This window comes from Bacteroides sp. AM16-13, from assembly GCF_003602705.1.
Taxonomy (GTDB): Bacteria; Bacteroidota; Bacteroidia; order Bacteroidales; family Bacteroidaceae; genus Bacteroides; species Bacteroides xylanisolvens.
The window spans coordinates 57672-171920 of sequence record NZ_QTLK01000007.1; the positions used below are offsets into that span (position 1 = coordinate 57672).

86 protein-coding genes, 1 tRNA gene and 2 pseudogenes (1 of these 89 cut by a window edge) are annotated in these 114249 nt (G+C 40.4%); 36 read left to right on the top strand and 53 right to left on the bottom strand.

All coding sequences use genetic code 11. The features are described 5' to 3' along the window. The 7 genes and pseudogenes from DW173_RS07235 to DW173_RS07265 all read left to right on the top strand — a co-directional run. Positions 1-66, top strand: the end of a protein-coding gene (locus DW173_RS07235; RefSeq protein WP_004308774.1) for a YhcG family protein. 1230 nt of this gene lie to the left of the window's left edge; the window shows 66 of its 1296 coding nt (coding positions 1231-1296); its start codon lies beyond the left edge, outside the window; its stop codon occupies positions 64-66. Between the two features lie 8 nt (positions 67-74). Next, entirely contained in the window at positions 75-1118 is a 1044-nt protein-coding gene (locus tag DW173_RS07240) for a hypothetical protein (protein ID WP_004308775.1), read from the top strand. 224 nt (positions 1119-1342) lie between these two features. After that, positions 1343-1651: a DUF3853 family protein gene (locus DW173_RS07245; RefSeq protein ID WP_004308776.1), complete on the top strand. Its 309-nt coding sequence runs from the start codon at positions 1343-1345 to the stop codon at positions 1649-1651. 14 nt (positions 1652-1665) lie between these two features. Then, the gene (locus tag DW173_RS07250; protein ID WP_008766855.1) at positions 1666-2742 is read left to right on the top strand and encodes an AAA family ATPase; all 1077 of its coding nucleotides are present in this window, start codon (positions 1666-1668) and stop codon (positions 2740-2742) included. Between the two features lie 212 nt (positions 2743-2954). Then, positions 2955-3911 (top strand): toprim domain-containing protein, encoded by a 957-nt coding sequence (locus DW173_RS07255; RefSeq protein WP_004308778.1) that lies wholly within the window; start codon positions 2955-2957, stop codon positions 3909-3911. Positions 3912-4122: 211 nt separating this feature from the next. Then, positions 4123-5526: a hypothetical protein gene (locus DW173_RS07260; RefSeq protein ID WP_004308779.1), complete on the top strand. Its 1404-nt coding sequence runs from the start codon at positions 4123-4125 to the stop codon at positions 5524-5526. A gap of 88 nt (positions 5527-5614) precedes the next feature. After that, positions 5615-5968 (top strand): annotated as a pseudogene (locus DW173_RS07265) (nuclear transport factor 2 family protein). A 71-nt stretch (positions 5969-6039) separates the two neighbouring features. Here the strand turns inward: DW173_RS07265 and DW173_RS07270 are convergent. The 3 genes from DW173_RS07270 to lnu(AN2) are packed head-to-tail and all read right to left on the bottom strand — an operon-like array spanning position 6040 to position 6927. Beyond that, entirely contained in the window at positions 6040-6231 is a 192-nt protein-coding gene (locus DW173_RS07270) for a hypothetical protein (protein ID WP_117507504.1), read from the bottom strand. Between the two features lie 29 nt (positions 6232-6260). Continuing rightward, entirely contained in the window at positions 6261-6404 is a 144-nt protein-coding gene (locus tag DW173_RS23940) for a hypothetical protein (protein WP_004308782.1), read from the bottom strand. A gap of 10 nt (positions 6405-6414) precedes the next feature. Continuing rightward, the gene (gene lnu(AN2) / locus DW173_RS07275) at positions 6415-6927 is read right to left on the bottom strand and encodes a lincosamide nucleotidyltransferase Lnu(AN2) (protein WP_004308783.1); all 513 of its coding nucleotides are present in this window, start codon (positions 6925-6927) and stop codon (positions 6415-6417) included. Between the two features lie 69 nt (positions 6928-6996). Between lnu(AN2) and DW173_RS07280 the strand changes: the two genes are divergently transcribed. Next, positions 6997-7896 carry an IS5 family transposase gene (locus tag DW173_RS07280; protein WP_007216005.1) on the top strand — a complete coding sequence of 300 codons (900 nt, stop codon included), beginning with the start codon at positions 6997-6999 and terminating at the stop codon, positions 7894-7896. A 9-nt stretch (positions 7897-7905) separates the two neighbouring features. On the opposite strand, the gene mef(En2) is transcribed toward DW173_RS07280, so the two are convergent. Together mef(En2) and DW173_RS07290 are read right to left on the bottom strand one after the other, a co-directional pair. Continuing rightward, on the bottom strand, positions 7906-9111 hold the full coding sequence (gene mef(En2) / locus DW173_RS07285) for a macrolide efflux MFS transporter Mef(En2) (protein WP_005786079.1): 1206 nt from the start codon (positions 9109-9111) through the stop codon (positions 7906-7908). 327 nt (positions 9112-9438) lie between these two features. Then, positions 9439-9523: transfer RNA gene (locus DW173_RS07290), tRNA-Ser, on the bottom strand. Between the two features lie 133 nt (positions 9524-9656). On the opposite strand from DW173_RS07290, the gene DW173_RS07295 reads away from it, so the two are divergent. From DW173_RS07295 to DW173_RS07305, 3 genes are all read left to right on the top strand, one after another. After that, complete coding sequence (locus DW173_RS07295) at positions 9657-12158, top strand: endonuclease MutS2 (RefSeq protein WP_120067444.1); 2502 nt, start codon at positions 9657-9659, stop codon at positions 12156-12158. An 86-nt stretch (positions 12159-12244) separates the two neighbouring features. After that, on the top strand, positions 12245-13297 hold the full coding sequence (gene corA / locus DW173_RS07300; RefSeq protein WP_008021512.1) for a magnesium/cobalt transporter CorA: 1053 nt from the start codon (positions 12245-12247) through the stop codon (positions 13295-13297). 19 nt (positions 13298-13316) lie between these two features. After that, positions 13317-14525, top strand: coding sequence for an L-serine ammonia-lyase (locus DW173_RS07305; protein ID WP_004305771.1), 1209 nt, complete (start codon positions 13317-13319; stop codon positions 14523-14525). A 64-nt stretch (positions 14526-14589) separates the two neighbouring features. Here the strand turns inward: DW173_RS07305 and DW173_RS07310 are convergent, their stop codons facing one another. The 30 genes and pseudogenes from DW173_RS07310 to DW173_RS07465 form a co-directional block, all read right to left on the bottom strand. Then, positions 14590-15090, bottom strand: coding sequence for a PepSY-like domain-containing protein (locus DW173_RS07310; protein ID WP_004315193.1), 501 nt, complete (start codon positions 15088-15090; stop codon positions 14590-14592). A gap of 37 nt (positions 15091-15127) precedes the next feature. Then, positions 15128-15574, bottom strand: a complete 447-nt coding sequence (locus DW173_RS07315; RefSeq protein WP_004315194.1) for a PepSY-like domain-containing protein — start codon at positions 15572-15574, stop codon at positions 15128-15130. A 346-nt stretch (positions 15575-15920) separates the two neighbouring features. After that, positions 15921-16277 (bottom strand): hypothetical protein, encoded by a 357-nt coding sequence (locus tag DW173_RS07320; protein ID WP_008770851.1) that lies wholly within the window; start codon positions 16275-16277, stop codon positions 15921-15923. Positions 16278-17447: 1170 nt separating this feature from the next. Beyond that, positions 17448-18182 (bottom strand): WecB/TagA/CpsF family glycosyltransferase, encoded by a 735-nt coding sequence (locus tag DW173_RS07335; protein ID WP_087321347.1) that lies wholly within the window; start codon positions 18180-18182, stop codon positions 17448-17450. A 234-nt stretch (positions 18183-18416) separates the two neighbouring features. Further along, positions 18417-19490: a glycosyltransferase family 4 protein gene (locus DW173_RS07340; RefSeq protein WP_120144164.1), complete on the bottom strand. Its 1074-nt coding sequence runs from the start codon at positions 19488-19490 to the stop codon at positions 18417-18419. Between the two features lie 54 nt (positions 19491-19544). Next, complete coding sequence (locus tag DW173_RS07345) at positions 19545-20675, bottom strand: glycosyltransferase family 4 protein (RefSeq protein WP_120144166.1); 1131 nt, start codon at positions 20673-20675, stop codon at positions 19545-19547. Beyond that, positions 20672-21139 carry a D-glycero-alpha-D-manno-heptose-1,7-bisphosphate 7-phosphatase gene (locus DW173_RS07350; protein ID WP_120144167.1) on the bottom strand — a complete coding sequence of 156 codons (468 nt, stop codon included), beginning with the start codon at positions 21137-21139 and terminating at the stop codon, positions 20672-20674. Before DW173_RS07350 ends, DW173_RS07345 begins: the two co-directional genes overlap by 4 nt. A 36-nt stretch (positions 21140-21175) precedes the next feature. After that, positions 21176-22306: a hypothetical protein gene (locus DW173_RS07355; protein ID WP_087321342.1), complete on the bottom strand. Its 1131-nt coding sequence runs from the start codon at positions 22304-22306 to the stop codon at positions 21176-21178. A 124-nt stretch (positions 22307-22430) separates the two neighbouring features. Next, on the bottom strand, positions 22431-23135 hold the full coding sequence (locus tag DW173_RS07360; protein ID WP_087321340.1) for a nucleotidyltransferase family protein: 705 nt from the start codon (positions 23133-23135) through the stop codon (positions 22431-22433). A 6-nt stretch (positions 23136-23141) separates the two neighbouring features. Next, entirely contained in the window at positions 23142-23738 is a 597-nt protein-coding gene (locus DW173_RS07365; RefSeq protein ID WP_120144169.1) for an SIS domain-containing protein, read from the bottom strand. A gap of 27 nt (positions 23739-23765) precedes the next feature. After that, on the bottom strand, positions 23766-24806 hold the full coding sequence (locus DW173_RS07370; RefSeq protein WP_120144171.1) for a dehydrogenase: 1041 nt from the start codon (positions 24804-24806) through the stop codon (positions 23766-23768). Then, entirely contained in the window at positions 24803-25996 is a 1194-nt protein-coding gene (locus DW173_RS07375; RefSeq protein ID WP_120144172.1) for a glycosyltransferase, read from the bottom strand. The genes DW173_RS07370 and DW173_RS07375 overlap by 4 nt, the downstream gene beginning before the upstream one ends. A 142-nt stretch (positions 25997-26138) precedes the next feature. After that, positions 26139-26993 carry an acyltransferase gene (locus DW173_RS07380; protein ID WP_233562114.1) on the bottom strand — a complete coding sequence of 285 codons (855 nt, stop codon included), beginning with the start codon at positions 26991-26993 and terminating at the stop codon, positions 26139-26141. A 133-nt stretch (positions 26994-27126) separates the two neighbouring features. Then, entirely contained in the window at positions 27127-28176 is a 1050-nt protein-coding gene (locus DW173_RS07385; RefSeq protein WP_120144176.1) for a hypothetical protein, read from the bottom strand. 128 nt (positions 28177-28304) lie between these two features. Then, complete coding sequence (locus DW173_RS07390) at positions 28305-29831, bottom strand: lipopolysaccharide biosynthesis protein (protein WP_120144178.1); 1527 nt, start codon at positions 29829-29831, stop codon at positions 28305-28307. Between the two features lie 129 nt (positions 29832-29960). Then, positions 29961-30139 (bottom strand): annotated as a pseudogene (locus tag DW173_RS24100) (lipopolysaccharide biosynthesis protein RfbH); the annotation flags it as partial. 41 nt (positions 30140-30180) lie between these two features. Then, entirely contained in the window at positions 30181-31593 is a 1413-nt protein-coding gene (locus DW173_RS07400; RefSeq protein WP_120144180.1) for an undecaprenyl-phosphate glucose phosphotransferase, read from the bottom strand. A 19-nt stretch (positions 31594-31612) separates the two neighbouring features. Then, positions 31613-32737 carry a chain-length determining protein gene (locus DW173_RS07405; RefSeq protein WP_120144182.1) on the bottom strand — a complete coding sequence of 375 codons (1125 nt, stop codon included), beginning with the start codon at positions 32735-32737 and terminating at the stop codon, positions 31613-31615. 25 nt (positions 32738-32762) lie between these two features. Beyond that, positions 32763-35177, bottom strand: a complete 2415-nt coding sequence (locus tag DW173_RS07410; protein WP_199722825.1) for a polysaccharide biosynthesis/export family protein — start codon at positions 35175-35177, stop codon at positions 32763-32765. Further along, positions 35155-35751: a UpxY family transcription antiterminator gene (locus tag DW173_RS07415; protein WP_120144183.1), complete on the bottom strand. Its 597-nt coding sequence runs from the start codon at positions 35749-35751 to the stop codon at positions 35155-35157. Before DW173_RS07415 ends, DW173_RS07410 begins: the two co-directional genes overlap by 23 nt. A 335-nt stretch (positions 35752-36086) precedes the next feature. Next, positions 36087-37058 (bottom strand): tyrosine-type DNA invertase cluster 3b, encoded by a 972-nt coding sequence (locus tag DW173_RS07420; RefSeq protein ID WP_032842070.1) that lies wholly within the window; start codon positions 37056-37058, stop codon positions 36087-36089. Positions 37059-37557: 499 nt separating this feature from the next. Next, a complete protein-coding gene (locus DW173_RS07425; protein ID WP_008643066.1) occupies positions 37558-38511 on the bottom strand; it encodes a phosphodiester glycosidase family protein in 954 nt (317 codons plus the stop codon). A gap of 35 nt (positions 38512-38546) precedes the next feature. Continuing rightward, the gene (locus DW173_RS07430; RefSeq protein ID WP_120144185.1) at positions 38547-40451 is read right to left on the bottom strand and encodes a BACON domain-containing protein; all 1905 of its coding nucleotides are present in this window, start codon (positions 40449-40451) and stop codon (positions 38547-38549) included. 16 nt (positions 40452-40467) lie between these two features. Then, complete coding sequence (locus DW173_RS07435) at positions 40468-41364, bottom strand: phosphodiester glycosidase family protein (RefSeq protein WP_233562116.1); 897 nt, start codon at positions 41362-41364, stop codon at positions 40468-40470. A gap of 47 nt (positions 41365-41411) precedes the next feature. Then, complete coding sequence (locus DW173_RS07440; RefSeq protein WP_120144187.1) at positions 41412-43169, bottom strand: RagB/SusD family nutrient uptake outer membrane protein; 1758 nt, start codon at positions 43167-43169, stop codon at positions 41412-41414. 12 nt (positions 43170-43181) lie between these two features. After that, a complete protein-coding gene (locus DW173_RS07445) occupies positions 43182-46616 on the bottom strand; it encodes a TonB-dependent receptor (RefSeq protein ID WP_233562118.1) in 3435 nt (1144 codons plus the stop codon). A gap of 285 nt (positions 46617-46901) precedes the next feature. Then, entirely contained in the window at positions 46902-48101 is a 1200-nt protein-coding gene (locus DW173_RS07450) for a FecR family protein (RefSeq protein WP_120144190.1), read from the bottom strand. Between the two features lie 129 nt (positions 48102-48230). Then, positions 48231-48818, bottom strand: coding sequence for an RNA polymerase sigma factor (locus DW173_RS07455; protein ID WP_004323707.1), 588 nt, complete (start codon positions 48816-48818; stop codon positions 48231-48233). A 195-nt stretch (positions 48819-49013) separates the two neighbouring features. Beyond that, a complete protein-coding gene (locus DW173_RS07460) occupies positions 49014-50210 on the bottom strand; it encodes a heparin lyase I family protein (protein ID WP_008021459.1) in 1197 nt (398 codons plus the stop codon). Between the two features lie 123 nt (positions 50211-50333). Then, complete coding sequence (locus tag DW173_RS07465; RefSeq protein ID WP_008643053.1) at positions 50334-50885, bottom strand: DUF4738 domain-containing protein; 552 nt, start codon at positions 50883-50885, stop codon at positions 50334-50336. Between the two features lie 241 nt (positions 50886-51126). Between DW173_RS07465 and galB the strand changes: the two genes are divergently transcribed. Next, complete coding sequence (gene galB / locus DW173_RS07470; RefSeq protein WP_120144192.1) at positions 51127-53574, top strand: beta-galactosidase GalB; 2448 nt, start codon at positions 51127-51129, stop codon at positions 53572-53574. A gap of 132 nt (positions 53575-53706) precedes the next feature. On the opposite strand, the gene DW173_RS07475 is transcribed toward galB, so the two are convergent. Together DW173_RS07475 and DW173_RS07480 are read right to left on the bottom strand one after the other, a co-directional pair. Continuing rightward, entirely contained in the window at positions 53707-54393 is a 687-nt protein-coding gene (locus tag DW173_RS07475) for a potassium channel family protein (RefSeq protein ID WP_008770828.1), read from the bottom strand. 4 nt (positions 54394-54397) lie between these two features. Further along, positions 54398-56227, bottom strand: coding sequence for a TrkH family potassium uptake protein (locus tag DW173_RS07480; RefSeq protein ID WP_008770827.1), 1830 nt, complete (start codon positions 56225-56227; stop codon positions 54398-54400). Positions 56228-56359: 132 nt separating this feature from the next. Between DW173_RS07480 and DW173_RS07485 the strand changes: the two genes are divergently transcribed. The 14 genes from DW173_RS07485 (at position 56360) to nfo (ending at position 84979) form a co-directional block, all read left to right on the top strand. Beyond that, positions 56360-57730 carry a TrpB-like pyridoxal phosphate-dependent enzyme gene (locus DW173_RS07485; protein ID WP_004316593.1) on the top strand — a complete coding sequence of 457 codons (1371 nt, stop codon included), beginning with the start codon at positions 56360-56362 and terminating at the stop codon, positions 57728-57730. Between the two features lie 208 nt (positions 57731-57938). Further along, on the top strand, positions 57939-62000 hold the full coding sequence (locus DW173_RS07490) for a two-component regulator propeller domain-containing protein (protein ID WP_120144194.1): 4062 nt from the start codon (positions 57939-57941) through the stop codon (positions 61998-62000). Between the two features lie 673 nt (positions 62001-62673). After that, positions 62674-64812, top strand: a complete 2139-nt coding sequence (gene hepC / locus DW173_RS07495) for a heparin-sulfate lyase HepC (protein ID WP_049703148.1) — start codon at positions 62674-62676, stop codon at positions 64810-64812. A 12-nt stretch (positions 64813-64824) separates the two neighbouring features. Then, positions 64825-67056 carry a surface glycan-binding family protein gene (locus DW173_RS07500; protein WP_087323746.1) on the top strand — a complete coding sequence of 744 codons (2232 nt, stop codon included), beginning with the start codon at positions 64825-64827 and terminating at the stop codon, positions 67054-67056. Positions 67057-67075: 19 nt separating this feature from the next. Next, complete coding sequence (locus tag DW173_RS07505; protein WP_049703412.1) at positions 67076-70228, top strand: SusC/RagA family TonB-linked outer membrane protein; 3153 nt, start codon at positions 67076-67078, stop codon at positions 70226-70228. A gap of 12 nt (positions 70229-70240) precedes the next feature. Beyond that, on the top strand, positions 70241-71905 hold the full coding sequence (locus tag DW173_RS07510) for a RagB/SusD family nutrient uptake outer membrane protein (protein ID WP_008021439.1): 1665 nt from the start codon (positions 70241-70243) through the stop codon (positions 71903-71905). A gap of 201 nt (positions 71906-72106) precedes the next feature. Further along, positions 72107-73411 carry a DUF4995 domain-containing protein gene (locus tag DW173_RS07515; protein WP_118218111.1) on the top strand — a complete coding sequence of 435 codons (1305 nt, stop codon included), beginning with the start codon at positions 72107-72109 and terminating at the stop codon, positions 73409-73411. A 59-nt stretch (positions 73412-73470) separates the two neighbouring features. Continuing rightward, the gene (hepC, locus tag DW173_RS07520) at positions 73471-75471 is read left to right on the top strand and encodes a heparin-sulfate lyase HepC (protein ID WP_120144196.1); all 2001 of its coding nucleotides are present in this window, start codon (positions 73471-73473) and stop codon (positions 75469-75471) included. 102 nt (positions 75472-75573) lie between these two features. Further along, positions 75574-77190, top strand: coding sequence for a sulfatase (locus DW173_RS07525; protein ID WP_049703153.1), 1617 nt, complete (start codon positions 75574-75576; stop codon positions 77188-77190). A 303-nt stretch (positions 77191-77493) separates the two neighbouring features. Further along, on the top strand, positions 77494-79122 hold the full coding sequence (locus DW173_RS07530) for a Tat pathway signal sequence (protein ID WP_165861545.1): 1629 nt from the start codon (positions 77494-77496) through the stop codon (positions 79120-79122). Between the two features lie 41 nt (positions 79123-79163). Next, positions 79164-80135, top strand: coding sequence for an ROK family protein (locus tag DW173_RS07535; protein ID WP_004312968.1), 972 nt, complete (start codon positions 79164-79166; stop codon positions 80133-80135). Next, positions 80132-81400 carry a sugar MFS transporter gene (locus DW173_RS07540; protein ID WP_182019644.1) on the top strand — a complete coding sequence of 423 codons (1269 nt, stop codon included), beginning with the start codon at positions 80132-80134 and terminating at the stop codon, positions 81398-81400. The genes DW173_RS07535 and DW173_RS07540 overlap by 4 nt, the downstream gene beginning before the upstream one ends. A gap of 41 nt (positions 81401-81441) precedes the next feature. After that, complete coding sequence (locus DW173_RS07545) at positions 81442-84063, top strand: DUF4962 domain-containing protein (protein WP_199722826.1); 2622 nt, start codon at positions 81442-81444, stop codon at positions 84061-84063. An 82-nt stretch (positions 84064-84145) separates the two neighbouring features. Further along, a complete protein-coding gene (nfo, locus tag DW173_RS07550; protein WP_008021424.1) occupies positions 84146-84979 on the top strand; it encodes a deoxyribonuclease IV in 834 nt (277 codons plus the stop codon). A 699-nt stretch (positions 84980-85678) separates the two neighbouring features. On the opposite strand, the gene DW173_RS07555 is transcribed toward nfo, so the two are convergent. The 10 genes from DW173_RS07555 to DW173_RS07600 all read right to left on the bottom strand — a co-directional run bounded on the left by DW173_RS07555 (position 85679) and on the right by DW173_RS07600 (position 96443). Further along, positions 85679-87250, bottom strand: coding sequence for a ClC family H(+)/Cl(-) exchange transporter (locus DW173_RS07555; protein WP_087321821.1), 1572 nt, complete (start codon positions 87248-87250; stop codon positions 85679-85681). An 86-nt stretch (positions 87251-87336) separates the two neighbouring features. Next, a complete protein-coding gene (locus DW173_RS07560) occupies positions 87337-90087 on the bottom strand; it encodes a TonB-dependent receptor (RefSeq protein WP_049703158.1) in 2751 nt (916 codons plus the stop codon). Between the two features lie 48 nt (positions 90088-90135). Continuing rightward, positions 90136-90699 carry a hypothetical protein gene (locus tag DW173_RS07565; protein ID WP_117811416.1) on the bottom strand — a complete coding sequence of 188 codons (564 nt, stop codon included), beginning with the start codon at positions 90697-90699 and terminating at the stop codon, positions 90136-90138. A gap of 33 nt (positions 90700-90732) precedes the next feature. Next, entirely contained in the window at positions 90733-91077 is a 345-nt protein-coding gene (locus tag DW173_RS07570) for a hypothetical protein (protein ID WP_004316888.1), read from the bottom strand. Positions 91078-91081: 4 nt separating this feature from the next. Then, positions 91082-91621, bottom strand: a complete 540-nt coding sequence (locus DW173_RS07575) for an RNA polymerase sigma factor (protein WP_004302175.1) — start codon at positions 91619-91621, stop codon at positions 91082-91084. Positions 91622-91923: 302 nt separating this feature from the next. Beyond that, on the bottom strand, positions 91924-92100 hold the full coding sequence (locus DW173_RS07580) for a DUF4250 domain-containing protein (RefSeq protein ID WP_004316890.1): 177 nt from the start codon (positions 92098-92100) through the stop codon (positions 91924-91926). Between the two features lie 61 nt (positions 92101-92161). Further along, the gene (locus tag DW173_RS07585) at positions 92162-93706 is read right to left on the bottom strand and encodes a carboxypeptidase-like regulatory domain-containing protein (protein ID WP_120144197.1); all 1545 of its coding nucleotides are present in this window, start codon (positions 93704-93706) and stop codon (positions 92162-92164) included. 21 nt (positions 93707-93727) lie between these two features. After that, positions 93728-94582, bottom strand: coding sequence for a FecR family protein (locus tag DW173_RS07590; protein ID WP_120144199.1), 855 nt, complete (start codon positions 94580-94582; stop codon positions 93728-93730). Then, on the bottom strand, positions 94582-95133 hold the full coding sequence (locus tag DW173_RS07595) for an RNA polymerase sigma-70 factor (protein WP_008021410.1): 552 nt from the start codon (positions 95131-95133) through the stop codon (positions 94582-94584). The genes DW173_RS07590 and DW173_RS07595 overlap by 1 nt, the downstream gene beginning before the upstream one ends. Before the next feature lie 50 nt (positions 95134-95183). Then, the gene (locus tag DW173_RS07600; protein WP_120144201.1) at positions 95184-96443 is read right to left on the bottom strand and encodes a carboxypeptidase-like regulatory domain-containing protein; all 1260 of its coding nucleotides are present in this window, start codon (positions 96441-96443) and stop codon (positions 95184-95186) included. 167 nt (positions 96444-96610) lie between these two features. Here DW173_RS07600 and DW173_RS07605 point away from each other — a divergent pair, with 167 nt between their 5' ends. From DW173_RS07605 to DW173_RS07630, 6 genes are all read left to right on the top strand, one after another. Beyond that, on the top strand, positions 96611-97057 hold the full coding sequence (locus DW173_RS07605) for a GNAT family N-acetyltransferase (protein ID WP_120144203.1): 447 nt from the start codon (positions 96611-96613) through the stop codon (positions 97055-97057). Between the two features lie 84 nt (positions 97058-97141). Next, positions 97142-97573: a hypothetical protein gene (locus tag DW173_RS07610; RefSeq protein WP_120144205.1), complete on the top strand. Its 432-nt coding sequence runs from the start codon at positions 97142-97144 to the stop codon at positions 97571-97573. Between the two features lie 148 nt (positions 97574-97721). After that, on the top strand, positions 97722-98357 hold the full coding sequence (locus DW173_RS07615; RefSeq protein ID WP_004316898.1) for a DedA family protein: 636 nt from the start codon (positions 97722-97724) through the stop codon (positions 98355-98357). Between the two features lie 77 nt (positions 98358-98434). Further along, a complete protein-coding gene (locus tag DW173_RS07620; RefSeq protein WP_049703164.1) occupies positions 98435-99082 on the top strand; it encodes a DUF47 domain-containing protein in 648 nt (215 codons plus the stop codon). A gap of 15 nt (positions 99083-99097) precedes the next feature. Further along, entirely contained in the window at positions 99098-100114 is a 1017-nt protein-coding gene (locus tag DW173_RS07625; protein WP_008644519.1) for an inorganic phosphate transporter, read from the top strand. A gap of 127 nt (positions 100115-100241) precedes the next feature. Further along, the gene (locus DW173_RS07630) at positions 100242-102488 is read left to right on the top strand and encodes a cation:proton antiporter (RefSeq protein WP_120144206.1); all 2247 of its coding nucleotides are present in this window, start codon (positions 100242-100244) and stop codon (positions 102486-102488) included. A 105-nt stretch (positions 102489-102593) separates the two neighbouring features. On the opposite strand, the gene dnaK is transcribed toward DW173_RS07630, so the two are convergent. Beyond that, positions 102594-104507 carry a molecular chaperone DnaK gene (gene dnaK, locus DW173_RS07635; protein WP_008021329.1) on the bottom strand — a complete coding sequence of 638 codons (1914 nt, stop codon included), beginning with the start codon at positions 104505-104507 and terminating at the stop codon, positions 102594-102596. Between the two features lie 326 nt (positions 104508-104833). Further along, positions 104834-105622 (bottom strand): META domain-containing protein, encoded by a 789-nt coding sequence (locus tag DW173_RS07645; RefSeq protein ID WP_004312512.1) that lies wholly within the window; start codon positions 105620-105622, stop codon positions 104834-104836. Between the two features lie 145 nt (positions 105623-105767). Here DW173_RS07645 and DW173_RS07650 point away from each other — a divergent pair, with 145 nt between their 5' ends. From DW173_RS07650 to recA, 4 genes are all read left to right on the top strand, one after another. Continuing rightward, complete coding sequence (locus DW173_RS07650; RefSeq protein WP_117811436.1) at positions 105768-107051, top strand: hypothetical protein; 1284 nt, start codon at positions 105768-105770, stop codon at positions 107049-107051. Between the two features lie 90 nt (positions 107052-107141). Further along, the gene (locus DW173_RS07655; protein ID WP_004312514.1) at positions 107142-108335 is read left to right on the top strand and encodes a saccharopine dehydrogenase family protein; all 1194 of its coding nucleotides are present in this window, start codon (positions 107142-107144) and stop codon (positions 108333-108335) included. Between the two features lie 28 nt (positions 108336-108363). Further along, positions 108364-108819, top strand: coding sequence for a thioredoxin-dependent thiol peroxidase (bcp, locus tag DW173_RS07660; RefSeq protein ID WP_004312515.1), 456 nt, complete (start codon positions 108364-108366; stop codon positions 108817-108819). Between the two features lie 26 nt (positions 108820-108845). Next, positions 108846-109880 (top strand): recombinase RecA, encoded by a 1035-nt coding sequence (gene recA, locus DW173_RS07665; protein WP_004312516.1) that lies wholly within the window; start codon positions 108846-108848, stop codon positions 109878-109880. Between the two features lie 120 nt (positions 109881-110000). On the opposite strand, the gene DW173_RS07670 is transcribed toward recA, so the two are convergent. The 4 genes from DW173_RS07670 to DW173_RS07685 form a co-directional block, all read right to left on the bottom strand. Then, positions 110001-110993, bottom strand: coding sequence for a YeiH family protein (locus tag DW173_RS07670; RefSeq protein WP_004312517.1), 993 nt, complete (start codon positions 110991-110993; stop codon positions 110001-110003). A 122-nt stretch (positions 110994-111115) separates the two neighbouring features. Beyond that, positions 111116-111490, bottom strand: coding sequence for a YccF domain-containing protein (locus DW173_RS07675; protein WP_008021320.1), 375 nt, complete (start codon positions 111488-111490; stop codon positions 111116-111118). A 64-nt stretch (positions 111491-111554) separates the two neighbouring features. Next, positions 111555-112820: an ATP-binding protein gene (locus DW173_RS07680; protein WP_009040395.1), complete on the bottom strand. Its 1266-nt coding sequence runs from the start codon at positions 112818-112820 to the stop codon at positions 111555-111557. A gap of 170 nt (positions 112821-112990) precedes the next feature. After that, positions 112991-114249, bottom strand: a 1259-nt coding sequence (locus DW173_RS07685) for a BACON domain-containing protein (protein WP_199722827.1), incomplete at its 5' end; no start/stop codon positions are given.

The window sequence follows — 114249 nt, forward strand, 5'->3', positions numbered from 1 at the left end:
AGCGTGGAAGAAGTGGAAGAAGAACTGGCCTCTTTCCTTGACAAAGACAATAACACTCAAAAATAGTTGCGTCCATGAAAGATGTAATTACAACGCTGATTCCCCGATACGGAGAATTGAACAGAATATATAAAGACTGGTTTGATAATAAAGGTTTCTCTTTTGAAAAGCAGAAATTCATTACCAAGTTCTATCTGGACTACAATGATGTAACGGTTCTTGAAACAGCCATTCTTGAACTGGTGTTTCATCTTCCACAGGAGCAATACACACTGATTCTGAATAGCCTGAAAAAGGAAGTATGCGAAAACATAAGTTATTACAAGAAAGGATGTATGCCGGATGAACAGACCGTTTACAATATCTGCTTCCGAGTTTCAGAAATCTATAAAGAAGCCATAGAAGAACAGCAATACAAGACGACCAAGCTCCATGCTCCGCTAAACGAAGCATACCACCGATACGATTCCATAGGTTATCGGGAACACACTGCAGAGGATGAAAAGCGTGCGGAAATGGAATATGAACGGTGCAAAGATGAATACGAGGAGAAAAAAAACAAGCTGACCGAACTCTACGATCTGCAAAAACAGACCAGAGAGAAAGCCCTGCAATATGCAAAAAGCCGTTTCAATGAAATCTATCGGCTGGGCTGCCACCTCAAAGAGACATTGGCGAAATATGTATTTGATGAAACAAACGAGCCGGAAGAGCCAGCCGAACAAGAACCAAATGCCCCCAACATACAGGAAGAAGTGCTGGGAACGAAACAGACTGAGTATTTCAATATGGAACTGCTTTCGCTCATTCATGTAACCTGCGTGGGAGAACAGTTCGAGAATATTTCCGAACATGATTTCTATACCTGCATGAACCTGCTACCAAGCGACACCAAACCCCAAATCAGACCGAGAGAAAAAATACGTACCTGCTATCTGATATTCCTGATGAGCGAAAAACTGCCCAAACAGGACAGGGAGAATTGGAAGAGGAATATCCTGAAAATATTGGATATTGAGGAAAGCTACTACAAGTCAAAGTACAAAGAGCCTGTTTCCGATTTCCCCAGTGACAGCAACCGGAAATTTGCCAAAGAAATGGATGGTATATTCCGATAATCTGTGATATGCCCTGACATTTTACGAAACAACCACTTTTACCACTCAAATTAAATTTTTGAGTGGTATTTTTATTATCTGATATTCAGATAAATAACAAGATATTCCATTTATATCAACCACATCCTTACCACTTACAACCCTACCTAATTTTGCATCGTTCGAGAACAGAGATAACAGCCAGTGCGCAGGGCTGATTGTTAAACGACTAAATAGATTGAACGATGAAAAATCTTCAAGAATTATTATCAAAACCCGTCTGGCAGATGACAGGTGAAGAGTTCATATTCCTAAGTAAGCACGCTTCCCGTCAAACGGAAACGCAGCCACAGCCCATTACAGACACAGAAAGAAAATATGTGTACGGAATACTGGGCATAGCCAAACTGTTCGGGTGCAGCCTACCCACCGCCAACCGTATCAAGAAAAGCGGAAAGATTGACAAGGCAATCACTCAGATAGGACGTAAGATTATCGTGGATGTTGAGCTTGCCCTTGAACTGGCTGGAAAGAAAACAGGAGGACGGAAATAACGGGAGGCATGGCTATGGACTATATGAAAGAGACTAAGGAAATATCGGCTGAAGAAGCCATAATCCTTTGGCAAGCCTCACGTTTGAGCCTGTCGAAAAGTTATGAGAAAGCACCTGAAATCCTTAAAGTACATGATTCTGTCATTGGGACATTGGGTAATTTCAGCGCATCCATCGGCAAAGCCAAAAGTAAAAAAACGTTCAATGTATCGGCTATCGTAGCCGCTGCATTGAAGAACGGCACAGTGCTGCGGTATGTGGCTGAACTGCCTGAAGATAAGCGGAAAGTGCTTTATGTTGATACAGAGCAAAGCCCTTACCATTGTCTGAAAGTCATGACGCGCATTTTGCGAATGGCTGGTTTGCCAGATGATAGGGACAATGAGAATCTTGAATTTCTTGCCTTAAGAAAATACACGCCTGAGCAGCGTATCAGGATTGTGGAACAGGCTATTTACAATACACCCGAAATCGGTCTTGTAATTATAGACGGCATACGGGATATGGTGTATGACATCAACAGCCCCAGTGAATCAACACGCATCATATCCAAGCTGATGCAGTGGACGGACGACAGGCAGATACATATCCATACGATACTGCATCAGAACAAAGGGGATGAGAACGCAAGAGGGCACATTGGTACGGAGTTGAACAACAAGGCGGAAACCGTATTGCAGGTAGAAAAGGACAAGGGCAACGGTGACATCAGCCATGTTTCAGCCATTCACATCCGGGCAATGGACTTTGAGCCTTTCGCATTCCGTATCAACGACAAAGCCCTTCCCGAACTCATTGAGGGATACAAACCTGAAACAAAGAAGCCGGGAAGACCCGAAGAAGAGAAGTTCGACCCTTACAGGCATATCACCGAGCAGCAGCACCGTATCGCATTGGAAGCCGTTTTCGGGCTGAAAGAGGAATACGGCTACAAGGAACTGGAAGATGCCTTAATCAAGACCTATATGTCAGTGGGTGTAAAGCTGAACCATAAAAAGGCGGTATCGCTCATCACCATGCTCCGCAACAAACGGATGATAGTGCAGGAGACAGGCAGAAAATACACATTCATGCCTGACTTCCACTATTAGCCCATTTCCCTGCAATCACTTCACTTTATTCTCGGGGTGTATATATTAGGAATATAGTGAAGTGCTTGGGGAATGGGACTAAATCACTTCACTTTATTACCGTATCCTATATATACGAGAATTTAGTGAAGTGATTATAGACCGTACTTCCTAAAAAGGTACGGGCAAAAAGAAAAATAAACCAATTCACCAACTACTAAAACAATCATTTTATGGATATACAGACAGCCAAGCAAATCAGAATAGCGGATTATCTGCATAGTTTAGGATATTCTCCCGTCAAGCAACAAGGTGTCAATCTGTGGTATAAATCACCGTTAAGGGAAGAAGCCGAAGCCTCGTTCAAGGTAAATACCGAACGTGAACAATGGTATGACTTCGGTTTGGGTAAAGGTGGTGGTATCATAGAACTGGCTGCACACCTGTACGCTACCGACCATGTACCTTACATCTTGAAACGGATAGCAGAGCAGACACCGCACGTGCGCCCGGTATCTTTCTCTTTTGGAAAGCAAAACTCTTCCGAGCCGAGCTTCCAACAGTTGGAGATTGTTCCGCTGTCATCTACTGCCCTGCTTGCCTACTTACAAGGTAGAGGAATTAACATAAAACTGGCGAAAAGAGAATGTAGTGAAGCACGTTTCACTCACAACGGCAAGCGGTACTTTGCCATCGCCTTTCCCAATGGTTCGTGTGGATATGAAATCCGCAACCGCTATTTCAAGGGCTGCATCGCCCCAAAGGAAATCTCCCACATCAGGCAGTCGGGAAAAGCGAGGAATACCTGTTATGTGTTCGAGGGATTTATGGACTACCTCTCCTTTTTGACATTGAGACAAGAGAGCTGCCCAAATTATCCGGAATTGGACGGGCAGGACTACATTGTATTGAACTCCGTATCGAATGTAAACAAGGCTCTCTATCCGTTGGGCAATTACGAACGCATCCACTGCTTTTTCGACAACGACCATGCAGGACTGGAAGCACTCCGGCAAATCCGCATGGAATACGGCAGAGAGCGGTACATCCGGGACGCTTCGCAGATTTACAGAGGATGCAAGGACTTGAACGAATACTTACAGAAACAGATTGAAAGAAAAAGGCAGCTCCAGTCCGCCAAAGGGGTGCGCAGCCAATCACCGGAAAAGAAGAACGGCTTCCAGTTATAGCCCACTATAACTACACGCTTCGCTTTCGTAGTTGTGGGCTCTCCCGAGGGGATTAGGGCTTTGCCCTAATGACCCACTCAGGGCGTTTCACCCCTGAGAACCCCGAGCAAAGAGTGACCCTCTCTTTGCAATCTCCGCTTATGGGTTACCCCTAAGAACCCCTCTGCGAAAGCGAGCAAAGTAAATCAATTGTAAACAAAGGAAAGAAGCTATGGCAACAAAATCAAGCATACATATCAAGCCTTGCAACATCGCATCGAGCGAGGCACACAACCGAAGGACTGCCGAGTATATGCGTAATATCGGGGAGTCCAGAATCTATGTCGTTCCCGAACTTTCCACCGATAACGAACAGTGGATAAATCCCGACTTCGGCACTCCCGAACTGCGAACTCATTATGACAATATCAAGCAAATGGTCAAGGAAAAGACCGGACGTGCCATGCAGGAAAAGGAAAGGGAACGCAAGGGAAAGAATGGAAAGATTATCAAGGTGGCGGGATGCTCACCCATCCGTGAAGGAGTATTGCTTATCAGACCGGACACCACACTGGCTGATGTACGCAAATTCGGTGAAGAGTGCCAAAGACGCTGGGGCATCACTCCGCTACAGATTTTCCTGCATAAAGACGAAGGGCATTGGCTGAACGGTCAGCCGGAAGCAGAAGACAAGGAGAGCTTCCAAGTCGGTAACAGATGGTTCAAACCAAATTATCATGCTCATGTCGTATTCGACTGGATGAACCATGAAACTGGAAAGAGCCGAAAGCTCAATGACGAGGATATGGCAACCATGCAGACCCTTGCTTCCGATATTCTCCTGATGGAACGTGGACAGGCAAAAGCTGTCACAGGTAAAGAGCATCTGGAACGAAATGATTTCATCATTGAGAAGCAGAAAGCCGAACTGCAACGTATAGAGGAAACCAAGCGACACAAGGAACAACAAGTAAGCCTTGCCGAACAGGAACTCAAACAGGTAAAAGCAGAGATACGCACGGACAAACTAAAGAAAACAGCCACCAATGCTGCTACCGCCATAGCAAGCGGTGTAGGTTCTCTTTTCGGAAGCGGTAAGCTGAAAGAACTGGAACATCACATCGAGCAGCTACATCAGGAAATTACCAAACGGGACAAAGCTACTGATGAATTAAAAATTCAGATACAACAAATACAGGAACAGCATAGCAGACAAATTCGTAATCTTCAAAGAATACATAATCAAGAACTTGAAGCCAAAGACAAGGAAATATCACGATTGAGCACCTTGCTTGAAAAAGCCCACAAATGGTTTCCCATGTTCAAAGAGATGTTGAGAATGGAAAAATTATGCGCTGTTATCGGGTTTACCAAAGACATGATAGAAAACCTCTTGACAAAGAAAGAATCCATACAATGTAGTGGCAAAATTTATTCCGAAGAACACAGGTGGAAATTTGACATCAAGAATGATATTTTTAGGGTTGAGAAACATCCGATGGATAGTGGTAAGCTTATGCTGACCATAAACCGACAACCCATAGTACAATGGTTTAAGGAACAATGGGAAAAGTTACAGCAGAATCTACGTAACTCGGTGCAGAGAGAGCAAAAATCCAGAGGATTTAGAATATAGAATAGCCTATTATTAATAAAATCAAGTATCTATGCATCCAAACAGATTGTTTTTATTACAGAATCAAAATCCTAAGAATTTATAAAAAATGAAGCCTAAAGAAGTTTTGGAAAAATGGATAGATTGCTTTAACAAAGCAGATGCTTATCATATAGCAGAGCTGTATGCTACTAATGCAGTAAATCATCAAGTCGCAAACGAACCAATAATAGGTAAAGAATCAATCTACAAAATGTTTGTGAATGAATTTGCCACTGCTAAAATGGTTTGTATGGTGGAAAATATTTTTGAAGATGGCGAATGGGCTATCATGGAATGGAAAGACTCTCTTGGACTTCGTGGATGCGGATTTTTTCATTGAAAAGATAACAAAATCGTCTTTCAAAGAGGGTATTGGAATAAACTTTCATTCTTGAAGCAACACAATCTTCCAATTGAATAAGTACTATCAGAATACGGACTGGGAAATTGAAATACCCAGTCCGAGTTATATAATGAATTTTACTTGTTAAACTATTTAAAGTCAGTTGGATAACAAACCATACCTTTCACATTCTCAGTAGCTCCAAGTATTAATTCAGCCACCATGCAATATTCATGAGAGACTTCGAAAGGAAATTCAATTCCTAAATCGATAGCCTTGCGATAGCCAAATCGAGGATAATACTCTTTATGCCCCAATACGACTGCTGTGCCGTAACCCAAAAGTGCTGCCCTCTGATGGGCTTACTGAATCAACATCCCCCCCCAATTCCCTTACGCTGGAATTCCGGCAAGACTGCCAATGGAGCTACACTCAGGGATGTGACAGACTGGGTGTCACTGTCTATCTTTACTTCTGTAAGTAAGATATACCAGACAATTTGTTTTTCTGTCATTTTCTTGTTCTTATCTAATTGTTAGGCTCATTGTTGTTATACATTGTTTAATTATAGATAAATCGTGAATATCCTTCTCTCTTAAATCGTAGCCCGAATGGAATACTTGTTGCCCTTTTGCAGAAATGCAAGGGATGCTTCTGCCTTCAAAGACTGCTGTTCCAAAATAGTCCGGTTGAAATTCATACCAGCCTCCATCCAAGTCGGCTTGTTTGGAAGTGCCGTCCGCATTCAAGACAAAAGGATGGATATCAATATAGCCTAATTCTTTGCTATACAGTTCCACACGGGTGGGCAACCAATTTGTTTCAATTTGATATCCTCTCTCCTGCAAAAGATCAAGGAGTTGGTCTGTATAATTGGCATCAAAATCAATGTCAATATCTCTATGCAAGCGGGTTTGCTGTCCGTACAAGACATCCACTCCCCAGCCTCCATCCAACCAAAACTGCATGTCCAGGCTTTCCAACAAGTCCAAAACTTGAAATAACTCTGTAATCGTAGTGTGTTCTTTCTTTGTCATATAATAATTCTTTAATAAATAATACTGAAGTGATTTAAACTTATTTCATTCTCTTAAAATTGCATCAAAATGTTAAAGCACAGCATACAAATAGAATTATTCCTTATATTATGGGTGCCCAAACTCATATATAGTGAAAGTCCTATGTACACTGTGCTCGACAAAGATACGATAAAAAATGAGATATTGCCTCATCTTTCGAAGGCAAAACGTGGTTATGTCACTCAAAGTTGCCTAATAGAGGTTGTAAACGCCATCTTGTACAAGTTGAAGACCGGTTGTCAATGGGCATTCCTTCCTGTGGAAGCCCTGTTTAGCGGCAAGGTACTGAGCCATGGTGCCGTATATCATCATTACAACAAATGGAGCAAGTCGGGCGAGTGGAAATCCATGTGGGTCAGGTTGCTTGACAAACACCGCAATGAGTTGGACATGTCCGGCGTGGATTTGGACGGGAGCCACACGGCTGCACTCCGTGGCGGTGAAGAAGTCGGATACCAAGGGCGGAAGAAACGGAAGACGACCAACGCACTCTACCTAACAGACAGGCAAGGACTTCCGATTGCCATGTCTTCTCCGAAATCCGGCGAACACCATGACGTACATGACATAGAAAAGGTCATTGGTGACATGTTCAACGACCTTGAGAAATCCCATATTCGGGTTGACGGCCTTTTCCTCAATGCCGATGCCGGATTCGATTGCGATGCCTTACGTGGTTTCCTGTGTGAAAAAGAGATCATCGCAAACATCTGCATCAATAAACGGAGAGAAAATGCCGATGACATCTTTGTTGATGATGAACTGTATGCTGAAAGGTATTCCATCGAACGGACCAACGCTTGGATGGACAGTTTCAGGACTCTATTGAACCGGTTTGATACAACTGTTGCCAACTGGACATCTTGGAATTACCTGGCATTCGCGGTCTTGTTACTAAAGAAAATTTCACGAAAACAAAAAGTTTAAATCACTTCACTATGCGTAATTATCCAACTGCTTGATTGAAGAAATAAAATTTGCACCCACTCCAATCAGAAAGATAACCCATCCGCTGATCATAAAGACGGATGTGATACCCCATGCTTCCACCCAATATCCTGAAGCTACGATACCCAGCATTGATGGAAAGGTACTCAAACTAAAGATGAGAGAAAAAGTCCGTCCAAGCATGTCCGAAGCCAAGTTCTGCTGAATAATAGCGATGAAAAGCGCATGGTAAATGGAATAGGCTATGCCTCCTGTAAATGTTAGGCAAACAAAACCTATAAATGCGCTTGATGGTAAATAACTGGCGCTAATCAGATACAATCCCAATATCACATAAGCCGTATGCATCACTAATGTTTGCTTGCTTTTCAAAGCCTTACAGGCAAGTACTAAACCGCCCAACAATGCCCCTGAGCCCCAACCCATTTCCACAACTCCCATTTGCAAAATGTTTCCGTTGAAATGCAGAAGCGTCATAAAAGGAAATAACGTAAAAACAGGCATAAGGACAAAAGTCACCAGCGTAAAGCATACGAATAAAGGCAAAATGCCCATTGTACGCCGCAAGGTATGCCAACATTCCGTCAGTTCTTTTTTGAAATCTGGAAGAACTTTCGTTTTTTGAAGAGAAGGAATCTGGACACAAAGTAAGGTCAGACAAGCAGCAACAGCTCCGATCACATCTATGAGCAGAATATACTGTATGGGAAGCCAAACAACGAGGCTTGCCCCTACAACGGGAGCTATCACCTCACTGAAGGATTGAATGGAATGGTACAAACCTGATACCCTGACAAGATGGTGCTTGGGAACCAGTAGAGGGATGCTTGCCTGTAAAGCAGGTGCATGAAACGTACTGCCTATTGAACGACAAGCAGTCAATAGATAAAAAAAAGAAAGGTCTTTATAACCCTTGGTTATCACAATAAAAAGACATAGGGTACAGAACGCGATGAACAAGTCCGAATAAAACATCGTTTTCTTTCGATTCCATCTGTCAACATAGACCCCGGCAAACAAGCCTAATACAAATTGTGGTAAAAATCCAGCTAAAATAGCCAGAGATAAAGCTGTCGGGGATTTAAATTCGTTGCTAATCCAAAAAATAATGGAGAAGCCAACAATCGTACTTGTTAAAATAGATATGAGTTGGCCTATTCCTATCACGGCCAAAGTTGATTTCCAATGATTCATTGTGCTAATATTTCATACGTTTATAGATAAGTACTTTCGTACATTAAGCAAAACGAAATTCTATCCACACAAAAAACTTGTATTATAATCCACTCCTGACGTTGGAATACAATAACAAATACTTTCAGGACGATGTAAAGTCCTGAAAAATCAAACTGAATGGATAGATAAATATTAGTCTTTTCTCATCGGATTCTTTTAATATCGCTACTCTTTTATTATGTAGTGGTTGTATTATCTTAAATAAAACAAAAACACCCGACTTTACATTCTCGGGTGTAAAACTGGGTGTTTGTTTTGCAATCTGCTGATTTTCAGCGTTTGTTGCGGAGAGACAGGGATTCGAACCCCGGGTACCTCGCAGTACAACGGTTTTCAAGACCGCCGCAATCGACCACTCTGCCACCTCTCCAAAACTCCTTTATCAGAAGTGCTTTCCGTTGAAAGCGGTGCAAAGGTACGAATCATTTTTAAATCTGCAAACATTCTGATAATTTTTTCGCGAATTAATCGTATTTTTGCAGTCCATTAGTAAGAACAAAGATATGATATACCCTCAAAATTTTGAGCAAAAGATAGGATTCGACCAGATCAGACAGTTACTAAAAGATAAGTGTCTTAGCACTTTAGGCGAAGAAAGAGTTACAGACATGACCTTTTCCGAACAACATGAAGAAGTAGAGGAGAAATTAAACCAGGTAACAGAGTTTGTCCGTATCATTCAGGAAGAAGACGGATTTCCCGATCAATTTTTCTTTGATGTCCGCCCTTCACTAAAGCGAGTGCGGATAGAAGGAATGTATCTGGACGAGCAAGAACTATTCGACCTGCGCCGTTCGTTAGAAACCATCCGTGACATTGTACGCTTTCTCCATCGAAATGAAGATGAAGAAGAGAACGATACCCCCTACCCCAGCCTGAAACGACTGGCAGGAGATATAGCTGTTTTCCCTCAACTGATAGGAAAAATAGACGGCATCCTTAACAAATATGGAAAAATCAAGGATAATGCTTCCACCGAATTAGCCCGTATACGTCGCGAGCTTGCCAGTACAATGGGAAATATTTCCCGCTCGTTAAACAGCATTCTGCGCAGCGCACAATCCGAAGGATACGTAGATAAAGACGTAGCTCCCACCATGCGTGACGGACGTTTGGTGATCCCCGTCGCACCCGGACTCAAGCGAAAAATCAAAGGTATTGTACACGATGAATCCGCTAGCGGGAAAACAGTGTTTATAGAACCGGCGGAAGTCGTAGAAGCCAACAACCGTATTCGCGAACTCGAAGGCGACGAACGACGCGAAATTATTCGCATCCTTACCGAGTTTTCAAACATCCTCCGTCCGTCTATCCCGGAAATTCTTCAATCATACGAATTTCTGGCAGAAATAGATTTTATCCGCGCGAAAAGCTATTTCGCCATACAGACCAATAGTCTGAAACCCGCCGTAGAGAATGAGCAACTACTGGACTGGACAATGGCTGTGCATCCTTTATTACAACTTTCACTTGCCAAACACGGAAAGAAAGTCGTACCACTGGATATAGAACTGAATCAAAAACAACGCATTCTTATTATATCCGGTCCGAATGCCGGAGGTAAGTCCGTCTGCCTCAAAACAGTCGGTTTACTGCAATATATGTTGCAATGCGGTATGCTCATTCCCTTGCACGAACGCAGTCACGCCGGTATATTCAGCAGCATCTTTATCGATATTGGTGATGAGCAATCTATTGAAGACGATTTGAGTACCTACTCTTCTCACCTGACCAATATGAAAATCATGATGAAGAGTTGCAACGAGCGGAGCCTCATCCTGATTGACGAATTCGGTGGAGGTACGGAACCGCAAATTGGAGGTGCTATTGCCGAAGCCGTTCTGAAACGTTTCAACCAGAAAGGAACCTTCGGAGTCATCACCACCCACTACCAGAATCTGAAACATTTTGCCGAAGATCATGAAGGAGTAGTGAACGGAGCCATGCTTTACGACCGCCATCTCATGCAAGCACTTTTCCAGCTACAAATCGGAAATCCCGGAAGTTCGTTTGCCGTAGAAATCGCACGAAAAATCGGATTGCCGGAAGATGTCATTGCAGATGCTTCGGAAATCGTAGGAAGTGAATATATCAATGCCGACAAATACCTTCAGGACATCGTGCGCGACAAGCGTTACTGGGAAGGAAAACGTCAAACGATCCGTCAACGGGAAAAACACATGGAAGAAACCATTGCCCGCTACCAAACGGAAATGGAAGAGTTGCAGAAATCACGGAAAGAGATCATCCGGCAAGCAAAAGAAGAAGCGGAACGGATGCTTCAGGAATCCAATGCACGCATTGAAAACACAATACGCACAATCAAGGAAGCACAAGCTGAAAAGGAAAAGACACGCCAGGCACGTCAGGAACTGACAGACTTCCGTACTTCTTTAGATGCGCTGGCTTCTAAAGAGCACGAAGAGAAGATTGCACAGAAAATGAAGAAATTAAAGGAGAAACAAGAACGGAAGAAAAATAAGAAAAACGAACCGAAAGCCGCAGTCTCTTCCCCGTCAAGTGCTCCTAAAGTAGTGCCGATTGCAGTAGGTGAAAATGTAAAAATCAAAGGACAGACAAGTGTCGGTCAAGTGATGGAAATCAATGGTAAAAATGCAACCGTTGCTTTTGGAAGCATAAAAACGACCGTAAAAATAGACCGTCTGGAACGTAGTAATAATGCACCCAAGATGGAAGGAATCGCCAAAAGCACCTTTGTCAGTAGCCAGACGCATGACCAAATGTACGAAAAGAAGCTTAGCTTCAAACAAGACATTGACGTACGTGGAATGCGTGGAGACGAAGCTCTGCAAGCAGTCACCTATTTTATCGATGACGCCATATTAGTCGGCATGGACCGTGTACGCATCCTTCACGGCACAGGAACGGGAATACTTCGTACATTAATCCGCCAGTATCTGGCCACCGTACCGGGAGTGAGCCACTATGCCGACGAACATGTGCAGTTTGGCGGTGCCGGAATCACAGTAGTCGATTTTGACTAACCTGTAAACAAAACGTCCAAAGAACTTGTTCTCATTTAGAAAACCACTACCTTTGTTACAGTGGTTTTCTAAAACGAGAATAAAGCATGAAGAATAATCTGTTAAGCGAAAAGCTTATTTACACAGGAGCCAGTCTTACTCCTACCCACTTACATCTTTGTACTTACAATGCTACCGAGATGCAGGAAAGCGCCAACGACACCTTTCAAGCCATCAAGGGAACACTGAACAGCGATCGGATCAATTGGCTACAAATACACGGAATGAAAGATACGGAGACTATCCGGGAAATTTGCAGTCATTTTGAAATAGACTTCCTAGTCCTGCAAGATATACTGAATGCGGATCATCCTACCAAGATAGAAGAGCATGACAAATACATCGTCCTGATCTTAAAAATATTCTACCCCAACGAACATAAAGAAGAAGACGAACTGGACGAGTTGCTCCAACAGCAAGTTTGTCTTATTCTAGGTAATAACTACGTACTTACTTTCCTCGAAAAAGAAACCGACTTCTTCGATGATGTCAGTTCCGCCCTGCGCAATGATGTCCTGAAGATACGTAGCCGCCAGACTGATTATCTACTTAGCGTGCTGCTCAACAGCATCATGGGAAACTATATTTCAACAATCTCTTCCATTGATGACGCACTCGAAGATTTGGAAGAAGAACTGCTCACCATCACCAGCGGTGATGACATCGGTATTCAGATTCAGGCATTACGACGCCAATATATGCTGATGAAAAAATCTATCCTTCCACTAAAAGAACAATATATAAAGTTACTACGGGCAGAAAACCTGCTTATTCACAAAGTGAACCGTGCCTTTTTCAATGATGTAAACGACCACTTGCAATTTGTATTACAGACCATTGAGATCTGCCGGGAAACTCTTTCCTCATTAGTCGATCTGTACATCTCCAACAATGATTTACGTATGAACGACATCATGAAGAGGTTAACCATCGTATCCACCATCTTTATCCCTTTGACATTTCTGGTCGGAGTATGGGGAATGAATTACAAATGGATGCCCGAGCTCGAATGGCAATACGGGTATTTATTTGCCTGGATTGTAATGGCAATTATCGGTATTATTGTATATTTGTACTTCAGAAAAAAGAAATGGTATTAACAAAAACACATCATCAGTCATGAAATCGATAAAAGAGCTATATAGAATAGGCACAGGACCTTCCAGTAGCCACACTATGGGACCGCGTAAAGCTGCCGAAATGTTTCTGGAACGTCATCCGGATGCTGCATCTTTTAAAGTAACCCTTTACGGCAGTTTAGCTGCTACAGGCAAAGGACACATGACGGATGTAGCCATTATAGACACTTTGCAACCCACTGCCCCGGTAGAAATTGTGTGGCAGCCCAAAGTCTTTCTACCGTTCCATCCGAACGGAATGACATTTGCAGCTCTGGATAGCAACGATAAAGTGCAGGAGAATTGGACTGTTTATAGCATCGGTGGTGGTGCACTGGCAGAAAATAATGACAATCCAACCATCGAAAGCCCCGATGTATATGGTATGGAAAACATGACTGAAATACTCCAATGGTGTGAAGATACCGGAAAAAGTTATTGGGAATACGTAAAGGAATGTGAGGAAGAAGATATATGGGACTACCTGGCTGAAGTATGGGCTACCATGAAAGATGCCATTCACCGTGGACTCGAAGCAGAGGGCGTACTACCCGGACCACTAAATCTCCGGCGGAAAGCCTCCACTTATTACATACGTGCTACCGGATACAAACAATCCCTGCAATCCAGAGGGCTCGTCTTCTCTTATGCTTTGGCAGTAAGTGAAGAAAATGCTTCCGGCGGTAAAATAGTAACCGCTCCTACCTGTGGCTCCTGCGGAGTCATGCCCGCCGTACTTTATCATCTTCAAAAAAGCCGTGACTTTAGCGATATGCGCATTTTACGTGCGTTAGCCACTGCCGGCTTGTTTGGCAACATCGTCAAATTCAACGCATCCATTTCCGGAGCAGAAGTAGGTTGTCAGGGAGAAGTAGGTGTTGCCTGCGCAATGGCTTCGGCTGCCGCCAATCAATTGTTCGGGGGCAGTCCTGCACAAATTGAGTATGCAGCAGAAATGGGCCTGGAACACCATTTGGGAATGACTTGCGACCCGGTATGCGGATTGGTACAAATTCCCTGCATCGAACGAAATGCATACGCCGCCGCACGTGCGCTGGATGCTAATCTTTATTCAGCTTTCACCGATGGCATGCACCGTGTCTCTTTCGACAAAGTAGTGCAAGTGATGAAACAGACCGGACATGACCTACCGTCACTCTATAAAGAAACAAGTGAAGGAGGATTGGCCAAGGATTACAAACAAATGTAATTATAAAAAGCAACGGACCATTCCTTTTATAGAAATAGTCCGTTGTCATTTTTATGATTAAAAATTATTCAGTTGGCGGCCAATTCGTATCGTCTCCGTTACTGATATCTTTCTCATGTATCAATCCGCCATCCTGCGTGAAATAAAGCGAGTAGCGCTGGCTACCTTGTTTCACCTGAATCACAGATTCCATCGGATTCTGTGGAAATGTCAACACATATACATCTGTCACTACCCACGCGTTATATTTAGAATCTATAAAAGCCGTATAAACAGCCGGCACCAACTGATCGATACTGTTCAGTTCATTTTCTGTCATCACCCAGTTGGCATTAGCATCAAACCAGACTTCCAATTCATCATTGCTCACCCAACAGTCAGCTACATAATAAGCACCTTTCATCTCCCATTCTATATTCTGGGCAGCCGGATATACCTGTTTCAAGGCCTCCGTAATATTACTGGGCGGAACAAAAGTATCATCATCGTCATTATCACATGCGCCGAAAGAAAGGGCAGTCATAAGCAACACTACTGCCCATGCGCTAAACTTAAATCTCCACATAGTTATCTTCTTGTTTAGGTCTATTTACTGCAACTAGTTAATCATCAGCCTTGATAAATTTTCCTTTCTTATCAAATTTGAAAGAAAGCCCGGTAGACAATTCAATCTCATACCCTTTGCGGTCACGTTCCACTTTCGTCACTCCTTCATTCACAAAATTATGTGCTTTCAGGTAGTTGACAGCGAATCCCGGAACAATACTAACAGGAACAGTCTGCCCTTTCTTAGCACTTACCTCTTCCCAGTTTCCCTTACTGTCAAAATCAATTTCCGTACCATCCATCAATAACACTTCATACTTGGTAGATTCCATCATATCCTTATCAATTTTGATATGGGCAACCTGTGGCTTTGTAAAATTACTATTGATAAAATTACGTGCCGGAAGCGGCAACTGATTCATGTCTTTAGTTATCACATCTTTTGCGAATGAAAACTGCACGGCTACCAGAGCCAGTACAAGTAGAGATAGAAATTTCTTCATAATCGTTATTCTTTTAGCGTTAATACTATACTTTATTCTATGCTACAAATAACGATACAGATTCCGGAAAGATTTAGGAATATTATGAGTTTGCTCTTTTTTTGTATTCTTTAACCATCTATTCTATTTTCCACTCCCCTATAGTACAACGTTCCCTTAAAGCGCAATATACCAACGATCCTCACAGACAGTTGGTATATTTCACATATAGATACATATCAGTTTTTACACCGATACGAGGGTCAAGTTAAAAATATACCGCTGTACGATTTCTAACCTGCAAAATGTAGGGATTTCATGAGTTTATCATGAATCTAGGGACCTACATATTTCTTCATTTCAACATTTATTTTATACCATCCCAATGCATTACTACCACCCACTCTTTCGGTTGGTAAGTTCCGTGAAAACGGTGCGGAACCGTAGCAACCACCAAATCACAATTGGAAGCTAATACGGCTCTTAATTCCTTCAATAACATATCCATCCGAACAATTAAATGAAGATACTTCATCATACACCGTATCACCCGTACATACTGATAAATGCACATATCCTCTCCCCGTCTTATCTCACTCAGAGTATTAGGAGAAATAGCAAATTCGCTGGAAAAGAAACTGTTACTGAAAATACGATCCGTTCCCATTAAAGCCAATACCAAATTGCTTAAAAACTCGTATGGTTTCTGTTTTTCTTTTGCCATGTCATTCTATGATTAATAATTTATAATATTTCAGTTTTTATTACCTTATCAAATATTGTCCACATAGGGAAACAATTAGCGATTCACTGCTGAAATCAACTGTCACTGACACTATTCACAAAAAAGCATATTACGTGAGCTTCCTGCATTTTTTCGAGCACACAAATTTTCGTCCCTAAAAAAGCAACGAGAGTTTATCGACTGGATACAAGCAAGTTACAAATCTCACGCACCTCTTCTTTCCCCCACCAACGCGCCCTCCTTTCAAAAGGACAAAAGGACATAAGGACAAAAATCCCCTATGGTACTATAAAAATTCCAATGCCAACGATGAAGCCTATTAGTTGGGAAAGGAATTCCAGAAAGGAGCTCCTTTATTTCCCCGAAATTCGTACAATAATCTTACCTTATTGTCGAATGATTGTATTACTGAAGACGGAAGCAAACGCGAACAAGATGTCGCTCTTCTTTCCAAGCACGGTCCTTTCACTAAATAATCCTGACAATATAGGTAATTTCGTTCAAGAGTTGACCAAGCATTTCATGACAGACAAAACGATTCAGGTTGGCGCAAAACACGATTTCAACATTCGTAAGGTTACACGTCTACAAAAGCACTTAACATAATAAAGATCAGCAATATACCTCATAGTTCTTATACTAAGATGAATAAAAACAATCATATATGTCCTTTTTGTCCTTTTGTCCTTTTGGAGAGTCGGAAAAACATCGGAAGATTTGAAAAAAACATCTCAATGATTGAAATCAAACATTGGGATATTTCGATACAAATCTCCCAATGTTTTTTCTTTATATTTGTGTGTCTAAATACATCACTATACGTAAAATTAGGAAATATCAACGATCTTCACAGACAGTTGATATAGTGGGAAATTCACATCGGCTTTAACCTCCGATGTCAGGGCGTAGATCAGAAATGTACCGTCGTACGATTTCCAATCCACAATGTAGGAGAATCATGCTGTAAACAGCATGAAGCTAGGGACCTACATTTTTTTCATCTCACATACGAAACACTCACGTGTTTATTACATCTCAACATTTTATTTTATACCATATTTATTTTCGTTAGCATCCCTTTTACAACTATTAAGTAGCATGGTCCACCACATAAAACTAATCACGAACATTCTCTCCTTGCCATACCTCTCATCTCATTGTATAACCATATTTTTCTCTACATATATTCCACAAAAACAACACATTACCTACCAGATATCTACGCCACATTCGTTTAGGCTCTTTTAGCAGTCGATAAAACCATTCCAACGAATGTTGTTGCCACCATAATGGAGCCCGTTCAGTAGTACCAGCGTAAAAGTCAAACACCGCCCCTACAGTACCCACATGACAATGAATATTCAATTTTTGCCAATTACTGTAAATCCATTTTTCCTGCTTGGGAGCCGTCATACCAATCCATAAAAGATCTGGATTTGCCTCATTGATAGCCGCCACAATAGCCGCATTATCTTCCTGTGAAAATTCCGGTTTATAAGGAGGAGAATAAGTCACCACTTCCAAATTCGGATAATCCACTGCTGCCCGTTGTTTAATCAATGCCAGTACTTTCTCCGAGCTACCCATAAACATACATCGGCCTCCTTTCTCATTAAGGCGATTCATCTCAAGAACAAAGAGATCCCAACCTGCTATTCGTTCCCGCGGTTGGCTTTGCATCTTTAGCCATTTACAAACCTTCACAATACTTGCTCCATCAGGAATAAGTACATCTCCCTTCATCAGCGCTTTGGCAAATAGTGGATCCTTCACGGCAGTATTGTAAGAATGTGCATTAATTGTGTTTATCAGCAACTTTCCTTGTGGTAATAATTTTAGTTGCTCTGTACTCTCCATGATAGAGAGTTCTTTTAGTTTAATCATATAACTACAATTACCTTATTATACATTTTTCATAAAATTCCGTTGTTCGTCTTGCTATACTGCTTCACAATAGTTTTTATGCCTTACATTTCTGCTAACTAAAATTGGTAAAGTTTTTAACTTACACATAAGTGCTATTTATTAGCATAATCCTGATTGCCGTTTTCAAAAATATCACAATCGTAGTCTTTATCCATTTTCAATAATGTAAGAATGGGATATATGATAAGGGAATTAAGCCATTCCATATATGACATTTAGATTTTGAATATATTTGTGAGGATTAAAATTCTGGAATATTGTAGCCCTCGCTTCATTTCCCAATCTTGACAACATTTCCCTATCATTATTTAAGTTCGTAAGAGCTTCAATTATACTATCTGTATCTTTCATCTTTATAAACAAACCATTCTTACAATCTTCCACCACATCACCAATAGAACCAACATTAGTGGTAACAGGCACAGCTCCATAGCTCATACATTCGAGTAATGACATGGGCAAACCTTCGAAATAGGAAGGCAAAACAAATACATCAAGACTTTTTAAGAAAATATTTTTCTTTTCACCTGACACAATCCCTGCATAAATGAATTGATGCCCCAAATAGCTATCAAATAATGGTAAAAAACTATCTTTCACTTCTTCGGCTCCAGCTAATTTTACGATAAACGGAATTTGCTTAGCTTTCAGTTCACGACAAGCCTGCAATAAATTTTCCATTCCTTTTGTCACAGCAATACGTCCTATATATCCTATATTTAGAGGTTCTATCCAATTATACACTCGCTCAAATGATTCAGCATCCTGCAGGTCAACACAATTAGGCAATGAAAATACCCTCTTAGCTTTCAAAGTTTGTTCGATGATATTTTTCTCATTTTCGCCCAAGACAATAAATGGAACATTCCAACTAAAAACTTTTTTCAGAATCCATTTTAAAAAGGATGAAGCTTCTTTGTAATGAGTCAAAAACACACCACCATGTATGTGAACTACCATCTTCCGTTTCTGTTGTAAAGCTATTCCCATAAATAATGGGTCTCTTAAAATTGATGCCTTACTTAATGGAAAATTATAATGAATGATAGCATCCCTTTCCTTGTTCAGCATATTCTTCCACTCTCTCATATTTTTAAGAATTGAAAATATGCGAAATATGCCACCTTCTTCATTATCCTTCCGCCCTAATTCAAAGTGGATGTACTCCTTCTCTTTATTGTTGGATATTATAAATTTTGTTACAGAAGAAATGCCACTCACATTCTTAGACGGATCTAAGGATGGAGCTACTACGATTATTTTCATCGAATATAATTAGATTAGAATATAGAATAGTATCTTTTTTCTTAATACTTAATATTACTTTCCATCCGTTTTGATAGTTATCGCTTTGAATAAATTTATGTAATTCTGCGCAATAGCAGCTTCCGAGAATGTGGACTTTAGTATATCACAATTCGTTCGCATAATCATGTATTCGTCATAGCTTATTTGAGAGAGGTATTTTAATTTTTCATATAATGCCTCTTTTTCTTTATTATCATATAATAAGGAATTAACTCCATCGGTACATACATCTTTAAAACAAGAGTGATCTGGCGCGATGACAGGAAGCCCGTAGTTTACAGCGATCATCAGTGGACCTGAATTTGTAGCATCCCGATAGGGAAAAACCGCGAAATGATGACTGGCGAAAATATCAGGAATCTCTCTGTTATCAACAAATTCCAGATGCATTTCATAAAACTCCGAATGTTTGATCTTCTCTCTACATATTCTTTCTATTTCTTGGTTGCCACATCGTCCGTAAAGTGACAATCGCAAATTTGTCATTCCTTCTTCTATTAGCCTCTCAAAAGCATCGAACAATAAATCGTAGCCTTTATAGGGCTGAAGAGTTCCAAAAAACAGTATTTTTATCTCTTCTTTTATTGTATTACAAGGTTGTACACTAGGTCGCCCGAAATCTTTATAACTCATGCCGACAAGCTCGCTTCTTTTGTTAGGATAAAGTTGCTTGAATAATTCATGCTGATTTTTGGAAAACAACACATAACATCGAGCTGTCATTAAAGCAATCCACTGAGAAATAATCAAAAAGAGCGGAGGTTTTACACTTGAATGGTTCTTAACGTCATGAATTCCCATAACTAGCGGTATTCTTACACATGTCAGTAAATAAAGACCCTGAAAATATAAATCTTGGCAGCAGGAATAAATCAAAGAAGGATGTATTTTTCTTATTTCTTTGAAACAATCCGCAAACAAACATAGCATCTTCAGACTTCTTCTCCTGAAATTGAAAGGATAAAGATGCAATGTAATCTCAGTTCCTTTCACAAATTCTTTAAAAAAGTCAACATCATAAGGCTCTGTAGGCGACCGTAAGACAAACCAATGCAAATCATATACCTTTGCCAGTTCTTTTACCACTGTAACATCCGTATCAAAGAAACCTAAATTTAAGTAGACTATTGTTTCCCTTTTCATAACAATATTCCTTTGATTCCACAATTCTCCGCGAATTTCATATCACTCTCACTGTCACCAATCATCAAACAACGCTCTTTCTCTACATCCGGATAGTCCCGCAATATGTCCAAAAACATACCATTCCCAGGCTTTCGTCGGTTGTCTTCTTCCGTCAACGCCGTACAATAATATATTTTATCAATCCGTCCGCCATGCAATATTATCTCTTCACACATTCGGCAATGTAGTTCCCGTAAGGCTTGCTCCGTCATTACTCCTCTACCTACACCTCTCTGATTTGTTACAATAAAGATATGCCTAAAATGTTTATTCCATTTCACTAATGCTTCAAAAATGCCAGGCAAAAATTCAAACTCTTCCCAACATTTCACATAGTCATTCGGGCAGAGCTTGTTAATCACTCCGTCGCGGTCCAGCAGCAAGGTATCATATCCTACAACATCAATATCTACTAAATTCATGACTTGATTTTTATCCAATCCATCCACTCTTAATAATCATACCTTTCTTAAACATAGAGCTAATATTAAAAAATAGGCAATACCCGGAGATGAAAGATATGATGTATCACCTACACTCTCTATCAATAGACATAGACTCGCCATTATAGCAAGTCGGTAATATTTCAACGTATTAATATTCTGAATTTGCGAAAATCGTCTTCTCCAAAAAACACAAAAAAGCAACACTCCGACTATCCCAAACTGAGCTAATAAAGGATAAAATGCATCAGCCAAAAAAGCAGGATTATCCGGACTTAGCCCCCACACTTTATCTATATTATATTTATAATACAAAGGAGAATAATACACTCCTGCCGCATTTGAACTAAATGTTGCGAATCCTGAACCCAAAGGGAAATAGTCAACAAATATCTTTAAACTCGTTATATAGGATATAGGCCTTGCTAATTCTTGACTTGAATCTTTAAATCCTTCTATATAATAGAAACTAAATTTTGTCCAGGTAAAGAAAAGAACAACGACCAACAATATTACTTCAATACATATTACCTTTACTGATTCAAAATTCACTTTTTTCTTGACTAATAAAAACAAAGCAACCATCAAAATATATTCTCCAAAAAATTTAGATTTAAGAGAAAGTAAGCCGCTTGTCATTATTAATAGGGTTATGATTACTGCCCTTCTTGATTCGGTTGAAAAGTAATAATATAACAAAGCACAAATGATAGAATTTCGACTAAATTCAGCTCTATCATACCCTAAATTTTCGATTATATGCGGAGTAATAGATATAAGATATAAAACATAACAAAACAGAACCCATTTTCTCAAGAAACGACATTGCCCGGTAGTAAATTGTGGAGATATTGAAAAAGTCGCATAAAATATCAGGTAAGGTTTCACTTGTTGTTGCAAATCATAAAAAATTGCATCTACGGATGTTATAGCAATAAAAATGGAATACGCTACATAAGCCATCATGATTAGTAAAAAACAACAAAACTCCTTATTAAACGTCTTCTTACTTTGCATACAGAAATAAGCAACAAGTAATGCTGTCAGAATTTCATCTGAATAATCAAATTTCCATTCATAGTACAACAACAAGCATATTGGATAATATACTACTACAAATAGAGTATAAAACACATTAGATCTCATCAAGCTTATTTATAAAAAAGATATACGCGTAAGCACTCTATTATTTCCATTCATAACCTGGCGAAACACATGTATCATATCCTGCAATATCAATATCCATTAAATTCATGGGGTAATTTCTGTTTTAGAAAGAAAGATTAGGAAATTCAATATTGGCCTTGGCTAAATCTTCCGGGATTCCAATGTCAATAAAATAACGATCCTGCACGATTCCTGATATACATCCTTTACCACTATTCGGTTCTAATACTTGTGTTTCAAATGAGAATTTCCGGGGTAAATGGTCAAAGAACGGAGTCACTTTATCCAATACATAAATACCTCCATTAATCATCCCTTGTTTACAATATCTTTTTTCTTCAAACACAAGAATCTCACCACGTTCATTGCACTTCACATTTCCATATCGGTCAAAATTGTTCATGGGCTTCAAAGCTAAAGACAACAATGCATTTTGATTTAAATGCTTGCGAATGAGATCGTTCAAGTCTACATCAAAAAATGTATCTCCATTCAAAATCAAGGCTTCCGCTCCTTCAATCTTGTCCATAGCAAGTTTGATACCACCACCCGTACCAAGAGGTTCATCTTCCACCGCATAATCGAAAGTGAACGGAAATTCATCTTTTACTTCATCAATCCATTGATAGATGACTTCCCGCAGATAGCCTACGGAAAGAATTACACGTGAAACTTCATATCTGGCAAGATACCTTAACAGATACCAAAGGAAAGGCTTTCCCGCCACGGGAGCCATACACTTGGGTATCTCACTCACCACACTGCGCAAACGTGTACCTAATCCGCCCGCCAAAATTATCACTTCCATTAGCCCTTATTTGTTATTGTACTTTTCACCAAAAATATTCTCCTCCACAATGCAGCAGATAATATGTCCAATCAAGGTCTGACACTCCTGTATACGAGGCGTTTCATTACTGGGAACCTTGATAACGATATCAAATTCATCCATCTTGCAGGGATTTGCACCAGTCAGCGCAATAGACGTAATACCTTTCTCACGGCATACTGGCAATACTTCTACAATATTCTCTGAATTACCCGATGTAGAGATACCGATAAACACATCTCCTTTCACACCTTGAGCTTGTATCTGACGAGCAAAAATCTGCTTATAACCATAATCATTGCCAATGGCGGTAATAATAGATGTATCTGTCGTCAGCGCAATTGAAGGAAGCCCCGGGCGATCGAAATAGAATTTACTGACCAACTCGCCGGCAAAGTGCTGAGCATCGGCAGCACTACCACCATTACCAGCAAATAATGTCTTCTTACCATTTCTATATGCCTCCGTACACAAATCAGCAACCTGAGCTATTCGCGCTATTACCGCTTCATTCTCCAGTAACAAATTCTTTACATATGCACTATCACACACCTGTTTTCTTACTATATCGATAGAATCCATATTGAAAATTTTTACTCTTTATTTATATCACACTTTGTCGGTCGGATAAATCTTCCACCCATGCGCACCTCCCTCAGTAAACTGAAAAGGCATCACAAAACCATTAAGCTTTTTCAATGCATTCACCACTTCTTTCTTGCGTGTCGGCTCCACCATGAGCATTACGAAACCACCACCGCCAGCTCCACTCACTTTTCCAGCCAATGCACCAGCAGACATTGCCACATCAAAAACTTCTTGAATCATGGGATTATTGATAGCATTGGCCATTTTCTTTTTGTCTTCCCATGCCTGTCCAAGAATGCGGGCGAATTCATTCATGTCACCTTTCAGCAATGCCAGTTTCATATCCTTCGCACTCTGTTTAATTCTGTGCATGGCTTCTATGGCGTTTTGGTTGCCTGACGAAGTATTCTTTTGCTGTTGTTCGATAATCGCCGCGCTACTACGGGATACACCGGTGAAGTAGAGAACCATCGAAGCTTCCAACTCATCCATTATCCAACGTTTAATCTTCAAAGGGTTCACTATCACAAGATCATTTGGCAAGAACTCCATATAATTGAAACCACCAAAAGCTGCCGCATACTGATCTTGCTTACCACCGGACAACGCCAAATCCTTACGCTCAATCTCATAAGCCAATCGGGACGCTTCATAATCGCCTAACGGTAAACCTAACCATTCTATGAACGCTTTCAAGATACACACAACCATAGCCGATGAAGTACCGAGTCCGGAACCTGCGGGAGCATCGTTGTAAGTTGTAATCTTAAAGCTTCGCAGACTTATGTCAAAGTCTCTCATTACTCGATTATATACCCCTTTTATAAGACTTGCCTCGCCATCAATCTCCAGCTGTTTTGCCACCAAATAACTCTTATAGCAACGTGCGTCATCACTATCTATGGTAATCAGTCCATCATAGGTTTCTTCTATGGTACAATAAGTATACAGATTAATGGTGGCATTAAGAATCAGCCCTCCATAGATGTCACTATAAGGCGACACGTCACTTCCACCACCTGCCAGTCCGAGACGCAGGGGAGCTTTACTTCGAATAATCATGATTTATTTTTGAGCAATTCGTTAAAAATCTGTTGCCACCTATCAACAATCTTTTCTACGCTAAACCGCTTACAAGTATCCAAGCCCTTCAATGCCATACGCATACACATATCCTCATCAATCATCAACGATTTAAGCCGTTTTATATATTCAGTCACATTATTCATGCCAACAATGAATCCATTCTCTCCGTTTTCAATGATGTCATGGCAAGAAGAAAAGGTATCCATTACTATCGGAACAACGCCATTCTCCTGTGATTCTACTAGTGTCATAGGCCATCCTTCATGAGCAGAAGTCATCAAGAATATCTTTGCTTTTTTATAATAATCCAATGGTAATTGATACCCCTCAAATTTTACCCGTTTCAACTGCATCTCTTTTGCCATGTTTTGAAACATAGGTTTGTCGGGACCATCCCCCACTAACGTAAAACTCCAACTATCCAGATTTCTATCGGCTTCTATCTCTCTCCAGATCTTCAGCATGACCGATACTTTCTTATGACTTTCATACATACGACCGACAAATAAGACCATATTCTCTTTCTTATTGAAGTCAGTTTTGTCAAAAGAGCATTTTAATGGCAATGGATTATTACAAAAGTCCAATTTGGCTAGATTCCTGTCATTTTTTCGAAAAGAGACATAATCATTCATGAATCCCTTTGCCAGAAATATATACTTGTCCACGAAAGGGAGAGATTCTTCAAGCTGCCTACATCGACTTTCTTTATGCATATAGTCATACAATGTTCTACCCATTATTTTTTTTATTATATCCAGGCCTCTCCAAGTGAAATTGGCGTAATTGGCAGGAAGGAAAAGTGACATATGAAGACACTGAACGACTCTTGCACTTTTACGCGCATTTTGAGTCGTTTGAGCAGGCCACCATTGATTTATAATAATGTCAATGTTTTCTTTTTCTACATAATCAGACAAAAATTTACTCGCAAAAGATATTTCATTTTTTGTGAAAGAAAGCTGATGTTCATCTGATTTGATATTCGGAACAAACACCGATTTTACCCTATTATCAATCAAAGGCATATTCTGCGATTTGCTATCCTTTGTGTAGAATACAATGACACTTATACCTCGTTTTACAAATTCATTTGATAAAGTAATAGTTACTGTTTCTCCACCACCATAAATAGGCCAAGGACGTAATAAAAAAGCAATTTTCATTTTATTTTTCTTTAAACATTCATTCAGTTTTTCCAGTTCATCTAATACTCATATTTCTATTCTTTCAGTAATCTTTATTCTCACTTTATCTATTATTCAATTTTTGCATATCATTGAAATACCCTTGTGAAATGACTTATATCTATTTATAATAGCTAAGTTCGCGAGTGTTGTTAACTTGAGGAAGATGCATTGGCATCACACTTTCATTAGGATGAGTTTTAAAAAAATCAATTATTTCATTTTCAAGTTTCCCTGGAAAAATTCTCTCACAACCAACCTTTAAAAGTTTTGCAGGCGTTCCAGCCAACAGCATAGACTTATTGGAATCATATTTTTGAGGATAATTTTTGTTTAGAAGACTTCCGTGTGTACAGATAGTATAGTCAGTCGTTTTACATCCCTTAGTTATAAGTGTATTATTTCCTATCCAGTTGTAACGACCTATCTCAATAAGACCTTTAATTCTCGGGATATTACCATCCTCATCAATAATATAGTGATGATTACTATCGGATAATTTACATCCATAAGTTATTCCAGTTCCCTCTCCTAATTGTATGCTATTATTACAATCCAATAATACAGACTGACCAATCCAGACACGATCACCAAGTGTGAGGCAACCATCTGTTATGTTTATGATGGTTCCTTGAGAGATATTGCAATAACCCCTAAAAACTATTTGTCCTAATTCAGATATCTTAACAACTGTTTTAGTTGGAGGCGTATAATAATCTCTATGTCTGCCAATTTTCACCATACCTTTTACCGGAATACAATCGAATGATACAGAACCATTTAAAGATACAAGTTCTATTTTACCATAAATATAAACAGGTAATTTGCAGGCAATATTAAAAGGAAGTGCCCTGAAATTGAAATAAAGAGTATAAAACCAATTAATGCGATTAACACTCAACTTTCTTTCGATAAATCCAAAACTTCGGTTAATAAAATTATTTATGCTCATTTTATAGATTAATTGTAATTTCAACAGTTTACTGTTTTAATGTACCATGCTTGATATTTCTCAATTGTCTAATTTGAGAACATTCGTCAAAATATTGAAACATGATTTTTAATATTTATTATTTGATTCCAGATCAATAGCTTGTGGAAGCAAGTTCTTATAATCCATCCTCACAAACTGAAGCTCTTTTTTCTTTTCCACAAAGCAAATAGTTCATCCAGTTATCTATACGATATTGTACAATCAAATCTTCAATCTGTTTATTTTCATTTACTTTTTCATCCAAAAACAGCAGCAAAGAAGCCGTGTCAACCATATTGTCAATAACCAATATTCTATCAGGGGAATAAAATGGATAATTAATCACATTCTTATTAGTTGTAATAATTTTTCTCCCAGCTCCTAATGCCCACATAAAACGTGGCGTCATACCTTCTTGAAAATCGTTATAAGTATCTATTACACATAAAGAAGAATATATGCATTTACGAAATTCAGAGGGAGATAAAGGTTCATGTATAAGAATATCTTGATTACAATCATTACAAGATTTCCTTTTAATTATTTCTTTTACAACAGTCTTTATTCTTGATAATAAACTTTTTGAAACAGATGGAATATATAGCTTTATATAGACAGGCAATTCATTTTCTATTGCTACTTTATAAAGAAGCTCAAATATAGTTTTTCTATCATTACGATAAGATCCGAATGCAAATATCTTATATTTTACATATTGTGATCTATCATCTTCGATCCAATAAAGAGGAAGAAACTCCAAATTAAATTGCTTGGCATCTTCTCTATCAAATGTAGCCACTCTATCAAAACAATCAAAATTCCTGTCAAATCGGTAGTTTTTATAAGTTCTGTCCCAAAGATAGAGTACCGTTTTTACCATCGGATTATCACGCCTTATCTGATCTATCAGGATAGGATGAAAAGATTTTCCATTAATTACCATTAAATAATCAAAAGTCTTTCCTTTCAGTTTCTTCTCATAAAGTTGGATACTTTTCTTTTTTAAAAATTGGATGTATAATCTCTCTTTCCAATGGCTTAGCTGCCTGTTTCTTATAAGAGAAGGGTCAAAGCTATATGATTCTTCTTCGATATACGTGACATTATACCCACGCTTTTCCCATTCAATCTTCAGATCTATATATAGGTTAAGAAATGTGGGTGCTATAAGTAATACTGATTTCATATTTCTATTTTTTTTATTACCCTAACAGGATTTCCTGCTACAACACAAAAAGAAAGTACATCTTGAATTACAACTGAATATGTTGGCTCTGGCAAATAATAACATACACCTATTGACATTTTTTCTATTCATTGATTATTTATATGTAACTTCTTTAAAACTAAAATTCTCATATTAGGAGTCATCCCCCATACAAAAATCACCAAAGTAGAAGTAATGAGACTCACACTACCTACGACTAAAAACCTGAACCAGCCTGATTCCATATGTTCTGAAATAATATATGGAATAATAAACATTACTGTTGCACCAGGAATTACATTGAAATATACCTCATGAAGTACCCTTTTGATTGACAAATATGTATATCGATTAGCAAAGTATAGATTACAACCATTAAGATACAACCTGATTGTTGCACTTGCAATATAAACTGTTACAGGAGAATAACCCGTTTTCAACAAGATATATGATATTGGAAAAATCAAAATCAGGAGAGAAGACCATATAGAAGGCCATTTCATTCTGCCTGAGGCATGAATTAACATACCCACAGGATAGCTAAGTGGGTTCCATGCTGATTGAATTAAAATAATTTGTATAAATACAGGAGTATACTCAGGATAATCTCCAAGCCAAAATTTAAGTACAAAATCGATCTCTATAAAAATGGGAATTGCGATGAGAAGATATAAATACTCAGCAATACGGCAATTATATATCACTAAACGATGAAGTTTATCATATTCATTTATTGCATACAATTTCACGATTTGTGGATTTACAGCAGTTTGGAAATTATTAATAAAATTTAAAAGAAAAGTATTGACTGTTACCGACAAGCCTCTTGCAGCATTAACAATAGTCCCACAGAATATATTCAGTAGAATATTGATACCTTGGTTAGTGAAAAATCCAACACTTCCTCCAATTATATTCCATCCACTATATGAGGCAAACTCTTTGGCCAAATTTCCATCCCATGCAATTCTAAATATACATTCACTGAATTGCCTCCGGCTATAGAAATTATAGATGACAGCAGATGTGAGGTTTACAACAAACACCACCGCAGCATATAATACCAGCTTATCAAAAGTAACATATTGTAATATTATCACCAACATAAGTTTCATCACTACATCATAGATACCCATATAGGCATACATACTCATTTTTTCATGGGCAATGAGGCAAGCCTGGAACGGTAGCTGGATTAGGTTTATCAAAAAACCTAATATCGTGAACTGATACACCCACAATGCAGCAGTCATGCGCCCATCCGGTATCTTAAGATATTCGTAAAGAAACCACAAACCTATAGTTTCAGACAATAGCAATATGACCACAGCAAGAGCTAAATGAAGCCCCAATGCCATAGAGAATGTATTTTGCAGTTTTTCAAAATTCTTTTCTCCCAAAGCAAAAGTCAGAAACCTTTGTGTTCCCACCGTTAAAGCTTCGCTGAACATTGAGAACATGGTAAGGACACCACCAATTACGTTATACAACCCATAATCAGAATCTCCTAATACTTGTAGCACTATACGCGATGTATATAATGACACAATCATTGTTAAGAACATTCTAATATATAAGTATATTGTATTTTTTGCTATCCGTTTATTGTTTTCTTGTTCAGTAATTGACAACATTCTTTTTTACCGTTATTTTAAGACACAAAATAATCCTTTCGATTTTTGTACTAAAGTCATCTTTCCTTAACCCACTCAATAAGCTTTGATCACTCCACAGATAATCCCACTCTCCAATTTATGAGCCTAAGGTCCTGCTGTAAGCCAAAAGTCCAAAGAGGAATCAATCAAATTAACAAGTTCTTCAGCATTCCCAAAGCGACCACCATAATTTACACTTTTTTCCTGATTCAAAGACTTTGGAGTCCCGATGAACCTCATTATAATATTCACGAGATATGTTGCTTCAGAGTTTCTTTTTTATTCATAAGCAGATATATTTTTAAAATGTTCTGCCAATAAAGATACTCTAATATGCGTTCTTTTCTCCTATAACTACATTCGCCACAGTCTTATAAATGATATATAAGTCAAGCAACATTGTCCAATGCTCCATATACCAGATATCAGCCTTTACACGTTCCTCCATCTGGGAAAGTTCCCTCGTTTCACCACGGAAACCATGCGTTTGAGCCCAACCAGTTACCCCAGGTTTTATAAAGTGCCGCACCATATACTTATCAATCAAACGGGCATAAGTCTCTGTATGGGCCAACATATGTGGACGAGGACCTACTATCGACATATCACCCTTAAAGACATTGATAAACTGAGGAAGTTCGTCAATATTAGAACGACGGAGAAAGTTCCCAAAACGAGTTTTTCGGGGATCATCAGCCGTAGCCTGTTTACTGTCGGCTTCATTATTCACTTTCATAGAACGAAATTTATAACACACAAAATCTACACCATTCAAACCTGTACGCATTTGCTTAAAGAATACAGGACCGGGAGAAGTCAACTTTATGATACTTCCAACTATGAGATAAACAAAGGGAAAGACAGTAACCAGAAAAAGACCTGAGATGACAATATCGAACAGCCGTTTCAACATACGATTCTCCATTTTACCCAAAGGCTCATAACGCAGATTCAAGATAGGCATATTACCAACCATACTGTGCCAGATACGACGTGGAAAACCTTTACATACATTAGGAACACCATGAAAATAAAGCAAATGGTTTTCACAATGATTCATAATAGAAGAATTATAACGCCCTTCCTCCATCGACAGAGAACAAAAAACATGCTTGATGCTTGGATGTGCAGACATAAAATCTGAAAAACCGTCAGGATTACCCAGATAGGAACATTGAGAAGAAAGGGCATCATTCGGTTTTATATCAAAATAACCCACGACTTCATATAGGGAAGACGCCAGAGAACTTTCCATCTCCTCATACAATACCTGCATATTATTGCCTCCACCTATAAAAACAGCATAACGTCTATGCTTTCCCTTAGCACAATAGACTATCAGGAAATGACGAATAATAATGCGATAAATACTTAAGATGACAAAGAGGAAAGAAAAATAGGCGACAAAGAAAAGAGGAGAATAGATAGAGATTCCACTAAAAGTCATAATACATGCCCAAAAGATGGAAAAAGCTATAATATTCTTCAACACACGCAACACAAGTTGGTCAGGGCGAATTCCCCGACTATCCCAAACCCTCCCACGAGAACCCGAACAGGCCAGATAACAGAGACTTAACGAAGTCATCATCCAGGAAACCCTGCAAGAAAAAGGTAAAGAAACAAAAGCTTCCTCCCAAAAGAAAAGGAGAAAGAACAATACCAGATTCAGAATGATCAGATCTCCCAGAACTGCAATAAATTCTATAAATTTATTAATTTGACTGGTGGTTGATACCATATCACATTAAAGATTGATTTTAGGCACATACTTCTTTGAATTTATTCAGAAAATCTTTTCCAAATAAATTCCAGAAAATAACAATACAAACTGATAGGAAAATAAAAGCTAAAACATATACCTTTCTACTGGTTCCCGAAGGTTCCAAGGGGACAACAGCAGGTTCTACAACAGCAAACACAGGTTTCTCTTCCTGAACTTTAGCTCTGGCAACCTGAAGCTGACTGGCAACCTGACTATATATCTGGTAAGCCAAACTCATGTCATTCTGCAAACGTTCCTGTTCGGTACGAACACTCTGCAAAATGATATTGTCATGAGAGTCCATATAGTCGGCATATTTTCTCTGCGCTTCGTAATATTCCTGCTGACGTTCTTTAAACAATTTCTCCAAATAGAGACAATCCTCTTTAGATTTGGAGGTACGATAGTCTATGATATATTCCTGTAACTTCTTAACCACAGAGTCAGCAACGACTGCAGCAACCTTAGGACTCTGCAAAGTCACAGAAACGGTAGTCATAGAGGTTTTCTTATCTACAGAAGCAGTAATCTTTCTCTTTAGTGATTCAATCTTCTGAAACTCCTTTTTGGATAATTCAATGGTACCCAGACTTGCTTTATCGGGAGATATGGATTCATCCTCATTTGCTGTAAACAAGGACTTTACTCCACCAATTACCATGCCAGGAAATCCAATTACATAACCCCACCATGGGGATGACTCTTCATTCAAATAAGAACTTAAAGAGATTTCCTCACTCCCTGATACAGGGACTTTCATATTAGAAAGTTCCAACAGAAAGGGAGTAGAAGAAACAATATCAGCAGATAAGGAAGCATTTAAGGCATCAGTGCCATCTCCCATAGAAACTCCACTTCCTAAAAAAGAAGCAGCTAAACCAGATAAACCACCACCCTTGTTATTACCCATTTCCGGAGAAAGAGTAACTTCAACCGTGTACTGCTTAGGAATACTTATTGCAACAATAATCCCAATTATCAGTCCGATACCGGCAGCTTTATAGATCTTCTTACGAATACCTATAACCTTACGAAGAAGATCCATCAAATCGATTTCAATCTCCTCATCCGTATGAATATCCTGCAGCTGTTTTATCTCTTGTTCAGATTTTTGTTCCATCAGAGTAAGTCATAAAAGGTATTCGTTATTTCTTTATTAAATTAGCAATAGAGGCAACCATCATGCCCAAAGTGCTGAATGTAGTAGCATAACCCAAAATGTTACCAATATTGGTATTCTTCTTAGCTTTACTAGGTACAATTATCTCGCAACCCGGTTCAATCTGTTTCTTACCGCTACCTTTTACCTTAGTTACCTGACCATTCATATAAACAATGAACTTCTTGCTCTTCTTCGCATTTTCAGAATAGCCACCAGCTTGATCCAGATAATAATCAACTTTCTGTCCTTCTATATAAGAAACCGTATTAGGAACCATCACAGCACCATTGATCGTAACTGTATTATTGTTCTTCGGAATAGAAATCACATCACCCTCACGCAAGACAATATCCGCTGTACTGCCAGGATTAGCTAATGCTTTCTCCAAGTCAATGCCAACACTAAAAGTATCTTCCACACGAACACCCAAAGAGTCCATCATAGCCTCACCCAACTGTCGGCTCATCAAACGGATCACATCTCCCATACGTTTCTTCTCACCTGCAGTAGCGACACGAGTCAACTTGGCACCGCGTAAGTAAGCATAATTCGTAGCACCTCCAGCTTTATTGATCAAATCTGAAAGGCGTTCTTCACGATTGGTCATGGCGTATGAGCCTCCGAACAGGATTTCACCTTCAACAACCACATTCTGTTGAGCCTGATAACCCGGACTACGACGTACATAGACCTCATCATAAGGTTGAAGTACGAAACCCGGTGTGCCGTCGACGACAAAGCCTTCTTTCAGGGAGAATGTATATATCTGACCAATAGTATCGTTATCTACTGTACTACGGGGATTCTTAATTCTACGGGATACATCCACACGAACAACAGAAGCGGCTTCACGCAAGCCTCCGGCCTGAATGATCAAGTCTTCAAGAGTCATATTATCCGCATAAGGATAGGAATCTGGTTTGGCTACTTCGCCGTGGATTACAACATCTCCCCTATCTTCCAAATCATGGATACTAGGAATATAAAGAATGTCGTTTTTCGCCAGGATGATATTTGGGGAAGTACCATCCATGATGGCTTTAATGTCAACAGGGATAACTTCAGTAGTAAGGTCCTCACGTTGACGATAAAGGACAGCACGGTTCAAGAAAGCATCACCCGTCAAGCCTTGGGCTTCGTTCACCAGTTCGCGGACGGTATTCAGTTTACCGTTTAGCTGGTAGATACCGGGACGGTAAACGGCACCACGGATTTCAAGCTTATTAGTGAAGCGGTTAAGGATAGCCTCGGCAGTCACAACATCACCATTCCGCATTTTATAGACACTATAATCAAGGTCTTTGACTGTGTTTACTTCATACTCCTGTCCGTTCTGACGTACGACACGCAAAGAACGGGTGTAGGCGTCAGCGTCAAATCCACCGGCATAACTGATAAGTGTAGATAAGTTTTCGTCCTTCTTCATTTCGAAACGCATGGGGCGTTTCACTTTTCCGTCGATCTTAACCAATACGTCATAGGCGGGAACAATCACAACATCACCTTCCTGCAGACGAATGTCATCCTGAATGTTGCCTTTCATGATAAATTGGTAGACGTCGATTGTGGCGATGTTCTTACCGTTACGTACCAGCTGGACATTACGAAGGCTACCTATGTCACTCACACCTCCTGCACGATAAAGTGCATGGAATACAGTAGAAAAGGAAGAAAGAGAGTAAGTGCCCGGCTGGACAACTTCACCCATTACATTGATTTGAATAGTACGGATGCTGCCCAGAGTCAGACGGATGTCAGAAGTGGGGTCATTCGTATTATTAAGACCATTATATATCTTGTTTAATGTTTTTTTGAGATAGTCATTGGCTTCAGAAATGGTTAGTCCGTTCAGGTTGACAGGACCTATTTTCTGAATATTGATAGTGCCATCAGGAGAAATCTGTTGGCGGATAGTGTTCTGACTGGCTCCCCAGATGTCGATAATCACTTCGTCACCGGGACCGAGACGGTAATTTAAAGGGGTGGCGATGTTGACACTGGGTTCAAAAGTCAGGTTACGAGTATTGAAGATGTTTCTTCCGAAAACCTGATTACCACGTGCAAGGTCTTGAGTGCTCGGATGGTCTTCCAACATATCGGAAGTATTCTCCTTCATTTCTTCACGAAGACGGGATTCATTGACATCCGTACCGGTAGCGTTGGAAGCATTGACGTTGTTCTGCTGCTCATAAAGCTGCTTCACACGCATAGCCTGTTCTTTGGTCACACCCTTACGTGCAAGTTCAGAGGCTAATTGTTTTTGTTCTTTCCCTTGTCTAATCCCCTCTTTGACATACTCCAATACTTGAGAATCGCTCATATTTTGAGCCATCAAAGGAGAAAAAACTCCTAACAGTAGAATGAATAGAAATACGTTAAAGTTTTTTTGTGTCGTCATTACTAATCTTTGTGGGTTCTACATAACCGATTGGCATATCTACACAGGCACAGCCAAGCATATTTAAACGAACGGCAATCTTACTCTTCCCCCCAACAGTCACGAGTTCGCCGACAAGGCCGCTCAAAGGACCTTTTATCACACGAACTTTCTCACCACGCGCCAGTGGAGTATCATTCATACAGACTGTTTCATCGGAATAATCGAGCATGAAACGGAAACGCGCCATTTGCTCGTCAGGAATAACGGCAGGAGTGCTTTCACCACGCATCACCATATAACGGCTAACCGTGGAGAAGCTTAGGACTTCCATACGCTCTTTTGGATTGACATGAACAAAAACCATCATGGGAAGCAAGACTGTATCAACCATCTTTCGACGGTCGCTCCATTGATGGATCTGTTGCTGAACGGGAACAAAAGAATCAATTCCCATCTTAGACAAACGCTCGGTTACCTTCTTCTCGTGATGCATTCGAACGAGTGCTACATACCAGCTTTTTGAGTGTGCTACGCCTTCCCCTGTCCCACTAATAGGCCCGGCATTTACTGATTTTGGTTTCGTTAAAATCATATTTTTTTACCCCATGTGATTCCGTTACTTCTTAGGTAACAGATAACACATACACGAAACGTACATTATGATGAAAATAGAAATCACGCACATGACAAAGGCGTAGAATGTGGAAAGGCCTAATACTCAACGGGGAAAATCTAGAGATTAGGCAATAAAAAGTATAGAGCATGGAAATAAGGTTATTTCATGTTCGGATAGTTTTTTGCTCTATGTTTCAGATAAAACGAAAAAAAGTGGAGGAATATTTGCTTTCTATTCGTGTTTTTGTCTATCTTTGCGTCGAATTTAATTCCGTTACCTAAGAAGTAACACACATAGTTTAATTCTGATTATTAACACTTTACTATTTTAGGACTACCTACACTGCAATTTCTAACGTAAGATAAATTCCCTTTATTTACCTCCGTACGTTCTTTAAGCTCAAAGCCTTTCAAGTAGATTTGTGTCGTTTTAATAGATTTGTGCCCCAATGATTCACTAATCATTTCAATGGAGACTCCCCGATACTTCGCAGTCGTTGCCCAAGAATGACGAAGCGTATAGGAAGTGACAGGAGATTGCAAATGCAAGGTTCTTGCCAGGTCTTTCAGATTATTATTAAATCGACGAAGAGCAGACTGATATTCCCGGTAACCTCTTTCATCCGTCCGTTTTTTATCCCCACGAAGAATATCAAACAGATAATCCGGACAGTCAGGATGAGAATCTTCTTTGCTACGAAGCTGGTTAATCATTTCCTTTGCAGTATTCAGCACTTCCACGCTCATCGGGGTTTTGGTTTTGATACGATTGTATCGCAGTACATTCTGATCGAGTGCCGATTTCTCCAGATGGGCTAAATCAGCGAACGACATTCCACAAAATTGGAACATCAGGGCGGCAATAGCTTGCGTACGGCGTAAACGTTCCGATTTGGGATCTTCATACAGAAGCTTATGCAATTCCGTAGCAGGCAAAGCCTTTTTCTGGCGGACATCCACACCTGTATAGACATCATGAAACAGGCGCGGCACGTATGGCGCACTGCCCGCTTCCACTCCACGGTTATAGATACTACGAAGCATACGCATATACGTAGAAATCGTATTGGGCTTCAAGCCACACTCATAAAGATACTGACCGTAACGTCGTAAACGTTCGCGGGTGACCTGTCTAAACGACACATTAGACGTGCCGCAATATTTGCTGAAAGAGAAAAGCGCATTCTTGTAGACATGCGCAGTAGAATGTCTCCCCTCCTTCCGCAAACGACCGATGTAGAATTCCGCACACCGGCTAAATCCATTTCTGTTCATCATTTGCATCACTAGTTATTTTATATATTATACCATTTGGCAAGCGACAAAAGAACAAATCTTTTGGCAGACCTGAAGCACACTTGACAAATGAGATATTATTTTTTAGTTTTATTAACCTCTTAAAAAACCAGCAAATCATGGCTAACAAAAAGATAATTCACGGAGAATCTAAAACACAAGTAAAGAACAATGTTCAAAAACCGAAAAAGAATGGAAGAGGACACAGGCCAAAGAAAAGGCCATAAACAAGTATTGACAAAAATAATTGTGCGGATGAAATGCAAGCTATACTTTTGACCTGCTAAAAACTGAGAATCATATCCCGGAAAAATAGTGACGCTATCCTAACGGGATGGCGTCACTATAAGAGGAGGATAGTATCACTATACTGACAACATAGCGTCACTATCTTTAAGGGATTGTTCCTGCTTCACTAAACATGTATTTTTAATTTTAATTATTTTTTCAATGGAATAAAACTTCTACATACATTCTCATTTTTCTTTTATGGCTTGTCTATAATTAAGATACTGTTGGTCACTTCACGCGGACCGTTATCATCGGTTGGTGTATTCCAAATAGGGAATTTTAATCCACCGTCTTCACCTTCCTTACGCACAATCAGCGTTGTGGATCCTCCACCATCTAAATTAATAGCATCTTGACAACCGACAGCTTTCATCAAAATTGCCAATTGAGGTAAAGTCAAACCTTTTGCATAATAAGCATCTTTCATTCGTCCATCTACAACAAACAAATAGAGCATCTGACGGTTTTCTGAGATTCCTACACTTGTACGCGGATGAAAATCGGAAGCTATAGCAGCATCTTCAACATCCATATATTCAGATGTAATTTGTCCCCCGTCAATCAGCGTTCCATATCCACCCACCGCATGAAGCAATTGATCACCATGCTTCAATGCTTCTTCAGCCAGTCCGATGTATGATTCCCCATTTTTCAATTGATATACCACTGCTTCATGGCCACTCCAAGCCTTGTCGTTGATGGCCACTCCATCTTTAAAGAAGATTCCCATCACTTCATATTTAGCCGTATAAAAATCACCATTCACGCCTAACCATACTTTTTTCCCGTTTTGTTCTGCTGCATACGCATGATAAGGAAGTATGGCATCAGAATTCTCATCAACAGCAGGAACGTTTTTGTCGTCTTTGGTTCCGGGGGTAAACGTAACCTTCGTTAAATCCACCCCAGCTACATAGACATGTTGATTGTATTGGCCTGTCCTAAAGAATAATTCTGTAATAGTAACGCCATCTCTTAATGCCACACTGCGGTCCCAATACATTTCTGTAACAATAGACGAGTTGGCCATATTCTTACCAAAAGGTGTTTGACCTACATATATATCCGATTTGTTGTCTGAACAGGCACTCGTTATTACCATAAAAGAAGCCAATAGACACATTAATCTGTTTTTAATTTTCTGTTCCATAATTTTCTATGTTAAAAATTTGATGCTTAAGTTCACTATTTTACTTGATATTCATAAGCTCCCACATCAACCGTATTGTCTGAAATACGCATGCCTCCGATTATATCCTTGTTCACGCCGATTGTTTCAATAATTGCATTGTCTCCTTTGTTTATTAACGGAGAAGTACTCTGCAAACGATAATCTCCATCAGTCGGAGCTACAAACAACGGTCCGGTATTATCATTAGCCAAATTAGTTATACAGTTATTGACAATTGGCGAGTAATTGGATTGTGAGGTAATATTCACCAGCACACAATTGTATAATGTACAAGCTGTGGCATCAGCAACATGGAACTGTGGGTTCTTAGGATTAGCACACTTGTTGCCCCAAACAACAGTATTATACATTTTAATGTTATCAGCAACGCGTATAACGTATGCACTATTCCATTGATCTCTAATCTCGTTATTCACTATAGACGAATTATACACCGAAGTCTTACCCAAGAAATAAATACCACCGGATGTTTCTGTCGTTGTATTACCATAGAACAGACAATTGATGATCTTACAATTATCGTAATAACCACAAGCCGCTCTATAGAATGAATTTCCATGTACTATATTATTACTAAAGAGGCGTTTCCTTATTCTTAATACTCCACCCCATTCTGAATTAGATTGTGTAACTGTACCTGTAAGAACAAAACCATCAAAGTAATAGTATATATCACCCGGTCCTTCTGTTTCAGACCGCATCAAGAAGAAATCACCACCTTTTATAGTCGACTTCCTGCTCTGATCCCGATCTTTCAGTTTATTTTCAGTACCGATGAATCCACCATAAACATTGACCGCATTCAACACCAAAGAGTTTTTCAACTGGTATTCGCCTTCTGCTACCCAAATATCGATGTTACTATGATTTCCACAAGCACTTGCAGCCGCCTGAATATCTCCGTAAGCATTCTCCCAACTTGTTCCATCACCGACTGCACCTGGCTTCACGTATATACGGCGCGTTCCTGGCATCTGCGAGATATAATAGATGTCGGATATGTCAGAGCTTTTATCTTTAATCCTAATGTATCCGGTCCTTTCCACTCCGGTGGTATTGTTGGAAACGGAGGCCTTAATCGTAATTTCCTCGGCAATATCACCACCACCAAATTGAGGTACCGAAGTCACTGTTATCCAATCTTGTCCGGAAACCTCCAACTCATATTCAGTATTCAATATGACCGGAATTTCCACACTCTTGGCATCTCTAGTAAACAATACATCCTTTTCTTCCGGAGCAAGCGTAATGTTCATCATCTTCTCCTGATTACTTTGTATCACAGTCAGTTTGGCTTGCCGATCGCTGTCTTTTGCCTTTAAGGTTACAACTATTTCCCGTTCTGCGCCAGTGGTATTCCTGGCAACTTTAACTTTCAGGCTATTTTTCCCCGCTGCCTCAAATGTAAAGCCGTCTTTCTCCTCTATATCCGTATCCCATTCAAGATCTGTGAGAACAGGTAACACTGCCTCTCCTCCATTGATATTAAAATAAACGACACTCTTCGGAAGAGTAATCAACGAACCTCTACCCTCTTGTCTAACAATGATTCTAGTAGACATTTGATCCATCAAACGGACTTCAATCCACCCTTCGCGTGGTTCCATCTCGGGATTTTCGGCTATCAGCGTTACGATAGAATCAGGAAGTTGCATCTGACCACGGTATCTTGTCAACTGAATCCAAGAATCGGAAGCCTCGGCAAACCACGGGTAAGAAGACCGTAAATCGATAACTTCCCTACCTCCTTCCGGATTTATTATAATCTCCTCTTGCATATCTATATGCGGATTGATCTTGCCTTCCAATGCGTCATCGCATGAAATAAAGAGAGCCGTTACAAAAAGGAACAATAAACCTTTTGTAAATAAATGAGGAAATTTTGATTGTATTTTCATATACTCTTTTATTTAATTACTGTTTCACAATAACTTGCAGCCCGTTTGCTACGTCTTTTTCCTTACATTCAGACGGTTGGTTCATGAGCTGAAAATCATTTTCACCAACCTTCCGTACCATTGTTGACGAGGCATCACCCTCTAAATTTATGGCTTGGTAACATCCCGCACCCTGACACACCAACATAATATCTTCGAGGCGCATACCATTAGAATATTTTTCCTGTTCTCCGTCAACAACAAAGAAATAGGCTTTCTTATGATCTTTTGATACTCCTACAAAAGTGTGGGGACGAAAGCCCATTGTGTTAGCATTAACCGTAAATTGGCATACCTCTCCATCAATAATCAAGGGATAGTTCCCGCTAACAGCGTTTACTACGCTCTCCTTTACCAGATTAAATTCAGGAACTGTGGTGATATGGAGAGAACCATCATCCAACATATAAAAAACCTGTTCCGAATCACGTCCGAAAGTGCCCTTCAGTTCTTTCCCATCTTTATAGCAAATTCCGGCAGAATGCCCATTAATCGCAAGCAATACATCCTTACCGCTTTCTTCTGCTTTCATGGCCTGCTGCTTTACCGTCTGAGTGACCTTACCGACTTCATCCTTATTGTCGGGAGTGGAAGTCACTATCGTGACGTTCTTATTAAGATCGATTTCAGCAATAAGCATCCGCGTCGGTTTCGTACAATATATAAAAGAGACATCGGTAACACTAACTCCATCACTGATTTTAATAATCTCTTCTTTCTGTATTTGTTGTATATACGATACATTATCGGCAATACCTTGCATGAGCTGAGTGGTTGCCCCTTTGTATGGTATCTTCTCTCCGTCATCATCTGAACATCCGATAAAAATGGCAGTCACTATGAGCAGCAACGATATATATATGTTTTTTATCATACTAAATATTGATTTCATAATTCTAAAATATTTTATAAGTACCATTATTACCATCCTGGATTTTGAGGCAATAAATTCGGATTCAGAGAAATCTCGTTTAATGGAATATTATACAAATAATATTTATCCGTAAAATTCATGGTTAATGTAGACTTTTTAGTATACGGAGTGATAAATCCGTCTTTATCAAATCCTACTTCATCTTCAATTAATTGTATTTCATCTTTTGTATAAAGAGCCGGATCCATCTTAGCCCCTCTACGTTCACGATTGTATACAATCTCTCCCACATTCCAACGGCAAACATCATCCCATCGATATCCTTCTGCAAAAAGTTCGATTCTCCGTTCTCTCCGTATTTCACGAATCAAATTAGCATTGGGTCCTGTCACATTGGGGTATTTAGCCACTAGATCAGGATCTTCGTCCGGCTCCATGGTTAACTTATGCGAAAATCCTACACGACTGCGAAGCGCATTGACCGTTTTGTCCAATTCCGGATCTTTTCCCAATTCCGCACCAGCTTCCGCCCGTATCAATAATGCCTCAGCATAACGCATGACAGGAGCATCGATACTACCTTTATGATTTCCAACTGCATGTTCTGAAGCTTTATAAAACTTAGCAATAGCATATCCTGTAGATGAAGTTCCATAAAAAGGCTTCTTTTCCGTTCCTTCCAAAAGTCCGAAAATGCTGGATGCACCACCGGTCATGACTCCATTTACTTCTCTAAACAAGTAACGGCTATATTCGCCTGCTTTTGGCAAACATACTGTCTGCAACAGTCTGCCATCCCGGTTCTCCATTTCTTGAATTTGCCCCATATCCGGATTATGACATCCGCATTGGGAAATAGGCTTGCCGGTAGTGGCACAAAGATACTCTTCAAAACAATCTCTACTCATACCCATAATTGCCCCTGGTATGCTATTGGAAACGTTATTGCCCATATTGATAGAAGCATCATATTCGCGGGCCAATATCACTTCCGGATTAGTATCATACTTATCTTGGATAAACAAGTCAAAATAGCTCTGTTCGGGAGTAGCAGATTTATACAACGAATGTCCCATATCCATCAATGCACCCGCTGCTTCATAGGCAAGCTTCAAATATTCAGCATCACCTTCCAAATTGCGGTAACGTCTATATGTACCTTCGTACAAACAAATCCTTGCTTTTAACAATAATGCCGCATCTCGACTGATACGATACACCTTCGTCTTAACAGGCAAATACTCAATAGCAAGATCTATGGTCTTGACTATATTTTCCATTACGGAAGCCCGTGGATCACGTCCCTTATATAATTCAGGGTCGTTCTTGTTCAAAGTCGTGTCATACCAAGGTACATCACCAAAAAGCAATACCTTACCATAGTAATCCAATGCTTTAAAAAACAGCATTTCGCCGGCATATCGCTTTTTGTCGATGTTTGAAGCCGGTGAACGGTCATAGTTCTGAAGAAATTCATTACACCCTCTGACTATCGACCAATCCCAATCACTACTGGTTATCAATGTACTACTCTGACCGAATGTAATAATATTGGCAGATGGTCCCAATAGATTGTCCGATTTATAATCAGATTCTATCATATTTCCGATTGTCCATGCCAAAGGGTCTCCATGTCCCTTTATGAGCTTGGGGTAGTAGGTGTTACAATATTGCTCCAAAGCGGCTGAGTTTGCCGTTTCCCAAAAATGATCACTTGATATGACATCTCCCGGCTCGGTATCCAAATAATCGCATCCGGAAAGAGAGAGACATAACAAAAAGATAAAAGAATATATCTGTTTCATATTTATTACTGTTTAAAATGTAACATTCATTCCAAATGAAAATGTTCTCATAAAAGCATATTGCTTACCTAAATTAGCTCCATTTATGTTTTCCGTACTAGTCATCTGATCCACAATATCAGGCATCATAAAGGGAGGCAGCGCTGTTTTCTCCCACAAGTTCATTCCATTGACATAAATACGCGCTTGCTGCAATCCAATTCGCGACAACCATTTTTGGGGTAAATTGTAACTGATTGTAATATCTTTCAAGCGAATATAAGCGGCATTCTGCAAATACTTTGTTTGAATCTGCTTGTTTTTGGAATTTCCGTTAGCACTTGGCCGAGGATAATAGGCGGTGGGATTTTCATAAGTCCAGGTATTGTCTATATGATATTGGAATACATTGGAATTGTAAATACCTCTTGAAAATCCCCAAAAAGTATCACTACCAGTCCATAAGTCTCTTTTAGCAACCCCTTCAAATATAGCCCGTACTTCAAAGCCATGCCAGCCTATTCCACCCTGCAGATTAAAACGATAACGCGGGGTGGTATTGCCAATAACAGTTCTGTCTCCCGGATCAGATAAAGTGTTACTTCCTAAATCGATTATTCCATCACCATTCAAATCTTTATAACGGATGTCACCCGGATACCATGTACCATTTATAAATTTTTGTATATGATTCATACGTTTAGCTTCGAAATCATCTAATATATATCCATCAGTCACATATCCCCATATTTCACCCAGCTTCTGTCCCTTATGGTACATTCCTGTAGCCAAAGAACCGTTTGGATTATCATATTTGGTTATTTCCGCCTGATAATCGGAAAGGCCTACGGTGAAAGAATAGTCGAGCGGACTACCCCATACATTGTCAATCTTATCTTTCCATGTCAACTCCAATTCCCATCCGGTAGTACGCATATCGGCTATATTTTCCTTGCCGCCACTCGTTCCCAAGACAGCGGGAAGAACAACCGAACGTACCATATTTTTTGTATCACGAACATAAAAATCAAACGAACCGAACAAACGGTTATTGAATAAAGACCAATCGAGACCTACATCCTTGGTAATGACCTTTTCCCATGTCACCAAACTTGGCAAAGTAGGAATATCCAAACCATTAACAATGGCGCCATTCATCATATAATTGGATAAAACTTTACCGGAAAGATATGACATATAATCATGATACCCTTCAGTAACCTGATTCCCCAATGCACCGAAAGAGGCTCTGATTTTTAGATTATCTACATATTTAGTTAGTGGCTTGAAAAATTTCTCTTCCGAGATTCTCCAACCCACGGATGCGGAAGGGAAAAAAGCCCAACGATGGTCTTTGGCATATTTAGAAGAACCGTCATAACGGCCATTCACTTCCATTAAATATTTTGATTGATAATCATAGTTCAACCTAAAGAATGCGCCTTGCACTTTCCAAATATCCTTAGTTTCACTATTCTCCAGATAATTGATTGCCAGATCAGAGATAGGCAATTCGTTGTCATATAGATTGGACATTTTATAGGATGTTGAAGCAAGGGTCTTCTGTTCCTGATTATAACCAGCCATCAATACCATGTTATGCGCATTTTTAAACGACTTTTGATATTCAGCCCATACATTTAATGCCTGATAAATGTCATTGGAGTTTTTATTTTGTACGTAGTTGGGGCTCTCTACCGTCCATGTTGCTGCACCTTCCGGAAAAGTCTGTGTCATTTCCTTTCTGTGTACCTTACGACTTGCAGAGTAACGGTTCCATGAATAATCTCCCTTAATAGATAATCCCTTAAAAGGTTTGATGTTAAAACGGCCGGTATACCACTGGTCCCACGCCTCCTGCTTGTTACGTCCTGCCAATGCCATTTTCCCTACAACATTATAATTACCGCTATTCAAATACAAGCCGGCAAAATCTCCATTTGGCAAAAAAACAGACAAAGTAGGAAACATTCGATACACCTCGTAAAACCAGGTTTCAGAACTTGAACCATTATCATATTTGAAAGGTTCGTCATTTTGGATGTTACTCATACGAGTAGAAAAACTCAGATCAAGCCAATCGGTTATCTTCGTCTCAAAATTAAACGATAGATTCATTCGTTTGTAGCTATCATTTCCGTATCTGAAAATACCGGTTTGATCTTTATAACCTACCGAAGCATAATAATTATTACGATCCGTTCCTCCAGAAATACTTACATTATGTTGCTGCATGAAAGCTGCATTTTTATAAAAAGCATCCAACCAGTCGGTATTACCGACATAAGCCCATCCTGGATTACTCGGAGTATAGTTGCTGTTCTGAATGCCTTCTGTATCCACAAGAATAGCCGGATTATTTACCGGATCGGCTATATGCGCATCAAGCGCGGCTAAAAAACGGTCGTTGAAATAATAGCTTCCGGGACTCTCATAATCGTATGCTTTGTTCCACATACGCGCCCACACATCAGCACGAGGCATCTCCGGTAGACGGGCAGGTGAACTCCATGAGAGATTATTGTTATAAGTCACCCGTGTCTTTTGGTTGCGGTTCCCTTTTTTAGTAGTAACAAGCATTACCCCGAAGGCAGCACGCGCTCCGTAAACGGCAGCTGCGGAAGCGTCTTTCAATACTGAAACACTTTCTACATCTTGCGGATTAATGAGTGATAAATCTGAGATTTCAACCCCGTCTACTAAAATCAAAGCATTGCCTCCATTCAAAGACGTATTTCCGCGGATATTAATCTTGGCCGCTTCATTAGGTTGTCCGCTGTCAAATGTTATATTTAAGTTAGGTACGATTCCTTGTAGCCCCTGCGCTATATTACCAATCGGACGATTTTCCAGAATATCGCCTGAGGCAGTCGTTACAGCCCCTGTCAAATTGAGTTTCTTCTGAGTACCATAGCCCACAACTACCACCTCATTCAATGATGCCGAACTTTCTTCAAGTACGATTTTTAAAAAGTCAGTCTCATCCGACACCCAGACTTTCTTTGTGGAAAAGCCAATATAAGACGCAACAAGCAGCGCTCGTTTCATATCTTTTATCTGCAATATGAACGAACCGGAAAGATTGGTGGTCACTCCTTGAGTAGTGCCCTGTATGGTAATATTAACACCCGGTAACGGTTGTCCACTGGCATCAACGACTGTTCCTTTTACAGTATAATCTTTTATTTCTACAGGTGTTTCTGATTTTTTTTCTTCTTTCCGGGGAAGGCGGACAATAATCACTTGTCTTCCTTTTACTGTATATGTCAGTTGTTTAGGGGGTAATATTCTATTCAAAATAGACACAACCGACTCGTTTTGTGCTTTGACTGTTACTTTTTCATTTTTCTGCAAGACATCTTCTTTAAAAAAGAATACATAATCACTCTTCTTTTCCAATGTCTTAAACAATGTCTCCAATGATACATTTGTCAAGTTTAATGTGACGTACGTGGATTGAAGGAGCATACCCCCATCTTCTGCCGAAATCTTAGGTAAATGGGATGTTAAAAAAACGCATAAAAGTAAAAATCGAAAACCAATATTAGTTAAATATTCACCTCTATTCTTTATCTGAGAGTTATTTTTCATATTTTTGTATAATTAGATTGGTTATAACTTTGGTGAGTTATCTTCAGTCCTAATGTGAACCGGATGATATTTCGCAGATATTATCCGGTTTTTTCTGTTTTATTTTAAGGTGGAATGTTTTTCATTTCTTTCTTTTTAAAGGTTATACTTCATTTGAGTTTCTCAAGGCATGATGTATATTACATCCCCTCGCCTAGTTATATTTAATGGCGTAGTCAATGAGATGGCCTCCAAAACTTCGTCAAGCGTACAATTCAAATCAAGACTACCATAATATTTTTCATCTTTCAAACTTCCTGATATTTCTATTTTTGTATCATAATATCTCGACAGTGATTTCAGCACATCAGAAAGTCTCTGTCCATCGAAATTCATAGCATCGTCTTTCCAACAAATATAGTTGTATACGTCCACTTCATTCACTTTTACTGCACCGTTGTCTTTTGAAAGACGTTGATTAGGGAGCAAGCGCTTTTTCTCTTTATTGTCTACTGTCACATCTACACTTCCCTGAACAAGTACCACTGCTGTCTCCGTATCTTTTACATAATCGGTTACATTGAATGATGTTCCCAGCACGGTAACTTCTAAACGATTCGTCTTCACGACAAAAGGGTGCTTAGCATCTTTACGAACGTCCAAATATACTTCTCCTTGTACATTCAACTTTCTATTCTCTAGAAAGTCCGAAGCATAAGATATGCATGAACCGGAATTAATCCACAATAAAGAACCATCCGGAAGGATTATTTTAGAACGCTTCCCATAAGGTACCATTATCTGATTCACCGATATCTTTTCTCCTCTGGAAGCAGCTACCAATTGTTCGTCCACTGTAACTGTACCGTCCTCACCTACCCGGATTTCAGCATTATTTTTATCCAAACCAACGGCCTGTTTACCATCCAAAATAATCTGTATTTGCCCTGAATGACCTAAAGAGTCTATAATATTGGCTGTAACATCTGTAGTTTTCTGCAAATTGGATTTGGATAGAATATAATAAGTCCCCAAACAGATGAATAGTAAGGCTGCCACACTTGCCACATAAGCCATTACTCTCCGATAAGGTAATGTTTTTTTGTGAAGCTGTACCGGTTGCGAAGATTCATGTTGAAGCCTATCCATCATTCTGGCAAAACTTTGCATCTTATATTCCTCAGATACAGGTTTGCTATCTTCAACCACTTTCATATTTTGAATCACCGCAATAGCCAATTCTATCTTTTCTTCACAACCGGGATGCTGAATCTTATAGAATTTAATATCAAACCCATTATCAGAAAAACCATATCTTGCCCATTGGAAGAAATCATCATCCAACAAAAATTCTTCTATATCTCTAAATGTATATTGAGCCATTTTCTGCCTTATTTTCTATGATGACAAACGAGCAGATGAATTTATACTCATCAGGAGAAAAAAAATCAAAAAAAGACAGACGGGATAAGTAAAAATGAAAGAAGTATGCTATAACAAGTTACTATACAATTATATAGAAAGCACATTAATAAGAAATAAAATAGTAGCGGATGAAGATTCTTTCCTAATCTTTTCCATAGAACGGAACAATAGATTTCGGGCAGACTGGATATTAATTTTCATTATTTCTGAGATTTCTTCAAAACTCATCTCATGGATAAAGCGAAGATAGATTATTTCTTTCTGACGTCCGGTAAGTCCTTTCAATATATGATGAACCTCATCTGACAGCCCTTGGTCATGCATCCAAGACAATTGCTCATCAATTGTATAATCCAAATCAAATGCAAAGTCATAATCCGGCAATGATTGAAGTTTCGCATTACGAAGTAATTGATTATAAATCAAATTCTTTAATGCACGAAATAAGAAGGAACGTAACTTTGTATTATCTTCAAGAATTATCTTTTTCTGATAAAGTTTCAGAAACAGGTCTTGAATCAAATCTTCTACCATCTCATTATCTCCCCCCACTCTACGACCATAAGCTAATAAATCATCAAAGCATAAACAGTACAATTGAGAAAATGCCATTTCATTTCCACCCCAAAATTGTACCCATAAATCTATTATGCGTTTCTGATCATTGAGAGTCATAAACTGTTTTTTAAGTCAGGTTTCAAGATTTAAACTATACTCTTTCGTATTTTATTCAATACTAATTCAAGGCAATATTCGCAAAATATATTGAGATATACAAATTTCCGGAATGGTTCTTCTTCAAATTTGATGGTAATCTCTTTTAATATGCCTCTTGAAACCGACTTATTTAATGGAGTTATTCCAAAGAAATTACCTCTCTGAATAGTTTGCCAGATTGTAACATACCGGCTTCGTGCTATTACCTACACGGTAGATACCGAACTTAAAGTAATAACCATCATCGTCGTTACGTCCAATCATGATTTTCTCATTGTCCACAATGTGTTTATTAACCTTTTTCCCTTTTTCCTGATAATCCATCTGTACATCGAGCATACCCGGCTTTACAATTGTTTCCGCCTCTTTGCCATAGACTGTCCAATCGATATGAATACGGAATGTAATCCAACAATCTTTCGGAAAATCGGCGAAAGGCATTTTGTAAGCAATGGTCGATGCTTTATATGTAGATGTCACAGGTTTCATAACCGGTGTCTTTTCCGGATTTGCGTTGCAACGGTCGTCTTTATCTGTCAACCATTTACGGTCGGAGTTTGCTTTGATATAAAACCATCCGCCTGAAAATCCGAATGCCAATGGAGGATAGCCACCTTGTTCCACCAGCCATCCGTTGGCCTTTCCGGCTTGATAAACGGGATTGCCTTGTTTGTCTTTCACCGGATTACCTTGCTTGTCCAGCTTGGGTTTCTTTTCGTATCCCATGTTTTTCTTAAAAATAGTAGTTTTGTCCAGTTCCATGAACTCATCAGCTGTCAGTTTCTTCACTTCACCCTGTGGAGTCTGTACCAAAGTACGATCCGGCATTCCATGCCATTGAGCAAAAATGGTGGAAACATCACTGCCTAATGTAGAAGGGATATATACCGAAAACTCATAATCGCGGGAAGCACCTTGCGGACAAATACCTTTTCCATGATGATATACAGTTTTCATTATTTGTGCTTTCTTATATGTATCGGCTGGTTTGCCTTTGAAATCATCGGAAGTTGCATAACAATAAGAAAATTCCGCACGCCCTTTTGTTTCCCCCGCTGCATATCCGGATAATGTGTTATCATCTTCTTTCAGTTCAAAACGATAAGAAGGTTTTCCGTTGAACATAAGGTTGAAATCACGTTGAATGGCATGCGCTTTTTTAGCTCCGACTGCTACCCAGCAACCATCTATAATCTGATTGACACATGCCGAATCTGCCTGTACATTTACACGCTCGGTCAGTGGCACCAAAGTCTGTGTTTCTATAGCCGGACCGGGTTTCTCGACTTGTTCAGCCATCGCCGTGCATCCTGATGCCAGCACGCAAATAATAAAAATGCTTTTCTTCATTCTATTCGATATTAAGTTTGTTGACGGTGCAAAAATACGAAAGGCAACCTCATCAGTTGCCTTTCGTTTGTCTCAAATGCTTTCACATTTGTGTAATTTTGCTGTCAACACCTGCCTGGAGGCTTAATTCGGTGCTTCATCGTTCAAATCTTCTTCAAGCATATCGACTTTCCGTATACTCATTTTTCCATCGGCGGTGATCGTTATAGAAAGCGGCATATACAAATCTGTCTGCGGATAACAAACACTTGCGGCATATACAATGCCCTGCGGAGTGGTCTTGTCGTATACAATTCCTTCCAATATAGATTTCGAGAGAAATTTTGCATCGACTACGGATGAAAAATCATTCTTAGTAAATGTCTTGTTCAATACCGTTTCGTTACCGCGTGTCAGGTGCAGCACTATTTTATTGTCGACATAAGTATCTCCCATCTCATTTGTTACATGAGGCAGACTTTCGTCCGGAGTACGTGAAACAAAGGAATGATAATCTTTTCCTTTGAACTTAAAGTTAGTTTCGCTCTTAGACGTCTGCATACGCTGCAATCCGTGAGCATCTATACTGTCTATTCTTGCCAGTAGCGACTGATTATCTGAAGTTCCTTTTTTACCGCCACATGCACTCACAGCCACTGCCAACGGCAATAAAAGCCAATAAACTAGTTTTCTCATACGTAAGTTTTCTGTTTATAAATAGATGGCAAAGGAACAAAAAGAGCGGGATATTTACAAGTGTAACCGACATTTTTCCTACATTTGAAGGAAAGAAGGAATGGAAAGGCTATCACAAAGGGGGGCTTGACAACAGTGGCAAACCGGCCAGTGCATTTAATGCTTTCAAGAGATAAGATTATTGAATCCTTTTTTATAACTTTACGCCGAATCCAAAATATTTTATACCTGAAAAGTAAAAATGAACATGAAACACCCCAAACAGTTATTAGCTGTACTTTTGATGGCCGCCGCCTGCACTATGCAAGCGCAACGCAGTGAGGCACTGCTGGAGAAGAACTGGAAATTCAGTAAAGGAGATTTTAAAGAGGCCAGTCAGCCGGAGTTCAATGACACTAAATGGGAATCGGTTGTTATTCCACACGACTGGGCGATTTTTGGTCCATTCGACATGAACAATGATCTTCAGAATGTGGCAGTGACACAGAACTTTGAGAAAAAAGCTTCCTTGAAGACAGGACGTACCGGCGGTCTTCCTTATGTAGGTACCGGATGGTATCGTACCAGTTTTGACGCCCCTGCCGACAAAGAAGTGACACTACTCTTTGACGGTGCCATGAGTGAAGCGCGTGTCTACATCAACGGAAAAGAAGCTTGTTTCTGGCCTTTCGGCTACAATTCTTTTCACTGTAATGTGACTTCCTTATTGAATAAAAACGGTAAAAACAATACGCTTGCCGTGCGTTTGGAAAACCGTCCGCAATCTTCGCGCTGGTATCCGGGAGCAGGTCTGTATCGCAATGTACACCTGATTGTGACTGACAAAATCCATGTGCCTGTATGGGGAACGCAAATCACAACTCCTCACGTCAACAAGGATTTTGCAGCCGTACGTCTCCAAACGAAGATAGACAATGCCGGTGAGAAAACAGCCATCCGTGTAGAGACGGAAATTCTTTCTCCGGAAGGTAAAGTTGTTACCCGGAAAGAGAATACAAGCCGCATCAATCACGGACAACCTTTTGAACAAAATTTTATTGTAAACGCGCCCGAACTCTGGTCGCCGGAAAGTCCGTCGCTTTACAAGGCTGTCTCTAAAATTTATGCGGATGATAAACTGGTAGATACTTACACCACACGTTTCGGTATCCGCAGCATTGAATACATTGCCGACAAAGGATTCTACCTGAACGGGGAGCACCGCAAATTTCAGGGTGTATGCAATCACCACGATTTAGGTCCGTTGGGCGCCGCTATCAATGTAGCAGCACTGCGTCATCAGCTTACGCTATTGAAAGATATGGGATGCGACGCGATCCGTACTTCTCATAATATGCCGACTCCCGAACTCGTTGCATTGTGTGACGAAATGGGATTTATGATGATGATCGAACCGTTCGATGAATGGGATATCGCCAAATGTGAAAATGGTTATCACCGCTACTTCGATGAATGGGCGGAACGTGATATGATAAATATGCTTCATAATTACCGGAATAACCCTTGCGTCGTTATGTGGAGTATCGGCAACGAAGTACCGACTCAATGCAGTCCTGTCGGTTATAAAGTGGCCAAATTCCTGCAGGATATCTGCCATCGTGAAGATCCTACCCGTCCTGTCACTTGCGGAATGGACCAGGTGACTTGTGTACTTGCCAACGGATTTGCAGCAATGATTGATATTCCGGGACTTAATTACCGTACGCAACGCTATCAGGAGTCATACGACCAACTCCCGCAGAATCTGATTCTGGGAAGCGAAACGGCTTCTACTGTCAGCTCACGCGGCGTGTACAAGTTCCCGGTGGAGGATAAGAAAGGGGCCAAATATGAAGATCATCAATGCTCTTCATACGATGTGGAGGTTTGTCCCTGGTCGAATATTCCGGACGAGGACTTTGCATTAGCTGACGATCATCATTGGACCATCGGACAGTTCGTATGGACCGGATTTGATTATCTGGGTGAACCGTCACCATACGATACGGATTCATGGCCTAACCACAGTTCAATGTTTGGTATCATCGACCTTGCCAGTTTACCCAAAGACCGCTATTATCTTTACCGTAGCGTGTGGAACAAGGAAGCGGAAACCTTACATATCCTGCCTCACTGGACCTGGCCGGGACGTGAAGGTGAAGTGACTCCCATTTTTGTGTACACTAATTATCCTACTGCCGAATTGTTTATCAATGGCAAAAGTTATGGAAAACAAAGCAAGAATAATAGTTCGCTAAAGAACCGCTATCGTCTGATGTGGATGGATACAAAGTACGAACCGGGGGAAGTGAAAGTAGTAGCCTACGACAAAAACGGAAAAGCGGTAGCTGAAAAAGTAGTCCATACTGCCGGAAAGCCTCATCACATCGAACTGGTAAGCAACCGTAACGAACTGACTGCAGATGGAAAAGACCTGGCTTATGTGACTGTTAAAGTAGTAGACAAAGACGGTAACCTCTGCCCTACCGATAATCGTCAGATAAATTTCTCGGTAAAGGGAACAGGTAAATATCGTGCTGCCGCCAATGGCGATCCGACGAACCTTGAACAATTCCATCTTCCGAAGATGCATGCTTTCAACGGCATGTTGACAGCTATCCTGCAAGCCGGTGAAACTGCCGGTGAGATTGTATTTACAGCAAAAGCAAATGGAGTGAAAGCCGGAAATATTCGTATTCAGACGAAATAAGGCATACGCTTCAGCATATAACAAACCCAGCGGATTTCTTTACTGAAAAGAAGTCCGATGGGTTTCTTCATACAACTATCTCCGAAACTTGCTCACTTGTGCTCAATAAAAGCGACGTTATAAGTACTTTAGCTAAATAGCTTTCCAGAAGGCCTGAAAATCACGATACCTGCCGTAGCAGACCAATTCGTCTCCTTCTTCCACTTTCTCATTTCCCGGTAATTCATTCTTCACATGAAGCTCGGTCAGAGAGATACCCAGGCAGTTGGTGATCTTATTCGCCCGTTTCAATCCTATCATTTTTAAATGAAACTCTTCATCCAGGTTTAACTCATTCACAAAATATCCTACAAATTTCTCCGGAACCGTGAACTTCACAACATAATAATCCTGATCGATGCGGAATCCTTCCATGTTAGTACCGAAATCGAGCAGTTGTACCAGGCTGCGGGCAGCATCTTCTTCCGGAGTCAGGATTCGTTCCAGATCAAAAGCTTCAAGCACTGCTTTATGTACGGCATCAATAGCACGGGCAAAAATACGGGGAACCTTTTTCTGCTTCAACAGGGCAACGACTCGTATCGACGCACCAAAATTCTCTCCAATCGCTACAATAACTATATCCACACTATTCAAGGGCAACACTGATAATGATTGTTCGTCAGTGGCATCAATGACAAAAGCTGTAGCAACCTTATCTTTGATGGAGTCTACACGACTTTCGCTTATATCCGCACCTATAATTTCGTGTCCCAAGGCGGACAGTTCTTCCGCCAACACATGGCCGTAATTTCCTAAACCAATAATAATATACTTCATAGCTTTAGTTTATTATGATGTTATCACTCGGATAACGGTATTTTGTATTCTTTTTCTGTTTGACGATTCCCAACATCAATGTTATCAATCCCACACGACCAATAAACATCAACAAAGACACCAATAGTTTGCTTGCGTCGCACAAATGAGGGGTCAGATTCAGACTGGAACCTACGGTACTAAGCGCAGAGACACATTCGAAAGTTAATGCCATAATGGAAACACCCGGTTCGAGTATGCTCAATGTGAAAATGAAAATGAATAAGACTCCCAATGACATGACTACTGTTGCATTGGAACGCCGGATTGAATCGTAAGACAATTCTCTGCCGAACACTTCCACTCGTTCAGTGCCACGCAATACGGCCACAAGATTCAGAACTACGACCGCAAAAGCATTCACTTTCACACCACCTGCCGTGGACTGTGATCCACCGCCCACCCACATCAGGAATAGATAAACCAATAGCGTCTGCACACTCAATGATGCCAGGTCGACACTACTGAAACCGGCTGTTCGCGGACAAGTGGCATTAAAGAAAGCTTGCGTCCACTTATCTGCCACAGGCATACCGGCAAAAGAACCATTCCACTCAAAAGCAGCAATAGCCAATGTGCCGATTAATAAAAGCAGGAAAGTCATGATTAACACGATTTTCGTATTCAGGTTATAGAGGTGCTGCATTTTATGCCGATCCAGTTTGCGGGTACGAATCAATTTCCAGAAACGACGGAGGTGATACAATACAATATCCTTGAAATTGACAAGGATGGGGAAACCGATACCACCAAATATAATCAATAGAGAAACGGTAATAAACAGCCAATTGTGGTTAGTCATCACCATCGGATTTCCTAAATTGCCGGAAAGTGTAGAAAAGCCCGCATTGCAAAAAGCTGAAATAGAATGGAAAGCAGCAAAACCCAACTCTCCTTCCAGGGTCATTCCCAACGTTCCGTGAATACTAAACCAAATCGAAACCATGCCGATCCCTTCAATCACTAAGGTGAAGCCTAATATATATAATAAAGTAGACAGCAAAGAACCTAATGAATTGGAACTAACCATATCACGCACAACAAGCTGATTGTAAATGGAGGTATTCCCCATAAAGAACATGGCGAAGAAACTGGTTAATGTCATCACTCCCAATCCGCCAATCTGAATCAACAGGATAATGACAACTAATCCCGAAGTAGTGAATGTAGTAGACACGTCTACCGGTACCAAGCCTGTAACGCATACGGCACTGGTAGCGGTAAATAAAGAGTCTACCCAGGTGATACCATTTACCGTGCAGCGCGGAAGCATCAACAAGCCTGCTCCAATCAGAATAATAGCCATAAAACTGACTGCCAATATCAAAGACGGATTGGTACGCCGTCCCAACAGACGCACCAGCCCATTAGACAGATTGAGGAAAGAAAGAACTAACAATAACAAAAGATGATAAAACTTCCCATGTAAGAATTCCCAAATATGCAAAATAGCTCCTTCTTCTTCCGGACGATGGAATATAACAGGTACTAAAGTGAGATATAACAACCCACTCAAGATCCAAGCTAATCGCCGGTATTGCTTTTTGGTATTCCGGTATTCTAGCGAGATATGTAAAGTTACATCAATCAGAAAGATGATCCAAACAGTTTTATACAATGTCTGTAAATTCGCCACTTCATCAATAGACAAGGGAAAGCCATGTTCATATACTACTCCGACAATCAATAATAATGACGCCAGATAGGTGAGTGCTTCTACCAGCCCTAACAAGATACGTACATAGGGTTTTAGCAGTTTATTCTGATACAATAAAAACTTATGATAAATCTTCATATCATCTTTTTTAACGGGGTCGTGCAAACTTAACTAAAATAACAATCAAATGCGATTCTTTGTTGACAAAATTTTCCGAATATTAAAAATTTGAGTACTTTTGGCAACAGAAAACTAAAAAACTACAATATTATGAGTGAAAAAAGAAAACGGTATATTCTACCGGAAGAAGAAATTCCACATTACTGGTACAACATTCAGGCTGATATGGTGAACAAACCTATGCCTCCGTTGCACCCGGGAACCAAACAACCGCTGAAAGCAGAAGATTTATATCCGATTTTCGCAAAAGAGCTGTGTCATCAGGAGCTGAATCAGACGGATGCATGGATCGAAATACCGGAAGAAGTGCGTGAAATGTACAAGTACTATCGCAGCACTCCGCTGGTTCGTGCTTATGGTTTGGAAAAAGCACTCGGCACTCCGGCTCATATCTATTTTAAGAACGAAAGCGTAAGCCCTATCGGTTCGCATAAATTGAACTCTGCATTGGCACAAGCTTATTATTGCAAAGAAGAAGGGGTGACCAACATCACCACTGAAACCGGTGCCGGACAATGGGGAGCCGCTCTTTCTTACGCAGCCAAGGTTTTCGGTCTGGAAGCTGCCGTTTATCAGGTAAAAATCAGTTATGAACAAAAACCATACCGCCGCAGCATCATGCAGACTTTCGGAGCACAGGTCACTCCTTCTCCATCTATGTCTACCCGTGCCGGTAAGGATATTCTGACTAAACACCCCACTTATCAAGGTTCATTGGGAACTGCTATTTCGGAAGCTATCGAACTGGCACAAATGACTCCCAACTGTAAATATACGCTCGGTTCCGTACTTAGCCACGTGACTCTCCACCAGACTATTATCGGACTGGAAGCTGAAAAACAGATGGAAATGGCAGGCGAGTATCCGGATATCGTGATCGGTTGTTTCGGAGGTGGTTCCAACTTCGGAGGTATCTCTTTCCCGTTCATGCGCCACACCATACAGGAAGGGAAAAAGACTCGTTTCGTTGCTGCCGAACCTGCTTCTTGTCCGAAACTGACACGTGGTAAGTTCCAATATGACTTCGGTGATGAAGCCGGATATACTCCATTGCTGCCGATGTTCACTTTGGGACATAATTTTGCTCCTGCTCATATCCATGCTGGTGGGCTTCGTTATCACGGCGCAGGTGTAATCGTTTCACAGTTGCTCAAAGATAATCTGATGGAAGCGGTAGATATACAGCAACTGGAGTCTTTCGAAGCCGGTTGTCTGTTTGCGCAGTCTGAAGGTATTATTCCGGCTCCCGAATCCAGCCACGCTATTGCGGCGGCTATCCGCGAAGCTAACAAATGTAAGGAGACAGGAGAAGAGAAAGTGATTCTTTTCAATCTTTCGGGTCATGGTCTGATCGATATGGCTTCTTATGATAAGTATTTGGCCGGTGATCTGGTGAATTATACATTGAATGACGAAGATATTCAGAAGAATTTAGACGAGATAGGAGATTTAGCTAAATAAATTACCTACCAGTTTCAAGTTTCACCACCGATTACACAGATTAACACAGATTTAATTGTAATTCGAAGATTGTCGATATAAAAATCCGTGCTAATCTGTATAATCGGTGGTATTTTTTCATTCCCTATATTTACTTTCTCTCTATTGAATACCTCCATATAAAAGATTTTGCTATCTTTGATGCCATTATTAATCTTATGAACTAATAATGAACAGCCTTAAAAAAACAACAATCTGTCTACTCTTTCTATGTATAGGGGTTAATTGCGTTTTTTCTGAAGTTCCGGAGCAAATTAACTTCTCTTATATTTCTATTAACGAAGGATTGTCACAAAGCACCGTATTTTCTATCGATCAGGACCAAAGAGGTAATATGTGGTTCGCGACCTATGATGGAGTAAACAAGTATGACGGGTATTCATTTACAGTTTATCAACATAATGAAGAGGATCCGAACAGTATTGCTAATGACATTTCACGAATCGTAAAAACTGACAGTCAGGGACGTGTCTGGATCGGTACGCGGGATGGTTTGTCATATTATGACGAAGAAAAAGACAAATTCAGAAATTTCTTCTACGAGAAAAAAGGCAAACGGCAACAAATCAATGGTATTGCAGAAATCTCACCGGAACGGTTGCTTATAAGCACACAAGAAGGTCTGACTATGTTCGATATTAAAGAATCACGATTCGTTGATGATTCTTTTAGTACCGCTATGCACAAGCTTATAGCTTCAGCTCTTTACAGACAGGGGGATATTATCTATATCGGTACCCCAGTCGACGGGCTTTACAGCTATTCCATTCCTCAAAAGAAACTGGAAAAGATTACTCCGATAACGGAAACAAAACAGATTCAAGCCATTTTGCAGCAATCTCCTACCCGTATATGGGTAGCTACCGAAGGAGCCGGTCTGCTTCTGCTCAACCCGAAAACGAAAGAGGTCAAGGCTTACCATCATTCTTCTTCCAATCCTAAAAGTATCAGTTCCAATTATATCCGCTCTCTGGCACTGGATTCGCAAAATCGCTTATGGATAGGAACGTTCAATGATCTAAACATTTATCATGAAGGAAGCGATTCTTTCGTTTCCTACAGTAGCAGTCCGGTAGAAAACGGCAGTTTGTCACAACGTTCGGTTCGCAGTATCTTTATGGATTCGCAAGGAGGTATGTGGCTTGGAACCTATTTCGGGGGATTGAACTATTACCATCCTATCCGCAACAGATTCAAGAATATCCAGCGTATTCCCTATAAGAATTCTCTAAGCGATAACGTAGTCAGCTGCATTACGGAAGATAAGGATAAGAATTTATGGATAGGAACGAATGATGGCGGTTTGAATCTATATAATACAAAGACGCAACAGTTTACGCACTATATCTTACAGGAAGACGAACGGGAAATCGGTATTGGTTCCAACAATATCAAAGCCGTATATGTAGATGAACAAAAATCACTTGTATATATAGGGACACATGCCGGCGGACTGACTGTTCTCCATCGAAACAGTGGAAAAATGGAAAGTTTCAATCAGCTGAACAGCCAGTTGGTGAATGAGAATGTATATGCAATTCTTCCTGACAAAGGGGGGAATCTCTTATTGGGGACATTAAGTGCTCTGGTTAGTTTTAACCCGGAAAAAAAGAGTTTTACCACCATTGATAAGGAAAAGGACGGTACTCCATTTACTTCACAACGAATCACAATCCTGTTCAGAGATTCCCATAAACGGCTTTGGGTCGGGGGTGAGGAAGGTATATCTGTCTTTCAGCAGGAAGGAATCGAGATAGAAAAGGTGCCTATTCTGCCGGAATCATCTGTAACAAAGACGTTTACCAATTGCATTTACGAGGCTGCCAACGGTATCATTTGGGTAGGTACGCGTGAAGGCTTCTACTGTTTTAATGAGAAAGAAAAGAAAATCAAACGATATACTACGGCTAACGGTTTGCCTAATAATGTGGTATATGGTATTCTGGAAGATACTTTCGGACGTCTTTGGGTAAGTACCAACCGTGGTATTTCCTGTTTCAATCCGGAAACAGAGAGGTTCCGTAATTTTACGGAATCCGACGGATTACAGAGTAATCAGTTTAATACTTCTTCGTTCTGCCGTACTTCAAGCGGTCAAATGTATTTCGGGGGTATCAACGGGATCACTACTTTCCGCCCGGAACTGTTGCTGGATAACCCTTATACGCCTCCGGTAGTTATCACTAAACTTCAACTGTTTAACAAGACAGTTCGTCCGGATGATGAAACTGGTATCCTGACTAAAAATATCAATGAAACAGAAAGTATCACCCTGAAATCATGGCAAACTGCTTTCACGATTGAATTTGTAGTATCCAATTATATTTCCGGACAACATAACACTTTCGCTTATAAACTGGAAGGATATGACAAAGAGTGGTATTATCTGACAGATAAACGTACTGTCTCCTACTCCAACCTGCCACAAGGCACTTATCACTTTTTGGTAAAAGCTGCCAATAGTGACGGAAAATGGAATACTGTACCTACAATGTTGGAAATCATAGTTCTCCCTATCTGGTACAAGACCTGGTGGGCAATCATGATTTTCCTCGCCACTTTTATCGGGTTTATCACTTTCGTCTTCCGCTTCTTCTGGATGCGTAAGAGTATGGAAGCGGAACTGGAACTTGAACGCAGGGACAAGGAGCATCAAGAAGAAATCAACCAGATGAAGATGCGTTTCTTCATCAATATTTCGCACGAGCTTCGCACGCCGTTAACTCTCATCTTAGCTCCTTTACAAGAAATAATCAATAAGATTAGTGATCGCTGGACTCGTAACCAGCTGGAATATATCCAACGCAACGCCAATCGTCTGTTGCATCTTGTCAACCAGTTGATGGATTATCGCCGTGCCGAATTGGGAGTTTTTGAGCTGAAAGTAAAGAAAGAGAATGCGCATCAACTGATACAGGATAATTTCTTGTTCTACGATAAACTGGCACGCCACAAGAAGATTACTTATACTCTCCACTCCGAACTGGAAGAAAAAGAGGAACTTTTCGATCCGAATTATCTGGAACTGATCGTTAATAACCTGCTTTCAAATGCTTTCAAATATACAGAAAGCGGGCAAAGCATTACTGTTACGTTGAAAGAGGAAAACAATTGGCTGGTACTGCAAGTTAGTGATACCGGTATTGGTATTCCTATCAACAAGCAGGGGAAAATATTCGAACGTTTCTATCAGATAGAGAGTGAGCACGTAGGAAGTGGTATCGGTCTTTCATTGGTACAGCGTTTGGTGGAACTGCATCACGGACGTATTGAGTTAGACAGTGAAGAAGGCAAAGGCAGTACTTTCTCTGTTTATCTGCCACAGGATATAAACATCTACAAATCTTCCGAATTAGCTTCTAATGACGCTAAAAATGAGGAGGACCAAGTTTATTCTACCAACTCGAAAGAGATGTATTTCATTGATACGGAAAAAGTAGAAAACGAAACGATCGAAACCGGTGACAAGAAACGTGGTACGATTCTTATCGTAGAAGACAATAATGAAATCCGCCATTATCTAAGTAGCGGACTTGCCGAACTTTTCAATACACTGGAAGCTGGAAATGGTGAAGAAGCCCTGGAAAAGCTGAAAGAGAATGAAGTGGACATTATTGTGACTGATGTCATGATGCCTGTGATGGATGGTATCAAGCTATGCAAGAATGTGAAGCAGAATATCCGTACCTGTCACATTCCTGTGATTATCCTGTCTGCCAAAAGCGAAACCAAAGATCAGATGGAAGGCCTGCAAATGGGCGCGGATGATTATATCCCGAAACCATTCTCGCTGGCTATCCTGACTACGAAGATACAGAATATGATGCGTACCCGCAGGCGTATGCTTGAACGGTATTCCAAATCTCTGGAAGTGGAACCGGAAAAGATTACGTTCAACGCCATGGATGAAGCTTTGTTGAAACGTGCCGTTGCCATCGTAGAAAAGAATATGGATAATATTGAATTCTCTACCGACGAGTTCGCCAGAGAAATGAATATGAGCCGTTCTAATCTGCACCTCAAATTGAAAGCTATCACAGGTGAATCGACTATCGACTTTATACGCAAGATTCGTTTCAATGAAGCGGCAAAACTACTGAAGGATGGCCGTTATACAATAGCAGAAGTCAGCACAATGGTAGGATTTAATACGCCGTCTTACTTTGCTACGAGTTTCAAAAAGTATTTCGGATGTTTGCCTACAGAGTATATTAAGAAGGCAAAGGGATAAACAACTAGAGAGGTAAATCCAAAAATATTATGATTTTTACGGAATCCAATCCATAAAAATCATAATATTTTTGGATTGGAAGAGAGTTTATACATAACAAACAACCCCAATGTATAAAACAGTACTTTTCTTTTTTTCAGTAGGGTTTTGAGCTAAATTCATAGTTACAAGGATTAATCTAGCACAATAGTCTTTTTAATAATTCTTCTTGGAGCTATTATTTTCTTCGTTCCCTAATAAATTTGCGTTCCACTTAAGTGGAGCGATAGTTCAACTTAAGTGGTTCTATCGTTCGACTTAAGTAGAACACAAACTAGAATGTAGAGCTAATTATTATTTATAGAAGATAGGAAACTAAACACAGTATTAAGACAGCTTATCTCTTATTGACAACTAGCGTTTAGTTCGTCTCCGTACCGTTTCCCTCCCGTATCAAAATGAATTAGTTCATTTCATAAAAGAATAATGAAAGTTACATTATGATGTATAAAAAGCTTAATATCAGCCTAAAAACCGTTTTTCTAAACATTATTAATATATGATTCAACAATATTAATATCAAAAAATCATTTTTTGAACAAAGTGTGAACAGGACAAATCATCATTTCTAAATAAACAGATTACATTTGCAAACAGTAAAATATAACTTTTAATAATTAAAACCTAATAAAGTATGAAGAACATCTTTATTTGTTTATTCGCAATGTTCTTTCTGTCTAATTGCACAGACGACAAAGACGAATTAATCATTGGAGAACCCAACAACGACAAAGAAAACATTCTTCCCGATGAAGGTGAAGGAATTGAAAAAAAACTATTTGAAGTTATCAATCTAGATTATAAAGGTCTAGAAAAAGTAAAACAGTACTATGAAGCAGGAAACTATCAATTAGCTGCTAATGCATTACTAGATTATTATCGCATGCGTACAGATGTAGTAAACCCGAATGTAACTCTTTTAGGAACTACAGCATCAGCAGTGGAACTAAACATTGCAAATCAAGCTCTGGACTATCGCTTTTATGTAAGGAACTTCCCTGAAACTAGAGGAGAAACCGATGGAGTTAGAGACGAGTCGAAAGATATTTACTATTCTTTCAAAAATAGTGATGGAACAATAAATTGGGACTTAAAGGTTGACGGCATAACAGATAATGAGTTCAAATATCAGCGTCATCGTCATCAGTGGATGGTACCTCAAGCTAAAGCGTATTACATGACTAAAGACGAGAAATACATACTGTCTTGGAAAGAAGTTTTCACCGATTGGATGAAAAATTATCCATGTCCGGAAGTTATTAAGGATGAATATTTTCCATGGTCCGGATTACAAATCGCAGAGCGAGTTAGCTCACAAGCAGATTTAATGACCTATTATATACATTCTGCCAATTTCACTCCTGAATGGTTATCCATCTTTCTCACTCAGTATGTAGATCAAGTGGAGAGCATCCGCAAACTCTATAAACCGGAAGGTAATATATTAGTAACACAGTTATATTCACTGACTTTAGCTGGTGTTTTATTCCCAGAACTAAAGAAAGCAGAAGAATGGGTGGAAGAAGGTACCCGCAAATTAAATGAACAAATAAAAGAACAGTTCAATCCCGACGGTATACAAAACGAGCTTGACCCGAGTTATCATGTAGGTGCTATTTCAGACTTCTATAACGCCTACGAAGTGGCTAAAGAGAATAATAAAGCACATTATTTTTCAGCCGATTATATGCCGTCCTTACGTAAAGCAACAGAATTTGTGATGGACTTAGTTTATCCGAACTACTCTGTAGAAAATTTTAACGACACTCGTTCAGGACGTATGCAAAAGAGTATGTTGATAAAGAATTTCACACGCTATGCACAGATGTTTCCGGACAACGAAGGTATGAAATGGATGGCTACCCAAGGTAAAGAAGGTAAAAAACCAACTTATACATTAAAAGCATACGAATATTCCGGTTATTACATGCTACGTAATGGATGGGATCAAGACCCTAGTAAAGTGTCCATGTTCATTTTAAAGAACAACTATAATCCTAAAAAGAAATGGCATTGTCAAGCGGATAATAATACATTCAGCTTATTCCATAAAGGACGTAACTTCTTCCCTGATGCAGGTGTATATGCATATAGTGGTGATCCCGCCAGAGATAAATATAACCAAAGTTTCTGGCATAATACAATGACGATTACGACCACAAATATCAATAAGATGGAAGGCCATTATGTCCATAAAGGAACACAAGACAATACAAATTACATAGTTACAGAGAATGAACCATACGAAAATTCATCTCTAACCCATAGACGTTCTGTATTCCACGCCAACAAAGAGTTCTTTGTGCTTGTTGATGAATTATACATGAAAAATCCTGAAGAAGCGTATAATACAGGCAAATACAATTTGAATTTCAATCTTTGTGCACCTGAAAATGAAATAACTTTCGACAATTCGAATTCCAAAGCAGCCCATGGCATACATACTAACTACAGTGATAATAACAATATTGTTATTTATACATCATCTGAAGATTATGATTCATCTGCAACTTTTAAAAGCAACGTATCCAATGATCATGGTGTGGTTAATATTGAAAATCGTTTAGGATATAAAATTTCACTTAGAAAGAACAAAGATAGAAAAACAATTCGTGCTATTACCGTCATATACCCGACTTCCAATCCAACAGGTACCACAATTAATGCTGAATTTACCGATGGAGGTTACACAGGAAAAGCTGTTGCTATCAAAGTCACGGTAAATGGTACTCCTTATGAGTTAAGCTATACAATACCAGAAAATAATAACTAATATCATAACACTATGAATTTAAAAAAACTAACCTCTAGATTCCTGGCAATCTTATCTATAGTAGTCCTGACTCTTACAGGCTTCTCATGCACGGATACAGAGACTACCAACACAACTGGCTTTGCCATCTATTATTACAGCCTCACTGATATAGGTCCATCAATGAATGCAGTGATTGAAAAGCCTACATATACAGGAGGTGAACCGACAGATTTCGTTATCACCGGAATCACTTTTAATGGTGAACCATACACATCCGAATCATTTATCATTGACAGCAAGGATGGTAGTGTTCGAATTGTTAACTCTGATAATCTACCGGTGGGATTATATTCCATCTCTGTAGGATGTAATAGCAATGGCAACTACCATGAATTCAAAGATGCCATACAAGTAAAAATGTTGCCCAGCGTTCCCGATGGAATTAAAGTAGAACCTGATTATATTGAAATCGACTTTGAAGAAATTGGAGAATCGAAAGCTACTGCAAAAGTAATAACAGAAGGTGAACACGTCACAATCCCCAGCGGCGGTTATGCAATAGCAGATGGTCCGGAGAAAGAATTCTTCAAAATTTCTCAAAGTGGAGTTATTTCTATTAATCCAGATGAAGAGGCTATAAAGAAGATGAAACCGGGTTTGCACAAAGTATCATTAAAACTGACTACTTTAGCAGGAGAAGGTATATTTGCTGATGCTATCACATTCAATCTGACTTCCAAACCAATAGATGTAACGTATAACGCTACCAATAAAGGTATCATGGAGAAAGAGTCTGAAACGAACGGACAAACTGAATATATCAGTCCTATACCTGTCATTGAAGGTTCAACAGAGGAAGCTAAGTTCAGTATAGCTAACATTATTCCGGAAATAGCAGAAGGAAAAGTGACTATCAATGAAACAACCGGAGCTATATCAATCGCTAAAGGACATGGTATCACAGAAGCCGGAAACTATGAAATCACTATAAAAGTTTCCAACAAATTCGCTCCTGAAGGTGTAGAAATGCCAACTAAATTCACAATTCAAGTAGTTGATGAAATCACTCCTATATCAGGATTTGAATACGCAGCTTTAGAGATAGCACAATACGCGCCTATATCAGCTCAACCCAAAGAAGGAATGCAAGGAAACTATGTCACCTATTCATTCGTAGACCTTGACCAAAAGTTTGAAGGACAATTGACTATCAATCCGAGTAATGGTAAGATCACTGCAAAAAAAGGAAATAGTATACCAGAAGGCAGATATGAAGTTAAGGTACAAGCTGATAACAGTAAGGGAAATCCGACTATCACAACTTTCTTATTAACAGTTACTCCAAATCCTAATAATATAGTGTATGTATATTACGGTAATAACCTCGGATTGGATAAGGCAACAGAAGCTTCACAATATCGTATTAGAAGTGCAGCAGAATTGGGTAGTTTGGTTTTAACTCCAGAAACGAATTTAGATGATAAAGGTATTGTTTTCAAATGGAAGATAGCCACTAAATTCAATTTAGACGATCCTAATCAAACAGGATATCCTATGATTGATGAAGCAACAGGTGTAGTCCGATTCTCCCCGGATAATTTCAAAGAAGCTGATGCTCCTATGGCTTATCTTATAATAGAAGCCACTGCCGGAGAAGGTGATCTTGCAAGAACTTTCAAAACATTCGTTGCTTTTGACTTTAATCCTAGTACAAATCCTATTAGAATAGAATATACTCCATTTGTATTCAAAGTAAATCCAAGAAAGGGAGGAATTTCTGTAGAACCTACGTTAGTCGGAGTAACAGATGTTTCACAATTTGTAATGGATTATCGTCGTTCATTCCGTTATCAAAATCTGGAAGGGCCTAAAACACATAAATCGGGAGCAATCACTACTGGAGATAAAGTAGATGCAACAGTATTTATGAACCAAGTATGGCGTAATTATTACGGATCAACAGCACCCAATTATGGAGCAAGAGCACCTATGTCCTATTATGATGGAATTTCTAACAAAATTAATAAGAAGTTATCAGATGCATTAGGTTATGTCGACCCGACCAAAGGATGGGCTGTTACCATTAATCCCAACAAATGGTTTGGTGATCCTACGTATGGAGAAGAAAACGGACAATTTGCCAATGGTATTATGACTGGTCAAATGACCTATAGAACAGATGGAGATTCAGGCAAATTAAGCTCTGATAAGAATTGTCCCAAAGCATTCCCATTATTGATATGGTTTGATGAAAATTTCTAAATTAAAAGACATTACAATTATGTACAATATATCTACAAAAGCAATAAGCAAAAGAGGGTGGTTCACCCTCTTAGCTCTCATAGCTACAATCTGTGTTTCGGCACAAAACGTCAAAGGTGTGGTAGTAGACGAAACAGACATGCCTATGATTGGTGCTACCGTCATGGTAAAAGGAAGTCAAACCGGAACGACAACTGATTTTGATGGTAACTTCACTATCCAAGCCCAAAAAGGTTCAACACTGGTATTCAGCTATATTGGTTATAAAAATCAAGAAGTGAAAATTGCGCAAACAGACAAAAAGTTAAACATTAAAATGGAACCGGACAATGCAGTGCTTGATGAAGTTATTGTAGTGGGTTATGGTTCTATGAAAAAAAGTGACTTGACTGGTTCTGTAGCTTCTGTTGCCGCCAAGGATATAGAAGAATTTAAAAGTAGTTCTGTTATGGCAGCTTTAGGAGGTCAAGTGGCCGGTGTACAAATTACCCAAACTGACGGAACTCCAGGCGCAGGATTTGATATTAAGATTCGTGGTGTAGGAACATTAAACGGTGACGCTACTCCCCTTTACATTGTTGACGGTTTCCAAGTTGACAACATTGACTACTTGGCAAACTCTGATATTGAATCTATTCAAATTCTAAAAGATGCTTCTTCATCAGCTATTTACGGTGCGCGCGCAGCTAATGGTGTAGTGATGGTAACCACTAAATCAGGTAAGGTAGGTAGACCAGTAGTCAGCTACAATGGTTCTGCTACTTATCGTAAAATCACCAAACAATTAGACTTGCTCAACGCCTATGAATTTGTAAAACTACAGGGAGAACTAGATACCAAGTTTATCCCCGGTTATTACCGCAACGAAATCAATCCCGAAACAGGGGAGTATTACAAATATCGTACTTTGGACGACTATATTGGAGTAGAATCTGTAGATTGGCAAGGAGAAACTTTCAGTCCTACTTGGTCGCAAGATCATAACATTTCCGTAACAGGAGGTAATGACGGTACCAAATACTCTGCTTCTTTCTCTCATTACAAAGAAAACGGTATTTTCAGAAATAGCGGTTTTACTAAAACAACCGGTAAAGTTCGTATCAATCAGAAGATTAATAAGTATATTACAGCCGATGCTACTATCAATTATTCCAATACATTGAAAGAAGGTGCCGGAACTTCCGGTGATGGAGGACGTTTCAATATGTTAGGACAGATATTAAGATCACGTCCTACAGGAGGTCTGGCTAAAACCAATGAAGAATTACTAGCCAGTGCCATCGACCCGGCTATGTTGGAAACAGGCGAAAGTCTGGCACAGGTGAACCCCATCCTACAAGCTGAAAATACGACAGACAACAAGCGCTCTGAAATGTGGAGTGCCAATTTGTCTCTTACTGCAAAAATCACTAAGAAATTAACATTTAAGACAGCTGGTACATACAATACGACCAACACCCGTAGAGATGTATTCTACAAAACTCAGACAAGACAGGCCTACACTAATGGTCAAATGCCTTATGGAGAAACTCAGATGGGACGCGAAAAACGTTGGACCAATTACAACCAGTTAACATGGGTAGAAAAAATAAAGCAACATCGTTATGAAATAATGTTAGGTGAGGAACTCGCATACAGAAGTTCCGAATTCTTATTGGGACAAGCAAAAAATTTCCCTTCAGATAATATCGGTAATGACAATCTAGGTCTAGGTGCAGTTCCCAGTAAAGTAAACACCTCGTTTGGAGATAAAACCATGTTATCATTTTTTGCGCGAGGAAATTATTCATTCAACGACAAATATATGCTGACAGCTACTGTACGTGCGGATGGTTCTACTGTTTTCTCATACAAAAATAAATGGGGATTTTTCCCGGCTTTCTCCGCTGCATGGCGTATCTCGGAAGAAAAATTCATGAAACAGAATCTTCCTTTTGTATCTAACATGAAACTTCGTTTAGGATGGGGTATTGTAGGTAACGACCGTATTGCTAATTTCCTGTCATTAGACCTCTATACACAAAGTAAATATGGTATTGGTAACACAACTTCCACTGTACTGACTCAATCTCACCTGAAGAATAAAAATTTGAAATGGGAAGGTTCAAGTACTACCAATCTGGGTGTTGACCTTGGGTTCTTTGATAATCGCCTGAATGTTACAGCTGATTTCTTTATCAAGAATACCAAAGACTTGCTACTTGCACAAAACCTAGCGTATGTTACCGGATTCTCATCACAAATGCAGAATATTGGTAAAATCCAGAATCGCGGTATCGAATTGGCTATTAATAGCACTAATATCCAAAATCGTAATTTCACCTGGAGTACAGACTTCAATATTTCATTCATTCGCAATGAACTGAAAGCTTTATCTTCCGGTGCCAATTATGCAGAAGCATATTCTAACTTCGATAGAACCAATTATACTCAATCAGACTATCGTGCCATAGTAGGCGAATCATTAGGATTGATTTACGGTTATGAATTCGATGGTATTTATCAAGTAGACGATTTCTACACTTCAGCCGCTACAGGAAAACTCATCTTGAAGCCGGGTATTACAAACAACACACGTTATGATGGTGGGGCTGCTCCGGGCGTAGTAAAATACAAAGACCAAAACGGTGACGGAAAGATCACTACCGCCGACCGCACAGTCATCGGTAATGCCATGCCGAAATGGTTTGGAGGTATCACCAACTCTTTTAGTTTCAAAGGAATAGATTTTAGTTTCATGTTACAATACAGCTATGGCAATGATGTGTTCAACGCAACCCGTCAGTTTGCAACCGGTTCACAAGACCAGCGCTACAATATGCTGGCAGAAGTTGCCGATCGTTGGAGTCCTACCAATGCATCCAACAAAGTACCCTCAACGAAAGGGTATGTAAAGGGAGACGTGTACTCACGCTTCGTAGAAGACGGTTCGTTCCTACGACTGAAGAACATGACATTAGGATACAGCCTGCCGAAAAAATGGATTAACAAAATCCACATATCCAAACTTCGCATATATGGTACTGCACAGAACTTGTTCTGCATCAGCGGATATAGCGGATATGATCCGGAAGTCAGCACAGCAGCCAGCAATCCTATGACTCCCGGTCTGGATTGGGGTGCATATCCAAAGAGCAGAGTATTTACATTCGGACTTGATGTTCAATTTTAAACGAGTATAACAATGAAAAAACTAATATATTATATATCAGCACTGGCTTTATGCACATTGTCTTTCACTTCATGTTCCGATTTATTGGATGAAGATCCGAAATCAGATATTAGAAAGAACCAATATATGAACAATGCATCTGAAGCCAACAATGTATTGTTAGGAGTTTACCGCAACATGGTGGCAGATAACCTTTATGGTATGAACCTATCATGCATATTTGATTTAACTAATGACCTGGCACAATGTGAAGGAAACAGTACCAGTAGTTTCCGTGAATATCCGGCTAATGCATTCAATCCCAACAATTCGTATGTACAAAATACATGGGCATCCTTATATAGTGCTATTTATAGCGCCAACGACTTTATAGAGCGTCTGGAAGTTAAAATGGTTACATACAACCTAAACGATCAAGCACTCGCCACTATGTATTTAGCGGAAGCAAGAGCATTGAGAGCATTGTATTATTTTGAGTTGGTACGTTGGTATGGTAACATTGCATTAATTACTAACACATCCGAATCATCTAAAAATCCGTCAGAGTTCGTTCAAGCAGATCCTCGCGACGTATACAAGTTCATTGAAGAAGATCTTAAATTTGCTATCGAAAATTTACCGTTTGAATCGGATGACACCCTGCGTGCTAACACTCGATTCCGTTTTTCTAAAGGCGGTGCATTGGGATTGCTGACTCGTGTATATGTCACCTGGGCAGGCGAACCCATTAAAGATACCGAGAAATGGAAACAAGCTGCATTGACGGCAGAGAAGCTTATCAACTCCGGCAAACATCGTATGTTGGATAATTATGAACAACTTTGGGAAAATACATGTAATGGCACATGGGATCCGGCGGAAAGTTTAATTGAGGTAAGTTTCTATGCAAATTCTGTTACTGGTACAGCCAGCGAAGATCCGGTAGGGCGTATTGGTAAATGGAATGGAGTCAGAGTTACCGAAATTCCAGGAACACGAGGACGTAATGCTGCCAACGTTAAAGTAGTACATACATTCTTCCTAGATTGGTTAAACAAAGAAAAAGGAGATAAACGCCGTGATCTTTCCATAGCCAATTACAAATATGATCCAGATAAATCTTTCTGGGCAAAACCGGAGGAAGTAGACAAACCTACAGCCGGCCAAAAAAATAAGCAAAATTATACTCCGGCAAAATGGGACACTGAAAAGTATGTAAAAGAATACAACTTCTTACTGAATAACGATAAATCAAATGTCAATTGGTATATATTACGCTATGCAGACGTATTACTCATGTATGCAGAAGCACTTAACGAATGGCATCATGGTCCCAACAATGCAGCATTAGCAGCTCTTAATATGGTTCGCCGCCGCGGATATGGACTTCCTTATAATGAAGCAAATACAACTGTTGATTTAAAATCAACATCATACGAGGGATTCCAAGAATATATCCGGAATGAACGTGCCTATGAACTTGCTTTCGAAGGAAATCGCCGCCAAGATTTAATACGTTGGGGGATGTATTATGAAACAATAGTAAATACTTATATAAAATTAATTGGTTGGTATCCGGAAGCAAACTATGTAGCTTACCAATATACCCAAAAGAATAAACACGAACTACTCCCTATCCCAGCTCGTGACATGAGTTTGATGGAAAACTTCAAGCAGAACCAAGGATGGGGCGACTAATCTTTTTCTGATAAAAAAATCTATAATTTTTCTCCAATATGCCCTAATTAGGGCATATTGGAGAAAATTAAAACCTTTTTCAACAAAATCAAAACTTAAAAAGCAGAGTTCAAACACCTTTTGGACAATCCTGCAACGGAAAGTTTTGCCTTTCAGTTACTTTTGCATCAGTTACAAAACTTCTAAAAACAATCACTTAAAATGAATAACATGAAAATGAAACTTGTTCTCTTTGCTTCGGTTAGTATTGCACTCGCGTCGTGCCAGACAACCCCAAAGGAAGACTACAGTTGGATAAAAAAAGGACTGGATGTAGCTTCTGCCCAATTACAACTTTCTGCAGAAGAGGTTAGTGGTACAGGAATGTTGCCACGCTCCATCCGTACCGGTTATGGCATGGATTTCCTTTGCCGTCAGTTGGAAAGAGATTCATCAACATTCAAAGATTCACTACGCGCACAACCCACTGCTGACCAGCTAGGCAAACGTCGCCTCTGCAACGTTTATGACTGGACGAGTGGTTTCTTCCCCGGCTCATTGTGGTACGCATACGAACTGACAGGAAACGATACACTGAAAACTCAAGCCATCCAATATACAAATCTGCTGAATCCGGTACGCTATTATAAAGGTACGCATGATTTGGGATTCATGGTCAACTGCAGCTATGGCAACGCAGAACGTCTTTCACCCAACGACACCATTGCCGCTGTGATGAGAGAAACTGCCGATAACCTCTGCGGCCGTTTCAACGATTCTATCGGCGCTATCCGTTCATGGGATTTCGGAACATGGAACTTCCCGGTTATTATCGACAATATGATGAACCTCGATCTTCTGTTTAATGTAGCAAAAGCGACAGGTGACAATAAATACAAAGACATTGCTATCAAGCATGCTATGACTACCATGAACAATCACTTCCGCCCGGATTATACTTGCTGGCATGTAGTAAGCTACAACAACGACGGAACTGTTGAACGCAAGCAAACTCACCAAGGCAAGAATGACGATTCTTCATGGGCACGTGGTCAAGCATGGGCTGTATATGGCTACACAGCTTGCTACCGTGAAACAAACGACAGTACTTTCCTGAACTTCGCTATCAAAGTAGCTGATATGATTATGGATCGCGTTAAAACAGACGATGCTATCCCCTACTGGGATTATGATGCACCTGTGACTGAAGAAACTCCACGTGACGCTTCTGCCGCTTCTGTTACCGCTTCAGCATTGATCGAACTAAGCACAATGGTTCCCGACGGACAAAAATATCTGGATTATGCGGAAAAGATTCTGAAGAGTTTGTCAAGCGACGCATATCTTGCAAAAGTGGGTGACAATCAAGGTTTCATTCTGATGCACTCTGTCGGCTCACTGCCCAACGGTTCTGAAATCGACACTCCACTGAACTATGCTGACTATTACTATCTGGAAGCATTGAAGAGATTCATGGAATTGAAGAAGTTGAGGGTTGAGCATGGAGAGTTGAGAATGCTCCAATAATACAAAAGCAAGAGTGTTCTCAATCGTAAATAGTAAATCGTAAAATCGTAAATTATATCATGAATAAAACTTTAAAGTATATCGTTCTGCTGGCAATCGCTTGTTTTGTAGGCAAAGCTAGTGCCCAAGAACTGAAAAGCGAAGTATTTTCGCTTCTTAACCTGGACTATCCGGGATTGGAAAAAGTGAAAGCTTTGCATCAGGAAGGTAAAGATGAGGATGCTGCCAAAGCATTATTAGACTATTACCGTGCACGTACCAATGTAAAAACTCCGGATATCAATCTGAACAAAGTGACTATCAGCAAAGAAGAACAGCAGTGGGCAGATGACGGATTGAAACATACATTCTTCGTACATAAAGGTTATCAGCCTTCTTACAACTACGGAGAAGACATCAACTGGCAATACTGGCCGGTGAAAGACAATGAACTCCGTTGGCAATTGCACCGCCACAAATGGTTCACTCCGATGGGAAAGGCTTATCGCATATCCGGTGACGAGAAATATGCTAAAGAATGGGCACATCAGTATATCGACTGGATTAAAAAGAATCCGTTGGTAAAGATGGACAAAAAAGAATATGAGCTGTTAAGTGATGGAAAAATCAAAGGTGAAATAGAAAACGTACGTTTCGCATGGCGCCCGCTGGAAGTTAGTAATCGTCTGCAAGACCAGACTTCACAGTTCCAGTTATTCCTCCCTTCTCCTTCTTTCACTCCGGACTTCCTGACAGAATTCCTGGTAAACTATCACAAACATGCTATACATATCCTTGCTAATTATTCCGATCAAGGTAACCACTTGCTGTTTGAAGCTCAACGTATGATCTACGCCGGTGCTTTCTTCCCTGAATTCAAAGATGCTCCGGCATGGAGAAAAAGCGGTATCGATATTCTGAACCGTGAAATTCATGTACAGGTATACGAAGACGGCGGACAGTTCGAACTCGACCCACATTATCATCTGGCAGCTATTAACATTTTCTGTAAAGCTTTAGGTATCGCAGATGCCAACGGATTCCGTAAGGAATTCCCTCAAGATTATTTGGATACCATTGAAAGCATGATTATGTTCTACGCAAACATTTCTTTCCCTGATTATACCAATCCATGTTTCAGCGATGCTAAGTTGACAACAAAGAAAGAAATGGTGAAAAACTACAAAGCATGGAGTAAACTATTCCCCAAAAACCAGGCTATCAAATACTTCGCAACTGAAGGTAAAGAAGGTGCATTGCCGGATTATATGTCTAAAGGATTCTTGAAATCAGGTTTCTTTGTATTCCGTAACTCATGGGGAATGGATGCTACGCAAATGGTAGTAAAAGCTGGTCCGAAAGCATTCTGGCATTGTCAGCCGGATAACGGAACGTTTGAACTTTGGTTTAACGGCAAGAATTTGTTCCCGGATTCTGGTTCGTATGTCTATGCCGGTGAAGGCGAAGTGATGGAACAACGCAACTGGCACCGTCAGACTTGTGTTCACAACACAGTAACGCTGAACAACAAGAACTTGGATACGACAGAATCTGTGACTAAATTGTGGCAACCGGAAGGTGCTATCCAAACTTTAGTGACCGAAAATCCTAGCTACAAGAACCTGAAACACCGTCGTTCTGTTTTCTTTGTTGACAACACTTACTTTGTCATTGTAGACGAAATGACCGGTAGCGCCAAAGGTTCCATCAATCTTCATTATCAAATGCCAAAAGGAGAAATTGCCAACAGCCGCGAAGACATGACGTTCCTGACACAATTTGAAGACGGCAGCAACATGAAACTGCAATGTTTCGGTCCCGACGGTATGTCGATGAAGAAAGAACCGGGTTGGTGCTCAACTGCTTATCGCAAACGTTACAAACGTATGAATGTATCTTTCAACGTGAAGAAAGACGGCGAAGAAGCTGTACGTTACATCACAGTTATCTACCCAGTTAAGAAAAGCGCAGATGCCCCTAAATTTGCAGCTAAGTTCAAGAACAAAGCGTTCGATGAAAACGGACTGGAAGTAGAAGTGAAAGTAAACGGAAAGAAACAGTCATTAAAATACAAACTATAATAAAGCTGACTAAAAAGTCGGTCGCATCTCAATTTCTCCTCCTTCCGGAAGGAAGGGAATTGGAGATGCAACCGGCTTTTTAGTCACTCCCCCTTCATCATTATGGAAAACTATTACACCCCCTCTGCCCTACTCCTCCCACTAGCTGCACTAAGTCTCGCTTCCTGCGGCAATCAAAAGAAAGAAGAGACCAGACAACCGAACATCATTTTTATGATGACGGATGACCATACCACTCAAGCAATGTCCTGTTACGGAGGAAATTTGATTCAGACTCCTAACATGGATCGGATTGCCAACGAAGGTATCCGTTTTGACAACTGCTACGCTGTCAACGCTCTTTCAGGACCTTCACGCGCGTGCATCCTCACCGGTAAGTTCAGCCACGAGAATGGTTTTACCGATAACGCCAGTACGTTCAACGGAGACCAGCAGACATTCCCCAAGCTGCTTCAACAAGCCGGATATCAGACTGCAATAATTGGTAAATGGCATCTTATCAGTGAACCGCAAGGATTCGATCATTGGAGCATCCTTAGTGGCCAACACGAACAAGGTGACTATTACGATCCTGATTTTTGGGAAAACGGGAAGCATATTGTAGAAAAAGGATACGCCACGGATATTATCACTGATAAAGCCATTGAATTCCTCGAAGGTCGCGACAAGAACAAACCTTTCTGCATGATGTATCATCAGAAAGCTCCGCACCGCAACTGGATGCCTGCTCCCCGCCATCTGGGTATATTCAACAATACCACTTTCCCGGAACCGGCTAATCTGTTCGACGACTATGAAGGCCGCGGAAGAGCAGCCCGTGAACAGGACATGTCTATCGAACATACACTGACAAACGACTGGGACCTCAAATTGCTGACTCGTGAAGAGATGCTGAAAGATACCACCAACCGTCTTTACAGCGTATACAAACGTATGCCTGTTGAAGTTCAGGATAAATGGGACTCTGTATATGCCGGACGCATTGCCGAATACCGCAAAGGTGACCTGAAAGGCAAATCATTAATCAGCTGGAAATATCAGCAATATATGCGTGATTATCTGGCGACAGTTCTGGCAGTAGACGAAAATATCGGCCGACTGCTGAATTATCTCGAAAAAATTGGTGAGCTGGACAATACAATTATTGTCTACACCTCCGACCAAGGTTTCTTCCTTGGCGAACATGGCTGGTTTGACAAACGCTTCATGTATGAAGAATGTCAACGCATGCCGCTTATCATCCGTTATCCGAAAGCAATTAAAGCAGGAAGTACCAGTAATGCCATCAGCATGAATGTGGACTTTGCTCCTACATTCCTCGACTTTGCCGGAATAGAGATCCCATCAGATATCCAAGGGGCCTCCCTGAAACCCGTATTGGTGAATGAAGGCAAAACTCCTGCCGATTGGCGCAAAGCTGCTTATTATCATTACTACGAATACCCTGCAGAACATTCTGTGAAGCGTCATTATGGTATACGCACGCAAGACTTCAAATTGATTCATTTCTACAACGACATCGATGAATGGGAAATGTATGACATAAAAGCTGACCCAAGAGAAATGAACAATGTCTTCGGCAAACCGGAATATGCTGAAAAGCAAAAAGAACTGATGCAACTGCTTCAGGAAACTCAAAAACAGTATAAAGATACAGACCCGGATGAAAAGGAAAAGGTTCTTTTCAAAGGTGACAGAAGACTGATGAAAAATCGCTAAATGATTATTTTGCGGAGTGCCCTGAAAGGGCTTAATTATATAGCGTAGGGCAACGCCCTACGTAAAAACGACAATCTGAATTTGCGCCCTGAAAGGGCATAATTGTATACAGTTCCGCCCTTTCAGGGCTTGTGGCTGGTGTGTTTTTTTTCGTAGGGCGTTGCCCTACGCTATGTAATTAAGCCCTTTCAGGGCACCCCAATAAATATATAATTGTAAGGCTTTCAGCCTAACTGCAAAATTCTCATTTAACCGATAAATTCCCATTTATATAAATAAAGATTAACCAAAAACAATTATATCATGGATAGAAGAAAGTTTTTAAAAAACACAGGCTGGTCTTTCCTCGGACTGGCAGCTTCGGGCAGCTTGCTCGGTTCTTGCGCAGCAGGAAGCAAAGAGGCTAAGAAAATTATGCCATCAGCCAGCAACCTCAAAATGTATTGGGGCGACTTACACAACCACTGTAACATCACATACGGACACGGCGACATGCGCGATGCTTTTGAAGCAGCGAAAGGACAATTGGATTTTGTTAGTGTTACTCCTCATGCTATGTGGCCGGATATTCCCGGAGCAGATGATCCCCGCCTGAAATGGGTGATCGATTACCACACGGGAGCTTTCAAGCGTTTGCGTGAAGGCGGTTATGAGAAGTATGTAAAAATGACAAATGAGTATAATAAGGAAGGTGAATTCCTGACTTTTGTAGGATACGAAGCTCATAGTATGGAACATGGAGACCATGTTGCGCTGAACTATGATTTGGACGCACCACTTGTAGAATGTACTTCAATCGAGGACTGGAAAGAAAAAGCAAAAGGACATAAGGTATTCGTTACCCCGCACCACATGGGTTATCAGGGTGGCTATCGCGGTTACAACTGGAAATGCTTTACCGAAGGAGATATTACTCCATTCGTAGAAATGTATTCCCGTCACGGTCTGGCAGAAAGCGATCAGGGAGACTACCCCTATTTGCATGATATGGGGCCACGCCAATGGGAAGGAACCATTCAATATGGTCTTGAATTGGGCAATAAGTTTGGTATCATGGCTTCCACTGACCAACATTCCGGTTATCCGGGAAGCTATGGAGACGGACGCATCGGTGTCTTGGCTCCGTCACTGACTCGCGATGCCATTTGGGAAGCTCTACGTACCCGTCACGTATGTGCTGCAACCGGTGATAAGATTATTATCGACTTCCGCCTCAACGATGCTTTCATGGGTGATGTAGTTCGCGGTAACAGCCGTCGTATCTATCTGAATGTCACAGGTGAAAGCTGTATTGACTACGTAGATATTGTAAAGAACGGGCAGATTTTAGCTCGTATGAGCGGTCCGTTGACTCCCGTTGCTCCGGAAGGTGATACGGTACGTTGCAAAGTTAAAGTTGATTTTGGTTGGAATCGTGAAGAGAAATACGTACATTGGCAGGGCAAACTGTCGGTAGACAAAGGACAGATTCATAGTGTAACTCCTTGTTTCCGTGGCGCAGCATTCACTTCTCCGCAAGAAGGTGAAACAGAATTCCACACACATGTCAACCGTATTGTATCCGTTGGCGACAAGGAAACCGAACTGGATATGTACAGCAGCAAGAATCCGAATACGACTACAGCAGCCATGCAAGCTGTAATCCTTGATGTGGAAATGCCAAAAGACGGTAAGGTCATTGCCGAATTCAATGGCAAGAAGTTTGAACATACGTTGGGCGAGTTGCTTGAAGGTTCACGTTCACACTTCATGATCGGTTGGTTGAGCGAGGCTATTCTCTTCAATCGTGCCATGCCGGAAAGCTGTTTCACTCTGGAACATTACATGGAAGATAAAGAGCCGCAGCGGGATACGGATTACTACTATGTACGCGTTCGCCAACGTGACGGACAATGGGCTTGGAGTTCACCGATTTGGGCAGAAAGAGTGTAGTTTTTAAGTATTAAGTATCAAGTATTAAGTATTAACGTGGTATGGAGAAAGAATACGCTATAGGAATTGACCTTGGCGGAACTTCTGTAAAATACGCCCTTATTGATAATGAAGGCGTATTTTACTTTCAAGGGAAGTTACCGTCGAAAGCCGATGTATCAGCAGAAGCTGTCATCGGACAGTTGGTTACTGCTATCAATGAAGTGAAAGCCTTTGCACAGGAAAAAGGCTACAAAATTGATGGTATAGGAATTGGAACACCGGGCATTGTGGATGGTACGAACCGTATTGTTTTAGGAGGTGCGGAAAATATCAACGGCTGGGAAAACATTCACTTGGCAGACCGCATTGAAACGGAAACCGGACTTCCTGCTTTATTGGGAAATGATGCCAATCTGATGGGACTGGGAGAAACAATGTACGGAGCCGGTCAGGGAGCCACTCATGTTGTTTTCTTGACGGTAGGAACGGGTATTGGCGGTGCAGTAGTCATCGACGGCAAATTGTTCAACGGTTATGCCAACCGGGGAACGGAGCTGGGACACGTGCCTCTCATTGCCAATGGCGAACCGTGTGCTTGCGGTTCCGTCGGCTGTCTGGAACACTATGCTTCCACTTCTGCTTTGGTACGCCGCTTCAGTCAACGAATAATAGACGCAGGCATCTCCTACCCGAATGAAGAGATTAACGGAGAATTGATTGTCCGCCTTTATAAACAAGGAGATCCGATTGCAAAAATATCATTGGAAGAACACTGCGACTTTTTGGGACACGGAATTGCAGGCTTTATCAATATCTTCAGTCCGCAAAAGATTGTGATTGGTGGAGGGCTCTCCGAAGCAGGAGACTTTTACATTCAGAAAGTAAGCGAAAAAGCGCGTAGTTATGCCATCCCCGACTGTGCTGTGAATACTCAAATCATAGCTGCCGCTCTTGGAAACAAGGCCGGAAGTATTGGAGCTGCGTCACTTGTATTTACTCAATTATCTGCTCCAAACCTGATTAAATTATGAGAAAGAATTTAGGAATGTTGGCGCTGATTATGGCGTTCTGGTTCACCATCTCGTTTATTACTAATATTCTGGGACCACTCATTCCGGACATTATCCACAACTTCAATCTAAGTGACCTGGCGATGGCGGGATTTATCCCGACCTCTTTCTTCCTGGCATACGCCATCATGTCTATCCCTGCCGGATTACTTATTGACCGTTTCGGTGAGAAACCGGTATTATTCGGTGGCTTCCTGATGCCGTTCATCGGCACCATCCTGTTTGCCTGTATGCATACGTATCCGATGTTATTAGCTTCTTCTTTCATCATCGGATTAGGAATGGCCATGTTGCAAACTGTATTGAATCCGCTCCAGCGTACTGTAGGAGGAGAAGAAAACTATGCATTTATAGCCGAACTGGCACAATTCATGTTTGGCATCGCTTCTTTCCTAAGCCCTCTGGTATATACTTATCTGATTCGTGAACTTGACCCGGCAACCTATACAGCCGGTAAAGGTTTCTTTATCGACTTGTTGGCCGATATCACCCCACGAGAAATGCCATGGGTATCTCTTTACTGGGTATTTACCATCCTGTTGTTAGTCATGCTGATTGCTGTCGGTGTCTCCCGCTTTCCCAAGATTGAATTGAAAGAAGATGAGAAAAGCGGGTCTAAAGATTCATATCTGGCTTTGTTCAAACAGAAATATGTATGGTTGTTTTTCCTGGGGATTTTCTGCTACGTAAGCACGGAACAGGGAACTTCTATATTTATGAGTACCTTTCTGGAACAATACCACGGAGTCAATCCGCAAACTGACGGTGCGCAAGCCGTGAGCTATTTCTGGGGATTGATGACAGCCGGTTGTCTCGTAGGTATGATTCTACTCAAGTTGATTGACAGCAAGCGATTGCTGCAAATCTCCGGAATCCTGACCATCATCCTATTATTATCGGCATTGTTCGGAAGCAAGGAAGTATCTATGGTCGCTTTCCCTACTGTCGGATTCAGTATTTCCATGATGTATTCCATCGTATTCTCATTGGCTTTGAACTCTGCTTCACAGCATCACGGTTCATTCGCCGGTATTTTATGTTCGGCAATCGTCGGTGGTGCCGGTGGTCCGATGATTGTGAGTACGTTGGCAGATGCAACATCACTCCGCACAGGTATGCTGTTTATCCTTGTTTTCGTAGGATACATCACCTTTATCGGTTTTTGGGCACGCCCACTGATTAATAACAAGACCGTTCGTCTGAAAGACTTGTTCAAACAACGTTGAACGCTGAACAACAAACGACGAATAAAAAAATGCAAGGTTATATGATGAAACAACGAATATCTATTTTTCTCTTGTTCACCATTCTGCTATCCGCCAACGGGTATGCGCAAAAAGGAATCATGCGCCTGACTCAACAGACTTTGATGCACGAGGTACGCGAAACGCCTTCACCACTAGACGGACAGCATATCACTGTCAATCCTCCACGTTTCATGTGGCCGGACAAATTCCCTCATTTGGGTGCCGTATTGGACGGAGTGGAAGAAGAAGACTACAAACCGGAAGTAACTTACCGCATCCGGATCGCACGCGACCCGGAATTCAAATCGGAAGTGATAACCGCTGAAAGGAAATGGGCCTTTTTCAACCCATTCAAACTGTTTGAAAAAGGAAAATGGTATTGGCAATATGCCTACGTTGACAAGGATGGAAAAGAAGAATGGTCGCCCGTTTCTCATTTTTATATAGACGAGCATATACGTACATTCAACCCGCCTTCTCTACAAGAGCTGTTAGCTAAATTACCCAAGACGCATCCCCGCATCTTGCTTGATGCCGAAGATTGGGACAATATCATCGAACGGAATAAAAACAATCCGGAAGCACAGGCTTACATCCGGAAAGCCGATAAATGTCTAAATCATCCGCTGAAACATTTGGAAGAAGAAATTGATACGACCCAGGTTGTCAAGCTGACAAACATCGTTCAATATCGTTCCGCTCTGATTCGGGAAAGTCGTAAGATTGTAGACCGGGAAGAAGCGAATATCGAAGCCATGGTACGTGCTTACTTGCTAACGAAAGACGAGGTATACTACAAAGAAGGTATAAAGCGTCTTTCCGAAATTCTTTCATGGAAGAACAGTAAGTACTTTGCGGGAGATTTCAACCGTTCCACCATTTTGTCTATGAGTACTTCCGCGTATGACGCATGGTATAACCTGCTGACTCCGGATGAAAAGAAACTACTCTTAAGAACGATTCGTGAAAATGGAAAGAAATTCTACCATGAATATGTCAATCACTTAGAAAACCGTATTGCTGATAACCATGTTTGGCAAATGACTTTCCGTATCCTGAATATGGCTGCGTTTGCTACGTATGGCGAACTGCCGATGGCTTCCACCTGGGTGGATTATTGCTACAATGAGTGGGTATCCCGTCTGCCGGGCCTCAACACGGATGGAGGATGGCACAATGGAGATTCTTATTTCCAAGTCAATCTCCGCACATTGATTGAAGTTCCTGCTTTTTATTCCCGTATCAGCGGATTCGATTTCTTTGCTGATCCCTGGTATAACAACAATGCGTTCTACGTCATCTATCAACAGCCTCCATTCTCGAAATCCGCCGGGCAAGGAAACTCACATGAAAGTAAGCTGAAGCCAAACGGTACACGAGTAGGTTATGCAGATGCCTTGGCACGCGAATGTAACAATCCATGGGCAGCCGCTTATGTACGCACTATTTTGCAGAAAGAACCGGATATAATGGAGAAGACTTTCCTCGGAAAATCCGGAGACCTGACCTGGTATCGCTGTACAACAAAGAAAGCGCTCCCCAAAGAAGGTCCTACTCTTGCAGAATTACCGATGGCAAAAGTATTCAATGAAACGGGAATCGGTACGATGAATACTTCTTTGGGAGATACAGACAAGAATGCAATGCTGTCGTTCCGTTCCAGTTCCTACGGTTCCACTTCCCATGCACTAGCCAATCAGAATGCTTTCAATACATTCTACGGAGGTAAAGCCATTTTTTACAGTAGCGGACATCGCACTGGTTTTACAGACGATCATTGTATGTATTCTTACCGTAATACTCGTGCGCACAACAGTATTTTGGTGAATGGAATGACGCAGAAGATCGGGACGGAAGGATATGGCTGGATTCCACGGTGGTATGAAGGAGAGAAAATCGCTTACATGGTAGGAGACGCTTCCAATGCTTATGGTAAAGTGACTTCTCCCCTATGGTTGAAACGTGGCGAATTATCCGGTACGCAATATACGCCCGAAAAAGGATGGGATGAGAACAAGCTGGATATGTTCCGCCGTCATATCATCCAATTGGGGACTACCGGAGTTTTTGTGATTTATGATGAACTGGAAGGAAAAGAAGCCGTAACATGGAGTTATCTTTTACATACCGTAGAACTGCCTATGAAAATACAGGAACTGACGGATGAAGTGAAAGTTATTGGTAAGAATAAAGCCGGAGGTGTTTCTGTTGCCCATCTTTTCAGTTCGGCAAAAACGGAACAAGCGATGGTAGATACTTTCTTCTGTGCGCCAACCAACTGGAAAAATGTGACGAACGCACAAGGGAAAGCGTTGAAATATCCTAATCACTGGCATTTCTCTTCTACAACAGTTCCGTGTAAAACCGCCCGTTTCCTGACAGTGATGGATACGCATGGAAAGAACCGCCCGGATATGCAGGTAATTCGCAAAGGTAATACCATTCAGGTAGGCGACTGGACTATTACTTGTAACCTGACAGAAAAAGGGAAAGCTGCCATCTATGTAAGCAATAAAACGGAAAAGGTTTCTTTAAACTATGATGCCGGTAAAAAGGAAGGTGCAACGATAGTCACAGATCAGGTAAAAGGCAAACAGGTTAACAAAGTCCTGACAGACTATTTACCGGATTTTGAGATTTAATTTCTCCCCGCTTTAGATGAAGAAACATATACTCCTATAAAAACGTTATATTTGCAGAGTAATTTTAAATAAAGAAGTAACCATGAAATATATCGGAGCACATGTAAGCGCGTCCGGCGGCGTAGAGTTCGCCCCCGTTAATGCGCATGAAATAGGAGCAAATGCTTTTGCGTTATTCACCAAGAATCAACGCCAATGGGTAAGCAAACCTTTAACAGAAGAAAGTATCAGCCTCTTTAAAGAGAATTGCGAGAAATACGGTTTTCAGCCGGAATATATCCTGCCACATGACAGTTATCTTATCAACTTGGGACACCCGGAAGAAGAGGGACTTCAAAAAAGCCGTGCCGCTTTTCTGGATGAAATGCAACGTTGCGAACTGCTTGGATTGAAACTTTTAAATTTCCATCCAGGCAGTTCTCTCAACAAAATTTCAATAGAGGATTGCCTGTCGCTCATCGCAGAAAGTATTAATATCGCTTTAGAAAAAACAAAAGGCGTAACAGCCGTTATTGAGAACACTGCCGGGCAAGGAAGTAATCTAGGTAGCGAATTCTGGCAACTGAAATATATCATCGACCGGGTAAACGACAAGAGCCGGGTGGGTGTTTGCCTCGATACCTGCCATACTTATACCGCCGGTTATGATATTGTCAATGAATATGATAAGGTATTTGATGAGTTTGACAAGGAAGTGGGATTCAATTACCTTCGCGGTATGCACTTGAATGATTCAAAAAAAGCACTGGGCACCCATGTAGACCGTCACGATAGTATTGGTGAAGGATTGATCGGAAAAGCATTTTTTGAAAGATTGATGCAAGATTCGAGATTCGATAATATGCCGCTGATACTAGAAACACCGGATGAAAGTAAATGGAAAGAAGAAATTGCATGGCTAAAGAGCATGGAATAATATTTTCACCACAGAGGACACGGAGGACACAGAGGTGAATTTAGTTTATGACTTACGCTTGTGACCCTAATTTTGATGCATAATCCTCCTCCATAAAGTTGAAAAAACATGAAAACATCTGCCACCTGCAACCAAACGCGTGTAATACACTAGTTAATAAGTAGTTGGAGCGTGGCAGATACTGTTGCAGATAGGTTGCAGATCAAAGTATCTGCAACACAGTATAAGCCTTGCATAAGCCAATTCTCCAGGAAGGCAAAAGTTTATTGTATACATTAACTTCCCGTTTCCAGGCGGGAAACTGTCGTTTCCGGCATTAGAAATTACAGTTTCCACGGTAGGAAACGAGAGTTTCTAAGGCAGGAAACGACAGTTTCTACGTAAGGATACTGTCGTTTCCCCGTAGAGACACTATCATTTCTCCATAGAGTCACCCCAATTATCCCATAGCTTTACATAAAGGAATCAAGGCTTTTTCTTTGATTATATAACGTGTTGCAGATACTTTATCTGCAACCTATCTGCCGCAGGTATCTGCAACGTTACAACTATCTATTAACTAGTGTATTACACGCGTTTCGTTGCAGGTGGCAGATGTTTTTATGTTTTTCAACTTTATAGTAGGAAAAACTTTCGTTCATTTCTGCACCGTTTCATTCTTTTTATACTGTTCTGAATTTATACTGCCAACACCTATACTCAATAAATATTCGCCATACTCACTAAAGGTTCATACAGTTTCTCTATATCCTGTGAGTCCATCTCTATTTGAACTTGATCTCCAGGCATTAATTTCTGTCCTTTGGGAGGCCAATTCTTACGGTCACGATGCACATTTATAATTATGCAACGTTCCGGTAAACGAAGTTCATCCACAATCTTGCCATCTAAATAAGACCCGCTCATTACTTCTACAGACAATGTATAACGGGGCTCTTCCTTAAAGGCAGGTGAATGAATCATATCATCATATAAAATTACATTGAACGGTTTTATCTGAAGCATTTCCGTAAAGTAATAGGTTAATCCACCTACAACTATAGAAGGATAAAAGACTTCCAAATGTCCCGTAATCTCGGTTATTAAGACAATAGCCGTCAGAGGTGTACGAATGACTGCTACAAGAAATGCCGACATACAAATCAACATGATATAACTGATATTCTCATAAGCAATCACACCCTGTTGAACCATAATCAATCCCACTATTTGCCCCAAAAGTCCTCCTGTCACCAGTGTAGGGATAAAACTTCCTCCCGGTAAACCCGAAGAAAAAGAAAAGGTACTAAAAACGAAATGCAACAACATCATGCCAACAATCCAAAGAATATGTGTATCCGGATGCATGGCCTGTGATAGCAAGAACTGTTCACCTCCTCCCGTCAGATTAAACTCGGCCATAGAAATCAGAAAAGCAATAAAAAGCAAATACAGCATCTTCACGTATTCAGGATGCTTAATAGCGGGATAAATACGTTTCATCTGAAGAGTAGTGACAGAAAAGAATTTTCCAAAAACAGAAACTACTGCCGCCAACAAAAGAAACAGTTTCACCTGTCCCCAAAAAGTCATTCCAGGCACAATGGCATCTATATGAAAATAAGGATTGATGGGAAAAATCCAACTGGCAACCCCGCCTGCCACGACTCCTGCCAAAAGCGTGGTAATGGCTGTTTTAGGTGCATCGAACCGCTCGATAGATTCGATGACCAACAATGAGGAAGCTAATGGGGCAGCAAAAGCAGCCGCCAATCCGGCACCTGCACCGGCAGACAATAATTGTTTCCGTTCGCCACTAAGCACCCTCCCCCATTTTGATACCAAATATCCGACATACGAACCTATCTGTACGGAAGGTCCTTCACGCCCCAAAGACAATCCGGTACTTAATGCAAGTATCCCACCCACAAACTTCGCAACCAATTCCAGAAAAGGATGCTTATAATCAACCCTCCCATTAATAACTCCACGTGTTTGCGGAATCCCCCCGCCGGTAATAAGCGGCATTTTCTTCACCAGCCAGGATACAAATACAAGTATTCCCCACATCAACAGGAAAAGAGGGATATACCAATACCACTTGGGATGAGAATCAAAAAAATCATGGCGGAGATTAAAGAAGAACTGTAATAGGTAATGATAAGGCACGGCAACGAGTCCCGTCAGTAATCCTACGAAGATACTGACAAAGTAAAGTCGTGCATCAATTAACTTCAATTTAAAGATTCGCCAACGACCCTTATCCTTCAATTTACCAAAGAAATCAAACATTCGACAAAGTTTTCATTGTTTACGTACGACACAACAACAATCAAAACTCTATTGTGGTTTCAAGCAGACGAAAATTTAATCTTTAATTATCGTCCCATCATATTCAGACGAAGTATAGCGTGTACCATAAAGTATGAACCCAGTGCATTATAGTCTGTGTCGCGAATGGCAGTAGCAGTAATTGTGCGTATCATTGAAACGTCCTGACGGAGAATATCGTATATTTTGAAGCGGAGAAGTAATTGTTTCCGCTTCAGAAAAGCTTTCGACAACTGACAGTTCCACATCAGGTTTTCGCGGGCATAACCACTATAACCATAACCGGAACGTTGAAAACATGTAAGATCACTGAACAGTTCTATGTTCCACGGAAAATAATACTGCATTTCTGTTCCAAAACGATAATCATAAGTCTCCGTACGTGTCTCTTTTACATTATTATGGGAATTATTATAAAGTAACTCCGCACGGGCACTGATTTCCATTTTTTTTGTCCGGTAAGTTAATTGCAGGCGTTGGCGGGCTGTCAAATGTTTCACTGTGCTTTTCACAGGAGCTTCTTTGTTTATTGTGCTATATCCGTTCTGATTTCTGCATTGCAAATATGAATAAGTACGAAACCTCCAATTCCGGTTCTTAAAAGGAGTATTAAGAGAAAAAGACCCCATAATACGCCAGTTTCCGTTCATATTAAGGGGAGTAGTGGTCCGCACACCAGATTCACTGTCATAAGTCACCTGATTGGTAACACTATTAATAGTGTTCTCCGCCAAAACAGAAGCAACCATATTCCGTTGATGCTTGGCATTATATGAATTAAAGTTCAGCGTAAACGTATTCGTATAGGAAGGTTTCAATGAAGGATTACCAACCCTGATATTTAACGGATTGGTGCGGTCTGTTATCGGTTGAAGATCGCGTATATTGGGCTGGCGACTTTTCCCCCGATATACAATCTGCAAACGGGTACGCTTGGAGAACTTATAGCGGAAATTGACGGTAGGAGAAACATTAAAGACTGATTTTTCCAATGGTTCTTCCAACGATTCTTTTTTCTCTAAAAGAGAATGGCTGACAGACTTTTGGGGTTCAAAGTCAGCACCTATATTATAGTTGTATTTCTTCCGGGAAGTGCGGATAGCAAGATTAAACAGGTGATTGCTGTACTGATTCTCAAAACAGTTACTTGCGTCTTCGTCATAATCAGGAGCAAATTCTTCCGTCTTCTTATCCCAGTTATAAACAAACCGGTCGGAATTGTTAATCCGATGCTGATAACTGTAACGAAACTGAAGAAAATGAAGCCAGGGCAAGGGTTCCACGTACACCAGTTGCAGTCGGTAGTTATAGCCGTCCACCTTATCTTCAATCCTCTGATTCTTAACATTCTTCGTGTTATTCTTAAAGTAATGCGTAGTAGAAAGATTCGTTCTATCGGTTGAAGAAGCATTTGTTCCATAATCAACCTTCAAAGCGATGTTTCTTCCCATCCGGCTAAGTTTCCGGCTAAGCTGAAGCATCATGGTCATGTTATAAGAAGAGCTATGAGTGGTTCCGGATGATTTCCTTTCATTCAGCAATACGTCATTGCCCCACCCTTGCTGGAAGCCACTACTGCCTCTGTCATTAACAGCCGTACGATATTGAGGACGGAAAATCAATGTTGTAACGGAGTCCATTTTCCATTCTAAAAAAGCATTTGCTACGAGATTATCATTTCCCTGGCGATTGTGTCCGGTACTTTCAGTAATAGATTTGTCTTTACGAAGATAATTATCGACTGTAGTACGACTATCCTCCAACCGGTCTGTTCCCACATATTGAATGTTCGACCGGAGTTTGACACGCTGCCAGTCATAAGTGACGTTCACTCCCAAAGAACGGGAAGTGGTCAGTCCTTTTTGAGTGCGAAGATTACCGGAGGAACTGGCAGATTCTCCTTGCATCTCCGAAAATCCCTGATTGTTTGTATTATTCAGATTCCCGATAACCGTCAATTGAGAGTTACTCCGGAAACGATTTAAAGTATTAGCTAGTTCATAACGGTCTTTGCTTCCATATCCGCCCATGAAATTCTCCATCCAGCCCCGTTTCATATTTTTCTTGACCGACAGGTCAAGAATCATTTCCTCTTCGCCATCATCAATACCAGTAAGACGGGCAAGATCGGACTGGCGTTCGTAAGCTTTCAGTTTCTCTACCATCTCTACAGGGAGATTTTTAAGTGCTGCCTTCGGGTCGTCGGAAAAGAACTCCTTCCCATCCACCAGAATCTTTTTCACTTCCTTTCCATGAATCAACAGTTTGCCATCCTCGTCTATTTCGCCGCCGGGAAGTTGTTTCACCAATTCTTCCAGCATAGAGCCTTCAGGAGTACGATAGGCCGAAGCATTAAAGACGGTAGTATCTCCTTCGGTCACAACCATCGGTGCTTGTCCCACAACAACGGTTTCTGTTAATGAAATGCTCTCCGGAGTCAAAGAAATATCGCCTAAAATCGGTGTTTTGTTATCTGTTGAAGCTGATATAGTCCGAAAAACAGGGGTATATCCGATATAAGAAATATGTAACAGAATGGATTTACTTTTAGGAATAACGACGGCTAACTGAAATTTGCCTTGTGCATCTGTTGCCCCACCCGCCAGTAAGGTACTATCCGGTAAAGCCAAAAGCCGGACCGTAGCAAACGGTACCGGCTGATTGGTTTCAGTATCAATCACACGACCGGAAAAACGCTCTTTGCCGGACTGAGCAAAAACAGTCAAACTAATCAGTAACAAGACATAACAAGTAATCAAACGGTACTGAAAAGAATAAATATGGCTGCCTATGTTCAAATTGTGTTGATTTAGTAAAATAAAACTATAATAAAATAAACCTAATCTTTATTTCGGGGCTTGACGCGGAGCACGAGTTTTTTGTCCCTGGTGGTGTCCCTGTCCCGGTTTCTGACCTTTTCTGCGGTCAAATTCTTTTCTGAATTTATTAGCATTCATCTTTTCCTGCTGATAAATTTTCAGAATCTGCTTCTGCGAAAGTATCTTGCTGAATTCATTGTAATACTTTTCACGAATATCCAGCATTTTACGACTTTGAGTAAACTGGTTCCGCAACATGGTTGCAATCTCGTCGTCAGTCATGGACGGACGTTCTTTCTTAGCATTAGCGTCTGTGCCTTGTGCTTTAGTTTTCTCTGTTCTCGCCTTATGAGTCATCATACGACATTCACGCAATTCTTTCAGATACTTCTCGTATACCGGAGTAAATTTAGCTGCCGTTGCATCATCCAACATCAACGTATTTACTATTTGTTTAGTCTGCATCTGCACCATTTGTTCCGGTGTAGGACGCTGTTTTTTTTGTTTGTTATCCGTATTCTGTGCAGACAAAGTCATCTGGCTTCCCATCAGGAGAACGGCCATAATTACATAAATAAATTTAGTCTTCATAATCTTCACGTTTAAAATAATTAATTGAGTTACTTAATTCAAAAATATATCATTTTCAGAGAAGCTGACGAGCTCTTCCAACTCCTCATCTGATAGTTCTTTAATCCATTTATCTACCGGTTCCGTACCATTGGCTAATACTTTCGAAGAAGATGTTGTCACCTCATCTGCCTGTCGCAAAGACGGAACAAACAGAAATCCGACCCATACGGCTGCTATGGTAATCACCGTAGAAATAATCAGCTTCGTATGAGACTTCCGCTGTTGCTTCACTCCGGCACGTTCCATCACCTTTCGTTGCACGTCCTCGAAGAATCCATCGGGGGTACGGTAAGGTGTCCGTTTTCCAATATCATCAAAATCAAAATCCTTTTTCATCGTTCTATCTGTTTAATATATATTCCTTTATCTTCTCTTTCGCATAGTGGTAATTCACTTTTAGTGTATCCACTTTACTATCCAGTACACGGGCGATCTCTTCATATTCAAGTTCATCGTAATAACGCAAGTTGAATACCAGCCGTTGCTTTTCCGGCAGACTTAAAATAGCTTCCTGAAACTTTACTGCCAACTCATTCTCATAATCAATGTAATCGGAAGCCTTCAACTTGCCCATCAACTCTTCCTGAACATCTTCCGCGGAAACAACTCCTTCATCTTTACGTCCGTTGAGCAAACGTAAACTCTCATTCGTCGCAATCCGGTAAATCCAGGTTGACAGTGAACTTTCTTCGCGAAACTGATCGATATGCCGGAATACCCGGATAAAGACTTCCTGAAGCACATCTTCCGCATCTTCATGAGATACAACCAGTCTACGGATATAATTATATATCGGCACCTGAAAAGAGTCCATCAGCATCTTGAATCCCCGTTCGCGATTCGAGGCACAAGCTTCACGAATTTTATTCTCGTTTATCATCAATTCTTTTTCTGAACTTTATTAGTTAGAACGCGGAAGATTGCCGAAGTTAAATATGGGATTTGGTATTTTGCTTTTATTAACAAGAGAGGGAGAACTGGCGGAAATCATTGTCGGTATATACGATAGGAATAAACACATGATTCCTGATGACGTTTAGATGAAGGTAGAAAATTATAGTGACGCTATATGCTTGGGATAGTGACGGCATGAGACAATGATGCCGTCACTATCCCGAGCATATAGCGTCACTATGTTTTTAGTAGAAATACTCTATTTATAAGCTGTAAACAAGGAGATAATTACCAGAACTTATTGTGTTCCGCACTATATTCAAAGCCTGCGGCTTTCAACTGATTCACTAATTCATCCTTGTTCACATTCATATCTTCACAAAGTTCGTCAAGTGAAGAATAACAGTCGCGCAACTTCATATTGATGACGCTGAACAACATCATCGGATCTTTTGGTAATTCCATAACATACAATCTTTTAAACCGGGTGCAAAGGTACAGCAATCCTGTTGAATGGCAAAATAAATCAATCTCCTATTTCTTCTATCTTCAAAGAGATTTTTTCTATTAGTTTGCTGATTTCTTCTTCCAATGGGATCACATTGAAGTCTTTCCAAAAGTTCTCATCGTATTTGAAATATGTGTCGGAGAAGATTGTACGAGTAGGCAATCTTTCTGTACGGGGAAACGCGACTACCTGTCCGGTTTCCACCTTGCAAGTAATCATCTCAAACCAGATATGAAGATCGCGACTGCCAAACAGCATTTTTGTACGTTTCACTTTGAAATGAAGATCGCCCCGGATATGATGTATGTAATAAGTTCCTTGCCACGGTTTATAAGAAATGGTATATACCACTTTTTGAGGAATCATCCGTACGTTGCGTGCGCGCCTTTCGACGAACATACCTGCCGCATTTTTCACATATACAGGATGAACTTCCAGACGGGCTTGCAATAAGGCGCTCGTTTCAGAATCAAGGAATAGTTCTCCGCAAAAAAGAGGTTCACTGATTCCTTTTTTCTGTTCAAAATGCACCACATTTACAAACCGGTCTTCTAAAAATGTCACGCCCTCCGAAGTATAGGTATAAATGCTATTCTCGATACTGGGAGTCAGGAATTCGGGCATATCTTTTATAATATCCATCTGGATACAAGCCTGGATTCCCGACTTTACTTTTACCAATAAGCTATCTTTCGCTTCCACATTGCTTAGTCGACTCATTTTCAACAGCTTCACTTGATCTGGCACTGCTGAATGTGAGGATGTCTTATAAACCTTGAACACTGCTTCCGACAAGTTTTGAAATTTATTTTTCAACTGAACTCCTTCACGATAAAAGGTAGTCAGATACACGGGAGTATGCGAATAGTTCTGTTCCCTCCGTTCAATCATTTCCCGCAAAAGTTTCTTTGGTTCACTTCGACGAATCACTACTTCCTGCAAAGGAACCACTTTAGGTTCGAGACTAAGTATATTGTGCCGTCCAATCAACAAAGCAAACTCTATATCTTGTGAAAGATAACCTATATGAGAAAAGGTAATCGAATCGTTTTTTAAAGAATCGGGTAAGGACAGTTTAAAATCTCCATTCTGATTTGTTATGCTGCCGATAGATGTCCCCCTCACTCCAACAGTAGCTGAAGAGATGGGCACACCCGTCTCCTTATCCAGCAAAGTGCCGGTAATGGAAAAGTTAATAGGCTGCTTCGGAATGGAATCCTGTTGTATATGAATCTTTTTCTCCGAAGGGAGAGTAATCAGAATATGAGTACCAATCACCTGAAACTCCAAACCGGTATCTCCCACTATATCGTACACCGCTTGGCGAATAGATCGTTCTCCTCCCTTTATCTTCACGACAGCATCATTATCAATAACTTTACTGTCATAAATAAACATATATCCCGACTGTTGGGAGACATTACCTAATAATGAATAAACAGTGCCTTTTGTCTTTGGAAGCCGAACTATCCGTTCCAATACATCGCCCCCATCCGCTCTCATCGTATCGACTACGAAAAAGAGTATGAATAGAATGGATAGATAGCGATAAGCCTGTTTCATTTTCTCAAGTTGAAATGAGTTTTATTCTGATAACAAAAGAATATCACCTTGCCGGACACATTGCAGACCGAGTGCGCTAGCTATCAGAGTAGCTACGACTTCAGAAAACTCATCAGAAAATTCAACCGTCAGTCTGCGTTCCTCCAATGCAGGTGAAGCCACTTGAATCTGCAAACTATCCGAATTCAGGTTCATCACTTTCAGAATGTTCGCCAAAGATTCATCTTTAAAACGTATGTGTTTAAAAAAGCTCCCCCACTCTTCATTCTCTTTATCCGCATCGAGAACGACTAATCGTTGCGATTGCACCACTACTGCCTCTCCCGCTTTTACATAACATTCCTGATTTCCTTTTTTTAGAGTAACTTTCACGATCCCTCTTTGTACAGATAAGCGGAACGGAGCATGTTCATCGCTCTGTACACTGAAAGCGGTTCCCAAAACTTCAATTTTAGCTTGTTCCGTATCAATCCAAAAGGGTTGTCCCTGCTTCTTTGCTACGTCGAAGAAAGCATTTCCCTGCAAACTCACTTCCCGTTTATCAGCAATAAAGTGCTCCGGATATAATAAGGAGGTTTCCTTTGCCAAAAGTACCACAGAACCGTCTTCAAGAGTCGTTGCCAAAGTGGAAATGCCTTGATTTTCCTGTGTAAGAAAATTCCGTGCCGGTTCTCTTTCAGAACCGGTCATCCAATACAAAGCTCCCCAGATGACGCCTATCAAAACGGAGGCAACTGCTCCGTATCTGATCCATTGTGAATGTTTGCGTATAGAACGGCCTTCATCAACTTTCGCAAGTAAACGGTCATTGTCCAGGCGATTATACAATCGGTTCCATGCCTGATCTGTCTTTATTTTATAAATTTCTGTTTTCATCACTTCATGTGAATATAAGTTTCAACTTCTTCTCGTAATGTCCGGAGGGCTTTTGTCATTTCAGCTTCTACTGTTTTTACTGAAAGAGAAAGCTGTGTTGCTATCTCCACATATTTCCGCCCCTCCAAACGGTGCATCTCAAAAATCTGTCGTCTGCGGACTGGCAGCTTTTCAAGAGTGTTATTTATGAATTTCTGTAATTCCTCATACTCCATCTGTTGATGAGGATCTGTCGACTGCTCCGGATTGGAAGTGTTCAATACTGCTTCACGATATCTGTTCCTAACTTCTTCGTGTTCACAATACTGCAAAGATTGATTGCGAGTCGCCCTGTACAGATAGCTTTTAACGGACTGGAAAATCTGTAAGCGCACCCTTTCTTTCCAAAGTACATAGAAAAGCTCTTCTACAATCTCTTCCGCTACCGCCATCTGCCCGGTAATGCCTGCCGCATAACAGCAAAGAGGAAAATAGTAACGGCGAAAGAGTTCCTCAAACGCTTTTATGTCACCTTCCTTTATCTTTTTTAGTATGAGCAGTTCATCCAGCATACTTGCTTTTCTTTATGATTGACTTCAAATATAAGAAAACTATCCCTGTTTCAATTCGATTGCTTTTTCAATTTATCCACTGCGTGCTCTAAAGATTCCGTAGGTTCGATAATATTGTAGTTTCCCCAAAAATCCGGATTCCAGTATTCGTCTACCTTATCATAAAATATTTGATTCAGGCTGAAAGCTTCTTTGTTGGGTATATTCTCCAATACTCCTTCTTTTCTATCGGTCACTACCATTTCGGAAGCTACCGTATAGCTTGTGGAAAATAACTTCCGCTTCCAGTCACATTTAAAACGGATCGTATTACGAATATAGTTCAGATACGTTTTTCCATCTACATCTTTATAAGTGACCAGGTAAGAGAGTTCTTGCGGTTTGAATCTTAGACCGAGAGGTTTCTTATACAGAATAGCGGTAGTCGCCTTCGATTTATTCTGCATATCCAGACTCATTTCTATACGGGTGAATGACAACCGTTCACGATCGATATACAATTTACCGTATAATAAAGCGTACATAAGAATGACTTTAGGGCGGAAATTAATAACATACTGCATACGATTATCTATAAGCATGGATTCTGCCATCCAGAATTCGTAATTATTCAATTCTTCAAAATCGAGTAACGCTCCCTTGTTCTTCACGACATCCAAAGTGACCCCCAGATTAGGTCCACCCACAACTTTGACAGCTAATGTGTCACTTGCTTTCTGACTAAGCAGGCGACGTCCCTTCTCCACCCGTACTTTGTCATAGTTAATATTTCTATTGGTATAGGCTGTTTTGGATACATCGAGCACAGCTTCCGATATACCGATATATCGACGCCCTTTCTGTACGGTTTCCCGGTAAAATCCTGTCAACATATCACGCTTATCACTATAATTTAAAGGGATCTTATTGATTGCTTTCTCTACAATTATACGTGGATTTTCGGCAAATACCACCACTTCATTCAATAGATTGGAATGAGGCGTCAACCAAACTGTCAACATAGCAGCTGTTTCTTTCTCCAAAGAGATATGAGTATTTACATAACCGATATGTGAAATGTCCAGTTCACGCGGGGTTTCCGTTTTTTTTATCTTCAAAGCAAATTCTCCTTCCGCATTGGTCACAGTACCGATATTGCTACCATGCACCAATACATTTACGTTCTCCAGAGCTTTTTTATTTTGCTTGTCTTTCACCATACCAACGATCGTAAGATAATCTCCGGCATCTCCTTGCGCCCACACAGGATAGCTACAAAGCAGTAACCAAACTGATAGCCATCCAACCAAGTGTTTTTCTACATTCTTCATACTGATGCTTTTTAAAGGTAAATAAATTGCGTTTCTACTAATAAGAGCGCTCAAACCGGAAATACCCTACAGCTTTTACAAAAAAAAGAAAAAGAAATCAGATTTCAATACCATATCCGGAAATTAATAGTAATTTTCCCGGCAAATTAATGATAAAAGCAATCACTATGATACGCAAATTAGACAAGACCGAATACGCCCTAGCTGCATCGTTAGCATTGGAGGTATATATACAATGCGGAGCGGAAGACTTCGATGAAGAAGGTTTGAATTCATTCAAAAGCTTTATCTCCAGCGAGCAACTGATGAATGAATTAGTGATTTATGGTGCTTTTGAGGATAAGAATCTGGTTGGCATCATGGGGACAAAGCATGAAGGGAAACATCTTTCTTTATTCTTTATCCGAAAAAAGTACCAATGCAAAGGTATCGGCAAACAGTTATTCTGTTTCGCTATCAATGATTGTCCGGTAGATGAAATGACTGTTAATTCATCCACGTACGCTATTCCTTTTTATCAAAGTCTGGGTTTCGACAAGATTGCCGGGAAACAATGTACCAACGGGATAACCTATACTCCGATGAAATTTACGATGAGTTGGCTCAAAGAATAATTTCCGGTAGTCACTGATATAATTGTTAATTATGCTTGTGAATATGTATTTCATATAAAAATAGTTTCTACCTTTGCGACCGTTATGATGAAGTACATATTCTGTATACTATTAGGCGTATTTCTGAATTGGGGATTCCATCTGATTTCCGATGAAGCACAGGAGGCATACCGGTTAGAAACCGGTAGTACCAGTATACAAACCTATACCAAATCATACACCTCCAAAACTAATATCATACAGCTGGATAAAGAACAGAAACTAGTCAAAACAAAAGAATACACCGGAAAGCAAGATTACAATAACGATAATGGCGTTTTAAATCCATTCTCCTTCCGCCACCTCTCTCCTTTAAAGATACTACGATTCAATATTCCTTCTGTCACTATCCGTATACTAAGCTCTCTGAAGATTCAGCTTCCTCAAAACCAATGGACAGGTTTTTCATATTATACCAATCTTTTTAAATATTCTGATAGATATCATATCTATTCATTAGGTCGCATACTCATTTAGCCATTTTATATTTTTTCCGGCATAAGACTATTCCAGTCTTTGATGCCTCACTTTCTGTTTGCATCCTCCATTTAAGTGAAAAGAGTATTCACTATGGTCTGGAAGCCAATGACATTCTTTTTTTACCATAACAACCAAAGTATATAAAATGGACTTTTTATTGGATTTCATCCTTCATATCGATCAATATATGGTTATGATTGTGCGTGATTATCATGCTTGGACGTATGCCATTTTGTTTTTTATAATCTTCTGTGAAACCGGATTAGTGGTCACTCCTTTTCTTCCCGGTGATTCTCTACTCTTCGTCGCAGGAGCTATTTCTGCCTTACCTGACATGCCTATCAGTGTGCATATACTCGTTATCATTTTATTTGCCGCTGCCGTATTAGGCGATTCCTGCAATTACATGATCGGACATTTCTTCGGTCGAAAGCTTTTTAATAATCCCAATTCCAAGATATTCAAACAAAGCCATCTGGAGAAGACACACGAATTTTATAAGAAATATGGTGGGAAAACAATTATTCTTGCCAGATTCGTCCCGATAGTACGCACGTTTGCTCCCTTCGTTGCAGGAATGGGAAAGATGAACTATTACTATTTTATGATGTATAATTTAGCGGGTGGTGCGGCTTGGGTCGGCATCTTCTGCTACGCCGGTTATTTCTTCGGAGACCTTCCGTTTGTACAGGAGAACTTGAAACTGCTGATCGTTGCCATCATATTCATCTCTATATTACCTGCAATCATAGAGGTAGTACGGGCCAAACTAAAGTCTTAAAACACCAAACTATAATCTGTATTCATTTGTTACTAATATAAATAGAGAAGAAAAAACAATTTAAAGTTTTTACACTTATGAAAAATTCTTTTTTTAGCCGGTTTACTCCAAAGGAGCCCAAATTTTTCCCATTGCTGAAACAACTTTCAGAAGTGCTTTGTGAAGCATCCGTTGTTTTAACAGAAAGCTTGCAACATGACTCACCTACAGAACGTGCAGACTACTACAAGAAAATCAAAGAGCTGGAACGTGAAGGGGACAAACTGACGCATCGGATTTTTGATGAATTGGGCACTACATTCATCACTCCTTTCGACCGTGAAGATATTCATGACTTAGCTTCCTGTATGGATGATGTCATCGACGGAATAAATAGTTGTGCCAAACGAATCTCTATTTACAATCCCCGTCCTATCTCGGAGAACGGCAAAGAATTGAGCCGTTTGATTCAGGAAGAAGCGACCTACATCTGTAAAGCCATGGACGAACTTGAAACATTCCGTAAGAAACCGACTCTTCTCCGGGAATATTGCTCAAAATTACATGAAATCGAGAATCAGGCAGATGACGTATATGAATTCTTTATCACCAGGCTATTTGAAGAAGAAAAGGATTGCATTGAACTTATCAAAATTAAAGAAATCATGCATGAACTGGAGAAAACGACCGATGCCGCAGAGCACGTAGGCAAGATTCTGAAAAACCTGATTGTAAAGTACGCATAAAGTAAGCCGGAACACATGGAATTATTAGTGACTATCATTATTCTGGCTCTGATATTCGATTATATCAACGGCTTTCACGATGCAGCAAACTCAATAGCTACAATCGTATCTACCAGGGTGCTTACGCCCTTTCAAGCTGTACTATGGGCTGCTTTCTTCAATTTCGTTGCTTTTTTCATTGCCAAATACATAATAGGCGGATTCGGTATTGCCAACACAGTATCCAAAACGGTGGTAGAACAATATATCACTTTACCTATTATATTGGCAGGAGTAATAGCAGCCATCACCTGGAACCTGGTAACATGGTGGAAAGGTATCCCGTCTTCATCCTCACATACGCTTATCGGAGGATTTGCAGGAGCTGCCATTATGGCAAACGGGTTTGAAGCAATTCAACTTAATATCATTCTTAAAATTGCAGCTTTCATCTTTCTGGCTCCTTTTATCGGAATGGTGATTGCTTTCGGTTTCACTCTGTTTGTTCTTTACATCTGCCGGCGTGCACATCCTCATACAGCTGAAGTCTGGTTTAAGAGGTTGCAGCTCGTTTCTTCCGCCCTCTTCAGTGTCGGACATGGATTGAATGACTCACAGAAAGTAATGGGTATTATTGCCGCTGCCATGATAGCCGCCCATTCTATGGGATTGGGTATGGGTATCAACAGCATCAATGACCTTCCCGACTGGGTTGCTTTTTCGTGCTTCACCGCTATCTCACTCGGCACCATGTCCGGAGGTTGGAAAATAGTAAAGACAATGGGAACCAAAATCACCAAAGTAACCCCATTGGAAGGAGTGATTGCCGAAACAGCTGGTGCTTTCACTCTTTACATCACGGAAATGCTGAAAATCCCCGTTAGTACTACACATACTATCACAGGTGCAATCATCGGAGTAGGTGCAACCAAACGCTTGTCTGCCGTTCGCTGGGGAATAACAAAAAGTCTCATGACTGCCTGGATTCTTACAATTCCGGTCAGTGGACTCCTGGCAGCAGCTATCTATTATATTGTTTCCCTCTTTTTATAGAGGAAAACAATATAATGAATAATTGACTGCCGACACTCTCGAAAAAGAAAAGAGCTGAACATCCATGTCCCTTGGCTCTTTTCTGTCTAACTATCAGGAAGAAAAAAATGAATAAATCCATCACTAAATGTCACATTTACCAACTTTGATTGCCGACCTTGCGCTGATATTAATATCGGCCAGTGTAATAACCTTGCTGTTCAAATGGATGAAACAACCTTTAGTCTTAGGTTACATCATTGCCGGATTACTAGCGGGGCCTTATATAAATATTTTCCCCACAGTGGGAGATATCGAAAATATCAATATATGGGCGGAAATAGGTGTTATATTCCTGCTCTTTGCACTTGGACTGGAGTTTAGTTTTAAAAAGCTCATGAATGTAGGTTCCACAGCTTTTATTACGGCCACCACCGAAGTCGTCAGTATGTTGCTCATAGGTTTTCTGGTAGGACAATTGTTAGGATGGGGCACAATGAATTCCATCTTTCTTGGGGGAATGTTGTCTATGTCGTCTACCACAATTATCATCAAGGCCTTTGATGATTTGGGGTTACGCAACCAGCGTTTCACGGGCATCGTATTCGGTACTCTGGTAGTGGAGGATTTGATTGCCATTTTAATGATGGTACTTCTTTCTACAATGGCGGTAAGTCAGGACTTTGTGGGTGAAGACTTATTGATTAGTGTTCTCAAAGTCGTTTTCTTTTTAATCCTGTGGTTTCTCATCGGTATTTTCGTTATTCCGGCTTTTCTTAAAAAAGCAAAGAAGCTGATGAATAATGAGACGCTTTTGATTGTTTCAATCGGTCTTTGTCTGGGAATGGTGGTATTGGCCACCTATACAGGCTTTTCAACGGCGTTAGGTGCATTTATCATGGGATCTATCCTTGCCGAAACCATCGAAGCCGAGCACATCGAACATATCATACAACCGGTAAAAGACCTCTTCGGAGCTATTTTTTTCGTATCAGTCGGTATGCTGGTGAATCCGGCGGTATTGGTAGAATATGCCTGGCCTGTTATCATCATTACTCTGGTTACCATTATCGGTAAAGCCATTTTCTCTTCATTTGGCGTACTCTTATCCGGAGAGCCACTGAACACTTCTATCAAATCCGGATTCAGCCTGGCACAAATTGGAGAGTTTGCTTTCATCATTGCCGGACTGGGTGTTTCGCTCAAAGTGCTCGATCCGTTTATTTCACCAATCATTGTGGCTGTATCTGTTATCACCACTTTCACGACTCCTTATTTTATCCGTTTAGCCAACCCTTTTGCCGAATGGCTTTACAAAATATTGCCTACTAAAGTACAGGAGACATTAGATCGTTATGCTTCCGGCAAGAAGACCATGAACCACGATAGTGACTGGAAGAAATTACTAAAAAACATGATTGGCAGGGTTATTATTTATAGCGTATTGCTCACTGCTATCTGGCTGCTGTCTATACAAATCATTTATCCCGCCATCAGTGAAATGTTTGCTCCTGTTACCCTATGGATTAATCTGGTGATGTGTCTGGGTACCCTTTTGCTTATGACTCCTTTTTTGTGGGCACTCATCTCCAACAAATACAACTCTTCCGAATTATTCCTGAAGCTATGGAGAGATGAGAATTACAATCACGGACGACTGGTTTCTCTCGTTCTAGGCCGGGTATCTGTTGCTCTTTTCTTTATCACTAGCGTAGTTATCAGCTATTTCAAGCTGAACTGGGGAATAAGTGTGATTATTGCCATAGCTGTTGTGGCATTGATTCTTATTCTTAGGGAAGACCTCACGCAATATTCACGATTGGAAACGAGATTCCTAGCCAATCTTAACCGACGGGAAGAGGCTGCTAAAAAACGACACCCGCTAAAAACAAGTTTCAATAGCGAGTTCAATGACAAGGACCTTGATTTGACGTCTGTCGTAGTATCGCCTTATTCCGATTACATCGGCAAGTCTTTAGGAGAACTTTCATTCAGGCAAAATTTTGGAGTGAATGTGGTTGCAATCACGCGTGGTGATTTGAATATATACATTCCGAAAAGTTCTGAACCTATTTATCCGCAGGATAAACTGACTGTAGTCGGTACGGATATGCAATTGCAGGAGTTCAGAAATAGAATTGAAGATGTAAAAAACACAATAGATACGGATGCAGTAGATAAAAAGATGACGCTCCACTCTTTCACTGTAGATGATGAATTCCGTTTCTTAAATAAAACCATTGCGCAGTCTCATTTGGGAGAAAAGTACGACGGTATCGTTGTGGCTATTGAACGGAATAATGAATTGATCCCTCTGGATAAAGATACGGCTTTCCAATTAGGAGATCTCGTTTGGATTGTGGGGAACCGCGAGAAGATTAGAGAAATACTGTAATAAAGTCCGGGTTCAAATAAATCACATTACATATAAAACAAAAGAGAGCTGTAAACATTTAATCTACAGCTCTCTTATTTTAATTTATTGTATATTCAGCGATCTTTACTTCACTTCCTCAAAGTCAGCATCCTGAACGTTATCCCCGTGCTTGCTATTATCTTGCTGACCAGCACCACCGTTCATATCAGGACCAGCCTGTGCACCACCTTGTGCACCACCCTGTGCGTACATTTCAGCACTTGCAGCCTGGAAGGCAGTATTGATTTCTGCCATAGCAGTATCGATAGCAGCCAAGTCTTGTGCTTTGTGAGCATCTTTCAATTTCTGCAAAGCAGCTTCAATCGGAGCTTTCTTATCAGCAGGCAACTTATCACCTAATTCCTTCAACTGATTTTCAGTCTGGAAGATTACGCTGTCAGCCTGGTTCAGCTTATCGATTTTTTCACGTTCTTTCTTATCTGCTTCAGCATTAGCTTCAGCTTCAGCCTTCATCTTTTCGATTTCTTCCTTGCTCAAACCGCTGGATGCTTCGATACGGATAGCTTGTTCTTTACCAGTAGCCTTATCTTTAGCAGATACTTTCAAGATACCGTTCGCATCGATATCGAATGTAACCTCAATTTGAGGAACACCACGACGGGCCGGAGCAATACCTGACAAATTGAACTGACCGATTGATTTATTCTGAGCGGCCATCGGACGTTCTCCCTGCAATACATGAATCGTAACTTCACTTTGATTATCAGCAGCAGTAGAGAATGTTTCACTCTTACGAGCCGGGATGGTAGTGTTAGCGTCGATCAACTTAGTCATTACACCACCCAGTGTTTCGATACCCATTGACAACGGAGTAACATCCAACAATACTACACCTTTGATTTCATCTGTCAAAACAGCACCCTGTACAGCAGCACCAATAGCTACCACTTCATCCGGATTCACACCTTTAGAAGGAGCCTTGCCGAAGAAATCTTCTACCAACTTCTGAACAGCCGGAATACGTGAAGAACCACCAACAAGGATTACTTCATCGATATCAGCATTGTTCAGACCTGCATCGCTCATTGCTTTCTTACATGGTTCAAGACAAGCCTGGATCAATTCGTGAGCCAGAGATTCGAATTTTGCACGAGTCAAAGTCTTCACCAAGTGCTTAGGCACACCACCTACCGGCATGATATACGGCAAGTTGATTTCTGTACTTGTAGAAGAAGAAAGCTCAATCTTAGCTTTTTCAGCAGCTTCTTTCAGACGTTGCAAAGCCATCGGATCCTGAGTCAAGTCAGCACCTTCATCGTTTTTGAATTCCTGTACCAACCAGTTGATGATTACCTGGTCGAAGTCGTCACCACCAAGGTGAGTATCACCGTTTGTAGAAAGTACTTCAAATACACCACCACCAAATTCGAGGATAGAGATATCGAATGTACCACCACCAAGGTCGAATACAGCAATCTTCATATCTTTGTGAGCCTTATCCAGACCGTAAGCAAGAGCTGCGGCTGTCGGTTCGTTTACAATACGTTTTACTTCCAGACCGGCAATCTGTCCGGCTTCTTTTGTAGCCTGACGTTGAGAGTCGGAGAAATAAGCAGGAACGGTGATGACTGCTTCTGTTACTTCCTGTCCAAGGTAGTCTTCGGCAGTCTTCTTCATTTTCTGAAGAATCATTGCAGAGATTTCCTGCGGAGTATACAGACGTCCGTCGATGTCAACACGCGGAGTGTTGTTGTCACCTTTCACTACTTTATAAGGAACACGAGTCACTTCTTTTTGTACCTGATCCCAATTTTCACCCATGAAACGTTTGATAGAGAAGATTGTACGTGTAGGGTTCGTAATAGCCTGACGTTTTGCAGGATCACCCACTTTACGTTCGCCACCATCAACGAAAGCGACAACAGAAGGAGTTGTACGCTTACCTTCACTGTTTGCAATTACTACAGGTTCGTTACCTTCGAATACGGCAACACAAGAGTTTGTAGTTCCTAAGTCAATACCAATAATTTTTCCCATGATCGTTATTTTTTTATTTATTATTTATTCAATGATTTCTTTTTGTCCGGTTGTTTCTCTGCTCTTATCAGGGAGCTTCGCCGCGAACGGACGCTTATTAAAAAGCAAACCGTGTGCCAAAAGGAAATTATACGAATGCATGACATAATATCTGCCAAAAAGACAGTTTTAATAAATAAACACTGCTGACATAGTCATATTCAAAGCCAATCAACAACTGTTTCTTTAAACAAATACAGGCGACTCTGGTTCGATAAAGGAAAAAAAATATGCCTGTATCGTCAAGTGCGACACAGGCATATCCTATTATATATAACTCTTCTTTATTACTTTTCCAGCACGATGACCAATGCACCGTTTGCGTCATACAAACCAATGCCACCACCGGACAACACATCGAATGATTTCACTTCATTGATAGCTTTCAGCACCTTACCTTCTGTTTCCATATCAGGACAAGCCATCATTGTGCTTGCTACTCCCGGGAAAGAAATAGATTTGGCATTACTTGTACTGGTTTCAAAACCACCATTAATCAAATTACATCCGGCATTGCCATGAATGGTCTTTTTCTTCACATCAAAAGCAATGAAAGGTTGTTTTTCCATACCGGAAGGAATTGCCTCACCATTCACTTCTTTAATTTTCCATTCTCCATTTAAAACTGAAAGTTTCACATCAGCCTCCTTCTTTTGTAGAACGACAACCGGACGGTTGGACGAATTGCAAAGATACATCTTATCTTTACCTGCCTTCTTGTATCCTTTTACTTGCGCAAAAGCATTCAATACATTATTTTCAGTAGTCATATCCGGACACATCATTCGGGTACTAGCCATCCCTGTAAGTTCAAGGCTTCCCGGCTTCGCATTTACATCGAAACTGCCCATCATACGATTACATCCGCTATTGCCGGACACACGACCGGTCGCTGTATCAAAAGCGATAAAAGGAAGGGTTCTACTTTCGCCCGGAGCAATTTTCGAGCCGTTGACTTCTATAATATTCCATTCACCATTGATAGATGACAGAGGAATTGCCTTCTCAACCGAACGGCACGAAGACATTGCAAGTGCTGCACCAGCCATGCAAATTGAAACAAATACTTTCTTCATATTGTTATAACGTTTAAGTTAAAATCGGGGGCAAAGATATCAAAAAGATTGGAAAATAACATCCAATACAACATAAAATATATACATTTGCCAGTAGATATACAACAAACGAACAATTTACATAGTTCACTTAAAGTAAACAAATATGAGAATAATTGTCCTGTCTTTAATTCTATTCTGTTGTGGCACGTGTCCTATCACAGCTCAAAGTGATTACATTGTCACTACTCCTTCCACGCAGGAAATCCCTGTAGGTGAAGAAGAACAATTCATCAAGAATAACTTTCCACTGCAACCGCTGTGTAAATGGACACCCGGAATGAAGTTTATGTTTGTTCCTTCTACACGGAACATGTTCCTTCCTACTCTTTCCAGCTACGACACCGAAAAAGGAATAGACAACAGCCTGCTGAAGCACAAAATTCTCACTTTCACGGGAACAGAAGAGAAGGCTCAAAATATATCAACCGGGACTAACTATTCCACTCGCTTCGTATTCGAATGTGAGGGAGAAAAATATTATTATGACATAAAGAACATGAGGCTGGACGAGATTTGCGAGAAGGCTCCCCGTGCCGGTATCAATGGATTGGTTTATCTGAAAGATGTAGATACTGCCAAAGAGTTGTTAATAGGAAAAACAGTCTATATACAATCTGAAAGTGCCCGGGTAGACGATGCCAACAATTATTCCGGCTATCAGAATATAGCAATTCCTGTCAATACGGAAGCTACAATTACCGCTATTGGAGTCGGCAGTCAGGCATATCCAGTGAAAATCGTATTCAAAGATACACAGGGACATTCTTATTATTTGGAAGTCGCTCTCTCGCGAACGAACTCCGGCATGGACCTGAATGATTTTCAAGGCGAAAAGAGAATGAAATATTTTTCAAATGCATTCAGTTTCACTAACAAGAGTCTGGGTACTATTGAAAGCCTGAAAAATAAATACTTGGGAATGACCGTTTATCCTAAAAAGATGCTGCCGGCCAAAAGAATCGTATCTTTTGAAGATAAGCAGACCGAATCACGTGTTCACTTGCCCCGATATACGGTTCTGCAAATAAAAGAGATTAAATTATCTCCCCCCGGCAGCCTGGCTACCCTGTCATTAACGGATAGGGACGGGGCAATCTATGAATTGGAAACAGATCTGAAATATGACGTGATTGTCAAAAATGATAATTATATCGAAGATTTTTTCGGATTCGAGGATATACATAAGAAATATCCGGGCATTACAGAAAAACGTTGGCAGATTATCTCCCGGGGAGATTTGGAGGCAGGGATGAGTACGGTAGAATGTCGTTTGTCCATTGGTGATCCGATAGAAATCGAGCTGAAAAAAGACAGTCGTTTCGAAACTTGGTTCTACAATGGCAAAACGCTGGAATTCGAAAACGGAACCTTGCAACGTTACAAATAAAAAGGAGTAGCTGCGCAATGATTATCTGAAAATAATCACGTATATTTGCCAAACCAATAAATCATAAATTATAATTCATTAAATACAGAAATGGGTAGAGTTCTTATTATTGGTGCAGGCGGTGTTGGCACTGTCGTTGCACACAAAGTGGCACAAAATGCCGATGTATTTACAGATATCATGATTGCCAGTCGTACGAAAGAGAAATGCGATAAAATCGTCGAGGCAATAGGTAACCCCAATATAAAAACAGCTAAAGTTGACGCAGACAATGTAGAGGAGCTGGTAGCCTTATTCAACGATTTCAAACCCGAAATGGTGATTAATGTGGCTCTCCCTTATCAGGATCTGACGATTATGGAAGCTTGTCTGAAAGCCGGAGTGAACTATCTGGACACCGCCAACTATGAGCCGAAAGATGAAGCTCATTTTGAATACAGCTGGCAGTGGGCTTATCACGATCGTTTCAAAGAAGCAGGTCTGACAGCTATCCTCGGCTGCGGATTCGACCCGGGAGTAAGCGGTATCTATACTGCTTATGCAGCTAAACATTATTTTGATGAGATTCAATATCTGGACATTGTAGACTGCAATGCAGGTAACCATCATAAGGCTTTTGCTACAAACTTCAATCCGGAAATCAACATTCGCGAAATTACGCAGAACGGACGCTATTATGAAAATGGCAAATGGGTAACTACCGGTCCGCTGGAAATCCACAAAGACCTGACATACCCTAACATCGGTCCGCGTGACTCTTATCTTCTTTATCACGAAGAACTGGAATCTTTGGTGAAACATTATCCGACTATCAAACGTGCACGTTTCTGGATGACTTTCGGACAGGAGTATTTAACTCATTTACGCGTTATCCAAAACATCGGTATGGCACGAATCGACGAGGTTGATTACAACGGAATGAAGATTGTACCATTGCAATTCTTGAAGGCTGTATTGCCTAACCCGCAGGATTTAGGAGAAAACTACGAAGGAGAAACTTCTATCGGTTGCCGTATCCGTGGTCTGAAAGATGGTAAGGAACGTACTTACTATGTATACAACAACTGTAGTCACCAGGAAGCTTATCAGGAAACCGGTATGCAGGGAGTAAGCTACACCACCGGAGTTCCGGCAATGATTGGAGCCATGATGTTCTTCAAAGGCGAATGGAACCGTCCGGGTGTAAACAATGTAGAAGAATTCAATCCGGATCCGTTCATGGAACAACTCAATAAGCAAGGTCTTCCCTGGCATGAAGAATTCGACAAGGATTTGGAATTATAAGCGTACACCTATTCATTAAAAGAAAGTTATGATAAACGTAGGAGATAAAGCACCGGAAGTCTTGGGTATCAATGAGAAAGGCGAAGAAATCCGTTTAAGTGCTTATAAAGGAAAAAAAATTGTGTTGTATTTCTACCCAAAGGACAGTACATCAGGTTGCACCGCACAAGCGTGTAACCTACGCGACAACTATTCCGAACTACGTAAAGCCGGCTATGAAGTAATCGGTGTCAGCGTAGACAATGAAAAGTCGCACCAGAAATTCATCGAAAAGAACAATCTTCCTTTCACTCTGATTGCTGACACTGACAAAAAGTTAGTAGAAGAATTTGGAGTATGGGGAGAAAAGAAACTGTACGGACGTGCTTACATGGGTACTTTCCGCACTACTTTCCTGATTAATGAAGAGGGAATCGTAGAACGGATTATCACTCCCAAAGAAGTGAAGACCAAAGAACATGCCTCACAGATTTTAAATCAATAACTCCATTAATTATATAAGAATAAGGTATGGCAAAAAAAGACGAACTTAATTTTGAAACAGATAATAAAATGGCATCAAGCGAAAAACTAAAAGCCTTACAGGCTGCCATGGAAAAGATAGAAAAGAGCTTCGGTAAAGGTTCTATCATGAAAATGGGTGATGATAGTGTTGAACAAGTAGAAGTGATCCCGACAGGCTCTATTGCCCTGAACGTGGCACTTGGCGTTGGAGGTTACCCTAGAGGTAGAATCATCGAAATCTATGGCCCGGAGTCTTCCGGTAAGACAACATTGGCTATCCACGCCATTGCTGAAGCACAAAAGGCCGGCGGTATCGCTGCTTTTATTGATGCCGAACACGCTTTCGACCGTTTCTACGCATCTAAACTGGGCGTAAATATCGATGATCTTTATATCTCTCAACCGGATAACGGAGAGCAAGCGTTGGAGATTGCGGAACAACTGATTCGTTCTTCTGCTATCGACATCATCGTTATTGACTCTGTAGCCGCACTGACTCCTAAAGCGGAAATCGAAGGCGACATGGGTGACAACAAAGTAGGCCTTCAGGCACGTTTGATGTCGCAGGCACTTCGTAAGTTGACAGCTGCTGTGAGCAAGACACGTACTACTTGTATTTTCATCAACCAGTTGCGTGAGAAGATCGGTGTTATGTTCGGTAACCCGGAAACAACAACCGGTGGTAACGCTTTGAAGTTCTACGCTTCTGTACGTTTGGATATCCGTGGTAGCCAACCGATCAAAGATGGCGAAGAGATTCTCGGTAAACTGACTAAGGTGAAAGTGGTGAAGAATAAAGTAGCACCTCCTTTCCGCAAAGCAGAATTTGACATCATGTTCGGTGAGGGTATCTCCCATTCCGGAGAAATCATCGACTTGGGTGCTGACTTGGGAATCATCAAGAAGAGCGGTTCATGGTATAGCTACAACGATACTAAGTTAGGACAAGGACGTGATGCCGCCAAACAATGCATCATGGATAATCCTGAACTGGCTGAAGAACTGGAAGGATTAATCTTCGAAGAATTGAAGAAGAAATAATTTGCTTTAATTCTGCTTTATCCACAGACTAAAACTGAATAAACAAAGGTGGGAGAAAATCGTTTACTACGATCATTCTCCCACCTTTTTCTCTTTTATATAATTCTCTCTTTTTTCCTCTTATACAAAATAAATGTATGCCAATGTGCTCAAGCTGATTATTACCCAAAGCAAAATTCCTTGAACCAAAGGCTTTATTCCAACTGCTTTCAATACATCAATAGAAAGAGAAGCACCGATGAAAAACATGGTAATCGTCAGAGTTTTACGGGCAATACCGTTAATAGCCGCTCCCAATTGTGGTACTCCATCCAGCAAATAAGTGTTTACTACCAATGCCAACACGAAGAAGAAGATAAACCATGGAATACTTATCTTTTGTCCTTTGCTCTTGAAAATAAAGGAAGTAGCAAAAGCCATCGGGATAATCCAAAGCGCACGGGTCAATTTAATAGTGGTTGCCACTTTCAATGCTTCTTCGCCATAAGCAGCTCCTGCACCTACTACAGAACTGGTGTCATGAATGGCAATGGCTGCCCATGTTCCAAACTGTTGCTGATCCATATTTAATGCATGACCAATGGCAGGGAAAATGAAAAGTGCGATAGCATTCAAGATAAAGATAGTACCCAGTGCTACAGACATTTCACTATCTTTCGCTTTCAATACCGGTCCCACAGCCGCAATGGCACTACCACCACAGATAGCGGTTCCCGAACTGATAAGATAAGCTGTATTACGGTCGATCTTGAACAACTTACGTCCGATAAACCAACCTATTACCAAGGTTCCGATCACTGAAATGACCGTAAACTCCATACCTTCCTTACCGGAAGCTAAAGCAGAATGAAGATTCATACCAAATCCCAATCCTACAACTGAATATTGCAACAGATATTTAGAGGTTTTCTTATTAAACTTAGGATGCGCTTGTCCGCAAGTCAATGCAAAAATAAGTCCGAGGAACAAAGCAACCGGAGGAGTTACCCAAGCCGACCATGCTTCCAATCCTGGAATATAGTCTAAAAAAAGAAAGAAAGTCAGAGTAGAAAGCAGTGCAACATAAATCATTTTATTATTTGCCTGCAAAGTTTTTGTAGCTGTTGAAATCATATCTTTTTATCTTTAATTGTTTTCCGGGTGCAAAGGTACGGTAAACAATCAAGACCCGCCAATAGTTTCTAATTATGCATTATAACTTTTAATTATAAGCATACGCTTCCCTACAACTACTCTTACACTGTTATAATGTCTTTCCCAAAAGGTGATAATGCCAAAGCTGCCAATTTAAAGTGCTGTAAGCCAAAAGGAATACCAATGATAGTAATACATAATATAGCCCCGAAAACCAAATGGGACAGACAGATCCAAATGCCACCCAAAAATATCCACAGGATATTCATCAATATATAAAGGCAACCGCCAGAGCGGTTTCCACTTCTTACTTCTTTACCGAAAGGCCACAAAGCAAGTCCTGCCAGTTTCAAGGTTTGCATACCAAACGGAATACCAATAATGGTAAGCATCATCAATATGCTTGAGATGAGGTATTCAACAGCAGTAAAGATACCACCAAGCAACAACCACAATAAATTCATTAAACAGCCCATATATAAATTGTATTAGTTATTTTTCCAATTTTCTTTTTGTTGTCTCATCCACTTTACCCTGATGTCACTTATTCTCTAGCATTATCATCCATTTCCAAATGGGAATCACCTCTATTGTAAAACCATCCTGTTCCACCGTACGTTCTTCATTACGAGTCACAATTTGTAACTTCTCCGCCTTTAAGAACTTTGCCGTTTTCAAAAGCCCATTTACTTCACGAGTAAAAGTTTGAGTATCAGAAATATTATATGATGCTTGAACAAGCCATTTCTGATCAGGGATATAAAAATCAACTTCTACATTTTGATTATAGAAATATAGCTCCTTTCCAACCATTCTATATAAAGAGACAGCTACTAAATTCTCCAACAACAAAGTTTCCGGATTAAAGATAAACAGATTCAAAATGCCATTATCAATAAAATAGTATTTCCGGTTACTCTCTCTTTCCGCAAAACGAGCTGCATAATTTTCAATACTGAATATCAGCCAAGTTTCTTCCAAATATCCCACATAGTCAATAACTGTTCGCACCCCCACACTCTCTCCCGCTGAAGATACTATATTTTTAAGTCGATTGTAAGAAGAGGGTTGCATGACACTTTCAGCAAGTTTTTTCACCAACAAACTCATCGAATCCGAATTACGTAGTGCATAACGGGCCACCAAATCACCAAAGAATATTTTCTGATAAAGTCCACTCAACCAAGAACGTTTATCTTTAAATGCTATCAATTCAGGAAATCCCCCATTATAAAAATAAGCATCAAAAGTGCGCACCACTTCATTACGTAAACTTGGAGTATAAAGCCAGTTTGTTTTTAATATTATATCCTGCGAAAGAAGAAACTCACGAAAAGAATACGGATATACCTCCTGAATAAGAAAACGCCCGCCTAATGTCGTAGCAATCTCACTACTCAACATCTTCGCATTACTTCCAGTCACATATACACGATATTTTTTATCTACCAACCGACGAACGAACTTTTCCCACCCGTCTACAACTTGTATCTCATCCAAAAAGAAAATAGGCTGATAGGGAAAAGTCTCTTCATAAGCTAATTTTATATCGTCCAACTCTTCCGATTTCAAGCCGATAAAACGTTCATCTTCAAAGTTGATATATAGTATTTCTTCTATCGTATGCCCTTTTTTCAGAAGTTGGTGTATCCGCTGATACATCAAATAGGATTTTCCAGCCCGGCGAATACCTAAAAACACATAATTACCCGCATCCTCAAAAGTAAAAGGACGTTCCATAAATGTTATATCCTTAACAAACTCTTGATTTTCACCAATTATTTGCTTTATTTGTTCCTTATTCATATCAGGTATTGTTTTATATATAGAATACAAATATATATTTTTTGTTTCATATACAAAACAAAATACACCATTATTTATTTCATATATACAAAAAATCCGAACCGTATTTAGCGGTTCGGAAGTATGGTTTTGTCATAGAAGCTAATGATTGATTATCTGTTTCGTATGAATCATTTATTATAAATAAATGAATATTTAATGATATTCTTATTGGTTTCCACCTCTGTTTCTCTTTCGTTGGTAGTCGTGTATTCATAACCGTATTCCGGATACCCAGGGCGTTTAAGCGTATTTCCTACAATGACATCATAATCCACACGTATTTTTTTAAACGGTTCGTTCCAGCTCATAGTTGTGACATAGCCATTATTATCAAACGCATATACAACAGGATGGACTGTTTCTGTGTATTTAATATAAGTATAATTCTCATGAACCGTTTCATTCGGTGTTGTGTAGATCGATTCCGGCCTCCCTTCACTGTCCATTTCATAATCTATTTTCTCAAGATAGCATTTTGAGCCGTTACCAAACAAACGCATAATATAAAGCATCTGATAATCGTCATCTATATCCAGCAGGAAACCGTTAGGATCAATGTTGAGTTTATCATTTGCATAACGATTGGGATAAAGCTCGTCTACGGTATATTCCCAAACTTCGTCCTCATGATAGTTTTCATGATACACGGTTTTTGTCAGCAGACCGTCTGTATAACCCAATGTTATCCAAAATTTATCGTAATCATCCTTTGTGTTTGTATTGTCTATTTTCGACAAACGATTATCAGCATTATATTCAAAACCTACATAATCCACCGGAAATGTGATACGGGTTGCAAATCCTTGCTCATTCAACATGACTGTGCTTTTTTCAATCTCTCCGTCACTACTTGTTCCATCATGATAAATCCGCCGGTTTTGAATGCGGATTTCATTGGCTATCGTATAGTCGAAAGCAATCGTTTCAGTATATTTGAGATTTGCCTCACTCGCATCGGGCCCGTTCTTTCTTACACATTCGGCAATTCTTCCTAATGAATTGTATTTAAACTCATAACTTTTATATTCATTCGAAGATTTATACTCGTCCTCATTGTCCGTGTATTCGTAAATAACTTTACGAATCATTTTTTGGAGAGTACCGTCCTGCGTTGTTCCTTTCTGTTCTATAACAATCACAATCGTGGTATCTCCGCAAACAATACGGATTTCAGCCTCGCGGCTCTGTCCCGTCAAGTTCGGTTGCAACGTCATGGTCAATGTAAACTCACCCGCACCTCCCGAATAAGCACTCAATTCCACCCAATCCACACGCCCGGCAGCCGCTTTGGTAGTTGCCACTTCGGTAATAGTAGCTGTCCATGCTTCGGTAGCTGTGAATTTGATACCGTTGTTTAGGGTCGTTTCGTCGGCAAAGACTGTTTGCG

What these genes read in the sequence shown, in the direction of transcription:
- DW173_RS07240 (WP_004308775.1), top strand. Translation starts at nt 75, where the DNA reads ATGAAAGATGTAATTACAACGCTGATTCCCCGATACGGAGAATTGAAC.
- DW173_RS07245 (WP_004308776.1), top strand. Translation starts at nt 1,343, where the DNA reads ATGAAAAATCTTCAAGAATTATTATCAAAACCCGTCTGGCAGATGACA.
- DW173_RS07250 (WP_008766855.1), top strand. Translation starts at nt 1,666, where the DNA reads ATGGACTATATGAAAGAGACTAAGGAAATATCGGCTGAAGAAGCCATA.
- DW173_RS07255 (WP_004308778.1), top strand. Translation starts at nt 2,955, where the DNA reads ATGGATATACAGACAGCCAAGCAAATCAGAATAGCGGATTATCTGCAT.
- DW173_RS07260 (WP_004308779.1), top strand. Translation starts at nt 4,123, where the DNA reads ATGGCAACAAAATCAAGCATACATATCAAGCCTTGCAACATCGCATCG.
- DW173_RS23940 (WP_004308782.1), bottom strand. Translation starts at nt 6,404, where the DNA reads ATGACAGAAAAACAAATTGTCTGGTATATCTTACTTACAGAAGTAAAG.
- DW173_RS07280 (WP_007216005.1), top strand. Translation starts at nt 6,997, where the DNA reads ATGTTAAAGCACAGCATACAAATAGAATTATTCCTTATATTATGGGTG.
- DW173_RS07295 (WP_120067444.1), top strand. Translation starts at nt 9,657, where the DNA reads ATGATATACCCTCAAAATTTTGAGCAAAAGATAGGATTCGACCAGATC.
- corA (WP_008021512.1), top strand. Translation starts at nt 12,245, where the DNA reads ATGAAGAATAATCTGTTAAGCGAAAAGCTTATTTACACAGGAGCCAGT.
- DW173_RS07305 (WP_004305771.1), top strand. Translation starts at nt 13,317, where the DNA reads ATGAAATCGATAAAAGAGCTATATAGAATAGGCACAGGACCTTCCAGT.
- DW173_RS07310 (WP_004315193.1), bottom strand. Translation starts at nt 15,090, where the DNA reads ATGTGGAGATTTAAGTTTAGCGCATGGGCAGTAGTGTTGCTTATGACT.
- DW173_RS07315 (WP_004315194.1), bottom strand. Translation starts at nt 15,574, where the DNA reads ATGAAGAAATTTCTATCTCTACTTGTACTGGCTCTGGTAGCCGTGCAG.
- DW173_RS07320 (WP_008770851.1), bottom strand. Translation starts at nt 16,277, where the DNA reads ATGGCAAAAGAAAAACAGAAACCATACGAGTTTTTAAGCAATTTGGTA.
- DW173_RS07335 (WP_087321347.1), bottom strand. Translation starts at nt 18,182, where the DNA reads ATGATTAAACTAAAAGAACTCTCTATCATGGAGAGTACAGAGCAACTA.
- DW173_RS07340 (WP_120144164.1), bottom strand. Translation starts at nt 19,490, where the DNA reads ATGAAAATAATCGTAGTAGCTCCATCCTTAGATCCGTCTAAGAATGTG.
- DW173_RS07345 (WP_120144166.1), bottom strand. Translation starts at nt 20,675, where the DNA reads ATGAAAAGGGAAACAATAGTCTACTTAAATTTAGGTTTCTTTGATACG.
- DW173_RS07350 (WP_120144167.1), bottom strand. Translation starts at nt 21,139, where the DNA reads ATGAATTTAGTAGATATTGATGTTGTAGGATATGATACCTTGCTGCTG.
- DW173_RS07355 (WP_087321342.1), bottom strand. Translation starts at nt 22,306, where the DNA reads ATGAGATCTAATGTGTTTTATACTCTATTTGTAGTAGTATATTATCCA.
- DW173_RS07360 (WP_087321340.1), bottom strand. Translation starts at nt 23,135, where the DNA reads ATGGAAGTGATAATTTTGGCGGGCGGATTAGGTACACGTTTGCGCAGT.
- DW173_RS07365 (WP_120144169.1), bottom strand. Translation starts at nt 23,738, where the DNA reads ATGGATTCTATCGATATAGTAAGAAAACAGGTGTGTGATAGTGCATAT.
- DW173_RS07370 (WP_120144171.1), bottom strand. Translation starts at nt 24,806, where the DNA reads ATGATTATTCGAAGTAAAGCTCCCCTGCGTCTCGGACTGGCAGGTGGT.
- DW173_RS07375 (WP_120144172.1), bottom strand. Translation starts at nt 25,996, where the DNA reads ATGAAAATTGCTTTTTTATTACGTCCTTGGCCTATTTATGGTGGTGGA.
- DW173_RS07385 (WP_120144176.1), bottom strand. Translation starts at nt 28,176, where the DNA reads ATGAAATCAGTATTACTTATAGCACCCACATTTCTTAACCTATATATA.
- DW173_RS07390 (WP_120144178.1), bottom strand. Translation starts at nt 29,831, where the DNA reads ATGTTGTCAATTACTGAACAAGAAAACAATAAACGGATAGCAAAAAAT.
- DW173_RS07400 (WP_120144180.1), bottom strand. Translation starts at nt 31,593, where the DNA reads ATGGTATCAACCACCAGTCAAATTAATAAATTTATAGAATTTATTGCA.
- DW173_RS07405 (WP_120144182.1), bottom strand. Translation starts at nt 32,737, where the DNA reads ATGGAACAAAAATCTGAACAAGAGATAAAACAGCTGCAGGATATTCAT.
- DW173_RS07410 (WP_199722825.1), bottom strand. Translation starts at nt 35,177, where the DNA reads ATGACGACACAAAAAAACTTTAACGTATTTCTATTCATTCTACTGTTA.
- DW173_RS07415 (WP_120144183.1), bottom strand. Translation starts at nt 35,751, where the DNA reads ATGATTTTAACGAAACCAAAATCAGTAAATGCCGGGCCTATTAGTGGG.
- DW173_RS07420 (WP_032842070.1), bottom strand. Translation starts at nt 37,058, where the DNA reads ATGCAAATGATGAACAGAAATGGATTTAGCCGGTGTGCGGAATTCTAC.
- DW173_RS07425 (WP_008643066.1), bottom strand. Translation starts at nt 38,511, where the DNA reads ATGGAACAGAAAATTAAAAACAGATTAATGTGTCTATTGGCTTCTTTT.
- DW173_RS07430 (WP_120144185.1), bottom strand. Translation starts at nt 40,451, where the DNA reads ATGAAAATACAATCAAAATTTCCTCATTTATTTACAAAAGGTTTATTG.
- DW173_RS07435 (WP_233562116.1), bottom strand. Translation starts at nt 41,364, where the DNA reads ATGATAAAAAACATATATATATCGTTGCTGCTCATAGTGACTGCCATT.
- DW173_RS07440 (WP_120144187.1), bottom strand. Translation starts at nt 43,169, where the DNA reads ATGAAACAGATATATTCTTTTATCTTTTTGTTATGTCTCTCTCTTTCC.
- DW173_RS07445 (WP_233562118.1), bottom strand. Translation starts at nt 46,616, where the DNA reads ATGCTCCTTCAATCCACGTACGTCACATTAAACTTGACAAATGTATCA.
- DW173_RS07450 (WP_120144190.1), bottom strand. Translation starts at nt 48,101, where the DNA reads ATGGCTCAATATACATTTAGAGATATAGAAGAATTTTTGTTGGATGAT.
- DW173_RS07455 (WP_004323707.1), bottom strand. Translation starts at nt 48,818, where the DNA reads ATGACTCTCAATGATCAGAAACGCATAATAGATTTATGGGTACAATTT.
- DW173_RS07460 (WP_008021459.1), bottom strand. Translation starts at nt 50,210, where the DNA reads ATGAAGAAAAGCATTTTTATTATTTGCGTGCTGGCATCAGGATGCACG.
- DW173_RS07465 (WP_008643053.1), bottom strand. Translation starts at nt 50,885, where the DNA reads ATGAGAAAACTAGTTTATTGGCTTTTATTGCCGTTGGCAGTGGCTGTG.
- galB (WP_120144192.1), top strand. Translation starts at nt 51,127, where the DNA reads ATGAACATGAAACACCCCAAACAGTTATTAGCTGTACTTTTGATGGCC.
- DW173_RS07475 (WP_008770828.1), bottom strand. Translation starts at nt 54,393, where the DNA reads ATGAAGTATATTATTATTGGTTTAGGAAATTACGGCCATGTGTTGGCG.
- DW173_RS07480 (WP_008770827.1), bottom strand. Translation starts at nt 56,227, where the DNA reads ATGAAGATTTATCATAAGTTTTTATTGTATCAGAATAAACTGCTAAAA.
- DW173_RS07485 (WP_004316593.1), top strand. Translation starts at nt 56,360, where the DNA reads ATGAGTGAAAAAAGAAAACGGTATATTCTACCGGAAGAAGAAATTCCA.
- DW173_RS07490 (WP_120144194.1), top strand. Translation starts at nt 57,939, where the DNA reads ATGAACAGCCTTAAAAAAACAACAATCTGTCTACTCTTTCTATGTATA.
- hepC (WP_049703148.1), top strand. Translation starts at nt 62,674, where the DNA reads ATGAAGAACATCTTTATTTGTTTATTCGCAATGTTCTTTCTGTCTAAT.
- DW173_RS07500 (WP_087323746.1), top strand. Translation starts at nt 64,825, where the DNA reads ATGAATTTAAAAAAACTAACCTCTAGATTCCTGGCAATCTTATCTATA.
- DW173_RS07505 (WP_049703412.1), top strand. Translation starts at nt 67,076, where the DNA reads ATGTACAATATATCTACAAAAGCAATAAGCAAAAGAGGGTGGTTCACC.
- DW173_RS07510 (WP_008021439.1), top strand. Translation starts at nt 70,241, where the DNA reads ATGAAAAAACTAATATATTATATATCAGCACTGGCTTTATGCACATTG.
- DW173_RS07515 (WP_118218111.1), top strand. Translation starts at nt 72,107, where the DNA reads ATGAATAACATGAAAATGAAACTTGTTCTCTTTGCTTCGGTTAGTATT.
- hepC (WP_120144196.1), top strand. Translation starts at nt 73,471, where the DNA reads ATGAATAAAACTTTAAAGTATATCGTTCTGCTGGCAATCGCTTGTTTT.
- DW173_RS07525 (WP_049703153.1), top strand. Translation starts at nt 75,574, where the DNA reads ATGGAAAACTATTACACCCCCTCTGCCCTACTCCTCCCACTAGCTGCA.
- DW173_RS07530 (WP_165861545.1), top strand. Translation starts at nt 77,494, where the DNA reads ATGGATAGAAGAAAGTTTTTAAAAAACACAGGCTGGTCTTTCCTCGGA.
- DW173_RS07535 (WP_004312968.1), top strand. Translation starts at nt 79,164, where the DNA reads ATGGAGAAAGAATACGCTATAGGAATTGACCTTGGCGGAACTTCTGTA.
- DW173_RS07540 (WP_182019644.1), top strand. Translation starts at nt 80,132, where the DNA reads ATGAGAAAGAATTTAGGAATGTTGGCGCTGATTATGGCGTTCTGGTTC.
- DW173_RS07545 (WP_199722826.1), top strand. Translation starts at nt 81,442, where the DNA reads ATGATGAAACAACGAATATCTATTTTTCTCTTGTTCACCATTCTGCTA.
- nfo (WP_008021424.1), top strand. Translation starts at nt 84,146, where the DNA reads ATGAAATATATCGGAGCACATGTAAGCGCGTCCGGCGGCGTAGAGTTC.
- DW173_RS07555 (WP_087321821.1), bottom strand. Translation starts at nt 87,250, where the DNA reads ATGTTTGATTTCTTTGGTAAATTGAAGGATAAGGGTCGTTGGCGAATC.
- DW173_RS07565 (WP_117811416.1), bottom strand. Translation starts at nt 90,699, where the DNA reads ATGAAGACTAAATTTATTTATGTAATTATGGCCGTTCTCCTGATGGGA.
- DW173_RS07570 (WP_004316888.1), bottom strand. Translation starts at nt 91,077, where the DNA reads ATGAAAAAGGATTTTGATTTTGATGATATTGGAAAACGGACACCTTAC.
- DW173_RS07575 (WP_004302175.1), bottom strand. Translation starts at nt 91,621, where the DNA reads ATGATAAACGAGAATAAAATTCGTGAAGCTTGTGCCTCGAATCGCGAA.
- DW173_RS07580 (WP_004316890.1), bottom strand. Translation starts at nt 92,100, where the DNA reads ATGGAATTACCAAAAGATCCGATGATGTTGTTCAGCGTCATCAATATG.
- DW173_RS07585 (WP_120144197.1), bottom strand. Translation starts at nt 93,706, where the DNA reads ATGAAACAGGCTTATCGCTATCTATCCATTCTATTCATACTCTTTTTC.
- DW173_RS07590 (WP_120144199.1), bottom strand. Translation starts at nt 94,582, where the DNA reads ATGAAAACAGAAATTTATAAAATAAAGACAGATCAGGCATGGAACCGA.
- DW173_RS07595 (WP_008021410.1), bottom strand. Translation starts at nt 95,133, where the DNA reads ATGCTGGATGAACTGCTCATACTAAAAAAGATAAAGGAAGGTGACATA.
- DW173_RS07600 (WP_120144201.1), bottom strand. Translation starts at nt 96,443, where the DNA reads ATGAAGAATGTAGAAAAACACTTGGTTGGATGGCTATCAGTTTGGTTA.
- DW173_RS07605 (WP_120144203.1), top strand. Translation starts at nt 96,611, where the DNA reads ATGATACGCAAATTAGACAAGACCGAATACGCCCTAGCTGCATCGTTA.
- DW173_RS07610 (WP_120144205.1), top strand. Translation starts at nt 97,142, where the DNA reads ATGATGAAGTACATATTCTGTATACTATTAGGCGTATTTCTGAATTGG.
- DW173_RS07615 (WP_004316898.1), top strand. Translation starts at nt 97,722, where the DNA reads ATGGACTTTTTATTGGATTTCATCCTTCATATCGATCAATATATGGTT.
- DW173_RS07620 (WP_049703164.1), top strand. Translation starts at nt 98,435, where the DNA reads ATGAAAAATTCTTTTTTTAGCCGGTTTACTCCAAAGGAGCCCAAATTT.
- DW173_RS07625 (WP_008644519.1), top strand. Translation starts at nt 99,098, where the DNA reads ATGGAATTATTAGTGACTATCATTATTCTGGCTCTGATATTCGATTAT.
- DW173_RS07630 (WP_120144206.1), top strand. Translation starts at nt 100,242, where the DNA reads ATGTCACATTTACCAACTTTGATTGCCGACCTTGCGCTGATATTAATA.
- dnaK (WP_008021329.1), bottom strand. Translation starts at nt 104,507, where the DNA reads ATGGGAAAAATTATTGGTATTGACTTAGGAACTACAAACTCTTGTGTT.
- DW173_RS07645 (WP_004312512.1), bottom strand. Translation starts at nt 105,622, where the DNA reads ATGAAGAAAGTATTTGTTTCAATTTGCATGGCTGGTGCAGCACTTGCA.
- DW173_RS07650 (WP_117811436.1), top strand. Translation starts at nt 105,768, where the DNA reads ATGAGAATAATTGTCCTGTCTTTAATTCTATTCTGTTGTGGCACGTGT.
- DW173_RS07655 (WP_004312514.1), top strand. Translation starts at nt 107,142, where the DNA reads ATGGGTAGAGTTCTTATTATTGGTGCAGGCGGTGTTGGCACTGTCGTT.
- bcp (WP_004312515.1), top strand. Translation starts at nt 108,364, where the DNA reads ATGATAAACGTAGGAGATAAAGCACCGGAAGTCTTGGGTATCAATGAG.
- recA (WP_004312516.1), top strand. Translation starts at nt 108,846, where the DNA reads ATGGCAAAAAAAGACGAACTTAATTTTGAAACAGATAATAAAATGGCA.
- DW173_RS07670 (WP_004312517.1), bottom strand. Translation starts at nt 110,993, where the DNA reads ATGATTTCAACAGCTACAAAAACTTTGCAGGCAAATAATAAAATGATT.
- DW173_RS07675 (WP_008021320.1), bottom strand. Translation starts at nt 111,490, where the DNA reads ATGGGCTGTTTAATGAATTTATTGTGGTTGTTGCTTGGTGGTATCTTT.
- DW173_RS07680 (WP_009040395.1), bottom strand. Translation starts at nt 112,820, where the DNA reads ATGAATAAGGAACAAATAAAGCAAATAATTGGTGAAAATCAAGAGTTT.